The 115343-nt window shown below is 47.5% G+C and carries 99 protein-coding genes, 1 pseudogene and 1 riboswitch (2 of these 101 running past the window's edge); of the genes and pseudogenes, 82 read left to right on the top strand and 18 right to left on the bottom strand.

Annotated features, from left to right (window positions below; all coding sequences use genetic code 11):
- The 7 genes from AC0WRU_RS22995 to AC0WRU_RS22965 form a co-directional block, all read left to right on the top strand.
- On the top strand, positions 1 to 1081 hold the 3' portion of the coding sequence (locus AC0WRU_RS22995; protein WP_476128702.1) for an ABC1 kinase family protein. The gene continues 590 nt to the left of window position 1, outside the view; 1081 of the gene's 1671 nt are visible here — the last part of the coding sequence; its start codon lies beyond the left edge, outside the window; its stop codon occupies positions 1079 to 1081.
- A 23-nt stretch (positions 1082 to 1104) separates the two neighbouring features.
- Entirely contained in the window at positions 1105 to 1677 is a 573-nt protein-coding gene (locus AC0WRU_RS22990; protein ID WP_476126437.1) for a hypothetical protein, read from the top strand.
- A 270-nt stretch (positions 1678 to 1947) separates the two neighbouring features.
- Positions 1948 to 3396 carry a SulP family inorganic anion transporter gene (locus AC0WRU_RS22985; RefSeq protein ID WP_476126436.1) on the top strand — a complete coding sequence of 483 codons (1449 nt, stop codon included), beginning with the start codon at positions 1948 to 1950 and terminating at the stop codon, positions 3394 to 3396.
- A gap of 227 nt (positions 3397 to 3623) precedes the next feature.
- On the top strand, positions 3624 to 4289 hold the full coding sequence (locus AC0WRU_RS22980) for an amino acid ABC transporter permease (protein ID WP_476126435.1): 666 nt from the start codon (positions 3624 to 3626) through the stop codon (positions 4287 to 4289).
- On the top strand, positions 4270 to 4947 hold the full coding sequence (locus AC0WRU_RS22975; RefSeq protein ID WP_025683078.1) for an amino acid ABC transporter permease: 678 nt from the start codon (positions 4270 to 4272) through the stop codon (positions 4945 to 4947). Before AC0WRU_RS22980 ends, AC0WRU_RS22975 begins: the two co-directional genes overlap by 20 nt.
- Before the next feature lie 18 nt (positions 4948 to 4965).
- The gene (locus tag AC0WRU_RS22970) at positions 4966 to 5721 is read left to right on the top strand and encodes an amino acid ABC transporter ATP-binding protein (RefSeq protein WP_476126434.1); all 756 of its coding nucleotides are present in this window, start codon (positions 4966 to 4968) and stop codon (positions 5719 to 5721) included.
- A gap of 17 nt (positions 5722 to 5738) precedes the next feature.
- On the top strand, positions 5739 to 6617 hold the full coding sequence (locus tag AC0WRU_RS22965; RefSeq protein ID WP_476126433.1) for a cysteine ABC transporter substrate-binding protein: 879 nt from the start codon (positions 5739 to 5741) through the stop codon (positions 6615 to 6617).
- A 240-nt stretch (positions 6618 to 6857) separates the two neighbouring features.
- Here the strand turns inward: AC0WRU_RS22965 and AC0WRU_RS22960 are convergent, their stop codons facing one another.
- Complete coding sequence (locus tag AC0WRU_RS22960) at positions 6858 to 7100, bottom strand: helix-turn-helix domain-containing protein (RefSeq protein WP_025683081.1); 243 nt, start codon at positions 7098 to 7100, stop codon at positions 6858 to 6860.
- Positions 7101 to 7273: 173 nt separating this feature from the next.
- Here AC0WRU_RS22960 and AC0WRU_RS22955 point away from each other — a divergent pair, with 173 nt between their 5' ends.
- Positions 7274 to 7633: a hypothetical protein gene (locus AC0WRU_RS22955; protein WP_476126432.1), complete on the top strand. Its 360-nt coding sequence runs from the start codon at positions 7274 to 7276 to the stop codon at positions 7631 to 7633.
- Positions 7634 to 8040: 407 nt separating this feature from the next.
- On the opposite strand, the gene AC0WRU_RS22950 is transcribed toward AC0WRU_RS22955, so the two are convergent.
- Positions 8041 to 9273: a peptidase gene (locus AC0WRU_RS22950; RefSeq protein WP_476126431.1), complete on the bottom strand. Its 1233-nt coding sequence runs from the start codon at positions 9271 to 9273 to the stop codon at positions 8041 to 8043.
- 274 nt (positions 9274 to 9547) lie between these two features.
- Between AC0WRU_RS22950 and AC0WRU_RS22945 the strand changes: the two genes are divergently transcribed.
- Positions 9548 to 9679, top strand: a complete 132-nt coding sequence (locus AC0WRU_RS22945; protein ID WP_476126430.1) for a hypothetical protein — start codon at positions 9548 to 9550, stop codon at positions 9677 to 9679.
- A gap of 72 nt (positions 9680 to 9751) precedes the next feature.
- Positions 9752 to 10387, top strand: coding sequence for a TetR/AcrR family transcriptional regulator (locus AC0WRU_RS22940; protein WP_476126429.1), 636 nt, complete (start codon positions 9752 to 9754; stop codon positions 10385 to 10387).
- Here the strand turns inward: AC0WRU_RS22940 and AC0WRU_RS22935 are convergent.
- Complete coding sequence (locus tag AC0WRU_RS22935; RefSeq protein ID WP_476126428.1) at positions 10384 to 11805, bottom strand: SMI1/KNR4 family protein; 1422 nt, start codon at positions 11803 to 11805, stop codon at positions 10384 to 10386. The genes AC0WRU_RS22940 and AC0WRU_RS22935 overlap by 4 nt on opposite strands.
- A 212-nt stretch (positions 11806 to 12017) precedes the next feature.
- On the opposite strand from AC0WRU_RS22935, the gene AC0WRU_RS22930 reads away from it, so the two are divergent.
- Complete coding sequence (locus AC0WRU_RS22930) at positions 12018 to 13652, top strand: DUF6138 family protein (protein ID WP_476126427.1); 1635 nt, start codon at positions 12018 to 12020, stop codon at positions 13650 to 13652.
- Here the strand turns inward: AC0WRU_RS22930 and AC0WRU_RS22925 are convergent.
- The 3 genes from AC0WRU_RS22925 to AC0WRU_RS22915 all read right to left on the bottom strand — a co-directional run bounded on the left by AC0WRU_RS22925 (position 13642) and on the right by AC0WRU_RS22915 (position 15527).
- On the bottom strand, positions 13642 to 13791 hold the full coding sequence (locus tag AC0WRU_RS22925) for a DUF7716 domain-containing protein (RefSeq protein ID WP_476126426.1): 150 nt from the start codon (positions 13789 to 13791) through the stop codon (positions 13642 to 13644). The genes AC0WRU_RS22930 and AC0WRU_RS22925 overlap by 11 nt on opposite strands.
- A gap of 284 nt (positions 13792 to 14075) precedes the next feature.
- Positions 14076 to 14705 carry a hypothetical protein gene (locus AC0WRU_RS22920; protein WP_476126425.1) on the bottom strand — a complete coding sequence of 210 codons (630 nt, stop codon included), beginning with the start codon at positions 14703 to 14705 and terminating at the stop codon, positions 14076 to 14078.
- A 177-nt stretch (positions 14706 to 14882) separates the two neighbouring features.
- Positions 14883 to 15527 carry an immunity 50 family protein gene (locus tag AC0WRU_RS22915; RefSeq protein WP_476126424.1) on the bottom strand — a complete coding sequence of 215 codons (645 nt, stop codon included), beginning with the start codon at positions 15525 to 15527 and terminating at the stop codon, positions 14883 to 14885.
- A gap of 508 nt (positions 15528 to 16035) precedes the next feature.
- Here AC0WRU_RS22915 and AC0WRU_RS22910 point away from each other — a divergent pair.
- From AC0WRU_RS22910 to AC0WRU_RS22855, 12 genes are all read left to right on the top strand, one after another.
- Positions 16036 to 17814: a DEAD/DEAH box helicase gene (locus AC0WRU_RS22910; protein WP_476126423.1), complete on the top strand. Its 1779-nt coding sequence runs from the start codon at positions 16036 to 16038 to the stop codon at positions 17812 to 17814.
- 239 nt (positions 17815 to 18053) lie between these two features.
- Complete coding sequence (locus tag AC0WRU_RS22905; protein ID WP_476126422.1) at positions 18054 to 19022, top strand: cation diffusion facilitator family transporter; 969 nt, start codon at positions 18054 to 18056, stop codon at positions 19020 to 19022.
- 418 nt (positions 19023 to 19440) lie between these two features.
- The gene (locus AC0WRU_RS22900) at positions 19441 to 20604 is read left to right on the top strand and encodes an AI-2E family transporter (protein ID WP_476126421.1); all 1164 of its coding nucleotides are present in this window, start codon (positions 19441 to 19443) and stop codon (positions 20602 to 20604) included.
- A 97-nt stretch (positions 20605 to 20701) separates the two neighbouring features.
- On the top strand, positions 20702 to 21721 hold the full coding sequence (locus AC0WRU_RS22895) for an LLM class flavin-dependent oxidoreductase (protein WP_025684710.1): 1020 nt from the start codon (positions 20702 to 20704) through the stop codon (positions 21719 to 21721).
- Between the two features lie 230 nt (positions 21722 to 21951).
- Positions 21952 to 22845, top strand: coding sequence for an ABC transporter ATP-binding protein (locus AC0WRU_RS22890; protein WP_476126420.1), 894 nt, complete (start codon positions 21952 to 21954; stop codon positions 22843 to 22845).
- Positions 22846 to 22855: 10 nt separating this feature from the next.
- Positions 22856 to 23656 carry a hypothetical protein gene (locus AC0WRU_RS22885; protein WP_476126419.1) on the top strand — a complete coding sequence of 267 codons (801 nt, stop codon included), beginning with the start codon at positions 22856 to 22858 and terminating at the stop codon, positions 23654 to 23656.
- An 87-nt stretch (positions 23657 to 23743) separates the two neighbouring features.
- Positions 23744 to 24220, top strand: coding sequence for a glutathione peroxidase (locus tag AC0WRU_RS22880; RefSeq protein ID WP_025684704.1), 477 nt, complete (start codon positions 23744 to 23746; stop codon positions 24218 to 24220).
- Positions 24221 to 24607: 387 nt separating this feature from the next.
- On the top strand, positions 24608 to 25969 hold the full coding sequence (locus AC0WRU_RS22875) for an FAD-dependent oxidoreductase (protein ID WP_476126418.1): 1362 nt from the start codon (positions 24608 to 24610) through the stop codon (positions 25967 to 25969).
- A gap of 385 nt (positions 25970 to 26354) precedes the next feature.
- Positions 26355 to 27203, top strand: a complete 849-nt coding sequence (locus AC0WRU_RS22870; RefSeq protein ID WP_476126417.1) for a formate/nitrite transporter family protein — start codon at positions 26355 to 26357, stop codon at positions 27201 to 27203.
- Between the two features lie 359 nt (positions 27204 to 27562).
- Complete coding sequence (locus tag AC0WRU_RS22865; RefSeq protein ID WP_476126416.1) at positions 27563 to 29695, top strand: molybdopterin-containing oxidoreductase family protein; 2133 nt, start codon at positions 27563 to 27565, stop codon at positions 29693 to 29695.
- Between the two features lie 47 nt (positions 29696 to 29742).
- Positions 29743 to 30972 carry an MFS transporter gene (locus AC0WRU_RS22860; protein WP_476126415.1) on the top strand — a complete coding sequence of 410 codons (1230 nt, stop codon included), beginning with the start codon at positions 29743 to 29745 and terminating at the stop codon, positions 30970 to 30972.
- 124 nt (positions 30973 to 31096) lie between these two features.
- Positions 31097 to 31591 (top strand): N-acetyltransferase family protein, encoded by a 495-nt coding sequence (locus AC0WRU_RS22855; RefSeq protein ID WP_476126414.1) that lies wholly within the window; start codon positions 31097 to 31099, stop codon positions 31589 to 31591.
- A gap of 109 nt (positions 31592 to 31700) precedes the next feature.
- Here AC0WRU_RS22855 and AC0WRU_RS22850 read toward each other — a convergent pair whose 3' ends face one another.
- Complete coding sequence (locus tag AC0WRU_RS22850) at positions 31701 to 32249, bottom strand: GNAT family N-acetyltransferase (RefSeq protein WP_134912137.1); 549 nt, start codon at positions 32247 to 32249, stop codon at positions 31701 to 31703.
- A gap of 84 nt (positions 32250 to 32333) precedes the next feature.
- On the bottom strand, positions 32334 to 33059 hold the full coding sequence (locus AC0WRU_RS22845; RefSeq protein ID WP_476126413.1) for a copper amine oxidase: 726 nt from the start codon (positions 33057 to 33059) through the stop codon (positions 32334 to 32336).
- 208 nt (positions 33060 to 33267) lie between these two features.
- Between AC0WRU_RS22845 and AC0WRU_RS22840 the strand changes: the two genes are divergently transcribed.
- On the top strand, positions 33268 to 34947 hold the full coding sequence (locus AC0WRU_RS22840; RefSeq protein WP_476126412.1) for a glutamine--tRNA ligase/YqeY domain fusion protein: 1680 nt from the start codon (positions 33268 to 33270) through the stop codon (positions 34945 to 34947).
- 186 nt (positions 34948 to 35133) lie between these two features.
- On the opposite strand, the gene AC0WRU_RS22835 is transcribed toward AC0WRU_RS22840, so the two are convergent.
- Complete coding sequence (locus AC0WRU_RS22835; protein ID WP_476126411.1) at positions 35134 to 36357, bottom strand: MFS transporter; 1224 nt, start codon at positions 36355 to 36357, stop codon at positions 35134 to 35136.
- A 197-nt stretch (positions 36358 to 36554) separates the two neighbouring features.
- On the opposite strand from AC0WRU_RS22835, the gene mobA reads away from it, so the two are divergent.
- Both mobA and AC0WRU_RS22825 read left to right on the top strand, forming a co-directional pair.
- Positions 36555 to 37262: a molybdenum cofactor guanylyltransferase gene (gene mobA / locus AC0WRU_RS22830; protein ID WP_476126410.1), complete on the top strand. Its 708-nt coding sequence runs from the start codon at positions 36555 to 36557 to the stop codon at positions 37260 to 37262.
- An 86-nt stretch (positions 37263 to 37348) separates the two neighbouring features.
- Positions 37349 to 37732 carry an Lrp/AsnC ligand binding domain-containing protein gene (locus AC0WRU_RS22825; RefSeq protein WP_476126409.1) on the top strand — a complete coding sequence of 128 codons (384 nt, stop codon included), beginning with the start codon at positions 37349 to 37351 and terminating at the stop codon, positions 37730 to 37732.
- An 87-nt stretch (positions 37733 to 37819) separates the two neighbouring features.
- On the opposite strand, the gene AC0WRU_RS22820 is transcribed toward AC0WRU_RS22825, so the two are convergent.
- The 4 genes from AC0WRU_RS22820 to AC0WRU_RS22805 all read right to left on the bottom strand — a co-directional run bounded on the left by AC0WRU_RS22820 (position 37820) and on the right by AC0WRU_RS22805 (position 40080).
- Positions 37820 to 38752: a 1-phosphofructokinase family hexose kinase gene (locus AC0WRU_RS22820; protein ID WP_476126408.1), complete on the bottom strand. Its 933-nt coding sequence runs from the start codon at positions 38750 to 38752 to the stop codon at positions 37820 to 37822.
- Positions 38753 to 38766: 14 nt separating this feature from the next.
- A complete protein-coding gene (locus AC0WRU_RS22815; RefSeq protein ID WP_476126407.1) occupies positions 38767 to 39081 on the bottom strand; it encodes a DMT family transporter in 315 nt (104 codons plus the stop codon).
- Positions 39081 to 39422 (bottom strand): DMT family transporter, encoded by a 342-nt coding sequence (locus AC0WRU_RS22810; RefSeq protein WP_476126406.1) that lies wholly within the window; start codon positions 39420 to 39422, stop codon positions 39081 to 39083. Before AC0WRU_RS22810 ends, AC0WRU_RS22815 begins: the two co-directional genes overlap by 1 nt.
- 64 nt (positions 39423 to 39486) lie before the next feature.
- Entirely contained in the window at positions 39487 to 40080 is a 594-nt protein-coding gene (locus AC0WRU_RS22805; RefSeq protein ID WP_476126405.1) for a TetR/AcrR family transcriptional regulator, read from the bottom strand.
- Between the two features lie 209 nt (positions 40081 to 40289).
- On the opposite strand from AC0WRU_RS22805, the gene cls reads away from it, so the two are divergent.
- Positions 40290 to 41801: a cardiolipin synthase gene (gene cls / locus AC0WRU_RS22800; RefSeq protein ID WP_476126404.1), complete on the top strand. Its 1512-nt coding sequence runs from the start codon at positions 40290 to 40292 to the stop codon at positions 41799 to 41801.
- Between the two features lie 42 nt (positions 41802 to 41843).
- On the opposite strand, the gene AC0WRU_RS22795 is transcribed toward cls, so the two are convergent.
- Complete coding sequence (locus tag AC0WRU_RS22795) at positions 41844 to 43382, bottom strand: phospholipase D family protein (RefSeq protein WP_476126403.1); 1539 nt, start codon at positions 43380 to 43382, stop codon at positions 41844 to 41846.
- 375 nt (positions 43383 to 43757) lie between these two features.
- Between AC0WRU_RS22795 and AC0WRU_RS22790 the strand changes: the two genes are divergently transcribed.
- The 3 genes from AC0WRU_RS22790 to AC0WRU_RS22780 are packed head-to-tail and all read left to right on the top strand — an operon-like array spanning position 43758 to position 45472.
- Positions 43758 to 44183: a DMT family transporter gene (locus AC0WRU_RS22790; protein WP_476126402.1), complete on the top strand. Its 426-nt coding sequence runs from the start codon at positions 43758 to 43760 to the stop codon at positions 44181 to 44183.
- Positions 44184 to 44240: 57 nt separating this feature from the next.
- A complete protein-coding gene (locus tag AC0WRU_RS22785; protein WP_025683388.1) occupies positions 44241 to 44945 on the top strand; it encodes a Crp/Fnr family transcriptional regulator in 705 nt (234 codons plus the stop codon).
- Between the two features lie 35 nt (positions 44946 to 44980).
- Entirely contained in the window at positions 44981 to 45472 is a 492-nt protein-coding gene (locus AC0WRU_RS22780) for a DMT family transporter (RefSeq protein WP_025683387.1), read from the top strand.
- Between the two features lie 292 nt (positions 45473 to 45764).
- Here AC0WRU_RS22780 and AC0WRU_RS22775 read toward each other — a convergent pair.
- A pseudogene (locus tag AC0WRU_RS22775) lies at positions 45765 to 46590 on the bottom strand (Rpn family recombination-promoting nuclease/putative transposase).
- Positions 46591 to 46903: 313 nt separating this feature from the next.
- Here AC0WRU_RS22775 and fni point away from each other — a divergent pair.
- The 50 genes from fni to metK all read left to right on the top strand — a co-directional run bounded on the left by fni (position 46904) and on the right by metK (position 105878).
- Complete coding sequence (fni, locus tag AC0WRU_RS22770; protein WP_476126401.1) at positions 46904 to 48004, top strand: type 2 isopentenyl-diphosphate Delta-isomerase; 1101 nt, start codon at positions 46904 to 46906, stop codon at positions 48002 to 48004.
- Positions 48001 to 48495 carry a GNAT family N-acetyltransferase gene (locus AC0WRU_RS22765; RefSeq protein ID WP_476126400.1) on the top strand — a complete coding sequence of 165 codons (495 nt, stop codon included), beginning with the start codon at positions 48001 to 48003 and terminating at the stop codon, positions 48493 to 48495. The genes fni and AC0WRU_RS22765 overlap by 4 nt, the downstream gene beginning before the upstream one ends.
- 142 nt (positions 48496 to 48637) lie before the next feature.
- Positions 48638 to 49738: a redox-regulated ATPase YchF gene (gene ychF / locus AC0WRU_RS22760; RefSeq protein ID WP_025683384.1), complete on the top strand. Its 1101-nt coding sequence runs from the start codon at positions 48638 to 48640 to the stop codon at positions 49736 to 49738.
- 213 nt (positions 49739 to 49951) lie between these two features.
- Entirely contained in the window at positions 49952 to 51019 is a 1068-nt protein-coding gene (gene prfA, locus AC0WRU_RS22755) for a peptide chain release factor 1 (protein WP_025683383.1), read from the top strand.
- A 3-nt stretch (positions 51020 to 51022) separates the two neighbouring features.
- The gene (gene prmC, locus AC0WRU_RS22750; RefSeq protein ID WP_476126399.1) at positions 51023 to 51922 is read left to right on the top strand and encodes a peptide chain release factor N(5)-glutamine methyltransferase; all 900 of its coding nucleotides are present in this window, start codon (positions 51023 to 51025) and stop codon (positions 51920 to 51922) included.
- A gap of 75 nt (positions 51923 to 51997) precedes the next feature.
- The gene (locus AC0WRU_RS22745; RefSeq protein WP_476126398.1) at positions 51998 to 53191 is read left to right on the top strand and encodes an FtsW/RodA/SpoVE family cell cycle protein; all 1194 of its coding nucleotides are present in this window, start codon (positions 51998 to 52000) and stop codon (positions 53189 to 53191) included.
- A gap of 260 nt (positions 53192 to 53451) precedes the next feature.
- Complete coding sequence (gene spoIIR, locus AC0WRU_RS22740) at positions 53452 to 54144, top strand: stage II sporulation protein R (RefSeq protein ID WP_476126397.1); 693 nt, start codon at positions 53452 to 53454, stop codon at positions 54142 to 54144.
- 182 nt (positions 54145 to 54326) lie between these two features.
- Positions 54327 to 55565, top strand: a complete 1239-nt coding sequence (locus tag AC0WRU_RS22735) for an L-threonylcarbamoyladenylate synthase (protein ID WP_476126396.1) — start codon at positions 54327 to 54329, stop codon at positions 55563 to 55565.
- Positions 55566 to 55761: 196 nt separating this feature from the next.
- On the top strand, positions 55762 to 56322 hold the full coding sequence (locus tag AC0WRU_RS22730) for a manganese efflux pump MntP (protein ID WP_192511934.1): 561 nt from the start codon (positions 55762 to 55764) through the stop codon (positions 56320 to 56322).
- An 85-nt stretch (positions 56323 to 56407) separates the two neighbouring features.
- Positions 56408 to 56992 (top strand): low molecular weight protein arginine phosphatase, encoded by a 585-nt coding sequence (locus tag AC0WRU_RS22725; RefSeq protein WP_025684754.1) that lies wholly within the window; start codon positions 56408 to 56410, stop codon positions 56990 to 56992.
- Positions 56993 to 57070: 78 nt separating this feature from the next.
- Positions 57071 to 57152, top strand: a riboswitch (ZMP/ZTP riboswitch).
- Between the two features lie 282 nt (positions 57153 to 57434).
- The gene (locus tag AC0WRU_RS22720) at positions 57435 to 58022 is read left to right on the top strand and encodes a TIGR01440 family protein (RefSeq protein ID WP_476126395.1); all 588 of its coding nucleotides are present in this window, start codon (positions 57435 to 57437) and stop codon (positions 58020 to 58022) included.
- A gap of 128 nt (positions 58023 to 58150) precedes the next feature.
- Entirely contained in the window at positions 58151 to 59401 is a 1251-nt protein-coding gene (locus tag AC0WRU_RS22715) for a serine hydroxymethyltransferase (RefSeq protein WP_476126394.1), read from the top strand.
- 164 nt (positions 59402 to 59565) lie between these two features.
- On the top strand, positions 59566 to 60447 hold the full coding sequence (locus tag AC0WRU_RS22710) for a carbohydrate ABC transporter permease (protein WP_476126393.1): 882 nt from the start codon (positions 59566 to 59568) through the stop codon (positions 60445 to 60447).
- Positions 60447 to 61283: a carbohydrate ABC transporter permease gene (locus AC0WRU_RS22705; RefSeq protein ID WP_476126392.1), complete on the top strand. Its 837-nt coding sequence runs from the start codon at positions 60447 to 60449 to the stop codon at positions 61281 to 61283. The genes AC0WRU_RS22710 and AC0WRU_RS22705 overlap by 1 nt, the downstream gene beginning before the upstream one ends.
- A gap of 15 nt (positions 61284 to 61298) precedes the next feature.
- Entirely contained in the window at positions 61299 to 62564 is a 1266-nt protein-coding gene (locus AC0WRU_RS22700; RefSeq protein ID WP_476126391.1) for an ABC transporter substrate-binding protein, read from the top strand.
- Positions 62565 to 62919: 355 nt separating this feature from the next.
- Positions 62920 to 63549 carry a uracil phosphoribosyltransferase gene (gene upp / locus AC0WRU_RS22695; RefSeq protein ID WP_013312332.1) on the top strand — a complete coding sequence of 210 codons (630 nt, stop codon included), beginning with the start codon at positions 62920 to 62922 and terminating at the stop codon, positions 63547 to 63549.
- 109 nt (positions 63550 to 63658) lie between these two features.
- On the top strand, positions 63659 to 64828 hold the full coding sequence (wecB, locus tag AC0WRU_RS22690; protein WP_476126390.1) for a non-hydrolyzing UDP-N-acetylglucosamine 2-epimerase: 1170 nt from the start codon (positions 63659 to 63661) through the stop codon (positions 64826 to 64828).
- Positions 64829 to 64999: 171 nt separating this feature from the next.
- Complete coding sequence (locus tag AC0WRU_RS22685; protein ID WP_025683780.1) at positions 65000 to 65254, top strand: AtpZ/AtpI family protein; 255 nt, start codon at positions 65000 to 65002, stop codon at positions 65252 to 65254.
- Positions 65247 to 65627, top strand: coding sequence for an ATP synthase subunit I (locus AC0WRU_RS22680; protein ID WP_044646220.1), 381 nt, complete (start codon positions 65247 to 65249; stop codon positions 65625 to 65627). Before AC0WRU_RS22685 ends, AC0WRU_RS22680 begins: the two co-directional genes overlap by 8 nt.
- 29 nt (positions 65628 to 65656) lie before the next feature.
- Complete coding sequence (gene atpB / locus AC0WRU_RS22675) at positions 65657 to 66481, top strand: F0F1 ATP synthase subunit A (RefSeq protein WP_476126389.1); 825 nt, start codon at positions 65657 to 65659, stop codon at positions 66479 to 66481.
- A gap of 105 nt (positions 66482 to 66586) precedes the next feature.
- Positions 66587 to 66811: a F0F1 ATP synthase subunit C gene (atpE, locus tag AC0WRU_RS22670; protein ID WP_014278475.1), complete on the top strand. Its 225-nt coding sequence runs from the start codon at positions 66587 to 66589 to the stop codon at positions 66809 to 66811.
- 109 nt (positions 66812 to 66920) lie between these two features.
- Positions 66921 to 67409, top strand: a complete 489-nt coding sequence (atpF, locus tag AC0WRU_RS22665; RefSeq protein ID WP_476126388.1) for a F0F1 ATP synthase subunit B — start codon at positions 66921 to 66923, stop codon at positions 67407 to 67409.
- Positions 67406 to 67951 (top strand): F0F1 ATP synthase subunit delta, encoded by a 546-nt coding sequence (locus AC0WRU_RS22660; protein WP_476126387.1) that lies wholly within the window; start codon positions 67406 to 67408, stop codon positions 67949 to 67951. Before atpF ends, AC0WRU_RS22660 begins: the two co-directional genes overlap by 4 nt.
- Before the next feature lie 19 nt (positions 67952 to 67970).
- Positions 67971 to 69485: a F0F1 ATP synthase subunit alpha gene (atpA, locus tag AC0WRU_RS22655; RefSeq protein ID WP_025683774.1), complete on the top strand. Its 1515-nt coding sequence runs from the start codon at positions 67971 to 67973 to the stop codon at positions 69483 to 69485.
- 241 nt (positions 69486 to 69726) lie between these two features.
- Positions 69727 to 70593, top strand: coding sequence for an ATP synthase F1 subunit gamma (gene atpG, locus AC0WRU_RS22650; protein WP_044646224.1), 867 nt, complete (start codon positions 69727 to 69729; stop codon positions 70591 to 70593).
- 122 nt (positions 70594 to 70715) lie between these two features.
- Positions 70716 to 72116 carry a F0F1 ATP synthase subunit beta gene (gene atpD / locus AC0WRU_RS22645; protein WP_025683772.1) on the top strand — a complete coding sequence of 467 codons (1401 nt, stop codon included), beginning with the start codon at positions 70716 to 70718 and terminating at the stop codon, positions 72114 to 72116.
- Positions 72117 to 72186: 70 nt separating this feature from the next.
- Positions 72187 to 72600, top strand: coding sequence for a F0F1 ATP synthase subunit epsilon (locus tag AC0WRU_RS22640; protein WP_476126386.1), 414 nt, complete (start codon positions 72187 to 72189; stop codon positions 72598 to 72600).
- Positions 72601 to 72950: 350 nt separating this feature from the next.
- Positions 72951 to 73202, top strand: a complete 252-nt coding sequence (locus tag AC0WRU_RS22635; RefSeq protein WP_025683770.1) for a DUF1146 family protein — start codon at positions 72951 to 72953, stop codon at positions 73200 to 73202.
- 324 nt (positions 73203 to 73526) lie between these two features.
- On the top strand, positions 73527 to 74876 hold the full coding sequence (murA, locus tag AC0WRU_RS22630) for a UDP-N-acetylglucosamine 1-carboxyvinyltransferase (protein ID WP_476126385.1): 1350 nt from the start codon (positions 73527 to 73529) through the stop codon (positions 74874 to 74876).
- Positions 74877 to 75111: 235 nt separating this feature from the next.
- Positions 75112 to 76542: a stage II sporulation protein D gene (gene spoIID, locus AC0WRU_RS22625; protein ID WP_476126384.1), complete on the top strand. Its 1431-nt coding sequence runs from the start codon at positions 75112 to 75114 to the stop codon at positions 76540 to 76542.
- 70 nt (positions 76543 to 76612) lie between these two features.
- Complete coding sequence (locus tag AC0WRU_RS22620) at positions 76613 to 77353, top strand: peptidoglycan DD-metalloendopeptidase family protein (RefSeq protein WP_476126383.1); 741 nt, start codon at positions 76613 to 76615, stop codon at positions 77351 to 77353.
- A gap of 201 nt (positions 77354 to 77554) precedes the next feature.
- Positions 77555 to 77842, top strand: a complete 288-nt coding sequence (gene spoIIID, locus AC0WRU_RS22615; RefSeq protein ID WP_476126382.1) for a sporulation transcriptional regulator SpoIIID — start codon at positions 77555 to 77557, stop codon at positions 77840 to 77842.
- Between the two features lie 172 nt (positions 77843 to 78014).
- The gene (mreB, locus tag AC0WRU_RS22610; protein ID WP_476126381.1) at positions 78015 to 79013 is read left to right on the top strand and encodes a rod shape-determining protein MreB; all 999 of its coding nucleotides are present in this window, start codon (positions 78015 to 78017) and stop codon (positions 79011 to 79013) included.
- 122 nt (positions 79014 to 79135) lie between these two features.
- On the top strand, positions 79136 to 80020 hold the full coding sequence (locus tag AC0WRU_RS22605; protein ID WP_476126380.1) for a flagellar hook-basal body protein: 885 nt from the start codon (positions 79136 to 79138) through the stop codon (positions 80018 to 80020).
- A gap of 13 nt (positions 80021 to 80033) precedes the next feature.
- Positions 80034 to 80861: a flagellar hook-basal body protein gene (locus AC0WRU_RS22600; RefSeq protein WP_476126379.1), complete on the top strand. Its 828-nt coding sequence runs from the start codon at positions 80034 to 80036 to the stop codon at positions 80859 to 80861.
- Between the two features lie 10 nt (positions 80862 to 80871).
- On the top strand, positions 80872 to 81084 hold the full coding sequence (locus tag AC0WRU_RS22595) for a DNA-directed RNA polymerase subunit beta (protein ID WP_476126378.1): 213 nt from the start codon (positions 80872 to 80874) through the stop codon (positions 81082 to 81084).
- Between the two features lie 912 nt (positions 81085 to 81996).
- Positions 81997 to 82443 carry a 3-hydroxyacyl-ACP dehydratase FabZ gene (gene fabZ / locus AC0WRU_RS22590; protein ID WP_476126377.1) on the top strand — a complete coding sequence of 149 codons (447 nt, stop codon included), beginning with the start codon at positions 81997 to 81999 and terminating at the stop codon, positions 82441 to 82443.
- 97 nt (positions 82444 to 82540) lie between these two features.
- A complete protein-coding gene (locus AC0WRU_RS22585) occupies positions 82541 to 84259 on the top strand; it encodes a phospho-sugar mutase (protein ID WP_476126376.1) in 1719 nt (572 codons plus the stop codon).
- Between the two features lie 261 nt (positions 84260 to 84520).
- The gene (locus AC0WRU_RS22580; protein WP_476126375.1) at positions 84521 to 86536 is read left to right on the top strand and encodes a DUF5693 family protein; all 2016 of its coding nucleotides are present in this window, start codon (positions 84521 to 84523) and stop codon (positions 86534 to 86536) included.
- Positions 86512 to 87648 (top strand): polysaccharide pyruvyl transferase CsaB, encoded by a 1137-nt coding sequence (gene csaB / locus AC0WRU_RS22575; RefSeq protein ID WP_476126374.1) that lies wholly within the window; start codon positions 86512 to 86514, stop codon positions 87646 to 87648. Before AC0WRU_RS22580 ends, csaB begins: the two co-directional genes overlap by 25 nt.
- Positions 87649 to 87656: 8 nt before the next feature.
- A complete protein-coding gene (locus tag AC0WRU_RS22570) occupies positions 87657 to 88418 on the top strand; it encodes a WecB/TagA/CpsF family glycosyltransferase (RefSeq protein WP_476126373.1) in 762 nt (253 codons plus the stop codon).
- A 137-nt stretch (positions 88419 to 88555) separates the two neighbouring features.
- Positions 88556 to 89686 carry a glycosyltransferase family 4 protein gene (locus AC0WRU_RS22565; protein WP_025681967.1) on the top strand — a complete coding sequence of 377 codons (1131 nt, stop codon included), beginning with the start codon at positions 88556 to 88558 and terminating at the stop codon, positions 89684 to 89686.
- A 192-nt stretch (positions 89687 to 89878) separates the two neighbouring features.
- Positions 89879 to 93889, top strand: a complete 4011-nt coding sequence (locus tag AC0WRU_RS22560) for an S-layer homology domain-containing protein (RefSeq protein WP_476126372.1) — start codon at positions 89879 to 89881, stop codon at positions 93887 to 93889.
- 350 nt (positions 93890 to 94239) lie between these two features.
- Positions 94240 to 97377 carry an efflux RND transporter permease subunit gene (locus AC0WRU_RS22555; protein ID WP_476126371.1) on the top strand — a complete coding sequence of 1046 codons (3138 nt, stop codon included), beginning with the start codon at positions 94240 to 94242 and terminating at the stop codon, positions 97375 to 97377.
- A gap of 19 nt (positions 97378 to 97396) precedes the next feature.
- A complete protein-coding gene (locus tag AC0WRU_RS22550; RefSeq protein WP_476126370.1) occupies positions 97397 to 98743 on the top strand; it encodes an efflux RND transporter periplasmic adaptor subunit in 1347 nt (448 codons plus the stop codon).
- A 542-nt stretch (positions 98744 to 99285) separates the two neighbouring features.
- Positions 99286 to 101658, top strand: coding sequence for a copper amine oxidase N-terminal domain-containing protein (locus tag AC0WRU_RS22545; RefSeq protein ID WP_025681971.1), 2373 nt, complete (start codon positions 99286 to 99288; stop codon positions 101656 to 101658).
- Positions 101659 to 101757: 99 nt separating this feature from the next.
- Complete coding sequence (locus AC0WRU_RS22540) at positions 101758 to 103293, top strand: stalk domain-containing protein (protein WP_025681972.1); 1536 nt, start codon at positions 101758 to 101760, stop codon at positions 103291 to 103293.
- A 55-nt stretch (positions 103294 to 103348) separates the two neighbouring features.
- Complete coding sequence (locus AC0WRU_RS22535; protein ID WP_476126369.1) at positions 103349 to 103930, top strand: hypothetical protein; 582 nt, start codon at positions 103349 to 103351, stop codon at positions 103928 to 103930.
- A gap of 126 nt (positions 103931 to 104056) precedes the next feature.
- Complete coding sequence (locus tag AC0WRU_RS22530; RefSeq protein ID WP_476126368.1) at positions 104057 to 104347, top strand: small, acid-soluble spore protein, alpha/beta type; 291 nt, start codon at positions 104057 to 104059, stop codon at positions 104345 to 104347.
- A gap of 328 nt (positions 104348 to 104675) precedes the next feature.
- Positions 104676 to 105878, top strand: coding sequence for a methionine adenosyltransferase (metK, locus tag AC0WRU_RS22525; RefSeq protein WP_476126367.1), 1203 nt, complete (start codon positions 104676 to 104678; stop codon positions 105876 to 105878).
- A 124-nt stretch (positions 105879 to 106002) separates the two neighbouring features.
- Here the strand turns inward: metK and AC0WRU_RS22520 are convergent, their stop codons facing one another.
- Genes AC0WRU_RS22520 through AC0WRU_RS22510 form a run of 3 tightly spaced genes read right to left on the bottom strand, consistent with a single transcriptional unit; the run spans position 106003 to position 111483 of the window.
- Complete coding sequence (locus tag AC0WRU_RS22520) at positions 106003 to 106908, bottom strand: TetR/AcrR family transcriptional regulator (RefSeq protein ID WP_025681976.1); 906 nt, start codon at positions 106906 to 106908, stop codon at positions 106003 to 106005.
- Positions 106909 to 106960: 52 nt separating this feature from the next.
- Positions 106961 to 110077: an efflux RND transporter permease subunit gene (locus AC0WRU_RS22515; RefSeq protein ID WP_476126366.1), complete on the bottom strand. Its 3117-nt coding sequence runs from the start codon at positions 110075 to 110077 to the stop codon at positions 106961 to 106963.
- On the bottom strand, positions 110074 to 111483 hold the full coding sequence (locus tag AC0WRU_RS22510; protein ID WP_476126365.1) for an efflux RND transporter periplasmic adaptor subunit: 1410 nt from the start codon (positions 111481 to 111483) through the stop codon (positions 110074 to 110076). The genes AC0WRU_RS22515 and AC0WRU_RS22510 overlap by 4 nt, the downstream gene beginning before the upstream one ends.
- A gap of 274 nt (positions 111484 to 111757) precedes the next feature.
- On the opposite strand from AC0WRU_RS22510, the gene AC0WRU_RS22505 reads away from it, so the two are divergent.
- Together AC0WRU_RS22505 and AC0WRU_RS22500 are read left to right on the top strand one after the other, a co-directional pair.
- A complete protein-coding gene (locus tag AC0WRU_RS22505; RefSeq protein WP_476126364.1) occupies positions 111758 to 114475 on the top strand; it encodes a stalk domain-containing protein in 2718 nt (905 codons plus the stop codon).
- Between the two features lie 47 nt (positions 114476 to 114522).
- Positions 114523 to 115343 carry the 5' portion of a sensor histidine kinase gene (locus tag AC0WRU_RS22500; protein WP_025681980.1) on the top strand. Its footprint extends 340 nt past the window's final position, so only the first 821 of its 1161 coding nucleotides appear in the window; it begins with the start codon at positions 114523 to 114525; the stop codon falls past the right edge of the window.

Genomic DNA, 115343 nt, shown 5'->3' with positions numbered 1-115343 from the left:
GCTCATTCAGGAACTGGATTACAACCATGAAGCCCGCAATACGGAGAAAATCTCGCTCCAGTTCGAGCAGGACCCGCATATCGATATTCCGAAAATATATTGGGACCATACCTCTTCACGTGTGTTGACGATGGAGTTCTTGGATGGCACCCATCTGGGCAATCGCGAAGAGCTATTACGCCGTGGATATGATTTAAAAGAGCTGGCGCAGCGGCTGGTCAACAGTATGCTGCATCAAATTTTTATGGAAGGCTTTTTTCACGCCGATCCTCATCCGGGAAATTTGCTTGTCCTGAAAAATGGCAATCTTGCTTATTTGGACTTTGGCATGATGGGAAGGCTGAGTGAAGAGATGAAGAATCATCTCGCTTCCCTCATTATCGCGCTGATACGCAAAAATACCGATGCCATGGTTCGGGCTATCGAACGGCTGGGGCTGGTTGAGCCAGATACCGATATGAACGCGCTGCGTGCCGACCTGGATAAAATGCGTGAAGATTACTCGGACGTTCCGTTCTCGCAGGTCAGCATCGGGGATGCCCTGAACGACCTGTTTGGCGCAGCACAGCGGCACCGGATCGGCCTGCCTTCAGACGTCTTGCTGCTCGGCAAGTCGCTGCTGACGCTGGAAGGGGTCGTTGAGCATCTCGACCCTGATCTTAGCATTCTCGCTCTGGCGGAGCCCTTTGGCAACAAGCTGTTAAAGGAGCGCTTTAGTGGTCGCCGTATCCGGGGCAAGCTGCTGGGCGGTGCGACCGAGCTGATCGAGACGCTGATGGAGCTGCCGGGGCAGGCAAGGCATCTGGCTTCGATTGTCAGCAAAGGCAAGCTCAAGCTGGAGGTCACCGTGCCGGAGCTGGAAATGCTCCTGCGCAGGCTGGATCAAATCAGCAATCGCCTGTCATTCAGCATCGTACTGCTGGCATTCAGCATTATTATGGTCGGCCTGATTATCGGCTCATCGCTGAATCATCAGGCGACCGTGCTGTGGAATGTGCCTGCGATTGAGATTGGCTTTGTTGTCGCTCTCTTAATGGTTGCTTTTTTACTGTATTCTATTTTTAAATCGGGAAGATTTTAGATACCGACCGGAAAGGATGAGCCATGGATAATCATGAGTTCAACACCATCCCCATTCATAGTTTCCAAATCACCGATGTGCCGTGGCACCGTCTGACGACTCCATATGGCAGGGGTACCGAGCTGCCGCAATTGATATCGGACGGAAAATATGATGACATTGCTAATCTGATTGAGCATCAGAGCACATTGTGGCAGGTTACGCCATGGGCGTTGCTTTTCTTATTAAGAAATATACATGCGAGAAAAGCGGATGATATCACGCTAGCCGAATTAGAGTTATATCATGCAGTTATCGGGGCATTGGACATGCAAAATGCACAAGCTGATTCACAGAAGTCTGTCGAATCCCTGACCGTGCTTTTGGATGAAAAATATCTGTGGCCAGAAGATACCGATCCTGAAGAAGATGAATTGGAATGGGAAGAGGAAGAAGCGAGAGGCTATGATCCGGTGGCCTTTTGGAGCTATTACGATTATAGCTATCGGCTATTGAAGCGGGCATTACCTGATTTTGAGAGCATGCTCCAGCATAGCTCCGACCCGGATATCTCTGACGCCCTATTGGAACTTGTACAGGAGTTGCAAAAATTTTAAATATAAGAAAACGAATCACATGAAGAAAACGGGCGATATTCCAAGGAAACGTCTGTTTTCTTTTTCTAAACAGCCTCTTACCTGACTCGTTTCTGCGAATCCCTTACGTTATAATGATGGACTGAATGTAACGGCGGGTTCGTGTGAGAGAAACGAGCCGAATCATAGGAGAGCCTATGCGATTGACCGCTGGACGGAGGCCCGGAACGATACCGGGCTGCGGGTCAACACGCGGTTCTCCGTTAATATAGGAGGCTGGAAAGAGACCGTATGAATCTTAGACAACAATGGTTCGGTAATATCCGGGCCGATATACTTGCGGGCATGACCGTGGCGCTGGCGCTGATCCCGGAGGCGATTGCCTTCTCGATCATTGCCGGTGTCAATCCGATGGTCGGACTGTACGCCTCCATCTCAATGGCAATTGTTATTTCTTTTGCAGGCGGACGTCCGGCGATGATCTCGGCAGCAACCGGGGCTGTAGCGGTGCTAGTCGTGGGTTTGGTGAAGGATCATGGCGTGGAATATCTGTTTGCGGCTACTATTTTAGCAGGTATTATTCAGGTGCTGCTGGGTGTTTTAAAAATAGGACGATTTATGAGCTTTATTTCGCAGCCGGTCATGACCGGGTTTGTGAATGCGCTGGCGATCCTCGTCTTTATGGCACAGCTCACCCACTTTCATGGAGCCAATTGGATCATGTATGCAATGGTAGCAGGTACGCTGCTCATTGTGTATATTTTGCCGAGGTTTGTGAAAAGCATTCCCGCTCCATTAACGGCAATCATTATCATGACGATCATCACGTATGCGTTCGGGTTAAATGTCAAAACCGTAGGCGATATCGGTACGCTGACCAACTCACTGCCTTCATTCCATTTGCCGCAGATTGAGTGGTCTTTGCATACTTTGTGGATTTTACTGCCGTATTCCTTTACGATGGCGCTGGTGGGACTGCTGGAATCGCTGCTGACAGCCAGTATTTTGGATGAAATGACCGAAACGAAAAGCAATAAAAACCGGGAAGCCCGCGGGCAAGGAATTGCCAACTTTGTAAATGGCTTTTTTGGCGGTATGGGTGGCTGTGCCATGATTGGACAATCCGTTATTAATGTCAGCTCGGGAGGTAGAGGGCGTTTGTCCACCTTCACGGCAGGGGTGTTTCTGGCCTTTCTGCTGCTGGTGCTCGGCGGGGTTGTGAAGGAAGTACCGATGGGCGCACTGGTGGGAGTTATGTTTATGGTGTGTATCGGGACGGTGGACTGGAATTCGCTCCGAAATATCACCAAGGTTCCCAAGGCGGACACATTTATCATGGTTACGACGGTCGTCATTGTGGTGGCTACGCATGATTTGTCCAAGGGAGTTATCGTGGGCGTATTGCTGAGTGCCCTGCATTTTGGCTGGAAAATGGCTAAAATCCGCATCAGCGCGACAGAGGACAACGATGAAAAGGTGTACCATGTTAGAGGTCCGATGTTTTTTGCTTCGACGACTCATTTTGTCGACCATTTTGAACCTTCGGATGATCCGAAGCGCGTTGTGGTGGATTTCAGCCAATCGCATATTTGGGATCATTCTGCGGTAACCGCCATTGGGAAGGTGCTGCAAAAGTACACGAAATCCGGTAAATTGATTACCCTGCGGGGACTGAACGAGGAAAGCCGCTTGATTGTGGAAAAGCTCGGCGGCCCTGTAGCTACGGAGCCACTGGTGTGATAAATCGTATAGAATAGACCAAAGCCTGGAATGGAATTTAACCATTTCAGGCTTTTTTGCATGTATTTCTGAAACATAACAAAGTTTTTCTTCCTAAATCATAGATAAATACGACAAATTTTCATCAAAGTATTGACGTAATAATTAGGCTGGAATACAATCATTGTTATTAAACTTACAAAATACATAGGATTAATTGAAAATTGAAAATTGAAAGGTATGTACATATGAATCTAGACTGGGAGTTTATCGTAGAGAGCTTGCCGCTGTATGGTGAGGCGATGTGGCTTACATTGAAAATTGCTTTTTGGGCCATCCTCTTTTCGCTGATCGTCGGTTTGTTGTGCAGTATTGTGTTGTATTACAAGGTGAAGGGCGTCAGCGGCATTATTACAGCGTATATCGAGCTTTCCCGAAATACACCACTGCTGGTACAACTGTATTTTCTGTATTATGGCTTTACCAAAATAGGTCTGCATATGAGCGAAATGACGTGTGCCATCGTCGGTATGACCTTTTTGGGCGGAGGGTATATGGCAGAGGCATTCCGTGGTGGAATTGAAGCAGTGAGTAAAACGCAGACGGAATCCGGGCTTAGCCTGGGACTGTCCAAGGTGCAACTGGCGCGATATGTTATTTTGCCGCAGGCCTTTGCTATCAGTGTTCCATCGTTGGGTGCGAATGCGATTTTTCTGCTCAAGGAAACCTCCATTGTTGGCGCCATTGCTTTGCTAGATATTATGAATGTGGCAAAAGACCTGATCGGCATGTACTACAAAACGGCGGAATCGCTGATTCTGCTGGTGCTGGCTTATCTCATCCTGCTTTTGCCTTTGTCGATGCTGCTGACATGGGTGGAAAGGAAGGTGCGATATGCAGAATTCGGGGATTAATGTGCTTTTTGAAGGTTCTAATTTTGAGCGTCTGTTAGGTGGATTGCTCGTTACGATGGAAATTGCGTTTATTTCGATTGTGATCGGCACAGTGCTGGGCATCGTAATGGGGCTATTGCGCACTTTAAAGTCAGGTCCGATTCGATTCGTATTACGTTTTTATCTGGAGACATTTCGTATCATTCCGATTTTGGTATGGCTGTATGTGGTGTACTTTGGCTTTACGCCTTTGCTGAATGTGAACATTAGCGGGGAACTAACGGCGATTATCGTGTTTAGCCTTTGGGGTGCGGCGGAGATCGGTGACATCGTTCGTGGTGCGCTCGAATCGTTGCCCAAGCATCAAGTGGAATCCGGGCAAGCGCTCGGTCTGACGTATGGACAATTGTACCGTCATGTGCTCATTCCTCAGGCGGTACGCCGAATGCTGCCGGGTTCTATTAATCTGGCGACACGGATGATCAAAACGACGTCATTGGTGGTGTTGATCGGCGTGGTAGAGGTGGTAAAGGTCGGACAACAGATTATTGAGCTTGGCGTGATTAAAGCGCCAGCGGCATCCTTTTGGGTGTACGGTTTTATTTTTATACTATATTTTCTCGTATGTTATCCGTTGTCCAGACTTTCCAAGAGATTCGAACGCAGATGGCAAAATTAGCAGGATGGGGTGGGAGTCATGGCAGAAGCTATGGAGGTTTTGCTGGAGATTCGAGGGCTGGACAAAAGCTTCGGTGACCGAAAGGTACTCCAACAGATTGATCTGGAGGTAACGAAGGGGGAGGTCATGGTCGTTCTTGGCCCTTCGGGCTGCGGAAAAAGCACACTTCTGCGATGCCTCAATGGTCTGGAACCAGTCCAAGGCGGAGAAATCCGATATAGAGGACAGGATCTTACGGACAAAAAAGTGAATTGGCGGGAGGTACGGCAGCATATCGGGATGGTATTTCAGAACTATGAGCTGTTTCCCCATATGACCGTCTTGGAAAATATATTGCTAGGCCCGCTTAAAGTGCAACGAAGAAACAAGCAGGAAGCGCTCAAGCAAGCGGAGCAATTATTGGAGCGGGTCGGTCTGTTGGATCGCAAAGATGCGTATCCGAGAGAGTTATCAGGCGGACAAAAGCAACGGATTGCGATTGTACGCGCACTGTGTATGAACCCCGAAATTATGCTCTTTGACGAAGTGACAGCATCGTTGGACCCGGAAATGGTCAGAGAGGTGCTGGATGTGATGCGGGAGCTGGCACGACAGGGGATGACGATGATTATCGTGACGCATGAGATGGGATTCGCCAAGTCGGTGGGGGATCGCATCGTTTTTATGGATCAAGGACAAATATGCGAAATGACCACGCCACAGCAATTTTTCACCCAACCGGAAACAGAGCGTGCCCAGCAATTTCTGGATATATTTCAGTATGAAACTACATAAACAGGGGGATAAATACGATGAAAAAAGGGTTGAAGTTAACTGCATTATTGCTGGCTGTAAGCCTGCTGCTTATCGGATTGACGGGCTGCGCGGGAGCTGGCGGCAATGCCAACGGCAGTTCAGGCTCGGCAAAATTTGCTTCGATTGAGGACATTAAAAAGAACGGCAAAATCCGAATTGGTGTTTTCGCGGATAAGCCTCCGTTTGGCTACGTGGATTCGGAAGGGAAGAATCAGGGCTTTGACGTGTATATTGCGAAACGATTTGCCAAGGATCTTTTGGGCGATGAGTCCAAGGTGGAGTTCGTTCTGGTGGATGCCGCCAGCCGGGTCGCTTATTTGCAATCCAACAAGGTAGACATTATCATGGCTAACTTTACCGTAACGGACGAGCGCAAAGAAAAGGTGGATTTTGCTAATCCATACATGAAATTATCCTTTGGCATTGTATCACCCGACAGCGCTCCGATCACCACGATTGATCAATTGAAGGACTCGGATCAGAAGCTGATTGTCGCAAAAGGAACGACGGCTGAGACCTATTTTACGAAAAATTATCCTGACATCAAGCTGCTCAAATTCGATCAGTACACAGAAATTTTCTCAGCTCTCAAAGACAAGCGCGGCGCTGCCATCGCTAACGATAATACAGAGCTGATTGCTTGGGCAAAAGCCAACCCCGGCTTCACCGTAACCATTCCGGCCTTTGGCGGCCAGGATACCATTGCCCCCGCAGTAGCGAAGGGAAATAAAGAGCTGCTGGATTGGATCAACAATGAGCTGGATACGCTGGGTAGGGAAAACTTTGTCCATCAAGCCTACAAGAACACACTGACCTCCGTTTACGGAGAAGGCTTCACAGACCAATTGGTCGTAGAAGGCGGCAAAGTGAAATAAATTTTAGAATATAAGTGAGTTCTACAGAAATGAATTCCTTTAAAGCAAAAAGACCCAGAATGCCAAGAATAGGGTCTTTTTGCTTTGATTCGATTAACAATATTTTTAATATTTAACATAACTATTTAAAGTTTTCATAGCTTATCTAAGTACATATGCGATGGATTTAAAGAATAAATAAGACCCGTAAGATAGACACTGTACCAAAGTGACTTCTTACGGGTCTTTATTCAAATGGAATCAATGATTCTCCGATTCATCTTCAGGTATATATTCGAGAACATCGTGCAGGGTTAACGGACGACCAGAAAGACGAATCAGCGTTTCCATTACTGTATTAAACGTTTTAAATTCGATCCGCTTGGATGTATTGTTACACATTTCATAGATGGTGTTGGGCCTGATTTTGGCCTCACGAGCAAGAGCGTTTTTAGTAATACCGATTTCTCGAAGCAATTCTTCAAGTTTGAAAGTAATTCCCATACATACACCTCATTAAAAAATTTAGATAGAAGAATATTAACCATTGAAGTTTATCCTGAAAAGATATAGAATAACTACAAAGGTTGTACTTTAAAGGCTTAATATATTAGGGATTCAACTTAACAACCTCTCATAGAGGACAATGTAAAAGATGTGAAGGGAGCTAAATTCTAATGAACAAAAGTAATTTTGAAAAAGTAAGTCTCATTCTTGGTCCCTGCGATCTTCCGCATATGTATGAGCTTTTTGAGGGCTATCTGGTCAAGGAACGTTACGTCATGATGATCGACAATAGCGTGCTTACCCTTCGACATGTAAAAAAGGAAAGACATCATTCCCATCTATATGTTGACGGCGATACGGGTGGCATCACTCTTGCAAGGCATGTACAACGTGAAGACATAGATGTGATTACTGAGTTGGTCGAACGATTGCGCAACATGGATGCATTAAGTTTTCTTACAGACGAACTGTTATGGAATACATGTCGGGAAGATATAGACTTTGATTTAGTTCGGAACAAAGGACTATGAAAAAATGGCGAACGTAAATTCTGATTCGAATTTTTGTTCTCGCTTTACTTATATATAATGTAACACACAAGCGTAAAAGGGTGAAATAAACTCCACCATACGCAAGCTACATATTTACTAATATCCTTTAGGTGCCTTCTTTAGATAGCAAAACAGCGCCAGACGGGTATCGAACCGCCAGGCGCTTTATTTTTAGAGGTATATAAGCCAAGTTCAAAAATGAACATATAAACGGAGTAGGCGGAATAGTGCTGTACAAGCGAAGCGGTCGCTTTTGTCCCCGGATTTCTACCCTTGTGAAAGGCTTTATTCAAGAAATCCGGGGGCGGTGGCGATGGGAAGCACTATCCGACTGCGTAGTGGCATGATATGAAACTTTTAAGTTCGGTTTATATACAAACATCATTTTATTTCTTTTGTGCAAACAGCCACTCAATCATATCCTGATTTTGCAAAGCGGGAACCCAGGAGAAATGTCCTACGGGTTTAATAATACCTGCTTCGTATTCAGTAAAATGAATGAGATTTCCATTTTGCGCCTGAATGGCAGCAACCATTTCTTGCGTGTTTTTAGGGCTTACCGTGGTGTCGTCTACGGCATGAAAGGCCCAAATAGGGACGTTTTTCAGTACTTCGACGTGTTTAGGATCAACAGGGGCATACATGTTAACGGCTTTTTCATAGTTGGTCAAACCGGCAATCGGCACACCTGCGGCGAACAAATCAAGATTTTTCTCCAACAATCTCCACGTTCCCATAGCCCCTTGAGAAATACCAACAATATAGATTCGGTTAGTGTCGATCGGGTATTTTAACGCCGTTTCCCGTACCAAATCAGCTACAGCACTGTTGCGCGGCTCATCTGCCCAAATAAATTTATGATCCGGGTCAATCTGGCTTTGTGGAGCGATTACAAAGGACGGGTGTTTAGCTTGCTGCTCAGGAGAAGCCCAGGTAACGGCCCCGGCATTGGCCAGCAGATTTACTCCGTTTCCATCACCACGCTCGCCATTTCCGTGCAGAAATACCACCAGCGGGTAGGTCTCGCCAGATTCTACTTTAGGCTCGAACATGAAGTAGTTCAGCTTGTAGCCATCTTTATTTTCAAAGATGTTTTTTTGGAAATCGTCCACGATCGGCGTCATTTTATCAGTTGCGTTTACAGTTTGCGGTGAGGCTGGAATGACTGTTTTCTTTTGAGTTGCAATGTCTTGTTTCTGACTAATGTAATAATTTAATACGTTTGGTTGGTTGACTGCGATTGTTGCATTGTAAGTAAGGGTACCCGCATTTTTGTCCTGCATGTCCAGTTCGATAATGACATATTTGCCATGAGTGCTACGGTTGGCGATGATTCCGGTATCGTTGGTATACACACCAATCACGGTTCTGTCTGTGTATACATCATTGAGTACAGATTGTACCTGAAAGCTGGATTTGGACAGGGATGCCCCGTCGATATTGGTGCTATATTTCAATACAACCGCAGAAACGACTTCACCTAAAGGCTGTACCTGAGTGAGCAGGGTGGCCTGTGGTGCTGGAACATCGGATGCTGCGGCAGAGCTGGAGGACGGGAAAATGATCGTGAGCAGGAACACGAAAGATAGTAAAACAAGGGCGAAACGTCTTTTTTGCATGAAATTGATCTCCTTTGGTGTCAATTTTTAAAGCGCTTTCTAAATAGTAAGGATATGTTACTGCATGCTGTTGCATTCGTATGAATCAAAAAAAGACAAACTCCGGGTACACGAATGTACTCGGGTTTTGCCTTTTCAGTAACAATCCCACTTGAAGGATAGCATCTGCATTAGAATCTGACAAGTGAAAGCGCTACCATTTTGGATTTTTTTATAATCTTCTCAGCTTTCATACCTTTAAAAAGAATGCTACAGGAAAATAGGGCTTTTAAGTATGATGGTATCATCCTCGGCGCAGGTTTGGGCAGTCTGGCATGAAAAGACTGAAACGCAAAACAGCGGTGAGCCGCCTGTCATTGGTGGGGCATGGACACAGCCGGGGGGGGCGGGTTTCAAGGGGCTATGAACTCAGGTATAATGGAAGCTGATCGTATCACCGCCAAATTGGGGCAGGCAGAAAGGGCAAGTACATCTACTTATGAAACATATCAAACGCCGAGAACGTGAAAGCAGTGAGATCCGCCGGAAAATAATCGAGGCCGCTCGCTCGCTTTTCCTGAACCAAGGGTATGCCGAAGTTTCCATGCGCAAAATTGCGGATCGGATCGAATATTCGCCAACGACCATTTATCATTATTTTGCCAATAAGGAAGCGATTGTCCGTGAACTGCTGATAGAAGGAAATTCCATGTTTTTTCAGTCTCTTCAGCAGCGTGCGGAAGAAGCACAGGCAGCAGGATTGAATGCCCTGGACGTGCTGAAAACAGTGTCCGACGCTTATGTTCGTTTTGGAACGGCTAACCCGGAATATTACAATATCCTGTTTATCAGCAACCTGGAATCTGTAAGCTTAATTAGCCTTATTGACAGTGAACGCTTTAAAGGCTTTGAGCTGCTTGAATCCGGACTAAAAGCCGCTATGGATGATGGCAGCATAACTCAAGGGGATGAGCGCCTGATCGCCACATCCGTGTGGAGTATGCTGCACGGATTGACTTCCCTGCTCCTGAATTTTGATTTTCCTACGGCAAAATCAAATGACGAATTAATTTCATTCACTATAGATACCTTTTTCCGGGGATTAAGCGCTGACGCAGCGGCTCCAAAAGGCTAACGATGCTCCAAATCAGAAAGCTGCTCCAGCACTGCTTCAATACGGCGTTTATCTTTTTTGAGCATAACAAGCTGCAAAGAAGCATGAAGCAGGTCTGAGATGTTAGCCCGAGTGTCTGCTTCCATAGTGGGAAGAAGATCCCGCTGGATCATGATATTCAATGCTTCGGTTGTGATTTTCTGATGAAGCTCGCTGTCGGATAGCCATTCAAGCAACTGTTTAGTTGTAGGACGGGAGTGGGCGAAAAGCGCTGCCCAGCCCTCTACGGGATGATTCGCCTTATCCCGTATCCAGTCAATGACCTGTGGTGAATGAAAATGCTGTAGCTGCCCGTTAGCGGTGTACCCTTCTAATTTACCATCCACCGCTGAATGCTGTAGCAGGTAATTGCACACGTATGCCAAGCCTTCATGCCCGGGCAGACAGCGGGCGGTCAGGTAGGCACGGGTGGATACAAATGTACCTACACCAACAGAGTCGCTATTGGGAACCGAAGAAGAAGTCCACGCTTGCACGTTGCCCGGCTGCCATAAGGAGCGGACCCAATCGGCAGCCCCGTCGCCAGCGGTTTCTCCTATAAAAACGGCCCATGTAGCGAATTGTGCAGGGTTATGCTGAATGCGTTGCTCCCAGGCAAGGAAAATACCCTTCGGATCATAGGGCTGAAAAGCCTGCAAAACGGCAGGATTATCTACGCCATGCATCGTGGCATATTTAATCAAATCTTCAAGCGAATGAGCATCCTCCAGCCTCACATTGCAGAACGCATCCAGCCAGCGTACCCACATTTGTAGTGGGGGACTTTTGAGCTGAATGCCATGCTCGTCAATCACTGTCGTCCAATCCCATACCCATAGGCCGTGCAATGTGAGGATGGTGTCTATATAGGCGGGCAGATTGTCCGCAAGCAAGGTGAATTGATCCCGTTCGTGATCATAGCAGAACACCGCAGGCTCGGTAGTGGATGTCGCCAAATCGAGTAACACTGGATCGCCCGCACCGTTATAGTTAAAAATCAGATACCGATGTTCGTCCATTGCCGCTGGTGAGTCTGTATTTTCCCCATAGGATGTGAAATAGCTAATATACTCATGGTTCCAGCCAAACTCACCCGTGATATCGTCGAGTATGTTCAGTCCGTGATCAGAGGTAAAACTATATTCACCTGTACGTCCCGATACATCAGCTACGATGCAGTGTTGGGGGAGCGACCATAATAGATATAAGCTGCCACATCGTTGGATCAGTTCAGACAGGGAGGCAGGCAAAGGTCTCTGTAGCCGCTCCTCCAGCGCCGTTAACTCACCTGTGGAGCTGCCCTCCGTCCACTCGTATTCCACGTCAGGCATTCCGCTTTGTCTCAAACGGTCGGCGATCTGCCCCAGCCTCTCAAGGGTTTGCTCAAAATATGCCGTCATTTTCATTCGTCCTCCTCTTACTTTAAAATCCGGCAATGCTGCTTCTGCAAGAATAATAGAATCTCATCACAAAGCTTCGTAGCCTTCTGTTTATAGAGTCCAAAAGTAAATGAGAGATATGCTATAATCAGGAAATAAAATAGTTATAGATTAGTCTATCTTAATTACGTTGGAACTACAATTTGTAAGGGGATGAAGGAGGAGCACATCGTATGACATCAGGGGTACAAGCATACATAGATCCGATTTTCGAGGCAATTGATAAGGCGTACGCTTCTGAGCAAAAACGAATCGCCGAATTTCAGACCAAAAGTGTCCTTCACGAAGGGATTCATGAATACTTAAAAGTTACCTGTAAGGAGAACGGGCTATGGGTGGATACCTATGAACCGTTTGATTGGGATCATCGTAGACCGGATACGAAAATTTCTGGTTTTACGGAGGGGGTAACGCTCCAGCAGGTGCAGAACGAATGGATGCCTCTATTCAGGGAACGGATAGAGGCTCTATTTAAGTCTGAAAAATTTAGTTCCATGTTCTTTCGTTATCGGCTGGAGTTTCATCTGGAAGTGGTCTTGGAGAAGAAATCCAGCCATTTTACATTCTCGCTCCTGAACGAAGATAAACGACAGCATTTGTTAGCCTCTATCCAACAGTTTGTGGAACAGAAGCTCAACCCCTCCAGTAAAGCTGTGCCGAAGGAAAAGGACGATTTTTTCTTTGTGAGGCACTTGCTCGATCCTCACTTGTATCCTATAGATGCCGAACGGGTAGGTGACCTTCTGGATCGAATGGATGCAAAAGTGAAGGTGAGCCGCAATCGTGAGGAAGCATGGAGACATCAGCTTAACAGTGGCTTAAAGCGTTGGGCTGAAGATGAATTTTTGGCGAAGTATGCGGATCGGGATAAAAGCTACGGACTGGATTATACGGTGAAGTCCGATATTCGTCCTTCAAATATTCCTGCGCCAGCTATGGAGATGTTCCTGCTCACCGCGATGCGAGTGGGTTCGACCGATGCCGATGCACGGCAGAAATATTTGGAGATCGCTGCACAGCTAGGCTCGGAGGGGGCTGCCCAATGGCTCAAGAGCGGGTCAGGAAGCATCCCAGCACTATATACAAGCGAGCGCGTCACCTGCCAAGCGAATGATATTTTGCAAACACTGGAGGTTCATATTCTTTCGGAGGAGGAAGAGAGCTACAGGGAAGCGCTCGTATATGTATGCGATATTTTACAGAAAGGCTTTACCAAGGAATACCGCTTGAAGCTCAAGAGCAAGGTGAAAAATTTCCTGCCTGTGCCCAAGCTGGCCAAATCTACGTTACATCGTTTCTTCGCTAATGCACTTGAATACCCCGCGCTGCATCCTTTGCTGGCTGAATATGCAGATATCGTGATGGAAGAGTTCAAGTGGTACAACGATGTGGAGCCAGGAGGAAAATCGGCGATGCCGGGCACCTATGCGGTGATGGGGCTGAGCCTGAAAGGAACGGACTATTTTCCATTGGTGATTCGCTATATGAAGCTGGTGGATACGGAGCATCAGTCGGTACAGGACGGCTACGCGGCTGCTTTTGCAGATGCGCATGGACTGACACCGGACACAATTCCAGTTTGGACGAAGATTCTTCTGGCAGGCAACCAAAGTGCCAAGCCGTTGAAGTCGTCTGGAATCAAAAGCGTAGAGCAGGCACAGGTGCTGGTCGAGGAGCTTGAGAAGCTGGACGATTACGACAAAGAGCTGCTCGTTTACCCAATTTGGGGCGGCGAGAAAAAGCTGAAAAGCAGTCTGAAACAGGCTGATCCTGAGGTAAAAGCACTGCTAGGATCTCTTATTCCATAAAAGCATCGTATTCGTGGTAATACTGAAGTCCCTGTGCGATGCGGTGGATGTCCGGCTCATTACCACTGCGGCGTAGCACTTCAATGACATCCTGCACGGTCGCTATCTCCAGCCATGTCTGTGCGTGATGTATGCTCACGCTTCAGAGCTTCCTCCTTCGGATGCTTGCTTATGTAAGAGAGCAGGTAACTCAGATGCGCCCGATTGAGCGCCCAGACAGGCTTACCCCGATAATAGTCAAGATAGTTTTCCGGAGCTACTGAAGCATGCGGTGCCGTTCGCTTCCAGCGGGGAAGATGACTTGCTAATTTGGGACGTCCAGTCGCCTAATGAACGAGGAGAGTTCCCGATCTATGCCTTGAATCTGCGAACATGAGGCAATTTTCGGTATTCCGGGGTAATCTGGGAACGAAAGATTATTTTTTATATCATGGATAGAGTAACGATTTTGTTGTCCTCGTCTACATCTACTTTTACGGTAATTCCCAGCTTGTCCTTGAACAGCTTAGTAATATTGATATATTTATCTTTCACCTGACTGCTTGATCCACCAGAGCTGCGAGTCATACCTGTAGTGATGATGGAGCGAACATATGCCTTGTCAAGTCTGGCTTCGGGGTTATAAGTATAGATGACTTGTTCCTGCTGGTTATAATAATGCTGTAACTGGCTGTAATCGTTGGCATTCTTATATTTCTTCTCTTGCCGGACGTAATCGGGATGATCCATGGTGTAGTGAATTCCTCCGTCCAGAAAAGGATTTTCTTTGGAGGGCCTGAGTTCATATTGTCCATAGGCTAACTGAAACAGGTACTCCAAGCCGGCGCCTTTCGTCTGATAGTAGAGCTGACGGTCGACGCCTTTTTTGTCTATAGCGGTAAAGCTGCTGATGACAGGCCAGGCATCATACTTTTCACCCTCCACGTCCACGGCAACCTTGTACTGCACAAGTACTTTTTCATTTTGAAATAACCCGAAGCTGCTCATGATGAAATAGGCGGGAACACATATTACCCCAATGATAAGTATGAATATAAATATTTTGACTCGCATGAGTAGGTTGATTCTCCTTTGGATGTCGATTATCTTGACAGTTCCCGCTTGGCAGACACGCCGAAATCTTCATGTTACAGCAATTGCTTCAGGGCATGTTGTGCGAAAGGCAGGATGGTATCCACCCAATTGTCGAGTGTGTTAATTTGCTCTGCGTTCAGCTCCCGAGCCTCCTGTTTATTCATTCAACTCTGCAATCTCCGCACGGATGCCTCTGCACAGGAAGCTGCCTGACAGTCCGGTTAATGCATCAATATCAATGACCATGTCCGCCTCCTCATAACGGAAATCAAGCTGTAAAATGATGTTTTCCGTTTCCATAGCGGTCAGCTCGTGTTCCTTTGTCTCTAAAAAAGTAAAAGTCACCGCGTAACGGGGTACAGTTGCCGTTGAAGACGTGGAAAGCGAAGGCTGTTCAGCCGAAGGAGTCAGATCGGGTGATTTGGGTGTCAGTATGGTAGCGGGTGATAGTTCAATCGTCAATGTTATCTGGTCCTTTGTGATATCTGCTGCTGTGATTTGGTCATAATGAAAGGGAGGGAAATATCCGAGCTTTTCCACAATTTTATCTGCTCCTTGAATGGAGACCGTCGGTGAGAAAGCCAGCTCAAGCCCGATGGAGCCTGCCAATTGGTTCTCATATTCCGGATTGATCCGTAAAAGAGCCTGTACCGCCCCTACCTCCACAATCGTGCCGATAAAATACTGCTTGCCATGAATCAGAACAATATCATGCGGAACGAACGGCAGTGCGCCCCCGGCTTTGTAATGAATGAGATAGTCGTATCCTTTTTTTTCAACGTTTTGAATCTGAATATGCATAAGTTTCAACCTCCTGATGTTTAGTATAATTGATCTTTCAAGTATATGGTAAAGAAAAGCGAGTCCATGAACAGATTGGAAAAACGCTCGCCAGCAAATACAGTGCGCTCTTCAGACAGTCGGCCTGTCATTATAAAGTTGTAATGCAGGTTGTTGACTACGGGCATCATTCCTTTTTTTCATAAATTACCGTTTCTACTATCATAATATATGACAGGGCAACTAAATTCACCTTTTGCAACTGTCCATTAAAATGGTTTGGAAACCCGTTCATATTCGCGTATACTAGGAAGGTCATATATGGAACGGCCTGAGCCGCATTGCGGCCGTATGTTTTGGTTACATGAACAGAATCAACGATAACGGATAAGCTCCCTTCCTGAAAAGGGTTGAAAGAGAACCGATACAAAAATGGGAATTCTGAACTATGGAACGATGGATGTCATATGGCACATGAACCTATTTTACGTGACACATATTGAATACAGATAAGGGAAGTGAATACCACTTGAAGAATTTTGCAGCATTAGGCGTAGAGCAGCATTGGGTAGACGCCTTGAAAGAGCAGGGAATTACAGCACCAACACCTGTACAGCAGGAATCCATTCCGCTGTTGATGGAAGGTCAGGACGTTATTGCCGAGGCGCATACGGGAACGGGTAAAACGCTTGCGTTTTTACTGCCGATTTTGCAAAAAATGAATCTGGACAAGCGCCATCCGCAGGCGCTCGTGATTGCTCCAACGCGTGAGCTGGCGCTCCAGATTACACAGGAAGCGAACTTATTGGCGGCTACGGAGCCAAGCTTGTCGTTGCTGGCTGTTTACGGAGGACAGGATGTAGAGCGTCAGCTTCGCAAGCTGAAGGGCGGCGCACAGTTGATTATCGGTACACCCGGACGACTGCTGGATCATCTGAGACGCGGCACGCTGGATCTGAGCGGTGTTAAAATGCTGGTGCTGGATGAAGCCGACCAAATGCTGCACATGGGCTTCCTGAACGATGTAGAGACGATTCTTCAGGAAGTTCCGTACCGGAGACAGACCATGCTGTTCTCCGCTACAATGCCAGCAGGTATCCGCAAACTGGCTCGTGTATATATGAACGAACCCGTGGATGTAAAAGTGAAGTCCGCTTCTTCCGTTCCGGTGAGCCAAATCCGTCAGGTCGTTGTACAGACGACAGATCGGGACAAGCAGCAGGCATTGGTGGACATGCTGAATGCGGATCGTCCGTATTTGGCTGTTATTTTCTGCCGTACGAAGCGCCGCGCTGCTGCGTTAAATGAGCAGTTGCAAGAAATGGGCTTCGAGAGCGGCGAGCTTCACGGGGATTTGTCCCAGAACAAGCGTGAGCAAGTGATGAAGGCGTTCCGTGAAGCGAAGCTTCAATTGCTCGTAGCGACCGATGTGGCCGCACGCGGCCTGGATGTGGAAGGCGTAACGCATGTCTTTAACTATGACATGCCGCAGGATGCCGAAAGCTACATTCACCGCATCGGGCGTACCGGCCGTGCCGGAGGCAAAGGTGTGGCGGTAACGCTCGCCACGCCACGGGATGTTCCAGAGCTTCGGAACATCCAGAGGGTTGCTGGTGTCACATTCACCAGCAGCGAGGGCGGCGGGCAGCGTAGACCTGCTGCCGATACAGCTGAGCGGCAGGGCGGAGAACGCCGCTCAGGCAGAAACGACCGCCGTTCCTTCGGCGGCAACGGTTCCGGCGGCGGACGCCGGGGCAGCGGCCGCGAACAGGCGGGTCGCCGTGACGGCGCAGGCCGTGGCAGCACCGAGCGGGAGCAGCCGCGCGAAGAGCGCGCTGCATCCGCAGGCGGCGAACGTCGCTCCAGCCGCAGCAGCAGCGAACGCGGCGGGTATGACCGCAGCAGCGGTGGCTCCACGCGCGGAGGCCAAGGCCGTTCCGCAGGGCAAAGCAGCGAACGCGGCGGGTATGACCGCAGCAGCGGTGGCTCCACGCGCGGAGGCCAAGGCCGTTCCGCAGGGCAAAGCAGCGAACGCGGCGGGTATGACCGCAGCAGCAGCGGTTCCACGCGCGGAGGCCAAGGCCGTTCCGCAGGGCAAAGCAGCGAACGCGGCGGGTATGACCGCAGCAGCAGCGGTTCCACGCGCGGAGGCCAAGGCCGTTCCGCAGGGCAAAGCAGCGAACGCGGCGGGTATGACCGCAGCAGCAGCGGCTCCGCCCGCGGAGGCCAAGGTGGTCGCGGTGGACAGGCCAAGGGTGGACCGCGCGGGGCTCAAGGACAGGGAGGCCGTCGCGGACGGTCCAGATAAAGCAAGAGCGTTCTCATAGAACGCTCAACTATGGTTATGGTAATAGCCCCGGAGAGGCTCATCTTCCGGGGCTATTGTAATCTCCACCCATGCCGCCGATGCGGTAGCATCATAGGATGACATAAGCAGCATTACTGCGCTGAGCAAACAAAGAAAACCAGTAGCATAGCTGCCTTGAAAGTAACCGATTAACTTGGGGATAACAGTTGCTTTCAAGATAGATACGGAGGTTATACATCATGCAGGAACAGGATATGGGCAAACGTGCTATGGTGTCAGCGTGGATCAGCCTGATCAGCAACATCCTATTAACTGGCATTAAAATTATTACAGGCGTCATGTTCAACAGCAAGGTGCTGGTTGCTGACGGTGTGCATAACGCCGGGGACGTAATCGCCTCGGCAACGGCGCTGGGGGCGATGCGTATATCGAGTCTGCCGCCGGATGAGGATCATCCATATGGTCACGGCAAGGCAGAGGTTATTGGAGCTAGCGTGGTAGCGGTCATTTTGTTCGCAGCCGGCATATTTATCGGCTACCATTCCATTATGGCGCTGTTTGAACCGATGCCGAAGGAGCATATACTGGCATTGGTGGCGGCGATTATCTCCCTGCTCTGGAAGCAATGGCTGTATATATATACGATCCGTATCGGAAGGGCAGCCAATAGCCAGGGTCTCATTGCTACGGCTAAGGATCATCTGGCGGATGTATATGCCTCCGCTGCTGCTGTACTGGGTATCAGTTTGGGCCTGATCGGGGAGCACTGGAGCATTCCGATTTTATCCTACGGTGACCCGATTGCCGGGTTTGTGGTCGCACTGCTGGTTCTGAAGCTGGCGTGGGAAATGGGCCGTGAATCCATAGATATCCTGATGGAAAAGGCGATTGCAACCGAGGAAATCGAAAGCTATGCCGAAGCAGCTCTTAGCGTAGCCGAGGTTCAGCGAATTGACCGCATCCGTGCCCGTGAGCACGGTCATTACATTATTGTGGATATCCGAGCTTCTGTAGATGCCTCTCTGACCATTCAGCAGGGACATGATATTATCCGGCTGATCAAAGGGGCTGTAATGAAGCAGGAACCGAGGGTTTACGAGGTGCTTGTGCATCTTAACCCATGGTACGCGGACACCCCTGACAATGCTAATCTGGCGCCGCAAGAACATAAGAATAACAGCGTGACAGACAAGGAAAACTACCATTAGTCACAGGTCAATCGTGATAAACTGAACAGACGACGCGAATTGACAGATATCATTTTACAAATCAAATTTCGGTCGCTTCCGGTCAGGATTCGAAATTTAAGCTGCCAAGTATTTTAAACAGCATTTCTCCTTATATTGAAACGAACCTGAGCACAACAGAAATGCTGTAATTGGCTTCATTGGGCTTTAATATCGATGCCAAGACGATTGCGAAACAGCAAATTCCACCGAATGAGCTGGTGCGAGAGACAACGGATACCCCATAACATTCCAAAGCAAGCAAAGTCTGTATGTGGTCTTACAACTTTGTTTGCTTTTGTGTTATTCGGGTATAACCTTGTATATTTTGATCTAAAATTATATCTTAGCAATATGAAGGATCATTAACTCATTTGCTTAAAGAGAAGGGGAATGTCATGTGGAAACAACTCCGGCATGGAAAGACCGATTCAAAAAGTTTTTTCTGAACAACAAGTTTGTGTTATTCCTGCTGGTACTGCTGCTCATTGGTTTAAATGTATTGGTGCTCACCAAAATTTCGTACATATTTACCCCCGTTATTGTGCTGCTGAAAACGATCATTCTCCCTGTCATTTTGTCCGGTGTTTTGTACTATCTGTTCAATCCGCTGGTTGATGTGCTGGAGCGCAACAAGGTCAAACGGATCTACTCCATTATTGTGCTGTATTTGCTTATCATAGGGATCATTACCATCGTGATTACATCGGTAGTGCCAGTGATACGTGATCAGATTCAGGGGTTGATTCAAAATGGGCCTGCATACAGCGAACAAGTACAACGACAATTCGAGAAGCTGATCGGCAGCAATTTTGTGAATCAGTTCCAGAATACTATTCAAATTAATCCATCTGAGCTGGCCTCCAAGGCTTCTGAAAAGCTATCTGCCTTCATTAATAATGCCTGGGCAGGTTTGGGAAGCTTATTGGGTGTAGTCACAGAAACGGTGCTTGCGATCGCTACGGTTCCATTTATTCTGTTCTACCTGCTGAAGGATGGACACAAGTTGCCGCAGTCGGTCCTGAGGATGTTCCCGCCTATGTTTCGTAAAGAGACTGATCGCATTATGACCGAAATGAATCATCAGGTCAGCTCGTATATCCGGGGGCAGATTATTGTCAGCTTCTGTATTGGGTTTCTGCTGTATATCGGCTACTTGATCATCGGACTGGACTATTCTCTGACGCTTGCCGTCATTGCGTCCTTTACGAGCGTTGTTCCTTATTTGGGACCCGTGATTGCCATTACGCCTGCATTAATTGTAGCTTTGGTAACATCTCCGGTTATGCTGCTCAAAATGGTCATCGTATGGACAGTCGTACAGCTCATTGAGGGTAAATTTATTTCTCCGCAAATTATGGGCAAGTCTCTCCGGGTGCATCCGATCACGATTATCTTTGTCATTCTGACGGCGGGCAATCTGTTTGGAGTGGTAGGGATTATACTGGCGGTTCCGGGCTATGCTGTATTGAAGGTTATCGTCACACATCTGTTTAGTTTCTTTAAGATACGTTCACACCTCTATGAAGCAGATAAAGCCAGAGAGAGTCTCTACAAAAAATAGAGCTTTCCGGTCGATCAAGGTACCTCTTGGGTAACTGTGGCTTTACGTGCTATAATTAATACCTATTCTTATCCCAAAACAGAAAGGTCAGACTTTTATGATACAACTCAGCATTCTTGACCAATCTCCGGTATCGGAAGGCATGACGCATGCGCAAGCGTTACACAAGACTGCCGAACTTGCTATAGAGGCGGAACGCTTGGGTTATCGCCGTTTCTGGGTGTCGGAGCATCATTCTGTCTCCAATCTTGCAGGCTCCAGCCCGGAGGTATTAATTTCGCATCTGGCGGCTCGTACATCGACCATTCGCGTCGGCTCGGGCGGTGTGATGCTGCCGCATTACAGCGCTTATAAAGTAGCGGAAAACTTTCGTGTGCTGGAAGGGTTATATCCGGGGCGTATGGATTTGGGTTTGGGACGGGCGCCGGGAGGAATGCGAACCGCCACCAGAGCCTTGCAGGAGGGCAAAGTCAGGGGCGGGGTTGATCTGTACCCCGAGCAACTGGATGATCTGCTGGCCTATCTGCATGACAGTACAGGCAGTGAGCATCGCTTTGGCTCGTTACAGGCGATGCCGCTCGTAGAAACCGTGCCGGAAATGTGGCTGCTCGGCTCCAGTGGCGACAGTGCAGAGCTTGCAGCCGAACGCGGCGTGGGTTTTGCATTCGCACAGTTCATCAACGGCGCAGGTGGCACAAAGGCTATGAAGGAGTATCAGGAGCATTTTAAGCCCTCACAGCATAGTGATCGTCCACGTTCACTTGTTGCCGTATTTGCTATCTGTGCGGATACCGAGGAAGAAGCGAACCGCCTGGCTTCCAGCATGGACTTGTCTCTGGTGTTACTGGAGCAGGGAATGCGCTCCGCTGGCACACCTTCCGTAGAAAAGGCATTGGCGTATCCTTATACGCCATATGATCGGATGCGCATCCGCGAGAATCGCAAGCGCATGGTGGTTGGCTCGCCTGAGCAGGTGAAGCACCAAATTGAGCAATTGAGTGAGGCTTATCATACACAGGAAATCATGGTGGCAAGCATTATTCATGACTTTGACGCCAAAATGAAATCTATACGTCTTATGGCTGAAGCATTCGGACTGCGTTCTGCACAGTCTTGATGTTGTCTGCCGGATATTAGAAGATCACAGCTTTGAGGAGCTGTGGTCTTTTTTTGTGAATTTTCGGGGTCATTTTCCGTGAAATGATTCCTATGCTAAGGAAATATGCCAATCAATACTTGATAATGATTATCAATATCTTTATTATATAAAGATAGAATGAAGTTTTGATGAATATCGTGCGTTAAGCCCGTGACTATATATTAGATAAGGGAAAGGAATGATTCCGAATGTTTCGTCTGAAAACGGCTAATCTGGATATTGCTTATGAAGATCGGTTGATTGTGGAGGATCTGAACGTTGAAATACCGCAAGGGAAGATCACAGCATTGGTGGGTGCAAATGGCTCCGGCAAGTCCACCATTCTGAAAACGATGGCTCGCATCATGAATCCTAAAGGCGGCAGCGTTCTGCTCGACGGTAAATCCATTCATAAGCAATCCACCCGGGAGGTAGCGAAGCAGTTGGCTATTTTGCCGCAAAATCCGACTGCACCGGAAGGATTGACTGTGACGGAACTGGTATCTTACGGACGTTTTCCTTATCAAAAAGGCTTTGGCTCCATGAAAGCAGATGATCGTAAAATGGTAGAGTGGGCCATTCAGGTGACAGGAATGAGCGAGTTCCACGACCGCCCGATCGACCAGCTTTCTGGCGGGCAGCGCCAGCGTGCATGGATTGCCATGGCGCTTGCGCAGGATACGGATATTCTGTTTTTGGATGAGCCGACTACCTTTTTGGATATGGCTCACCAACTGGAAGTGCTGCATTTGCTAGAGTATTTGAACACTTCGGCCGAACGTACCATTGTCATGGTCGTGCATGATTTGAACCATGCAGCCCGGTACGCCCAGCATATGATCGCGATCAAAAAAGGGAAGGCCGAGGCTGTAGGAACGCCAAACGAGGTCATGTCCCCTGACGTGCTGCGCGAGGTGTTCGGTATTGAAGCGGATATCGTAACAGATCCTCGTACCGGTGTACCGCTGTGTCTTCCATATGCTTTGGCCGGACAACCAGCGGTAAGCCAAGCCGTAAAGGGATTGAATCTGGAAGAGAATCAATTAGTAGGCTCCGTTTCCGAGCGGCGTGAAGCCAGACCACAGGTAGCGGCAAGAGGATAAAGGAGACCTAATGAAACCACTGGATTATGATCAGCTTGAGCAATTGGCGCGAATAGTGACAGACACACCAGAAGATGCGGTATACTCCGGGCCTGTAGCAGAATGGCTTGAACCGGATAAGCTTGGCTCTGTGATGGAGTATTATGGTGAATTGTTGCGTGCGGAAGACGGCTTGACCGCAGCCGTTTATTTTGTGAACCAGTTGCGTGGTCTTGTGTTTGCTCAGCATTTTATGGTGTCTTTGTGTGAACGCCGTCTCGATCTGTCGGTTTCCAATCTCAGATTTCATATTTGTTATCAAGGGAAATATCCCGCTATTAGCCTTCAGGTCATCGACACAACTGAGCTGGACAACATCAGGCAGGACGAGCATCATTCATCCGGACAGGCGCAACAGGCGTTGCGTGACTTTTACAGCTTGCAGATCAGACCGATACTGGAGGCGATGGCTGCGGCTGGAGGCGCATCTGTTGGACAGATGTGGGGACAATTTCCGTTGACCTTGCTGTATTTTAAGGATAGAGTCCAGCCATCGCTGACCGATCCACAGGATGTGGAGCATTTTGAACAAGATTATTATTATGTGACGCGGGAACTGGAGGGAGAGGTATTCGGGCGTAAAAGAAACCCGTTTACGGTTCGTCTTGTTGAGCTGGATAACCCTTACCGTCCCGGTGAGAAGGCATATATGAAACCGTCCTGCTGCCAATATTACAAGACTGGCGGTGGCCAGCGGTATTGTTTTGCGTGTCCAAGGATGTCTGCTTCAGAACGTGAAGAACGCAGACTCGAAGTGGCGGCGTCTCGCTAAAGTATCGAGGGATGTTGGCATGTCCGTCGCGTTTTGGGTAAAATAGGTGATGAAACTTAAACCAAGTGAAGCAAAGGAGGATGCTATATGTCTGTCTATTCACATCATGCCGTAACACCAGCGAATCAGGAGGTTCCTCTGGATACCTACACCGGTAAGGTGCTGGTCATCGCAAATACCGCAAGCAAATGCGGACTTACCCCGCAATATGGGGATTTGCAAAAGCTATATGATGAATATAAGGATCGGGGACTGGTTGTATTAGGCTTTCCTTGTAACCAATTCGGCGGTCAGGAGCCGGGCAGCAGCGAGGAAGCGGCTGAATTTTGCCAACTGAATTACGGGGTTAATTTCCCGGTATTCGCTAAAGTGGACGTTAACGGCCCGGATACAGCACCTCTGTTTGAATATTTGAAAAAGCAGCAGCCTGGAGAGCAGGAAGACGGTACGATTCAATGGAATTTTACGAAATTTATTGTGAATCGTGAAGGTGTGCCTGTGAATCGCTTTGAACCCAAGGAATCGCCAGAGGCCATGAAAGCGGCCATCGAGCAATTGCTATAATAGCTTCTGCTTCATCAGAAATATACATTTAGATCAGGTTGAATTTCCGGTGTTTTTCCGGGGTTCGGCCTTTTTTGTTGTCTGCATTTCACATTCGGTTGATCGTTGCAGTAGCATTTGGAAGCCTGATAAAAGGCATAATCAAGGCCCCTACAGGAAAAACTGAATGAAGCAAAGAGTCGTTTCAGCAAACGGCTGACTTTGTATCTTCCTGACTTTTAAAAATGTGGACAAATTGTGAATATCATAGAAAGCTATTGCAATGTGAAAAATGTCACATTATAATAAGCACATGAAGTGAAATAAATCACAATCAACAACGCAGTTACGTGAAACAATTCACAATTATTATACATTGTATGCCCACACACCAAGGAGGAATTCAACATGAAAGTAGCAGTTATCGGATGTACACACGCAGGTACGGCAGCCATCGTCAACACAGCCAAATGTTATCCAGATGCCGAAATTACCGTTTACGAGCGTAATGACAATATTTCGTTTTTATCTTGTGGTATTGCACTGTACGTAGGTGGTGTCGTCAAAGATCCGCACGGATTGTTTTATTCTTCCCCGAATGAACTGGCTGAGCTGGGTGTCGTGACCAAGATGCTTCATGAGGTAACGAATGTCTATACAGCAGGCAAAACGCTGCAAGCACGCAATCTCCAAACAGGAGAAGAATTTACGGACACCTTTGATAAATTAATTGTAACTACGGGCTCGTGGCCTATTATTCCGAAGCTGGAAGGTATTGAGCTTGATCATATCTTGCTCTGCAAAAACTATAATCATTCCAATGACATCATTGAGAAAGCCAAGCATGTACAGAACATTACGGTTGTCGGTGCCGGATATATCGGTGTTGAGCTGGTGGAAGCTTTTCAAATGAACGGCAAGAACGTAACGCTGATCGACAGTGCTGATCGTATTTTGAATAAATATTTGGACCCGGAATATACAGACCGGATTGAAAATTCCCTGAAGAAGCATGGCATCAAGCTGGTGCTGGGAGAAACAGTGAGCCGTTTTGAAGGAAGTAACGGTAAGGTGAATAAAGTGGTGACATCTAAAGGAGAACATGAAACAGAGCTTGTTATTCTCTGTATTGGCTTCCGTCCTCAAACGGATCTGCTTAAAGGTCAGGTAGACATGCTGCCCAACGGCGCGATCATTGTGGACAATTATATGCAAAGCAGTTGCCCGGACGTATTTGCTGCAGGCGATAGCTGTGCAATCCGCTACAATCCGACAGGTAAAACAGCTTATATTCCATTGGCAACCAATGCTGTTCGTATGGGCACGCTGGTAGCACGCAATTTGGTACAACCGACCATTGCTTATATGGGAACACAGGGAACTTCGGGTATTAAAATTTATGAAGATAATATTGCAGGAACAGGTATGACGGAAGCGGCAGCAGCGGACGAAGGTATGGCTGTAGAGGCTGTCACCATTGAGGACAGCTACCGACCTGAATTTATGCCAACCTCCGAAAAGGTACTGCTGAAAGTGGTATATGAGCAGGAGACACGGAGAATTGTTGGGGCACAAATTATGTCGAAAGTGGATTTGACGCAATCCATTAACACGCTATCCGTAGCCATTCAAAATCATATGACCATTGATCAACTGGCCTTTGTCGATTTCTTCTTCCAGCCGCATTATAACAAGCCTTGGAATTTCCTGAATGCAGCCGGTTTGCAAGCCTTGCCGCCAGTGTCTGAACGGAAGCCAGTTACCGTATAATTCATTTTGTCTGTGAGATTGTTCATAAGTTTGTCAACAATCTGAGACGTATGGACGAATCCTTATAGTACAATATAGAGTAGCATAAGGATTAGGGGGTAAGTAGCTTATGAGTTTGTTTTATATCCTTTTTCTTGTAGTTGTGGCGCTGGTAGGCATCGGTGGAGTTATTTGGTTCTTGAGAGCAGTTGAAAAGGAAGAATACAACTAAATGTAAAGCGCACAGTAGCGCAGCAGACGTAATAATACATGAAAAACAGTCCTTTACCCAAGGGCTGTTTTTTAATATTTAATAAAGTGATTTTTTTCACAAACAAAATCACTGATTTTAAATAAAATACGAGAGAGAATACTCGAGTGAAAAGATGTTAAAGGAGCGGAATATATGGCAAGTTATAAACCGGGGCAGATTGCTGAAAAAACGGTGGAAACAGGAGTGGCCAAAGCGAACAATCCATGGACTGTGGCGGTGGTATTGGGATTTTTGGCAGGGGCATTTATTGCGCTTGGGTTTTTGCTGGATATACGTGTTATCGCAAGCGCACCCAAAGAATGGGGAAGTATCGCTACCTTTATTGGAGCAGCCGTATTCCCTGTAGGTCTGATATTGGTATTGATCGGCGGCGGAGAATTGCTGACTGGTAATATGATGGCTGTACCTTTGGCGAGATGGGCAGGACGGATCAAGACCGGAGCGATGTTCCGTAATTTGGCGATTATTACGCTTAGTAATTTTGCGGGTTCGTTGTTTGTTGCCTTTTTCTTTGGTCATGTGCTGGGTCTAACCGAGACAGGACCTTATTTGGACAAAGTGGTGGATATGGCGGGACACAAGCTGCATGAAAGCTTTTTGCAATCGTTTATATCCGGTATTGGATGTAACTGGCTGGTAGCGCTGGCTGTATGGATGGCGTATAGTACGGATTCGATCGGCGGCAAAATTATGGGGATCTGGTTCCCGACAATGTCCTTTGTAGCTATCGGATTCCAGCACGTTGTAGCTAATATGTTTCTTATTCCGGCGGCTATTTTCGCAGGTCATTTTTCATGGACAGATTATATTATGAACTTCATTCCGGTTTGGCTGGGGAATTTGGTGGGAGGAAGCCTGTTTGTAGCTGGGGCATACTGGTTGGCATATTTGAAAAAGCCTCATACCGCTGTGCATCCTGTGAATGAATCATCTCAGGCACCCTCGTCTACTGCAACAACTCCGTTGAGTGACCATGCCTGATTAAGCTGGGCCTGGGAAATGGGAATAAAGCAAATCCGCCATGGCAGGTCCGGGGGAACGAAACCTGTCATGGCGGATTTTTTTGGGAGTGGTCCATGATTTGGCATGGAGGATGAGTGTGCTCTCGTCCATAATGCCTTGATCTCTTTTACCCTTGGTATTCAATAATGAAACAGGTATGATCAAAATATAATATAGAATATTAGAAATCCGTTTTGCTGTGAGCAGCAAGCGGATTTTTTGATCTTTTTGGACGGATTTGGGTCGGCAAAATCCTTCTCTTGCCATAGGACATAGCTGTATATATGATAAGAACAGTGTAATTTTTGGAAACAGTAACGGAAAGGAGCATCAACAACATGGATCATCGTAACAGCGCGCCTCCTGAGGCTGTGCTTCAGCAAGACTTGCAAAGAGGGCCGCAAATGACGGAGCGCACGGACGGTGTTTTTCCGGCTGTATGTCCGCTGGATTGCCCGGATACGTGCGGGCTCCTGCTCCACAAGGAAGACGGAAAGATCGTCAAGGTGACCGGTAATCCGGATCATCCCATTACAAAAGGGGCCATTTGCAACAAAGTTCGCAATATGACGGAGCGAGTGTATGACCCCGAGCGGCTGCTCTATCCGTTAAAGCGTGTAGGTCCCAAGGGGCAAGGGAAGTTCGAACGAATTAGCTGGGAGGAGGCAGTCGATACCATTACAGGCCGCTTCAAGGAACTGATTCGCACGGACGGCCCGGAATCTATTCTCCCCTACAGCTATTATGGCAATATGGGCGTGTTGAGTGTGGATGGGATGGATCGCCGTTTTTTTAATGCGCTGGGTTCAAGCCAACTGGACCAGACGATTTGCAGCGTGGCTGGGAATGAAGGCTGGGCATCCGTCATGGGTTTTAAGGGCGGCACCAGTCCGGAGGATACAGAGGATGCTGACCTCATTATTGTATGGGGAGGAAATGTCATCAGCACCAATATGCATCAGGTGGTATTGGCTGAGAAGGCACGTAAAAAAGGTGCCAAGGTAATTGTCATTGATGTTCACCGTAACCGGACAGCGCAATGGGCGGATTGGTTCATTCCGCTATACCCGGGAACAGATACTGCGCTCGCGCTGGGTGTCATGCACGTACTGTTCCAGCAAGGGCTGACGGACGATGAATTTTTGCGCCGCTATACGGTCGGTCATGAGGAACTGCGCGAGCATGTGAAGGCATATACCCCGCAGCGGGTCTCACGCATTACAGGCGTGCCAGAAGCAGATATTATCCGTCTGGCGGAGATGTACGGGCAGGCGCGAGCGGCGTATATCAACATTGGCAACGGACTTCAGCATCACGATAATGGCGGTATGAATGTACGCGCGGTTACATGCTTGCCTGCGCTCACCGGGCAATGGCTAAAGCACGGCGGGGGAGCATCGCGTTCCAACGGCGCTTACGGCAAACTCAACGGCGTCAATCTGGCACGTCCTGATCTGCGTAAGAACCCGGATGCCCGGGTGATCAACATGAACCAAATCGGCAAAGCGCTGCTACAGAAGGACGAGCCGATCAAGGCGCTGTTCGTGTACTGCAGCAATCCGGTTATCGTAGCACCGGATGCCGATCGGGTGACGCAGGGGTTTGAACGGGAGGATCTGTTCACGGTCGTTCACGACCTGTTCCTTACCGATACGGCCCGCTATGCAGATATTGTACTGCCTGCGGCGTCTTCTTTTGAAGGCACAGACCTGTATAAATCGTATTGGCATCATTATATCCAGATGCAGGAGCCGGTCATTGCTCCACTTGGGGAAAGCAAAAGCAACTATGAGCTGTTTAGCCTGCTCGGACAGGCTATGGGCTTTGACGAGGCTGCTTTCACGGAAAGTGAAGAGGACATGATCGCGGGTGCACTTGATAACCCGACAAATCCTTATCTCAACGGTGTGACTTTGGAAGCCTTAAAAAAGTCACCTTTTGTCAAACTGGACATGACGCCGAAGGCTACCTATCTGGATCGTCTGACTACGCCTTCGGGCAAGATTGAGCTGTATTCAGAAAAGATGAAGCAAGCGGGTCTACCCGCGATGCCTTCGTATGTGCCGCTGATTGAAGGATATGACGGAGAGCATCGACCGCAAGCGGACGCGCGGTTTCCGCTGATGTTTATTTCGCCACCGAATCATAATTTTCTGAATTCCACGTTTGCAAATTTACCCAAGCATCAACGGCTGGAACGGGAGCCTTTGCTGCAAATTCATCCGGAGGATGCTCAAGCAAGAGACATCGCGGACGGTGATCCGGTTACGGTATGGAACGACCGGGGAACGTATGAGCTGAAAGCCAAAGTCACGGGTCTGATGCTGCCCGGTACAGTAATTAGCCAAGGGTTATGGTGGGAAGGTAAAGGACGCAGACAGCGTGCTAATGCGTTGACCTCTGATCGGTTATCGGATATGGGCCGGGGAGCTACTTTCTTTTCAACGGTGGTGAATGTGAAGCGCCAATGAAATAATGTGTTGTTATGGTGTCCGATGCTAAAGGAGAAACAAAATATATGAAATGGTTGGATTCTTATCCGAAGGAAGTGAAAGTGTTTCTCGTCGCCAGCCTGATTAATTCCGCCGGAAGCTCTCTAATGTGGCCGTTAGTTAGCATGTATGTGTTTGACGAGCTGCACCGCAGTATGGGAGATGCGGGGATTGCGATTTTGGTGCAGTCTCTGGGCGGGATTTTTGGTCAGGTGTTAGGAGGAGCCCTTTATCACCGCATTGGGGCCAAAAAACTGATTGTCGGCTCGCTGACAATGAACGCGTTGGGACTTCTCGCGCTTCCGTTTACCAGCGGTCACTGGATTGCGTTTGTTATTATGATGGGCTTTATCGGCTTTTTTAATGTCGTATCTGTGCCCGCGATTCAGGCATTTGTAGGTTTTCGCTTTGCTGACCGCCGTGGAGAGCTGTTCAATATTATCTATGTTGCCAATAATATAGGGGTGGCGTTGGGAACGGGACTGAGCGGCGTTCTGGCCGATTTCTCCTATCAGCTCAGCTTTGTCATGAACGGGATTACCTCTGCGGTATTTGCCGGATTTTTCTGGTCCTATCTGAGCAGGGTGGATCGGGAAGAGGGGGAGGTTCAGCTCAGCAAGTCCTTGAAGAAAAGAACAGAGGAAATACCAGCACGGCTGCTCTTCCGTGATACCAGGCTATATCTCTTCGTCGGATTGGGCTCGCTCTTTTTATGGTTCGGTAATTCGATCTGGAATACGGGAGTGTCCCCGTATATTATCGAGCAGGGCTTGCCTAAAACGATGTACGGGCTACTATGGACACTGAACGGTGTGCTTATTTTTGCTGCACAGCCGATTATTTTCTGGCTCAAGCGTCTTTATGCCCGGCATGCTTCGGCTCAAATGACGTGGGCCGGAGGATTTTATTTGGTAGCCTATATCGTCATGCTAGGCACACAGAACTATACGGGGATGATATTCGCCATGGTTTTGGCAACCCTGGGAGAGATGCTGATCGCACCAGCGGTTCCGGCATTTTTGTCCGTCCACGGAGGTCGGGGAGCACCCTTTTACATCGGGTTAGTCGGGGGGATTGGCGCTGCCGGACGGGTGATGGGGCCTTATATTATGGGGAGGCTATATGATGGCGGAGGCCTTCCACCCACACTTTGGCTGGCAGCGGGCGTGGCGGTTTTGTCCATCCTGTTCTTTGTTCTGCATAGCGGATTGAACCGTTCCCGCTGTGAAGAGGATGCTTTTGAGACTACTACGTAGGCAGACGTTTCCAGTTCTTAAGTCCTAATAAAGACTGTGATGAGCCCGTGATTATGGTACAATAAATGACGAATGGTTGCTGCCTATACTTCAGGAACGCCTTCACAGGAAGGATTGAAAGAAATTGCTTACAAGTCAACCCCTGACGATTCGTCATTCGGAGATGAAGGATGCTCCTGATCTGATTGCGCTGGATGAATTGGTATGGAATGAACGAACGGCCCCCGCCTCGCTGTCATGGAAGTCGCGTGGGGAGTTTTTGCGCAATACGCCTCCGGGCTCTCAACTGGTCGCTATCGAACAGGGAGTGCTCTGCGGTTATATCGGATTTCGTTCTCCAACGCTGTTGGCAAGTAATTGTCATGTGTTGGAAATAAATATAGCCGTGCACCCAGCCTATCACCGCAAAGGTATTGGGACAGCGCTTATGGGTGCCATGAAGGATATTGCAGCCGCTGAGGGCATTCGCAAATTAAGCTTGCGGGTACTCTCGTGCAACATGGAGGCCCTTATGTTTTATGAAAAATGCGGATTCTCGATTGAAGGACGTTTGCATGAGGAGTTTTACATAGCGGGCCAATTCGTGGACGATGTGTTAATGGCCGCTTTCTTGAAATAGACATGGATTCTACAGCGTAATCAGCTTCTTATAAGCCTTCTATAAGCCGTTCATAAGGAACAGCGCCGCAGACCCTAAACGGGCTGCGGCGCTGTTTTATGGTGCAAGGTTACCGAAGCTGTTTCCACTCGCTCTGGAGCATGCCGTACACAGCATGGTTCATATAGCCGTCGGGCAGCAGTTCCGCTTCGCGGATAATGCCTTCGAGCACGAAGCCCAGACGTTCCGGAATACCCCGGCTACGGCGGTTGGTGGTGGCGCAACGGATTTCGATCCGGTGCAGGTCCAACTCTATCAGCGCATATTCGATGAATACGCGGCATGCGCTGGTCATGAGACCTTGTCCTTCGTAACCGTGTCCAAGCCAGTATCCAATACTGACCGAACGGTGAGTCCAATTGATTTCATGGTAGCTGATAATGCCAGCCAGCTCGTTATCCAGCCAGATTCCAGCGGTCACGCTCCCGTTCTCTGCGGCCTGCTTCAAGGCGCTCTGCACGAACTGTTCTGTGTGGCTGATTTCCGTGGTGGAATCCACCCATGGAAGCCACTGACGCAGGCGGTCACGGGACATTTCGATCAGCTCAAACAGAGGCTGCACATGCTCTTTGGTGAGCGGACGAAGGACTGTGCGTTCGTCCAACGCGTATGTAAACATGATTGATCCCCTCTTTCACTCGGAAAATCGCTAAACCAGCCAGTCTAGCATTTAATCCCATGCTACCTTATTCTGAGAGAGTCGTCAAAACGGAGAGGAAGCTGCAAACTCAATAGGTCCCACTCGGAACCGTCCATGCTCATATACATACTTCAGCTCCAAATCCCCTACAAATTCGGTTGGGGATACGCTGCCGGATACGGTGGCGTGCAGAGGACGTTGTTCGGCATCATACATGACGACAGAGCTGAAATCAAGGCGGTCAGTAAAATGGGCTGGATCATCGTAAAACGCCGATGCTTTTGGGTTGAGCGTGTGTGTGATGCCATCAATCGTGACTGCAATATGCACCTGTTGGTTGTGGTCACGCAGTTCCACACTGCTGTGAACCCGCCGGGACACGGCATCTGCCGCCGATTCAACCGGATACTCGTCCATGCTCTGGGCGTTGACGATATGAAGTTCCTGCAATTCGACACCTGTGCCTGAGGCGAGGGTCAGTATGACCACCGCTTCGCGAACACCATCGCCGTTTACATCCGTATAGTACAACTGCGGTGCGGTGGCGATATCTGCCGAGCCTGACCATGCGAACGCACGGTGCTGCTGGCCGATTTCCAGCGTAGCTGTACGGAATAGTCCCTGGGAAGGCTCCATAACATACAATTTGACGGATGAGTCTTCAGGAGCGACGGCTAAAGGATGGGATTGTATGGGTTCAGGCACCGGGTTTGGTGAAGGATGACCGGAAATCATACCGGAGGAGGACAACAGCATGGACAGCAGGATCACGATGAGTAGCTTAAACACGGGCGGGTTCTCCTTTTCCGGGTAAAATAAAAGATATATACACTATAGCGAATTTATTTGTCAGAAATGTTAACTCTTTTTCATAACTTGTTACTTTTTTGAATGAAAAGTACATAAGGTTTTTCATTTTATTGAGTTATGCGGTGTGAAAGGGTATATTTAAGGGAACAGATTTTGTACAGATTACACGGAAGAAAGGTTGATTAGCGTGGAAAAGCCGATCACTCCCCCCAATTTTATTAAGAGTGTCATTGAAGAGGACTTACGTACTGGTAAGGTAAAGGAAGTTGTTACACGCTTTCCACCGGAGCCGAACGGATATTTACACATTGGACATGCCAAAGCCATCTGGATTAATTTCGCGTTGGGAGATGAATTCGGAGGACGCACCAACCTGCGTTTTGACGATACGAATCCGGCGAAGGAAGACACGGAATACGTAAACTCCATTCAGGAGGACGTGAAGTGGCTCGGTTACGAATGGGAGGAAAAACATTTTGCCTCCAACTATTTTGACGAAATGTACAAGCGCGCCGTTCTGCTGATCCAAAAGGGTAAAGCTTACGTAGATGATCAAAGTGCGGACCAAATCCGTGAAACTCGTGGCACACTGACCGAGCCGGGGCAAAATAGCCCTTATCGGGATCGCAGTGTGGAAGACAATCTGAAGCTGTTTGAAGAGATGCGTGCAGGCAAATATCAAAATGGTGAAAAGGTACTGCGTGCCAAAATTGATATGGCTTCGGGAAACATTAATTTACGTGATCCGGTAATTTACCGTATTTCGCGTACCGAGCATCACAACACGGGTGATAAATGGTGCATTTACCCGATGTATTCCTACGCTCATCCGCTGGAAGATGCGATTGAGGGCGTAACGCACTCACTCTGTTCGCTGGAGTTCGAGGATCAACGCCCACTGTACGATTGGGTCATAGCTGAATGTGAGATGGAAAAGGTACCTCATCAATACGAATTTGGACGGCTGAATCTGGCTCAAACGGTAACCAGCAAACGCAAGCTCAAGCTTCTGGTCGATGAGAAGCATGTAGACGGCTGGGATGATCCGCGTATGCCGACGATTTCCGGTTTACGTCGTCGCGGCTACACGCCGGAGGCCATCCGCAGCTTCGTATATGAGACAGGCATTTCCAAAGCCTACGGAGTCATCGATTTGCAGGTACTGGAGCATTTTGTACGTGAGGATTTGAAGCTTAAGGCACCCCGCACCATGGCAGTCATAGATCCGTTGAAGGTGGTTATCACAAACTATCCTGAAGGACAAGTTGAAATGCTGGAGGCGGAAAACAATACAGAAAATCCGGAACTCGGTACACGTCAAATTCCGTTTTCCCGTGAAATTTATATCGAGCGTGAGGACTTCATGGAAAATCCGCCGAGCAAATACTTTCGTTTGTTCCCTGGTAATGAGGTACGTCTCAAGCATGCTTACTTCATCAAATGTAACGATGTCATTAAGGATGCCGACGGTCATGTAACGGAAATCCATTGTACCTATGATATAGAAACCAAGAGCGGTTCAGGCTTTACTGGACGTAAAGTGAAAGGCACAATCCATTGGGTGGAGGCTACTCAGGCCGTTCCTGCTGAATTCCGCCTGTATGAGCCTTTGATTAATGCAGAGGACCCGGAAGCGATTGAAGAGGATGCAACGGAAAAAACCTTCCTCGACCAATTGAATCCAAACTCTCTGGAAATTGCTCACGGCTTTGTCGAGCCGAATATGAAGGATGCACGATCGCAGGACAAGTTCCAATTTTTCCGTCATGGTTATTTCAGTGTCGATCCGAAGCTTTCCAAGCCGGGTGAGCCTGTATTTAACCGTGTAGTATCACTGAAAAGCTCTTTCCAATTGCCCAAGCAATAGTTATTGGACAGCGTGGGACAGATGGTAGCCTCGTGCGATCAAGTCAAAAAAAGGAGTCTGCCATCGGCAGACTCCTTTACTTTACGCTCACGGGCTCTATATATAATGATAATTGGATATATTTGGTCATTTTACTGTTCGTAACGGGCAAACAATGAAAAAGGGTGTCACGTCCTACGGATGTTTTTAAGGGGCTTCTTCTGCTCGTTTGTGGTCGTCGGCATGAAAGGGCTGATAACCGTTCTTGTACAGCATATACCACATGATGGTGAATCCCACAAAGCCGAGCAAGGCGAAGAAAACGCCTGCGTTGTACATCATTTCACCACCGAAATTCTGGAACAGCCAGCCTCCTGCAAATCCTGCTACAATGCCGGATATCCCGCTCCACGTCAACGTATATACGGCCTGCCCGGATGAGCGGTAAGCTATCGGTGTGAACAGGACGGTCAACTGGGTGCCTACATAAAAATAACCACCGAAGGTGACGCAATGAAGTGCCTGAATGAACACGATCTGAATCGGGTCTGTGGCCAAGGCCATTAGCTCCCAACGTAGAGCAAACAGCAAACTAACGAGGGCCAGACAGCCGACCATAACCGTCATTTTTTTCTTCAAAAAGCGATCAAATAGCAAAAAGACAATGATTTCGAATACCGATGACATAAAGACAGCAAAACCCAGCATCAGCTTGGACCCGCCCAGTTCGGTGATATACAGGGACATAAAGGCGCTGTTGATCGAATTCGGAATGGATACCAAGATCCCCAGCAAAATGAAAGATATAAAGTATCCGTTCATTAAAATGCTGCCAAAGCCGCGCAAATGAATGGTTGCCGTTTCAACAGTGCTTTTCAGCGGTGGAATCGCCAGGGTACAGATCAGGGCAGCCAGAAGCAGCACTGTAAAGATGTTGGATATGCTGGATACCCCCGTTCGGTCAATGATCAGGCCGGCGACGGCCGCCGTCACAGCCCAGCCGAAGGAGCCCCAGATGCGGAAGGAGCCGAATTTTCGGTCCGTGCCCTCAATGTAGCTGAGAATGAGACTGTTACTTTGGGCAAACAAAGGACTTTGGAAGAAATAAAAGCCAATCATCGACACATAAATCATGACATACGTATGGACATGAAATAAAGCTTGCAGCAGCAGCAATGTACCTGCAATCATAAACAGTAAAATACGCCGAAGGTTACGACTCCGGTCACTGGTATAGCCCCAGAAGGGATTTGCGAATACCGATACAAAAGGCCCAATCGCCATCAGACTTCCGATCTCAAGCTTGTCCATGCCGATCTCTTGCAGATACAACGGGAAGAAGCTGGAGAAAATGACCATGGCTCCATACAGAAAAAAATTGTACAGCTTTAAGGAGTATAGAGGAGTCTCTTGAATTTCTCTATTTTGCAAGACAAGCCATTCCTTTCTTAGCCCGGTAGAGAATAAAGCATAGAATGCCGATCTATGGGAAGGTTCTCTATCCAATGTATCATGTGTTGAAAGGGTTAACAAACCAATAAATTAACAATTATGTAATATTAAATTTTGTCCAATAGCTCAAGGGGTTATTTATGAACTTATTTCATTGAGAAAAGGGGGATGTGGTCGTGAATGTGACTGGTATTATTGTCGCTGGAGGACGTTCCAGTCGAATGGGACAGGATAAGGCCCTGCTTGAGATTCAGGGAGCTACTATGCTTGAACGGACGGCTATCGCTTTAGAGAAGGTGACCGAGCGGGTTATTGTCGTTACTCGTGACGGGCAGGGGTATGGGTTGATTGGTTTGGAGAATGTGCCTGATCTATATCCGGGCATGGGACCTTTAAGCGGCATCCATGCAGGGTTGTCTGCTTCTGGAACGGAGTGGGGCATCGTTATCGCTTGTGATATGCCTTTTGTACAGCCAGAGGTGCTGCATGTCCTGCTCGCTGTAACTGAGAAGTGGGCGGAGTTGCAAGGAACGACAGAACCAGCATTGCAAGCTGTAATCTCTTCTGTGGACGGACGTATACACCCGTTGCTGGCTGTGTACCACCAGAGTGTGCTGCCGTCTGCCGAGGAATGTTTGCGCAGTGGACGACTTCGTCTCACCGATTGGTTAGACAAGCTGAACGTTCGTTATGCGAAGGTGGAGGATTTGCCGGGGGTGAGTGAAGACATATGGCATAAGACCACATTTAACATGAATAATCCGCAGGATTACCAGCTTGCTATAGAGCAGTTGAAGCATAGCGTACAACAGAACACGCAGGCCAAGCAGACCGTAAGGGACACGCAGAACGTGAAAAACTTAAAGGAAGCACAGGAGGATTAGGAACGTACAAGCTCTTTGTTCGAGAACTGTGAGAGAGAGAAAATACCAGAGAGAATATGATGGAATGAATTTGGGGGAATATATTCATGCTAGAAGCTATTACCCATGCCGTTTTATTGGCAGTAGGGCTGATTCAGCCTTGGGGGTACAAAATGTATTTGTGTTCAATCAGGGGGCGTCGTAGTGGGGGCGTATCCGTTAAAGAAAGAATTACCAAGCTGGAGGATCGAAGGACAACTACATTTATTCTATTAAGGACAGAGTATTGCCAAGAGCTGGTTAATTTTTGTAGAGGGGTAAAAGAGGTCACCAATTTATTTCGCATCAGCGGGGAATTTAATTATCTCATCAAGGTACAAACCACGTCGGTAGAGGAAATTACAGAGCTTCAGGCTTCATTGGTGAAAGTAGGCCCTTCGAAGTCGCATATTTGTATGAAAAATATACTGGAAAACAGGGTTTTGCTGTAAGTCAGTCGGAGAACCGCACATTCGGAATAACTGTATTTGTGAAATGAAATAAGCGAATGTTTAGATGAAATAAAAAAGTGACGCCGATTACAACAGCGTCACTGTAATGCCCTGCTCCAGACGCTTCACGTCCTGGAGCTCAATCTTTCCGGCCATGGCGTGCAAAGCCGCCGCCGTGCCGCAGGCCGCTCCCTGCCGTAGCATGGCCGGGAGCTCCAGTCCCGCCGCCGCGCCGGTGACCAGCCCGGCGACCATGGCGTCACCGCTGCCGAGCGCGCTGACAATGTCCGCGTTCGGCAGGCTCACGCGGTAGCGCGCATCCCGCGTTACCGCCAGCGCCCCGCGCGCGCCGAGCGAGATGACGGCCAGCTGCGCTCCGGCCTCAAGCAGCTGCGCTGCCGCCGCTTCAGCGGCATCCGGGCGCGCGGCGTCGATGCCGGCGAAGCGGGCGGCCTCGTCCTCGTTAGGCTTCACGAGGTCGGGCCTTCCGCGCAGCCCCAGGCGCAAGGCCTCGCCGCTCGCGTCCAGCGCCACTCGCGCACCGCGCGCCTTCGCCAGCGTGCACAGCTCGGCGTATAGATCTGGCGGGCAGCCCGGAGGCATGCTGCCCGAGAACACGACCCAAGCCGAGTCCGCGGCAAGGGTCGTGATTTTGCGCCGCAGCGCGGCCAGCTCAGACGGCCCGATAGTCGGGCCGCTTTCGATCAGCTCGGTCTGAGTGCGCGTGGACGGGTCAAGCACGGTAATGGCGAGACGGGTTTCCCCGTGCTCCATTTCGATAAAATCGGCGCTTACGCCTTCCGAGCTCAACCCGTCGATGAGCAGCCGCCCAGTGTGTCCAGCGGCAAACCCGGTCGCCCGCACAGGCTCGCCCAGCGTGCGAATGACACGGGCGGCATTGACGCCTTTGCCGCCCGGCACCGCCAGGCCGCCCTCGATCCGGTGGACGGCATTCATACCGAAGCCTGCAACCGTGTAGATTTTATCCACAGCCGCGTTAAGCGTTACGGTGGTAATCACAAGGCATCACTCCTTTAAGAAATCAGCTTTAAGCCCAGTGCTGCGGCAAGAATCATAGCGATAAACAACACACGCAATACGCTTTTTTGCTCACCGTACAAGAACATGCCCGTAATCGTGCTACCGACCGTTCCGATGCCTGTCCACACTGCGTAGGAAGTTCCCATAGGTAAACTCTTCATTGCGTAGCTGAGCAGCGAGAAGCTAATGACAAAAGATAGAACCATGAGCGTGAATGCCTTCCAGCCCTTGCCGATCGTAACTCCCTTCATACCGATGACTCCAAAAACTTCCGAGCATCCCGCGATAACCAATGCAATCCAAGCCATTATGAGCCACTCCCTTCCTGAGCATTACGGTCAGTAACCAATTTCAGACCGACCACGCCTGCCAGCAAAAGAGCGATTAACAGCGTTTTGGACCATTGAAACGGTTCCCCGAACAGCAGCATTTCACCTACGACCGTTCCCCCTGTCCCCAGTCCGGTGAATACAGCATATACTGTGCCCACAGGCAAACGGTTCGCAGCCTTCATGATCAAATAAAAGCTGGCCACTACAGCCAGCACGGTTACAATCCATGCGAGTACAGAATCCGCATGCTTCAGACCCGAGACCCATACGACCTCAATAAGGCCACCAATAAAAACATAAATCCAGCTGCGATTCATGATGAGCGTTCCCCTTTAAATATAGATTAGTTGTAAATTAATCACTCGTTACGTTCTTGTTCCTTCACGCTTCATGAGGCGGGGTTAACGTAATTCCACGCCAAAAAATAGGCCACGCAGCGTTCAGTCTTCGGTGGTAGTTCAGGCTTCCACTGTACAGCAGTTCCACCATGATTCCGTCGAGCAGTGTTATGAAGGATAAAGCCACATCCACTGGCTCCATATGTCCAAAGGGTTCCCTATCTCGTGCATTCCGGAGGTGGCGAGTTAATTTTCGCTCCATATTTTCCAGAAAAGGATTAACAATATCCAGAACCTCGTTATACAAAGATACAGGCGGAAAGAAGGAAAAACGAAGCATAAACTTGGCTGTATTGTTGTTCTTATATTCCTGTCCCATCCAAAACAGGAAGTCATGCAGTGTATGCTCCAGCGACTGATCTCTGCGTTCCGAAAAGTATTCAAAAATACGTAAATTCTGCTCTTGAAAAGCGTACCTCGCCACCTGTAGAAACAGATCCTCCTTGCTTTGATAATGCGCATATATAGACGGTTTTCGAATACCGACCTCAGCAGCAATACTACTCAAGGACGCTCCCTCATACCCATTGGCGGCAAATTGACAAAGAGCAGCCTTTCGGATATCCTCCATACCCAATATTAATCACCTACCTAACGTTCGTTAGTTTATTTTCTCATGAAAAAAAGTAAGTGTCAATCCGGCTTTATCCGGTTTTGTTTTGAGTTTTCCCCTGGATTCTTTTTTTCTTCATAAATCCTAACAAAAAAGTGGGAAGAATTAAGGTGCTCATGTACAATATAATGAAGAATACTGTCAAATGCAGTGCATTGGAAATGAGGTAAATTATGAGGCGAAGCTTACTGGCTGTGTTAATTGCGGCTATGGTTTTTGTGATATATTATTTTGGATTGTTTAATTCCATCGGCAGAAATGAAGGAACGGTCATCAGTATTTTCTCCACGCTGACGGTCATTTCCATCAGTCTGATTATTTTTTCGGAGAATCGCAATCCCTCCACTACGATGTCCTGGATTTTGCTGCTGGCCTTGCTGCCGGTGGTTGGACTTCCTCTTTATTTTTTATTCGGGCAAAATGTGTTCAAACGCCGCAAGTATGACAAAAAGGCATTGCGTGACCAGCAGGCTTACGAGCGTATCGAGAAGGATGCCATGCACGTCAAACGGGACTTGACCTGCTTTACAGATGAGCAGCAGCGGTTGATGCGTTTGGCACGCAGACTGGCCCGTTCCCCGATTTATTTTGCGGCGGAAACCCAAATCTTGAACAACGGAGATGAGACCTTCTCCACACTATTGGCGGAACTGCGCAAGGCAGAGCATCATATCCACATGGAATACTACATTTTCCGGTCGGATGATATCGGCACCAGCATTCAGAAAATCTTGATCGAAAAGGCCAAAGCTGGCGTCAAGGTGCGGTTTATGTACGATGCGGTGGGCAGCATTCAACTGTCGAAGGCTTTCTTGAAGGAAATGCGGGATGCGGGGGTAGAGGTCGTCGCTTATGGCGGTGCACGGATCTTGTTCTTTTCCAGCCGGGTAAACTACCGTAATCACCGTAAAATTGTGGTTATCGACGGCAATATTGGATTGATCGGCGGTCTGAATGTAGGGGATGAGTACCTCAGCCGTAACAAAGCCTACGGCTTTTGGCGTGACACGCACATGATTGTGAAGGGCGAGGCTGTGCGAACGCTGCAACTTATATTTTTGCAGGACTGGCTTCATATGACGGGTGAATCGGTGCTGAATAAGGAATATCTGTCCCCAAAAATCGAGCCAATTACGGACGGAGGCGTGCAGATTATTGCCAGCGGCCCAGATAATGAGCGGAGAGTGCTCAAAAATCTGTTCTTCTCCATGATCACATCCGCCCGCAGATCGGTATGGATTGCCACTCCTTATTTTATCCCGGATGAAGATATTTTGACCGCGCTGCGGATGGCGGCTCTGTCCGGTTTGGACGTGCGGATTCTGTTTCCTGCCAAACCGGACAAGTGGCTGCCGTTCCTCGCGTCCCATTCGTACTTCCAAACGTTGCTGGAGGTTGGGGTCAAGGTATATGAGTATGAAAAAGGCTTCCTTCACTCCAAGCTTCTCATTATTGACGGGGAGGTTGCGACCATCGGGACAGCTAATATGGACATGCGTAGCTTCCACCTGAATTTTGAAGTCAACGCTCTGTTGATCCGCACGCATAGTGTACAGCAGATGGTGGCGGATTATGAGCGGGATTTGCAGTCTGCCAGCCTGATCGTACGCGAGGAATTTATGAAAAAGCGTCTGTTCAAGCGTTTGATGGAATCCCTCGCCCGGCTGCTTTCACCGCTGCTGTAGGTTGAATGAAGAAAGTAAGCACGCTACAGTGCCCTCCTAATTTTAAAATGTGGTAAAGCCCAAGATGTCTTGTAGACGATATAGTATACCTTTCCAAAATGTAGATTTGTCCTCGTAAGCCTCCAGATCCAGACTGTATTCAGCTCCCCGGTTATTCCATAATGTATCAAAATAGGCCGCAATCTGTCGGGTCAGCTTGCTGTCCGCCGGAGCGGCCACCCACAATTCATTTTCCAGATTCAGGTCGTTCAAATTACGTGATGTCAAATTCGTAGACCCGCCCAAAATGATGTGATCTCCCTGTCCCTTGGCAATATAAATCAGTTTGGTATGATATTGCTCATGGGTCGTATTGTACCAGCGGATTTGGATTTTTTCGCCCGATTTATCGGACAATTCTTTGGCGACCGGACGATTGGGAATGCCGATTTTCTCCTGTCCAAACGCGTTTTGATTCGGGTCCAGCAACAATTGGATGCTCACACCGCGTGCAGAGGCATCCAGCAGGCTGTTCAACACTTTACGGTCTGCCAAATAAAACATGCCCATATGAATGCTATCGCCTTTCTTTGTCTGCCCGATGGCATCCAGAACCGATGTGTATACCTTACCTTCGGTTAGATATTTGATCCGGTAGCTGTCTTTTCCCGATTGAGTAGAGGCTTCCGCTTGTGGCGTATAGGCAGGAAGCTGCCCTCCGCCGGAGAAGTCCAGCACCGCCTGCTCGGTTTGTAAAATGTCCCCGATGATGGGGCCCTTCACCTCCAGCGCCACATTGGAGTGATATGCACTCGCATCGTGAACATTCCCTGTGGAAATGAGCGCTGTTTGCTCGCTGGCAACCAATTTTCGATGATTGGCCTTGACGTTTAACAGCTTGAGATAAGAGCGTGCCGTAACGTCAGGTCCGTCACTGGCCATCAGGTTGGGAATCCAGCCTGTGCCCTGCTGTCCGAACCATTGGAAAAAGGTACGCCACACCGCAGAATAGCTTGGCGTGGAATCCCGCAGCGGGTCCACATCGGTCTGCACAACCTGAATCCCCGCTCGTTTCATATTCTCCAGCAAATGATTGGGGGATGAATTGTAATTGGTATTGACATCATCTGTAATGAAAAAGATAGGCATATCAGGATTGGCCTTCTTTTTGGCAATAAGATGCTCGGTCATCTGTGCGCTGACTTGGGGGACGCGCTGGCCCTTATGTTTATAATCGTTGAACAGAAACAGGTCGATGACGATAAATTGTTTGGCTTCGTCAACGATCCCAAGCATACGGTTCAAAATTTGCCCTTCGTGCTGTGCGGTACTTCCATCCCCGGTAGGATAGGTCAAATCCGTCCAGAAGTTTACCTCGTTGATCGAATACTCCTGACTTTCATAAGAAACGAAGGGGGGCAGTGGCTTATGGGTCTGATAGATCATGATGGCAATCAGCCACAGGATGAGTAACAGGATAATGATTTTAATAGCGCGGCTTGTTCGCCCGGATTTCCTTTGGAATAGCTTTCTTTTAGATTTCTTTTGTTGGGAAACAGGGTTATATGCCGGCTCAGAATGCAGCGTATCATGCTTAGTCATATGGGGGTCAACTCCTCTATTGAACGCTGCATTCCACTTCATCGTACCGGAACATGCAGTTTTAGGATGGGATACTGTCTAGTTATTAACGCAAGTGTACAGGATTGAAGCGTAATGACTGGAAGGAAAGGTATGGATGGTTGGAATGGGCACCCATTATAGATTATGTGGAATCGGAATAGATCATAACAGTATAGGTTCCCATCCCTTTCTCATTTACGGAGAGCATTTTCACAGAACAGGTGGGACATATCCTAATCCTCTTATTATGAAGAGGGGATTTTTTTGTTGATTCAGGACATATGTCCTTTATGGTGAGACTAACCTATACTTTAATAAATAGAAAAGTCACTTAGATAGGGAGAATAACGATTCATGAGAGGAATTTTATTTGCTTTTTTGGGAGGCGCTTGTATTACGCTGCAAGGGGTGGCGAATACACGGATAAGTCAGGATATCGGTACATGGCAGGCGGCTACGATTACTCAGTTAACGGGTGTTATTTTGGCGGCATTGATCTGGATGTTCACACGAGATGGAAATGTGGCGGAGATGAAGCAGGTAAAGCCTGTGTATCTCTTGGGAGGCGCTTTTGCAGCTATCATCATATTCAGTGAAGTGACCGCTATTCAGCATATCGGAGTTACATTCACGATCTCGGCGCTGTTGATTGCCCAGTTGTGCCTGACCTTTCTGGTTGATATTAACGGATGGTTTGGTGTAGTGAAGCAAAAAATGAAGCTTCCGCAATTTATAGGCATTGGCATGATGATCGCGGGTGTGATCATTTTGAAGCTCTAAATAGAACTTCATTCGGAGAAGGAACCCAGAACGTAGAAAACGAAGGTGAGCCCAAGCATGAAAGAAATTCAGGATCAAGAGCAACTGAAGCATTTTTTACAACTGCATCAGCTAGAATCCATACTACATGAGCCGCTGCGGCCTTATTTGTCACTGCATCGTTTGGAGCAAGGGGAAAAGCTGTGCTCACAAGGGGATTCCATTGAACATCTGTACATATTGGTACAGGGCAAGGTCAAGATCTATACCAGTTCAACGGAAGGCAAAACACTGGTTCTCTGCTTTAAAACACCAATTGAGGTTATTGGGGATGTTGAATATATTCGCAGAAGCAACGTGATCAATACGGTGGAGGCTGTATCCCCTATATATGTAATCGGTATTCACCAGCAATGGATGAATAAATATGGCAGAGCCTACGCTCCAATGCTGCAATTTTTGCTGGATATCGTTACCCGGAAGTTTTGCATGGATTCTGACTTTTCCAGTTTTAACCTAATGTATCCTGTGGAAGTCAGACTGGCCAGTTACCTGCTATCCGTTTCCTTTGAGGAAGGGGATTCTTCTTCTTTTCATGAAGAACTGCGGGCATCCAGTCTCGTAGATGTGGCGAATTTGATCGGAACCAGCTACAGGCATCTCAACCGTGTGATTCGCAAGATGAGCGCAGATGGATTGGTGGAACGAACAGGGGGCTATATTGTGATTCGTGACAGAGAAGGTTTGGGCCAACTGGCAGGCCATAATATTTATGAAGCATAATCATTCGTAAAGAATTAGCAGGGGAGAGCTGAATCATGCTGTTAGGAATTGTACTGGCGGTTATCGCAGGAGCCTTTGTTAGCCTGCAAACGATATTCAATAATAAGGTGAACGAACGGACAGGTTCATGGGCCACAACCACACTTGTGCTGGGGACGGGGTTTCTGGCCTCCTTGCTCGGCAGTCTTATTTTTGCAGGGAAAAATACATTTACACTACAGCATATGCAGCCGTGGTACTGGGTCAGTGGAATGATTGGTGTTGGCGTGGTATTCTGTCTGGTACAAGGAGTGAAGCTGCTTGGTCCGACTTATGCGATATCTATCGTATTAACGGCACAATTGGGCACTGCTTTGCTGTGGGATTCGTTAGGATGGCTGGGACTGGAAAAGATTCCGTTCACCTTTACCAAGCTGATCGGTGTGCTGGTCATTATCGGCGGCATTCTGATATTCAAGTTTGGCAACGGGCGTACGAAGGAGCAGCAAGAAAGCATTTCACATGTACCTGATTCGATGAAGGGATAAAGGACGTTATGATGATCCTTATCTTGACAGGGTAAGGGTCATGGGTTCGATCCCCATCCGTCCTATACGCCAAAAGCCTTGATGATCAAGGCTTTTTTTTGTTTGTTTAGGAATGAATCAAGATACAGCGTTAGATCAAAACAGATTTTTGGTCAAGATGTGGTCAAGAATTGTTTTTTCATCATAACAGACGATAAATTTCTCGTTAAATAATCCGTTGCCTGACTGAACACGAATTAAAAAAAATCAAAAACTCCTGACCACATTGGACTGGGAGTTTTTGATTTTTTTCTTATTGCAAAGGCTTCAAAGCCTTAACCTCATCTTCCGATAATCCAGATGCTTCAACGATCACAGGAATGTTAATACCAAGGGCAAGAAGCTTTCTCGCAACCTCAACTTTGCCTTCATTTCTCGCTCCTTCGATCATGGAAGCTTCATCGTGAAGAAATTTTTGCCGTGCCTCATACTGCCTTCGTGCTTCTTCATTCTGACTCAGAAACTCCAGCGTATCCATCGCTTTTTTTTAATACAGGCTCTTTCATCGTCAGCACCTCCCATTTGGATTGATCCGTTCCTTTGAGAAATAACAGCCAATTGACAAGTCCACCCTCTTCCATGGAAACAGCTTGCTCATCCAGCTTGGGTAATTCCAGAAAGTGAACTTCGATATCGTCCATCAGCGAAATCCCGGTGTGATCCTCTCGTAAATGAAATACATTGTGATATAAGTCATTGAGCAAAAAGGAGTAATTTAAAATGTTAATGGTTACACATCTTTTTAAACTGCTGTAAGGCTGCCCCTCCTGCAATTGCCCTGAATATTGCTTACTCCAATAGAACAACGTTCTTTTTTCGGTATCATACTTATTAAAAAGCTGCATCTCCACATTGATAATTTCACCTTCTGTCGTTCTGGCACGAATGTCCAAGATCGACTGCTTGTCGCGTGGAGAATCTTTATCCGTGTAGGGATTGAGCAAGATGATCTCACGAAGAGGCGGTTTCCCAGCTTCTGCAAATGTTCGATTCAAAAAAGCCAACAGAACATCCCGATTCTCTTCACTGCCAAAAATACGTTTAAACAGAAAATCATTGCGCGGATCAAGCAATTCCATATAGACCAACTCCGTTTTCTTTATTATATCATCATCATAGTTCATTGCGTATTTCAAACAGACCTACTTTATTTGAAAATATTTATGTCCAAAACACAAATAGACCAAAATAGAATTTGGCCGGGTTTATATAAGCAGAGGAAAGGCTCGCGATTTTGTGTATATATTTTTCCATCCATGCTACAATAAAAGTATCTAAATAATTGCCTGTAATAATACATAAATAGATCGGTTACCGTGTTCGGGAGCGGTCTTATTTGTGTTTTCGGACCAATGTAAATACATGAAGTGACCTGAATGAGGTGGGACATAGATGAGTAATGTGGAAAATAAATCTGAAACACCTGAGAGTTCCGACAAATCCGGCTCTTTGCTGCCTGCTGCACGGACAGGTGAACGGAAAATAGAGCATGTCCGCCTTTGTTTGCAAGAGGACGTGGCAGGCCAAGGCATCACGAATGGACTGGAGCGCTATGCCTTTAAACACTGTGCACTGCCTGAGCTGCATTTTGATGAGGTATGTTTGGACACTACTTTTCTGGGGCGCGCAGTGCGAACGCCGCTGCTGATTAGCTCTATGACAGGCGGCAGCGCGGAGACGGGAGCGATTAATGAGCGCTTGGCAGAAACAGCGGAGAAACGCGGCTGGGCGCTGGGAGTAGGCTCGGTGCGAGCTGCGGTGGAAAAAGAAGAACTGGCTCCGACCTTTGCGGTTCGTCGTCTGGCACCAAGTATTCCGATCCTTGCCAATCTGGGAGCAGTGCAGTTGAACTACGGATTTGGCGTTGACGACTGTCGCCGTGCGGTGGAGATTGCCAGAGCGGACATGCTGGTACTACATTTGAACGGATTGCAGGAGGTTTTCCAACCCGAAGGGAATCTGGATTTTAGCGGATTGCTTGGACGCATTGAAGAGCTGTGCCGCCAGCTTTCAGTGCCCGTAGGAGTGAAGGAAGTAGGCTGGGGTATAGATGGTGAGACGGCTTCGAGATTGTACGATGCGGGGGTAGCTTTTATTGATGTCGCTGGCGCAGGCGGTACAAGCTGGAGTCAGGTGGAAAAATTCCGCAATCCCGATCCTGTACGTCGTGCGGCGGCGGAAGCATTTGCGGATTGGGGAAACTCCACCGCAGACTGTATCGTAGAGGTCAGGGCTGCGCAGCCGAATGGTGCAGTGATTGGCAGTGGCGGACTGAGAGACGGTGTCGATGCAGCCAAGGCGCTTGCCTTGGGCGCTGATATGGCGGGTTTCGGACGGTCGCTGCTCGGATCGGCGGTCGCCTCCACAGAGGCGTTGGAAGCGCGGCTGGAGCAGGTGGAGCTGGAACTGCGCACAGTCATGTTTGGCATCGGGGTAGATGGGATTGAAAGTCTTAAAGATACGACTCGATTAAGAAAGAAGGCGAACAGATGAGTGGATTCATCAGTTTGGTTCCTATGAACGACGAGCAGTATGATCGTTTTGAGCAGCGCTCGCTTGTGGATTACGCAGAGGACAAAATTCAAGCAGGGACGTGGACGGTGGAGGAAGCACCGGAACGGGCTAAGGAAAGCTTTGGCAAGTATTTGCCACAGAGACTGGATACTCCCCATGCTCACCTTTACATGCTGATGTATTCGGATACGGATTTTGTGGAGAGCCAAGAGGAAGCGGGCTATATCTGGTTCAATATTACGGATACCGCACAAGGAAAAGAAGCTTTTCTGCTGGATATTCTCGTCTACGATTCATATCAGGGGCGGGGACTAGGTACGCTGGCGATGGGGGCTTTGGAACAGGAAGCTCGCAGGCTGGGAGCTGTCCGCATCGGTTTGCACGTATTTGGGCATAATGAGCGGGCTTTGCATGTGTACCGCAAGTCAGGCTATCGGGTTACGGATATTCAGATGAGCAAAGAGATTTAAATGAAGAAGTAGAGGATATAGCAAAATCCTGAAAGTCACAGTCGTATGCTTGCCGCATGTATAGGTTCTCATATATAATGTGGGTTGGTAAACTAACGGATGGCATAACGCACATTTTATATAAACGGGAGTTGTTCTGATTATGGCTTTAAAAGCGGGGATTGTCGGTCTGCCGAACGTGGGCAAATCAACACTGTTTAACGCAATAACGCAGGCGGGTGCGGAATCCGCAAACTATCCATTTTGTACGATTGATCCGAATGTAGGTGTTGTTGAAGTACCGGACGAGCGGCTGGATAAGCTGACTGAACTGGTTGTGCCGAACAAAACGGTGCCGACGGCTTTTGAATTTGTTGATATTGCAGGACTTGTACGCGGCGCGAGCAAGGGCGAGGGTTTGGGTAACAAGTTTCTGGCTCATATTCGTGAAGTGGATGCGATTGTGCATGTGGTACGTTGTTTTGAAGATGAGAACATCACCCATGTGGACGGAAAAATCGACCCGATCAGTGACATTCAGACCATTAATCTGGAACTGATTCTGGCGGATATCGAAAGCGTAGACAAGCGCATTGAGCGTTCCCGCAAAAACATGAAGGGTGGCAACAAGCAATACACCCAGGAAGTTGAAGTGCTGGAGCGGATCAAGGAATCACTGTATGCTGATATGCCTGCGCGCAGCGTGGAATTGTCGGATGAAGAACAGTTGATTGTACGTGATCTTCATTTGCTTACGATGAAGCCTGTACTGTACGCAGCTAATGTCAGCGAAGACGGCGTAACGGAAGCCGACAGCAATCCATATGTGCAAAAGGTACGTGATTTTGCTGTAGCGGAAAATGCAGAAGTGGTGCCTATTAGCGCCAAAGTAGAATCTGAAATTGCCGAGCTGGAAGGCGAAGACAAGGCGATGTTCCTGGAGGAACTGGGACTGGCCGAATCCGGTCTGAATCGTCTGATCAAAGCCGCTTACCGCTTGTTGGGCCTGTATACGTATTTCACAGCAGGTGTGCAGGAAGTACGCGCATGGACCATTCACAAAGGAACTAAAGCACCGGGTGCTGCGGGTGTTATCCACACGGATTTTGAACGCGGATTTATTCGTGCCGAGGTTGTATCCTACAACGATTTGGTCGCTGCTGGCTCTATGAACGGGGCTAAGGAACGTGGTCAGCTTCGTTTGGAAGGTAAGGAATATGTGGTACAAGACGGAGACGTTATGCATTTCCGTTTTAATGTATAATATTAGGTTTGCAGTATAAAACATTGTTCTAAATAAAGTAGTCGCTGCCTGTGTTGGGTGGCGGCTTTTTTTATTGAAATTATGGTTGTTATTCAATTCATGAATTAGAAGTATTTTTAGTAGCTAATTCATCGATTAGTTGGTATAATAAAGAGCTGTAGCCAGTGAATTTGAATCTGGCTTCATATTAATTTAACTGAAGAGGTGAATCGCTTGTTGGACCGATTGCAATCATTGGCGGACCGCTACGATAAACTGAGCGAACTGCTCTGCGATCCGGATGTAGCGAACGATAGCAAGAAGCTTAGAGATTATTCCAAAGAACAGTCTGATTTACAGCCTGCTTATGAAGCATATACCGAATATAAAACTGTCGTTGAAGAGCTGGACGCTGCTAAAGCCATGCAGGCGGAAAAGCTGGACGACGAGATGCGTGAAATGGTGAAAATGGAGATTGATGAGCTCAGTGCCCGCAAACGGGAGCTGGACGAGAAAATTCGCATTTTGCTGCTGCCGAAGGACCCGAATGATGATAAGAATGTGATTATCGAGATTCGTGGCGCAGCGGGTGGTGACGAAGCGGCATTGTTCGCGGCGGATTTGTACCGGATGTACACTCGTTATGCCGATACCCAAGGCTGGCGTGTAGAGCTGATGGACGCGAACATGAATGACCTCGGAGGCTTTAAAGAGGTTATTTTCATGATTAACGGACGCGGCGCATACAGCAAAATGAAATTCGAAAGCGGAGCACACCGCGTACAGCGGATTCCTACGACGGAATCCGGCGGACGTATTCATACATCTACATCTACGGTATCCGTTATGCCTGAAGCCGAAGAAGTGGATGTTGAAATTTCCGACAAGGATATCCGCGTTGATACGTTCTGCTCCAGCGGTGCTGGCGGTCAGTCCGTTAATACGACCAAGTCGGCGGTACGTGTAACGCATATGCCAACGGGCATCATGGCAACCTGTCAGGACGGCAAATCCCAAAACTCCAACAAGGAGAAGGCACTCCAGGTTTTGCGTGCCCGTATTTCGGATATGCTTCGTCAGGAAGAGGAAGCCAAATATGCAGGCGAGCGCAAGAGCAAGGTAGGTACCGGGGATCGCAGTGAGCGCATTCGTACCTACAACTTCCCGCAAAGCCGTGTAACAGATCATCGCATCGGGCTGACCATGCACAAGCTGGATCAGGTGATGAACGGGGAGATCGAAGAAATCGTATCGGCGCTCACGATTGCAGAGCAGGCTGATTTGATGGAACAAGAGGTTTAAGTTTTGGGACACGAACGCGATCTTGTGTATCGGATGTCGCCGGAACGGAGCATGAGTATCAGAGAAGCCTTAGTTGAGGCTTCTTCTTTTTTAGGAAGCTGCGGCGTGCTGGAGCCGCAGCATAACGCCCGCCTGCTGCTGGAGCATGTGCTCGGGCTGGAAGGCACGGCGTTCTACGCTGCGCTGGGCGATCCGTTCCCAGCCTCGGGCGAAGAGGCGTGGGAAGCGGTTATAGCCCGCAAAGCAGCGGGTGAGCCAGCGCAGTATATTATCGGACGGCAGGAGTTTTATGGCCGTCCGTTCGCGGTTTCGCCGTCGGTGCTGATTCCGCGCCCTGAGACAGAGCTTCTCGTCGAGGCCATACTTCAGCACGGCGACCGGCTGTGGCGGGACGGCGCTCCGCAGGCGCTCGATATCGGCGCGGGCAGCGGGGCGATTGCCGTCACGCTGGCGGCTGAGCGGCCCCGTTGGCGCGTGGCGGCGGGGGATATTTCCGCCGCAGCGCTGGAGATGGCGGCGCATAACGCCGCTGCCAACGGCGCAGCCGTGGAGCTGCGCGAAGGCGACCTGCTGGCGCCGTTCGCGGGAAAGGCGGTGGACATCCTGGTGTCCAATCCGCCGTATATCCCGGCCGCCGACATCGCAGGCTTGCAGCCGGAGGTGCGCGATCATGAGCCGCGCATGGCGCTGGATGGCGGGCCTGACGGGCTTGGCCCGTATCGAGCGATGCTGGAGCAGCTTGGGCTGCTTCAGGCCCCGCCACGGCTGATCGGGTTCGAGCTGGGCATGGGACAGGCCAGAGACGTGGCTGGACTGCTGGAGCAGGCAGGTCATTGGAATACGATTCTGATCGTTCCGGACCTTGCTGGAATCGAACGCCATGTCCTGGGCGTTGCGGAATAATGCTGCATTTTCTTTTTGCGAGTCTTTCCTTTAGAATAAAAGGAGTATGACCGAGAAACGGCTCAGGGGGAAATCATGCTTCAGAAATTGAAAAAAATTGACGGTCCGGTTATCTTCATTCTGGTTTTGCTGATGGGGATTAGTATCATAACGGTGTATAGCGCGGGTAGAGGCCCTACCAACATAGCGGAGCACGGGAACGACTACCAGAAAATGATCGGGTATTATATATTGGGTTTTGTGGCTATTTTAGGTTTAGCGTTGGTCGATTTTCGGATATTCATTAAAAAAGCCCTGTATGTATATGGAGGCGGAATATTCCTGTTGGGTCTCGGTTTTTTTGGCGGGACGGTTAACAACTCTCAGGGCTTTTTGAAAATTGGTGGCTTGAACCTTCAGCCTGCTGAGGTGTTTAAGCTGGTGCTTATTATTTTTCTGGCTTATATGCTGATAAAGAAGCGCAAGAGCAAGCTTTATTTTATACAGGATGTACTTCCAGTTGCTTTAGTGAGCTTTGTCCCGTTCGCTATGGTTATGGCGCAAAATGACTTGGGTAATGCGCTCGGTTACATTGTCATCGTTCTCGGGATGCTGTGGATCGGTAATGTAAAAGCTTCCCATGCGTTGATCGGATTTACGATTTTTGCAGTCGCCGTAGGCGGCGGGATCAAAGCGTATATTTCCTTCCACGATCAGATTGATACCTTTATGAAGGGCATTGGCCGTAGTCACTGGGTAGAGCGTCTGGACCCTTGGCTGGTACCGGAAGAAGCGACAGCGAAGGCATCTTATCATACGAAAAATGCCAAGTTGGCCATTGCCTCTGGTGGAATGATGGGCAAAGGCTTTTTGCAGGGGACTTCGGTGCAATCTGGTCGTGTTCCTTACACCTATGCGGATTCTATTTTTGTGGTCGTAGCGGAGGAATTTGGCTTTGTGGGCTCATCGGTGTTGCTGCTGTTATACTTTATTTTGATACACCGTATGATCCTGATCTCGCTGGAATGTCGTGATCGGGCTGGACCTTATCTTATCGTCGGCATTGTGTCCATGCTGCTGTATCAGATTTTTGAGAATATCGGCGCGTTTTTGGGCATCATGCCACTGACAGGGATTACGCTCCCTTTTATAAGCTATGGGGGTACGTCGCTGCTCATTAATATGGCTAGTATTGGCCTGGTTATGAGTATCAAGGTACACGGTCAGGAGTTGGAGGACGATCTGCCACAGCCATTCCGAGTGAACTTGACGAAGGCGAAAAAAGCTTAGTGTGTACAGATTGTGGATAGATACAGCTTCGTGTTTTATGGTGAGAAAAATAGCGAGATGAAAAAGGGTCCAGATTGTGAAATCTGGGCTTTTTCGTTACGCGGGTTACTCCCAAGCTTTGGTACGCAGATCCATGTTGCTCGATGTAGGGCTATGGATGTTTTTTTAAAAATCTTCTTGAACATTTTACGAGATTCATAGGTTTAGCCTCTCCCAAACCGGACAGACTGATAGACATGATAGAGTTTGGGGGGATTGGGATGAGAAGCTGGACCAAGCAAGCTGCAATGATACTATTTTGTATTTCGATATTAATGATGTCGTGGGAAGGTCAAAAAACAGATGCCGCCATGACACCAGGGTCAAGAGGGCCTGTAGGGGCAGGAATGGCCACGACAGGAGCTGGCGTCATTCCGCATGATTCCATCCGATTGCGTATTTTGGCCAATTCGGATCGCCCGGAGGATCAGTTGGTAAAACGTGAAATAAGGGATTCCATCGTACAACAGATGGATGCGTGGGTCGGCAAGTTGGAAAACCCGCAAAGTTTGGAGCAAGCCAGAGTGCTGATTGCTGCTCATTTACCCGAAATTGACCGTTTAGTAGGCGCGGAGCTGGCTCGACGGGGCATTTCGTACGACCATCAGGTGGAATTGGCAAACGTACCTTTTCCGACCAAGATGTACGGTGGGCTTGTTTATCCGGCAGGAGATTATGATGCGCTTCGGGTTACGCTGGGACAAGGCAAAGGGCAAAATTGGTGGTGTGTGCTGTTTCCTCCCTTGTGCTTTATTGATGCGGGCAGCGGTGAAGCAGCAGCACAAGCGGTCTCGGCAAAAGCGGACCAAGGAGGCGAACGGACGAATGCCGCTGACAAGGAGCCGGAAGTACGGTTTTTTCTATGGGATGCGTTGACGGGGCTGTGGGGATGGGTGAGTGGTCTTTTTGCCTAATTGTGGTGAGCTGTAGAAAAGAGAACAACGGGTGGATGATTCCGGTATGTTATAATGAAATATAGGTTTTACAGCTGTGAGACATGGACAGATTCGGTTCAGATAAGCCGCCAAGGCAAGTTCTTTGACGATAGAGCAAACTGAACAGGACTGTATGACAATAACGTATGGGATGATCTGATATGAGCGATAAATCGAATCAAATACAAGGTTTGTGCGGAGAGTCTGTGCAAAAGGAAAAATGTGAATCGGTACTGGATGAACAGGGGCTTCATGAGCTAAAGCCGCCGTTGGCGGCTTCCCATACGAATTGGTGGGACGTCAGAGGCTTGGTGGTTAAAGGGGATTTCTCTGGTGAAATATTATCCGGACAAGCCCTTGTCGCGGCGGAAAAAGGCATTCGTGAGGCTGCTGTGCTGCTGCAAGCAGGAGAGACCGTAGCGTTCCCTACCGAGACGGTGTACGGCTTGGGCGCGGATGCGCGTAGCACGGAAGCGGTAGAATCAGTATTCGCCGCCAAAGGGCGTCCTTCCGATAACCCGCTGATCGTACATATTTCCGACCCTGCCCAGTTGGATGGCATGGTAACGGAAGTGAATGATACGGCGCGGGCGCTGATGGATGCGTTCTGGCCGGGACCGCTAACGCTGGTGCTGCCCGTGATGCCGCAAGCACTATCGCCCTGTGTAACGGCGGGGCTGGACACGGTCGGCGTGCGCATGCCAGATCATCCGGTAGCGCTGCGCCTGATCGCGGAAGCAGGCTGTCCGCTGGCTGCGCCAAGCGCCAACCGCTCGGGCAGGCCCAGTCCGACCCTTGCACAGCATGTGCGGGAGGATCTGGAGGGCCGCATCGGCGGCATTTTGGACGGTGGCCCCACGGGTGTGGGGCTGGAGTCCACGGTGGTGCAGGCCGGTGACGACGGAACCGTCACCATCCTGCGCCCCGGCGGCGTGACGGCCGAGCAGCTTGCTGCGGTCGCTCGCGCCGTCGAGCTGGACCCGGCGCTCGCCGGCGCTTCGCCCGACGAGGACGCCGATAGCCCGGCACCACGTTCGCCGGGCATGAAGTACACGCACTACGCGCCGCGAGGCCGCTTGAGCGTAGTGCAAGGCCCGTCATCCGCGGAGGTGACGGGCTGGATTCGCACTGCGCTGGCGGAGGCATCCGCGCGCGGAGAGCGCACGGCGGTGCTCGCGTTCGACGAGCATGCCGCCGGCTATGCCGGAGAGCGCGTTTACACGCTGGGCAAGCTGGACGCACTCCATGAGGCGGCGCAGCGCCTGTACGGCGTGCTGCGCCGCTGCGACGAGGAAGGCGTCACCTATATTTTGGCGGAAGCCTGTCCGCCAAAAGGGCTGGGAGACGCCGTTATGAACCGCCTGCTTAAAGCAGCAGGCCATCGGGTCGTCCGTCTCTAGGACGACGCGGACACTATCCGAATATTTCGCAAACATTTCCTATACATGCAGTCCCCACGTTTGCATGGATTGACCTTTTCAGCATAGTTGGCCCCTCTCCTTCCTGGTACAAGCACGGTAAACCGTATGCTTGTACTGTTTTGCCTCTTGTCCGCATAACGTGTACAAGAGCAGACGGATATTGGGGGGATGGAGTATGCTGGCAGCCTCTGCCCATGCCGGGCAGATTGTAACGATTCTGGTCATGGCTGTAGCGCTGGGGATGGATGCGTTATCGTTGGGCGTAGGGATCGGCATGAAGGGGATACGCCTGCGGGACGTGCTGCGGATCAGCACGGTCATTGGCTTTTTTCACATACTGATGCCATTGCTGGGTATGTTCACAGGCCATTATATGAGTTCTTTACTGGGTCATGTGACGACCTATTTTGCAGGGGGATTGCTTATCCTTTTGGGCGGGCATATGGTGTATAATTCCTTCAAGGGTGACGGGGTACAGGTGCTGGACCATCGTTCGCCCCTGGGGCTTTTACTATTTTCGCTTGGGGTGAGCGTCGACTCCTTTTCTGTCGGGGTATCACTGGGCATGTTCCAGAGTGATCTGGTGCTGACCGTTCTGACGTTTGGCTTTTGCGGCGGAGCGATGGCAATGCTGGGACTGCTGTTAGGCCGCAAGGTCAGCCGCAATCTGGGAGACTATGGAGAAGCGGTGGGCGGTGCTATTTTACTGGCGTTCGGCTTTATGTTTATGTTTTGATTTTGGGGCAGACAGTGTAAAATAAATACAGGATTTTAGTAATCCTCTGTTTATATATTTTTTCAACATACGGGGGGTGAAGACGTTGAAACATATCTTATTCGTATGCACAGGGAACACCTGTCGCAGTCCAATGGCTGAAGGGATGCTGCGCAAGCTGTCTGCTGAGCACGGGCTAGGGCTGGAAGTGCGCTCGGCGGGAGTAGCTGCGATGGAAGGCACGCCCATTTCCCGACATGCAGAGGCAGTGCTACGTGACCACAATGTCTCGGATCAAATCACCTCAACTCCTTTGAACGGTGGGCTTGCCGAGTGGGCACATCTGATTTTAACCTTGACCCAAGGGCATAAGCAGCACGTCATTCAGCGCTTTCCCCAAACGGTGGGCAAAGTGTTTACGCTCAAGGAATATGTGGAGGACCGGGATTCGGTGCTGAATGATGTACAGGAGCTGGATGGTCTGTACGCTTCGCAACAACTGATGGGTTCATTGGGGCAGGAGCTTTCGGCACGGGAGCGTGAGCGAATGATTGAACTGCGTCAACGTATTCCGGGTTTTGATATTTCCGATCCGTTCGGCGGGTCGCGTGAAGATTACGATGTCACGGCTGCGGAAATCCGAACGGCGCTACACAAGCTGGTGGACAAGCTAAAGGCCTTGTCCGAATAAAGTTTGTATCACTCATCTATTTTGTACGGGATCTGTTGATTTTCGGCTGTTAATCCGTTAAGATAAGGTGGAAAAACAAGAATCCGGTGTAACTGGCGACAAAAGTGGGGTTAACCACGATGGAGCACCGGATATACGGCCGGTCGCCTGGGCAAAAGAGCAAATCCACATAGGCTGTGGACTGCTCTTTTTTCGTATATGAGCTAGGTTCGGCCTTCAGTGACCTTCCGTCCGGACAAATGGCTATTATTCTTCCGCATACTGTTACTTCGGGTATCCAAACCGAAAGGGTCCTTTAAGCGGTTTTTCCATATTTCCTGCTCGAAATCCGATTCATCGGCTATAATATAGTCAGATTGTGATATCAGGAGAGAGTGTGTTGAACATGGGGCATAAGCCTGTGCCTAGTCTCTGTGAGGCTGTTCAACCAAAGGAGGTTCCAATGGTAGGACAATTGGATCATGAGGTTACGCTTGAGGCACAGACCGCTTCTGTCGTGAAGGAAATCGCAGAAGCAGCCAGTCTCAAGGCTGGTCGCCTGTTGGTTATCGGCGTAAGCACCAGTGAGGTGGCGGGAAGCCGGATTGGCACGGCGGGAGCGCTCGATGTGGCGCAGCAATTGCTGGCTGGAGTGGAATCTGTTCGCAGGGCGTACGGTTTTGATGTGGCGTTTCAATGCTGCGAGCATTTGAACCGTGCGCTGGTGGTTGAACGAGCCGTGCTGGAGCGGCTGGGACTGACGGAGGTCGCCGCCGTTCCCGTCCGTACGGCAGGCGGATCTATGGCCGCCGTCGCCTATCGTGCGCTGGAAGATGCGTGTCTGGCGGCGAATGTACAGGCGCATGCGGGGGTAGATATTGGTGAGACGCTGATCGGTATGCATTTGCGACCGATTGCCGTTCCGTTTCGTCCAGGCCTTCGCTGGATTGGCGAAGCGCGTGTGACGGCGGCGTTCACTCGTCCTCCGCTCATTGGCGGACAACGAGCAGTGTATAGTCTGGAGCAAGAAGGCGGCGGAAGCTGCGACTAGCATTTGTATTTTGGCTTGGACTGCATGTTTGTACTGATCTTTTTTGCATTGATGATGAGGTACCCAACAGAGGAGCAGGCGCTTGCCTGTATACCTGACAATTGACCATGGAGAGGGAGTAATCAATCATGATGGAACATCTGCGTAAAAGTGACCCGGCAGTGCTGGAAGCAATGGGACTTGAACTGAAACGACAACGCCACAATATCGAGCTGATCGCATCCGAAAATATCGTCAGCGAAGCGGTAATGGAAGCAATGGGCTCCGTATTGACGAATAAATATGCTGAAGGTTATCCGGGCAAACGCTACTACGGTGGCTGTGAGCATGTAGATATCGTCGAGGACATTGCACGCGACCGTGCCAAAGAACTGTTCGGTGCAGAGCATGCTAACGTACAGGCTCACTCTGGAGCGCAAGCGAACATGGCGGTATATCTGGCAGCTCTTAAACCTGGAGATACCGTACTGGGTATGAACCTGGCGCACGGCGGCCATCTTACACACGGAAGTCCGGTTAACGCCTCCGGCTTGCTGTATAACTTTGCCGCTTATGGCGTACGCGAAGACAACTTCCGCATCGACTATGATGAAGTGCGCAAGGCAGCCTTCAAGCATCGCCCTCGTCTGATTGTAGCCGGAGCGAGCGCGTACCCGCGCACCATTGATTTTGAAGCCTTCGCCTCCATTGCCAACGATGTGGGCGCTCTGTTCATGGTCGATATGGCACATATCGCGGGTCTTGTGGCAGCGGGTATTCACCCAAGCCCGGTTCCGCATGCTCAATTTGTTACAACAACGACACACAAAACGCTGCGTGGTCCGCGTGGGGGGCTGATTCTGACTCGCAAAGCGTGGGCACAAGCAATTGATAAAGCGATTTTCCCAGGTACTCAAGGGGGTCCGTTGATGCATGTGATCGCATCCAAAGCCGTTGCCTTGGGTGAAGCACTCCAGCCTTCCTTCAAAACCTATGCGCAAAACGTAGTTCGCAACGCCCAGGTGCTGGCTGAGACATTGCTGGCTGAAGGCATTAACATTGTATCCGGCGGTACGGATAATCACTTGATGCTGCTGGACACGCGTAACTTGAACATCACTGGAAAAGAAGCGGAGCATGTACTGGATTCCGTGGGCATCACGGTCAACAAAAACGCGATTCCTTTCGACCCGACCAGTCCATTCGTTACCAGCGGAATCCGCATTGGTACACCTGCTGCAACATCCCGTGGTATGGATGAAGAGGCTATGGTCAAAATCGGTAAAATCATTGCTGAAACCCTCAAAAATCCGAAGGATGATACGGTATTGTCTAAAGCCAGCCAAGCTGTTGGCGAACTGACAGACAAATTCCCGATCTACCCAGGTACTCAATACTAATCTATTTACTTGTTTGATAAGGCTGTTTTTCTTCCGTAAGCCGGAGGAGAAACAGTCTTTTTTTGATTTCTAACGACTCGAAACTTACATTTTTGGGTAATAAGCGATTACGGTAAGGATTTGTTGCGCTTTCCTTCATGATCTACAACAAAGGAGTGATTGCATTGAGTCAAAGAAAATCCGCGCAGTTGTTACAGCAGCTTATATTTGTAGGACCGATGGCGTTGTTTTTCGTCTTGATTATGGTCATTCCATTCCTGCTGGGTCTGTATTATTCCATGACGAACTGGGATGGAGTATCTGAAAATGTTCAGTGGCTCGGGTTAGGGAATTACGTACACATTTTCAGGGATGATCCGGACTTCCGTAATGCGTTCTGGTTCACGGTCCGTTTTACCGTATGTGGTGTGATTCTGACCAACCTGATCGGCTTTTTCCTGGCGTATGCTCTTACAAAGCCGTTGCGTACCCGTAATGCGCTGCGTACTGTATTTTTTATGCCTAATATGATCGGCGGTTTGCTGCTGGGCTTCATCTGGCAGTTTATCTTTGTGCGCGGCTTTTCTGCGGTGGGAGAGGCTACAGGACTGTCCTTCTTCAATCTGCCGTGGCTTGGTGACGGGCCGACCGCTTTCTGGGGAACCGTCATTGTATTTGTATGGCAATATGCTGGCTATCTCATGGTTATTTACATATCCTCGTTAAATAATGTCCCTCATGCTCTTATAGAATCTGCCCAGATTGACGGTGCGAGTCGCAGACAGATTTTGCGTCATATCGTGGTGCCGTTAATTATGCCAGCCGTAACCGTCTGCCTGTTTCTGGCGATATCCTGGTCCTTTAAAGTATTTGAGTTGAATTTGGCGCTGACCAAGGGTGGACCCTTCAAGTCGACGGAGTCTGTTGCGTTGGACATATATAATGAAGCGTTTACAAATAACCGTCTTGGATTGGGTACAGCCAAAGCCATTATTTTCTTTGTCATCGTTGCGATCATTACCAGCATTCAGGTGCGTCTGACGAAGAAAAAGGAGGTCGAAATGTAATGGGAAAAACATCAAACTACCGTTTGGGCACATGGGCTGCTGAAATCCTGCTCATTGTGATCGGGTTGATCTTTCTGGTTCCGTTCTACTTTTTGCTCGTCAATTCCGTTAAATCCTTTGGCGACATTTTGGCTCATTCCGCCTCGTGGCCGATGACCTTCCATTTTGAGAACTACGCGAATGCCTGGAATAAAATAAATTTTCCTACAGCACTGGGGAATTCGTTGATCGTCACAATTGTCAGCAATGCACTTCTGCTGCTAATCAGCTCGATGGCTGCTTACCAGATGGTTCGGCATGATACACGTTTTAATCGCTTCCTGTTCGGTCTGCTCGTGGCTGCCATGGTGGTTCCCTTCCAATCCATCATGCTGCCTCTGATGGAGGTGTCCAACGTACTCAGCCTGAACAATAGCATATCGGGCCTGATATTGTGCTATTTGGGCTTTGGAGCGCCTTTATCCGTCTTTTTATTCCATGGCTTTATTAAATCGGTGCCTATTGAGGTCGAGCAGGCCGCAAGGGTGGACGGTTCCTCACGGTACGGTGTGTTCTTTCGCATCGTTTGTCCGCTGCTGCTACCCATGTTTGTAACCGTGCTTATTTTAAATACTTTATGGATCTGGAATGACTATCTGCTGCCTTCGCTTATTTTGAATGATCCTGAGCTACGCACGATTCCCATTGCCACTTATATGTTGTTCGGCCAGTATACCAAGCAATGGGATTTGGCACTGCCAGCGCTGGTGTTAGGGATTACGCCCATTGTTGTGTTTTTTCTGGTGATGCAAAAATACATCGTTTCCGGCATTGCAGCCGGTGCGGTCAAAGGCTGACGGGAGGGATAATCCATGAACAAAACGGCGCTGCTTGTCCTTTCTCTGATCGTGTTGCTCGCGTGTACGCTTTCGGGTTGCGGAAATACGCAGGCCCAACAGGGCGGGACGAAGACAATACACATCTATCAGTTCAAGGTAGAAATTTCGGAGCCGCTGAACAAGCTGAAGGCAGAATATGAAAAAACACATCCGGGCATCAAGCTGGATATACAGTCTGTCGGAGGCGGAACGGATTACGGAGCTTCGTTGAAAGCCAAATTCGCATCGGGAGATCAGCCGGATATTTTCACGAATGAAGGATACCAGGACCGCGATACGTGGTTTGAGTATTTGGAGGATCTGTCGGATCAGCCATGGGTCAAGGATTTGGATGATTTCGCCCGCAAGCCGATGACCGTTAACGGTAAGATTTACGGGCAGCCTATGAATCTGGAGGGCTTTGGTTTTGTTTATAATAAGGATTTGTTCAAAAAGGCGGGCATAACCAAGCTTCCTCAGACGATAAATGAGCTGGAAAAAGCGGCTAAACGCCTGAAGGCTGCGGGGATTATACCGTTTGCTAACGGGTATGCGGAATGGTGGGTGCTGGGGAACCATTTTATTAATATCCCGTTTGCCAGACAGCCGAACCCTGAGACATATGTGGAGAATTTAAACAAGGGAATGGCCCGCATCCCCGGTAACCCTGTGTTTGATCAGTGGGTGAAGCTGCTTGACTTGACCGTGAAATACGGTAACCGTAACCCGCTTACGACGGATTACAATACACAGGTGACGTTGTTTGCGACAGGCAAGGCTGCGATGATGCACCAAGGGAACTGGACTCAGCCGCAAATGGATGGAATTAACCCGGATCTGAATCTGGGCATCCTGCCCACGCCCATTGATAATGATTCGTCCGAAGGGAGCAGACTCGCTGTGGGTGTGGCATCCAATTGGGTAGTGAATAAAAATTCGCCTGTGAAGCAGGAAGCAAAGGATTTTCTCAACTGGCTGGTCACTTCGGAAACGGGCAAGCATTACATCACCAAGGAGTTCAAATTCGTACCCGCCTTTAGAAGCATCCCCTCCAGTGACGAGACGACAGGTGATCTGGGTGCCGAGATATCCAGGCATGTGAAGGAAGGCAAGATATGGAGCTGGAACTTTCAACGCTTCCCTAAGGGGCTGAATCAGGATCTCAGCAGCAGCATGCAGGCCTATATTGCAGGGGTTATTACGAAGGAGGAAATGCTCCGGCAATTTCAGGGGGCATGGGACAATTTGAAGTTTAGATAAAAGATTGAGCTGTATCAGGACACAACGCCTGTAGCTTGGGTGGGTAGTCCGAAGTTCAAAGGCTTTGACGGTCAAGTGCCGTCAGAGCCTTTTTTATGCACTTTTTGTATGACAAAAGTCACCCCTGAAGTGGGCGAAGTATGCTTTTTACCTGTCATATCTTCCTCTTGACAAAAGGTTGCGGTGGCAGGTGTTAAATCAATCAAGGGAATGTTATAATAAACAGGATTTACAGGCACGCATTGCATCTGTGCTTATTTGGTTTGTACAAATAGGTTACATAGATCCTTTCCATACAGGATGTTCGATATTCTGGTGCGAAAGAACGTGACGATAATACCGGAGGGAATATATCATGGCAAAACTGGTGGTTTGTGATCACCCTTTGATCCAACACAAACTTACATTTATCCGCGATGTGCGGACCAACACCAAGGATTTCCGCGAACTGGTGGATGAAGTAGCAACATTGATGGCTTATGAAATTACGCGGGATATCCCGCTGGAAAGCATTACGGTGCAGACACCAGTTGCTGAGACGGAAGGTAAAGTGATTTCCGGTCGTATGCTGGGCCTCATTCCGATCTTGCGTGCAGGCCTGGGTATGCTGGATGGCGTCGTTAAACTGCTGCCGGCAGCAAAGGTAGGGCATGTGGGACTGTTCCGTGATCCCGAGACATTGCAGCCTGTGGAATACTATACGAAGCTGCCTACAGACGTGACTGAGCGTGAATTGATCGTGATTGATCCGATGCTGGCAACAGGCGGCTCGGCGATCGCGGCTATTGATGTGTTGAAGAAGAGAGGCTGCACCCAAATTAAAATGATGAATTTGATTGCCGCTCCCGAGGGAGTCAAGGCTGTTCAGGATGCGCATCCTGATGTAGACATTTATGTTGCTGCACTGGACGAGCGTCTGGATGATCACGGCTACATTATTCCTGGTCTTGGTGACGCGGGAGACCGTTTGTACGGAACCAAGTAAACGGCCTCTGGTCATTCGGCATAATATATGGACGTTACGGACAAGTCGTTTTTTATAGGAGAACGATCTTGGAGTCGGGCGTTTATTTTGAAAAGGGGTTCAACAGAAAATGTCCAAAATCAAAGTGATGACTATTTTTGGCGTGCGTCCGGAAGCGATTAAGATGGCTCCTCTTATTTTGGAGCTTCAACGTCACCCCGAGCATATCGAGTCTGTAGTATGCGTAACGGCTCAACATCGCCAAATGCTCGATCAGGTTCTGGAGGTATTTAATATTTACCCTGACTATGATCTGGATGTAATGAAAGATCGTCAGACGCTTAATGAAATTTCGATCCGTGTGCTTCAAGGTTTAGAGCCTGTATTACGTGAGGCAAAGCCGGATATTGTACTCGTTCACGGCGATACGCTGACGACTTTCCTGGCCAGCTATGCGGCCTTTATGCAACAGATCGAAGTAGGGCATGTGGAAGCGGGCTTGCGTACGTGGAACAAGCTTTCTCCGTATCCTGAGGAAATGAATCGTCAACTGACAGGAGTGCTGTCTGATCTTCATTTTTCTCCTACATCTTTATCGGCTGGGAATTTGCGGAAGGAAAATAAACCTGAATCGCGAATATATGTAACAGGGAATACAGTGACTGACGTATTTCAGTACACAGTTCGCCAGGATTACGAGCATCCGGTGCTGGAATGGGCTAAAGGCAAGCGTCTGATTCTGATGACGGCACACCGCCGGGAGTCCCAGGGGGAACCACATCGCCAAATTTTTAGTGCGGTCAAACGGATCGCGGACGAGTTTGAGGATATTGCTATTGTGTATCCCGTTCATCCAAGTCCGGCTGTGAAGGAGCCTGCATTTGAGATTTTAGGCAACCATCCGCGTATTAAGCTGATTGATCCGCTGGATGTGGTGGATTTACACAATTTTTATCCGCACACTCATCTCATTCTTACCGATTCCGGTGGTCTTCAGGAAGAAGCGCCTTCGTTCGGAGTACCTGTTCTGGTGCTGCGCGATACGACTGAAAGACCGGAAGGCATTGAAGCGGGTACCTTGGAACTGGTGGGTACGAGCGAAGAGAACGTGTACAATCGGACCAAGGCACTTTTGACGGATTCCGCGTTGTACGAGTCTATGAGCCAGGCAGCGAATCCTTACGGCGATGGACAGGCATCAGTAAGAATTGTCAATGCGATTTTGCACCATTATGGTGTTCAATCCGAACGTCCTGAAGAATTTCACACAATGTTCACAAAAGGTGTTCGTCCGATATAATTATTCTTTACAAGGCAAGCATACAGTTAAACTGTACGGTTACCAAGGGATACGGCATTTTAAGATGCTTTGTCGACTGATTTTATACTTTAGGGCGCTAAAATATCTCAATTGACAAAGCATCTTATATTTAAGTAAAATGGACTGGAATTGCAGGGGTGACATGGAAAAGTGGTCAAACCTTCCAAGCAAAACAACAACCGAAATAACACCGGAAATGCCTTCAAGGCAATTGGACTGGTGAGCGCTATCGGCATTGATTTGGCGGTATGCACACTGGGTGGTTTTTATGCCGGAAAGTGGCTTGACGCCAAACTTGGTGGCTCCGGAATTTGGATTGGCGTAAGCGTTCTCGCAGGCTTGGTTGTAGGCGCATTGAGTATTGCCCTTGTGATCGGAAAGGTATTGAGGGATAACCATGAGTGAGATGACCCGAATGCAAAAAATGTTATGGATCGTAGCGCTTTGTATTATGGCTCTGTGTTTCCTGGTCTCCGCCTTCATGCCCCAACATCGTGACATTGCTCACGGAATCATTCTGGGAACGGGAGTAAGCTGTCTTAATGTGCTGTATATGGCCTACAAAATTCGACAGGTTGCGAGTGCGGCCGCCGGTGAAGGCAAGAAGAAAAGGGTTGGTATCGGCTTTGGAGTTCGTGTAGCGACCTCTATTTTGGCGGTGGTGCTGGCGATAGAATTCCCGGCCTATTTCCATGAGATCGCTGTAATGGCAAGCCTGGTGACTGGACAGTTTCTTCTTTTAATTATAGGCATCATATTCGCGCTACAGGAAAAATGATGGCTCAACTGAGAAAGGGGTGAGAAAACATGTTGCATGAATCACCGATTATCGAATTGGGCGGGTTTAACATTGACTTGTCCGTCATTATTATGCTTTTTGTAACTTGCGCGATTGTGTTTGGACTGGCTTTTGCTGCAACACGCAATTTGTCTGTAGACAATCCAAGCAAGCTGCAAAACTTTATGGAATGGGTCGTAGAATTCGTTCAAGGACTGATTACCAGCACGATGGATTTGAAAAAAGGGAAGCCATTCCTCTCCTTGGGGATGACGCTGATCATGTTCATTTTTGTCGGAAATATGCTGGGCTTACCGTTCGGGATTGTGACCGAATTCGATAATGCGCAAAGTGCCCAAGTATTTGGACATGAAATCATTCCAGTCAAGGAAGCATTAGAACAGGCACAAGCGTCTCATCCGGGCGAAGCTGCCCACGTGGGTGTCAACTGGTGGAAATCACCTACCGCAGATGCAGGGGTGTCCATTGGTCTGGCATTGATGATCTTTGTCCTGGTTCATTTCCTGGGAATCTTCCGTAACACCAAAGCATACTTCAAGCATTACATTCAGCCATTCCCTTTCTTTTTGCCAATTAACCTGATTGAGCAGTTCTCGAAACTTTTGACACATGGTATGCGTCTATTCGGTAATATTTTTGCCGGCGAGGTTTTGATTAGTGTACTGCTGAAATTGACGGCAATTGGCTTTGGAGGATGGATTGCTTCCGTATTGGGACTGGTTGTATGGCAAGGATTCAGTATCTTTGTCGGCAGTATCCAGGCGTTCGTCTTTACCATTTTGACGTTCGTATATATTTCACAGGCAATCGATACACATGAAGAAGAGCATTAGGTAATTTTCAGTTTCCGGTTTTTAGTTAAGTTCAGGAGTGCGCTTCGCTCTTAACTGCAAATACATGTACAACACAAATACACATCTCTAAGGAGGATTTTTAAAATGGGAGCTTGGGCATTAATAGCAGCAGCTATCGCAGTAGGTTTGGGTGCGCTCGGCGCAGGTATTGGTAACGGTCTGATCGTAAGTAAAACAGTTGAAGGTATCGCTCGTCAGCCAGAAGCAAAAGCTTCTTTGCAAACTGTCATGTTTATCGGTGTAGGTCTGGTCGAAGCACTGCCAATCATCGGTGTCGTCCTGGCATTCATTTTCTACGCAGCAGCTTAATTAAATGGAAGCAAGGTTTGGCGGGGAAGGCACAGCCATCCGCGCCTTCTTTGTTGCTTGGCTTAAGAGATAACTAGGACTGACGTTCACCGGAAAGGAGTGACTTCAATTGCATTTTAATTGGACAAGTATCGTTTTTACTATAGTTGCATTTTTGATCTTGTACTGGTTGCTGACCCGTTATGCATTCGGCCCCCTCTTTTCAATCATGGAGAAGCGGCGTGAGCTTGTTTTGAAGCAAATGAATGAAGCGGCACAGACGCGTGAACAGGCTACTGCCTATGTTGAGGAGCAAAAGCAGGCTCTCCAACAGGCACGTAAAGAAGCCTACGATATTATTGAGCAGTCGAAACAAACAGGTAGCAAGCAAGCGGAGCAAATTATCGTTCAGGCCAAGGACGAAGCTGTCCGCCTGAAAGACGAAGCTGTTCGTGAGATCACAAGCGAGCGCAATAAGGCAGTTGCCGAGCTGCGCAGCGAAGTGGGCCGGGCTTCGGTACAAATCGCTTCCAAGCTGATTCAAAAAGAAATCAAGGAAGACCAAGTCCAGGGAGAGCTTGTTGATCAGTACCTTAAAGAGGTAGGAGGCAAAGCATGAGCCGGGATACGGTAGTTGCCAAACGGTATGCAAAAGCTTTGTTTGAAGTGGCGGAGCAAGAGCAAACCATTATGGAGACCGAGCAAGAGCTTCGTGCTTTTGTAGAAGCTGTCTCCGGGGATGCTGAAATCCGTAAGTTCATCAACTCTCCTAACATTACGGAAGCGGTCAAGCTTCAGGTTCTGGCTAACAGTTTTGAGGGCAAGCTGTCTGCCCCGGTGATCAACACGATTAAGCTGTTGATCCAGCGTAGCAGAGCGGATTTGTTCGAATCTCTTCTCGCTGGATACCTCGATATTCAGGAGTACAAGCTGGGACTTGCCCATGCAAAGGTGTATTCCACTTATGCGCTCAGTGAGCAGGAAAAAACAGCGGTAGCCGAGCAATTCGGAGCCCGTGAACATAAAACAATCCGTGTGGAAAACATAGTGGACCCGAGTCTGCTGGGCGGATTGAAAGTGGTTATCGGCGATACACTGTACGACGGCAGTCTGGCCGGTAAGCTGGATCGTCTCGAGAAATCCTTTAACAGACGAGTATAGAAGATAGGGGTGAACACACTTGAGTATCAAACCTGAAGAAATCAGTTCATTGATTAAAAGTCAGATTGAACAATATAAAAATGATATCGAGGTCGTTGAAGTCGGCACTGTTGTTGAAGTCGGCGACGGTATTGCCCGCGTCTACGGACTGGAAAAAGTCATGTCCGGTGAATTGGTTGAATTCGAAAACGGCGTTTTGGGCTTGGCGCTCAACGTGGAAGAAAGCAATGTCGGTGTTGTTATTCTCGGTCAATTCTCCGATATCCGTGAAGGCGGCCAAGTGAAACGTACAGGTCAGATCATGCAGGTTCCTGTAGGGGAAGCATTGATCGGACGTGTCGTAAATCCGCTGGGACAACCAGTAGACGGTAAAGGCCCGATTGCTACGACGGAATTCCGCCCCGTAGAAAGTCAGGCTCCAGGCGTTATGGCCCGTAAATCGGTACATGAGCCTATGCAAACGGGTATCAAAGCCATTGATGCGATGGTTCCGATTGGTCGCGGCCAACGCGAGCTGATCATCGGTGACCGTCAAACAGGTAAAACCTCTATTGCGATTGACGCGATTTTGAATCAAAAAGGCAGCGGCATGAAATGTATTTATGTTGCCATCGGCCAAAAGCAATCTACGGTAGCTCAAGTCGTTGAAACCTTGCGTCGTCATGGTGCTTTGGAATATACGATTGTCGTTACAGCGGCAGCTTCCGACCCATCACCATTGCTCTATATCGCACCTTACTCTGGCTGCGCTATGGGTGAGTACTTTATGTACAAAGGCGAGCATGTGTTGGTTGTATACGATGACTTGACCAAACAAGCGTCAGCTTACCGGGAACTTTCCCTGTTGCTGCGTCGTCCACCGGGCCGTGAGGCATACCCAGGTGACGTTTTCTATCTGCATTCCCGCTTGCTGGAACGTGCAGCGAAACTGAATGACGAGTTAGGCGGCGGATCGCTAACTGCGTTGCCATTCATCGAAACACAGGCTTCCGACGTATCTGCCTATATTCCAACGAACGTTATTTCCATCACAGACGGACAAATCTTCCTCGAAGCTGACTTGTTCTATGCAGGACAACGTCCGGCCATTAACGTAGGTATTTCTGTATCCCGTGTAGGTGGTTCGGCTCAGATCAAAGCGATGAAAAAGGTTGCAGGTTCCCTGCGTCTGGATCTCGCCCAATATCGTGAGCTTCAAGCGTTCTCCCAATTCGGTTCCGATTTGGACAAGTCCACCAAAGCCCGTCTGGATCGCGGTGCGCGTATGATGGAGATTTTGAAACAGGGTGTTAACCAGCCGCTGGCTGTAGAGCAACAGGTTGTGAGCTTGTACACTGCGGTAAAAGGCTTCCTGGATGATATTCCTGTAGCGGATGTAAAACGTTTTGAGAAAGACTTCCTTTCTTATATGGAGTCTGATCATCAAGATATTCTTCAATCTATTCGTGATACAAAAGACTTGGTACCTGATAACGATGCGGCTCTCAAAGCAGCTATCGAGAAATTCAAAAAATCATTTGCCACGTCGGTTTAAACCATTGGAATTTGCCAGTTTATGACGAGAAGTGTCCTAAGGAAGCGTGCCCTCCGGGCTGTGGCTTCCTTGGCATGTTTTATCCTCAATAACAGGCCCTTTATGATTAGTCCGGCTGTCCTTCATCATGGACAGCCGGATATCCAGAACCGGTTTACGAAGTAAGCTTTGACTTTGTCAAAGCTAAGTGAATGCTTACGAAGTAGCTTTGGCTTTGCCAAAGCTTGAAGGTGGTGAAATCATGGCAAAAGGTATGCGCGAGATTAAACGTCAGATCAAAAGTGTGCAGAGTACGAAGCAGATTACGAAAGCGATGGAGATGGTAGCTGCATCCAAGCTTAGAAAAGCTCAGGAGAAGGCTGAGGCGGCTCGTCCTTATTCGGAAAAGCTTAGGGAAGTTGTGACCAGTATTGCTGCGGGGTCAAACAACGTTAAGCACCCGATGCTGGAATCGCGTCCGGTCAAAAAGACGGCATATCTCATCATTACATCTGATCGTGGTCTGGCTGGTGGTTATAATGCCAACATTTTGCGGCAGGTTACACAAACAATTGCGGAACGTCACCGTTCACAGGATGAATTTACAATTTTCATTATTGGACGAAAAGGACGGGACTATTTCAGACGCCGCGAGTTTCCTATTGCCGAGTCGGTAACAGATCTGTCGGATACACCTGCTTTTGCAGATATCAAGACGATTGCCAACAAAGCTGTGCAGGGTTTTGAGCTCAAAGAATTTGATGAGCTGTATCTATGCTATAACCGCTTTGTTAATGCATTGACTCAGATTCCAACCGTTGACCGTCTGTTGCCTATGGCGACGCCGGATTCCGCTGCTGCTGCATCCTCGATTAACTATGAGTATGAGCCGTCACCGGAAGGAGTGCTGGAAGTGCTGTTGCCGCGATACGCGGAAACACTCATCTATGGTGCTTTGCTGAACGGTAAGGCGAGTGAGCTGGGAGCAAAAATGACAGCAATGGGTTCTGCCACTAAAAATGCTACGAAGCTAATTGGTGAGCTGTCGCTGACCTATAACCGTGCTCGTCAAGCGGCTATTACCCAGGAAATTACGGAAATCGTGGCAGGGGCAAGTGCCCAGTCTTAATGGGCTTTTTTTGCGGACTGCTGTATAGCTGGTCCTATACTAATATGATAATTTGCGGGCGCAAAACAAATCGTGTAGTTCGGATTTGCGGCTGTGCAAGCTTGTAGGAGGGAAACCAAAAGATGAACAAAGGACGCGTAGTGAGCATCATGGGTCCGGTTGTCGACGTTGAGTTTGAACGCGGACAGCTTCCGGAAATCCTGAATGCCATTCATATTGGGACTGTGCTGGAGAACGGTGTCAAAGTTGACCTGACGCTCGAAGCATCGAAACACCTTGGTGACAACCGTGTGCGTTGTATTGCCATGTCTTCCACAGATGGTCTGGTTCGTGGAGTTGAAGCAATCGATCAGGGAGCACCTATTTCGGTACCTGTCGGTGAAGCAACTCTAGGACGCGTATTTAACGTACTTGGAACGCCAATTGATAATGGTACTGATTTGAGTGAAACAGCTAGAAATCCGATTCACCGTCAGGCTCCTGCCTTCGATGAATTGACAACTCAAGCAGAAATGCTCGAAACCGGCATTAAAGTTATCGACCTGCTGGCTCCTTACGCCAAAGGCGGTAAAGTCGGATTGTTTGGTGGTGCTGGTGTGGGTAAGACCGTAACCATCCAGGAATTGATTAACAATATCGCTCAGGAACATGGTGGTATTTCCGTATTTGCAGGCGTTGGTGAACGCACACGTGAAGGAAATGACTTGTACCATGAAATGAGAGATTCCGGCGTTATCAATAAAACAGCGATGGTGTTCGGACAAATGAACGAGCCTCCAGGCGCGCGCTTGCGTGTTGCCCTTACGGGTCTGACGATGGCGGAGTATTTCCGTGATCAGGAAGGCCGTGACGTGTTGCTCTTTATTGATAACATCTTCCGCTTTACCCAAGCGGGTTCCGAGGTTTCCGCCCTTTTGGGACGTATGCCTTCGGCAGTAGGTTACCAGCCTACGCTGGCAACTGAGATGGGTCAATTGCAAGAACGGATTACTTCTACTAAAAAAGGCTCTGTTACTTCCATTCAGGCGATCTATGTACCTGCGGATGACTACACTGACCCGGCTCCTGCTACAACGTTTGCCCATTTGGATGCAACGACAAACCTGGAGCGTAAAATTTCCGAAATGGGTATCTACCCAGCGGTTGATCCACTCGCGTCGAGTTCCCGGATTTTGTCTCCGGAAGTTGTGGGTGAAGAGCATTACAATGTAGCCCAAGGTGTAAAACAAATTTTGGCCCGTTATAACGAACTTCAGGATATCATTGCCATCCTGGGTATGGATGAGCTGAGTGAAGAAGATAAAATGCTGGTAGCCCGTGCGCGCAAAATCCAGCGTTTCTTGTCCCAACCTTTCCATGTTGCCGAAGCGTTCAACGGCTTCCCAGGTAAATATGTGCCGGTTAAAGAAACTGTACGAAGCTTCAAAGAAATTCTGGAAGGCAAGTATGATCATCTTCCAGAAGCGGCTTTCCTTTTTGTAGGAGCCATCGAAGAAGCGGTAGAAAAAGCCAAAACGCTGTAAGCATATAGGCGAAGAGTAGCCGAGCCTTACGAAGTGAGCTGTCTGCGGGCAGCTTTCAGGAGGGATTCAAGTGAGCACGTATTTGTTGGAGATTGTGACGCCGGAGCGCCTGGTCTTTGCAGAACAGGTAAACAGCATCAGTGTTCGTGGCTCGGAAGGCGATCTCGGGATTTTACCCGGACACCTTCCCTTGGTCACTCCCTTGAAGATTGCGCCGGTACGTATTAAAACTGGCAGTCAGACAGAAGTGATTGCAGTCAATGGGGGCTTTGTTGAAGTCCGCAAGGATAAAGTGGTCATTTTGGCTGAAAGTGCGGAGCGTTCCGAGGATATTGATGTGGAGCGTGCCCGTGCGGCAAGGGAGCGGGCAGAGCTGCGGCTCCAGAGCAAGCAGGAGAAAGTAGACCATCATCGGGCGGAGGTAGCCCTGCAACGGGCACTTAACCGTCTGAATGCAACAAGCATCAGAACCAATAAAAATTAATATTGGGTTTTAACTGGATTGTAAAAGGGTTCGGCATGGTATACGGATGGAATGACAGGGAGACCGATTCATAATTTCTGCCAAATGATGTTCCGGCAGAAGAAGAGGAGGTAGCCTTTTCCTTCCTTCGATCACTGTGATCGAGCTCTTTTTTTAGATATGATTTCCAAAAATACAGTCCTATTTCTTGCTTAATAGCTAGGTACATAGTACCTTTTAAATTCACGAAACAGAAGAAAATGTTCGTATTTTGTCGAAATAATTGTCCTGAAAATAGAATTAGCACTGGCATATTAGGCGTTCGCCGAGTATTATAAAGAAGTCTGTGACGCAGGTGGGAGGGATTACGGATGAACGGGAAGCAGCAATTGGCTGAACAGTTAAGTCAATCGGCGAGTATGACCGCGCTGGTCTCCATGATCGTGTCGCTCATTTGTATAGCGTTAGCTTGGTGGGCCTTACAGAGCTTAAAGCTGGATTTGTTCATCAGGCATCCAAAGGGACCACAGGGCAGATTGCTGCACTTGTTTCTTGCCATTATTTTGGGACAACTGGTGTCCGGATTTCTGTTAAGCTATATCTCATGGAGCCAGATGCTTTAGAATGTGTTTTAACATGAAGAGGGCGGGTTATATGACTTTATGGCCGCGTATCTGCGGGAATTGTCGAATAACATCGTGCCATATTGTCAACAATGGTAAACAAAAGAACTATATGTGTATAGCTGGTCGAGCAGGCTAGAAACACATTAGTCGTCATGTGTAAAAAACGCTTGTATACTTGATTTAATCAGTGTTATGATGGCAGTTAGGGTATTAGTAAATTCTTGTTTTTTTATGTAATGAAAAAGCAAGGCATGAAAATAGCGGAATATGTTCTTTTTTTCCATGATGGAAAAGGGAAATGACGCGCGGAGGGAACCATAGATGAGCAAATTTATCGTCCGCGGTGGCAACAGATTGACCGGGAGTGTCAAAGTCAGCGGAGCCAAAAACTCAGTTCTGCCGATCATCGCCGCTTCTCTTTTAGGAGAAGAAGGAGAAAGTGTTATCATTGATGCACCTCCTCTAGATGATGTGATGACCATTAACAAAGTGCTGAAGTCCTTAGGAGCAGGCGTTACATACCAAGACGAGGTCATTCGTGTTGACGCGCGGAAGATAATTTCCTGTGAAGCCCCTTACGAGTGGGTTAGGAAAATGCGCGCATCGTTTTTGGTTATGGGGCCGTTGCTTACACGTATGGGACACACAAGAATTTCGCTTCCGGGCGGATGTGCAATTGGTACGCGACCGATTGATCAGCATTTGAAGGGTTTTGAAGCATTGGGCGCCGAGATTAGTCTGGGCCAGGGATTTATTGAAGCTAAAAGTAACGGACGTCTGCGCGGAGCCAAAGTTTATTTGGATGTAGCCAGCGTAGGTGCGACCGAAAATATTATGATGGCCGCTACTCTAGCGGAGGGCATTACCACCATTGAAAATGCTGCCAAGGAACCTGAGATCGTCGATCTTGCGAATTTCCTGAACGGTATGGGTGCCAAGGTGCGCGGTGCGGGTACAGGCGTTATTCGCATTGAAGGCGTTGAAAAGCTGCACGGTGTGAAGCATACGGTCATTCCCGACCGGGTAGAAGCAGGTACTTACATGGTTGCTGCTGCGATCACAGGCGGGAACGTATATGTAGAGGGCGCGATATCGGACCATTTGGGACCGGTTATCTCCAAGATGGAAGAAATGGGTGTAACCATTCAACCGGATGAAAATGGAATTCGCGTAATTTCGGATAAACCGTTAAAGGCCGTTGATGTTAAAACATTGCCTTATCCTGGTTTCCCTACGGATATGCAGTCTCAGATGATGGCACTTCAACTTGCCGCTGAAGGAACCAGCATTATCACGGAAACCGTGTTTGAAAATCGTTTTATGCATGTGGATGAATTTCATCTGATGAATGCGGAGATTAAAGTTGAAGGCCGTTCCGCTATTGTAACCGGCAATGCTAAATTGACAGGTGCAAAAGTGACCTCAACAGATCTGCGTGCAGGTGCTGCCTTGATTCTGACTGGACTGATTGCGGAAGGTACAACGGAGGTTTCCGGCGTACATCACATCGACCGTGGTTATGTTCATCTTGCTGAGAAGCTGACCGGGTTAGGCGCGGATATTTACAGAGTAACGGTTGAAGAGCCCAAGCTGGATGCTTCCAGTGCTGAGCGCGCCATACCAGAACCGGCATCAGGGAATCTGTTTAAGATTCAGCCTTCCCTGGCCTAAGCTTTAGCGTATATAGCCTCATGCGGCTACTACATGTTGTAATATTTACGAACAAGTGAGAAACCAAGTCTATTATGGACTTGGTTTTTTTATGCTTTCAGCCTGTCTTTTTCATTCTTTCAGTTCTCTTAAAAGGGTTCTATCAAAGTGGACGACCTCATATGATTGAAAATATCTGCTGGAGCATATCGTTGCTTCCAGCCGGACTCTAGCCCTTTGATGGAGGTTTCAGCTTATGAAAGATTCACAGGTTCGTATTCGTATACCCATTCATCATGCCAAGGAACATCGCCGGGCTTCACCTGCGGGAGACAGCCACGGCTCTATAGCTGTTGCACAGGCAGGGCGTCCTGTGCAACAGCAGACCGTTCCGCCGGGCGCGTTAGCTCTTGATAGAGTGACCCTCACCGCCCGACGTGCGGCGGCGGTCACTCCCGCGCAGCGCTCTATCCCGGCGTCGTCGCTCGCCCCCGGGGCAGCTACGACCCGCGACGCACGCGGCAGCCAGCCGTCCGTGCCGCTGCCGTATCTGCGGCCTGCCACCGGGCATGTACCGCGCTGGGGCAGCCATCGCCCGTGGCTGCCCGCCGCGGCTATGGCGGGCCTGCTTGCGCTAGCGCTGGTGGTGCCCGCACTAATGGCGTGGCCACGCCACACGGCGCAGCCGTTGCCGCCTGGTAACCGCACGGCTACGCCAGCGGTTGCGAAGGGCGAGGCGCCCGTTACACGCCTGCCGGGCGTCCCACCCATGCCTGCGGTGCCCGCCGCGCCAGCGCGCAGCGTACCAGTGGCGGCAGAGCCGGACGTGCGGGTATACGTCACGTCCACTGGGCGCACGGAGACGCTGCCGCTGGAGCAATACATTGTCGGCGTAGTAGCCGCCGAAATGCCGCCCAGCTTTGAGGGCGAGGCGTTGAAGGCGCAGGCCATTGCCGCGCGTACCTTCATTGCCCGCCGTTTGCTGGCTGATGACACCAGCGGCGCTCCGGCGGGAGCGGATGTGACCGATACGGTTAAGCACCAAGCTTACATTTCCAAAGCCAAACTTAATAGAGAGTGGGGGCATTCTGGAAAATCCGCAGAACTGGCCAAAATCCGGCAGGCTGTACGCGACACCAAGGATACGATCATGGTATATGAGGGCAAACCGATTACCGCTTCCTTTTTTTCTACCAGTAACGGTTATACTGAAAATTCAGAGGATGTATGGGCCAAGGCTGTGCCCTATTTACGGAGCGTATCAAGTCCATGGGACAAGCAGTTGGCCCCCCGTTATACAGAAACCATCACACTGAGCCGTCAGAATGTGTTTGATAGATTGGGATTGAGCCGTACGGCGATAGCCGCTTCTACTGGAGGAGGGAGTATGCCGGAAATTCGGGTACTTTCCAAGACAAAAGGGCATCGGATCAAGCAGATCGAAGTAGGAGGCACTGTTTTTACAGGACTGGAAATCCGAAATAAGCTGGGGCTGCGTTCTGCTGAATTTACGTGGAAGGCGGAAGGGGATCGGATCGCCATTACAACCTACGGCTACGGACATGGAGTTGGTATGAGCCAATGGGGAGCTAACGGAATGGCCAAGGAAGGACATACCGCCACTCAAATTCTCCTTCACTATTATACGGGCGTTTCCTTTGCCCAAGCCTCTCGTATTCTAAGTTAGTAAATTTTTCAAAACTTTGAAGTATAAAAGAGTTGCACCCGGTAACACTGGTTACTGAGGTGATGAGCAAATGAGTGAACAAAATAAAAACCAGAATCAAAATCATGAAGAAACACCCAAAACCTTTCAGGGTGGAAGGGCTTCACGGCCGTCTTCATGGAAAAAGCTGTTGTCCAAAAGGTGGGCATACCCGGCAGCCTACATTGCCGCAGCTGCCATTATACTAACTTTAGTGTGGGTCTATCAGGATGCCAGCCAGAAGTCTTTCAAACCTGACCCAACTAATTCATCGGTACAGAATACAACAACGATCAATACCGATGTCACAGGGCAACAGCCTGAAAGCATGGAAGTCGTTGCCCAGTCGGAAAATCTCGCATGGCCGGTGGTGGATGCTGCCGCAGTACAGGTCGTAAAGCCATTCTTTGACGAAAACGCGACAGCTGACGAACAGGCGGCTGCGATGGTAGAGTACGATAAAACCTTTACCGCCAACACCGGGATTGATCTTTCTCGGGCCGACGATCAGGCGTTTGAAGTGAGAGCCGCCCTGAGTGGCAAAGTATCTCGTGTGGAACAACATCCGCTGGTAGGTAATGTCGTAGAAATCACGCATGATAATAATCTCAAAACTGTGTATCAAAGCTTGAGTGATCTGAAAGTAAAAGAAGGCGATCAAGTGAAACAAAACGATGTGATTGCTTCAGCGGGTCGTAACGAGCTTGAAAAGGATTTGAAAACACATCTGCATTTTGAAGTGTACCAGGATGACAAGCCGGTGAATCCAGCAGGTCTGCTTCCTAAGAAATAAATTTGGTCATGGCTTTGCATACAAAGCGGGGAATCCATATTCCCTGCTTTTTTCTTGTGTAGTTTTTGTGCATAAGGTAAACATAAGTTGCTTTTGCCAAATAAATAGGCCTTCCGAAGCATGTCTTCCCGCCAAACCGCGAATATATAGGCACGCTCCTCATATAATGTACCAAACTATCCACAGTAGGGAGGCGGGAGCGTGCACGATTACATCAAGGAACGGACCATCAAAATCGGTCGCTGTATCGTGGAAACAAGGAATACGGTCCGTACGATTGCCAAGGAATTTGGTGTCTCCAAGAGCACGGTGCATAAAGATCTGACCGAACGGCTGCCTGAAATCAACCCGGACCTTGCAGATCAGGTGAAGCACATTCTCGAATACCATAAATCCATCCGCCATCTGCGGGGAGGGGAAGCAACGAAAATCAAGTACAAAAAAACGAGCGGCAAAAGTAGGGAGATCCTCGTTTCAGGCAAGTCCTAAAAATATATAGTGAATTGGCTGGCAAAGCCATTGAATCAACCCCCTGAAGTATGATATGTTAAAAGATGGTACAAGATCGAAAAATGACATGTAACCGTAGGTTTATACATATATTTGCCGCTTCTTGTCGAATCTCAGCTTTTTAAAATATCACTTTGGGGGCCTTCTTAATATGTTCAGTAATGATATCGGTATCGACCTCGGTACGGCCAACGTGCTTATCCACGTCAAAGGGAAGGGGGTTGTTCTTGACGAACCTTCCGTTGTTGCAATAGAAAGCGATACAAAAAGAGTTCTGGCTGTCGGAGAGGAAGCGCGCCGTATGGTTGGACGTACTCCCGGTAATATCATAGCCATCCGTCCACTACGCGACGGTGTCATCGCCGATTTTGAAGTGACCGAAGCGATGCTAAAATATTTTATCAATCGGGTAGGGGGAAAAAGCTGGTACAGCCACCCTCGTATTCTGATTTGTGCGCCGACGAACATCACCTCAGTGGAACAAAAAGCGATTCGTGAAGCGGCGGAGCGTAGCGGGGCCAGAGAAGTATTTTTGGAGGAAGAGCCAAAAGCAGCTGCCATCGGGGCAGGAATGGATATTTTTGAGCCTAGTGGCAATATGGTGGTGGATATTGGTGGTGGAACAACAGACGTTGCGGTCCTCTCTATGGGGGATGTAGTAACGGCTTCTTCCATTAAAATGGCAGGAGACAAGTTTGATTCTGCCATCATGAGATATGTGAAAACAAAGTACAAGCTTTTGATCGGGGAACGTACGGCGGAAGATATTAAAATCGCCATCGGTACCGTGCATCCGAGCGGACGACAGGCAGAAATGGACATCCGGGGGCGGGATATGGTATCCGGATTGCCTAAAACGTTAAGTATTTCTGCGGCTGAAGTGCAGGATGCGCTCAGAGATCCTGTATCAGCGATTGTGGCTGCGGCCAAGTTTGTATTGGAGCAGACCCCACCGGAACTGTCAGCAGACATCATTGATCGTGGTGTTATTTTGACTGGCGGCGGCGCGTTGCTAAGCGGTTTGGACGAGCTGCTTGCCGAGGAACTGCGTGTTCCGGTACTGGTTGCTGAAGATCCGATGCATTGTGTCGTCAAGGGCACAGGAATTATGCTGGATAATTTAGATCATGTCGTTAAGAAAAAGTTCTAATCTGCCGATAGTGATTATAAGAGACTCGTGTGCGGTCAGGCAGGCTATCTAGGTTTTGGCTTCCATGCCTCCGTACGAGCAGATGTTTGACCAGGAGAGTACAGGATTGGGGTGCACGATACATGTTAAGAGGTTTATATACTGCGGCCGCCGGAATGACAACGCAACAACGACGCCATGACACCGTGACGCAAAATATTGCCAATATGAACACACCGGGATACAAGCAGGAAAATAGTGTTCAGCGTTCTTTTCCCGAAATGCTTATTTCGATGACCGGGGGCAATCCGAATAACCCGGACCGTACGGTCGGCAAGCTCAATACTGGCGTTTTTGCTGAGGAAAGCCTCTCCCCTTACATTCAGGGGGCATTGAAGGATAGCGGACAAGCTACGGATTTCGCAATACAGTCCAATATTAACGTGAACGACCCGGCAACCGGTCAGCCTATGGCTTTTGATCAGGCGGGGAAATTCATCAATGCTAACGGTGAAGTCACCTATCGTCCGGAAGCGTTTTTTACGGTTCGGGACAATAACGGTAATGTACGCTATACACGTGATGGGCATTTTCAGGTAAATGGAACGGGTGCGTTGCTCTCGTCGACTGGTTCAGCAGTGCTGGATACGAATGGCAAGCCGATTCGATTGACGGGGGCTGTTTCAGCGCTTAAAGTAAATGAGCGAGGCGAATTGGTGGACAAAGACTCCAATCAGACATTGGGAACGACGCTCGGAATCAGTGTCATTGACCGTCCATACCAGCTCGTTCGTGAAGGGAACGGGAATTTTCGTCTGAATGATACGGACGGAGCCACGGCCAGAACGATGACTGCGAATGATGTGGTATCTGTCCGCCAAGGCTATCTGGAAGTATCCAATGTAGACGCTTCGCAGTCGATGGTGGATATGATGGCTGCGTTAAGAGCGTACGAAGCGAATCAGAAGGTCATTCAATTTTATGATAAAAGCTTGGACAAGGCCGTTAATGAAGTAGGCCGTGTATAACAGGGGGTAAGTGATGAACAACTCCATGATCGGCGCAATGGTGTCTATGGCCAGTGTGCAGCAGCGCCTGGATTTGATTGCCGATAATATCGCCAATGTCAATACGGTTGGTTATAAGAGTAAACAGGGTTCTTTTGAAGATGTGCTGGCCAATGTGCAGCAGCAGCCTTCAACGTATCTCCAAAATGGACGGGCTATGCCGCTTGGCTATAATCTGGGCTACGGTGTGAAAGTAGCCTCGGCTATGAAAAATATGGAGCAGGGACCGCTTAAAGAGACGGGCCTTCCTACCGATCTTGCGATCCAGGGCAATGCCATGTTCGAAGTTCAGGGAAATGGACAGAAGGCTTGGACGCGTGACGGCAGCTTTCAGTTTGTTCCAGATCCGAATGACGGCAAAACGATGTTGCTGACAACTTCTGAAGGCTATCAAGTGCTGGATAACAATGATGTTCCTGTAACTGCTCCGTCTGGCTCCAAGGTAGCGATTAACCCGGACGGTGAATTGCTCATTCGCCCAAATGGAACGGGAAATCCGACAGTTGGTCAGCGAATCAAGCTGATGGATGTGCAACGTCCAGAAGGATTGGAACAGCGGGATGATAACCTGTTCGTGTTAGCAAATGGTGTGACAGAAGCGAATGTATTTGGTGCGGCAGGTGTAGCGGGCGCTGTTCCACCGGACGTATCTGTACGTTCCGGTTATCTGGAAGAGTCCAATGTGGATTTAGCGGGTGAAATGACGGACATGATGCAAGTTCAGCGGATGTATCAATTGGCGGCGCGGGCGCTAACCTCTAGCGATACGATGATGAACCTGGCCAACAATCTGAGGGCATAGGGATTTGGTGATGAAAGAAGAACAACCCAATTCCCGTCCGGTGCCTGAAAAGGCGAAGTCCCGCTGGCGTACCGCCCGTTATTTCGTAATTCCGTTGCTGCTCTTTTTCTCGCTGTTGGGTGGTTTGATTGCAGGATATGTGATCGTAGGCAAGCAAGGACTGGCAGGCGTATTTGAATGGAAGACCTGGCAGCATGTCATTGATCTTATATTTGCGCCTTAAGTTTACTTTAAAAGAGTGAGGTGGCGGGAAAAGACCGCTCCGCGTGCAGATTGTTCTTCCGATTGCTGTTATCCCCGGATTCCTTTTGATTATAAACCATTGGAGGTTTGAATCCGGGGATAAAGGCAAACGCTGCGCTTCTCCAGAACAATTCTGCCCGCTCCGCTGACTACCCGCCATCAGAGCCCACTCTTGTTAAGGTAAATCAACCCGCAATTTGTGTGGGTAGTATATAAAACAACAAAACCCTGTGCCAGCGGCACAGGGTTTTGTTGTGCCTTTAACGACAGGAGCCTTCAAACGTAGCTCGGACAGCTTGCAGCCAATGAAGGCAATCGCAGGGGCCTTCGGTTTGTTCCTTCGTTTTTTACGACAAGCGAGCATTATTGAAGCGAGCTTTCTTTTTGAGCCAAAAGTAACTTGGCGGAGGGGATGGAATCGTTCTGAAGAAGCGTCAGCGTTCGCCTTTAACCCCGGATTTTACCCTTTAAATCTCCTGTACAATGAAAAAATCCGGGGTTAACAGCGATCGGAAGAATGATCCATCCCCGAAGCCCTCTCCCCCTTGACTCAAATTGAAGCTCCGCTTCACCCCATAATAGGAGCACCCAATATGGTACTTCCGCGTAATTTTCTTTTTACATCTGATAACTGTATAATGATGGGGAAGTTTATAACACTGCGGGGTAAGAGCAAGCACGGGCAAAAGGGCCTCTTCGCGCCTCTGGTTGCATAACCGGCGGAAAAAGCCCCTTATCTCAACCTTCACTTCTGCAGTAAGTGAAGGATATCTAACATTGTTACCGCTTTGAGCTGTTTTTATGCAGCGCAGGCGGGGTAATATTATGCTTGCAGTGGCTCTATTTTGTGATAGGGCCTAAACCGTGCAAGCGGGAGGAGCTATTAAGATAAATGGACAAATTGCAATTGGATGTTAATCAAATTCAGGAGATTATTCCGCATCGACCGCCATTTTTGTTGGTGGACCGTATTATTGAACTGGAGGAAGGGAAAAGAGCAGTAGGTATTAAAAATGTAACGATGACTGAGCCTCATTTCATCGGACATTTTCCGGGATATCCCGTTATGCCTGGTGTGTTGATCACTGAAGCACTGGCTCAAGTTGGGGCTGTCGCATTACTGCACCTAGAGAAAAATCGCGGCAAAATTGGTTTCTTGGCAGGGCTGGATGGCTTCCGTTTCCGCGGACAGGTGGTCCCTGGGGATACACTAACGCTTGAAGTGGAAATTACCCGTTCCAAAGGCTCATTTGGCAAAGGGAAAGCTACGGCTAAAGTAGGCGAGACGGTAGTAGCTGAGGGCGAAATTATGTTTGCTTTATCAGACCCTCCCCAATAAATAAGCTCTACCGACATAAGCACGACGTCTGAACCGAGTGCATGTGTACATAGAAATCCTGTTTTGACAACCCAAAAATGGAGAGGGGAAATTCCGTATGACGCAGTTGAGTAAAAAAGCAATAGAAGGCATTGAGAGCTGGCTGCAAGACCCTTATATTGATGAAGAAACCAAACAGGAGTTGCGCGCATTGGAAGGCAACGAGCAGGAGCTGGAGGATCGCTTTTATAAAGAGCTGGAATTCGGCACAGGTGGGCTGCGTGGAGTGATCGGAGCAGGTAGTAACCGGATGAACCGTTACGTCATTGGACGTGCGACTCAGGGACTGGCTCGTTATATTTTAGAGCAGCATGCGGGAAAAGAAGGGAAGCCTTCGGTTGTAATCGCGCATGACTCGCGTCATTTCTCCCCAGAGTTTGCTTTGGATGCGGCTTTGGTGCTGGCAGGCAACGGCATCGTTGCCAAGCTGTTCCCTTCCTTGCGCCCAACGCCACAGCTTTCTTTTAGCGTGCGTCATTCGGGAGCCAGCGGTGGTATTGTCGTAACAGCAAGCCATAACCCTCCTGAATATAATGGATACAAGGTATACAACGATGAAGGCGGTCAGCTTGTTCCTGATCAGGCCGAGCAGGTGATTGGTTATATCCATGAGGTTCCTTCTTTTGCTGATATTCACCGTCTGACACGTGAAGAAGCAGAGGCACAGGGCCTGCTGGTTTGGCTCGGAGAGCAAGAAGATGAAGCGTTTGTGGACACGGTAGCCAGTGTGAGTGTTAATCGTGAGCTGATTGCAGCCGGACCGGGCAAAAACTTCAAAGTTGTGTTTACACCTCTTCATGGCTCAGGCAACGTACCGGTTCGTCGCGTGTTGGAGAAAATCGGTTTTGAGCAGGTACATATTGTGCCTGAGCAAGAACAGCCGGATGCCGAATTTTCTACTGTCAAATCACCCAACCCGGAAGAACGCGATGCCTTCAAGCTGGCGATTGCGCTGGGTGGAAAAATTGGTGCGGACCTGTTGATCGGTACAGACCCCGACGCGGATCGCATGGGAGCAGTTGTGAAAAACCGTGACGGCGAGTATGTGGTATTGTCTGGTAATCAGTCTGGCGCGATCATGGCCTACTACTTGTTGAACCAGCTAAAAGAAACGGGTAAGCTTCCAAATAACGGAGCTGTCATTAAAACCATCGTAACGAGTGAAATGGGCGCAGTGATTGCTGAGCATTTTGGAGCAACGGTATTCAACACGCTTACGGGCTTTAAGTACATTGGTGAGAAAATGAATCAGTTCGACCAAACGGGTGATTATACCTACCTGTTTGGCTATGAGGAAAGCTACGGCTACCTGGCAGGCAATTATGCCCGTGACAAGGATGCGGTCTTGGGGGCTATGCTGATCGCTGAAGCAGCTGCTTATTACAGTACCCAAGGCAAGACGCTGTATGATGTTTTACAGGAGCTGTACAAGCAGTTTGGCTACTTCCTGGAGAAGCTGGAGTCCCGCACGCTCAAGGGCAAGGATGGAGTGGCGCAGATTCAGGGCAAAATGACGGATTGGCGCACTACTCCGCCTCTGGAAATTGCAGGTGTGAAGGTGGAAAAAGTGCTGGATTACTCACAGGGTTTGGACGGACTTCCACAAGAGAATGTGCTTAAATTCTTACTGGAAGACGGCTCGTGGTTCTGCTTGCGTCCTTCCGGTACTGAGCCTAAAATTAAAGTGTACTTTGCGGTACGCGGTTCCTCACTGGCAGATGCCGAGCAAAGAATCAGCCGTCTGGTGGAAGCTGTTATGGCACGCGTAGACGCTTGAGACAAATCCATTTATAATAGAATAGGATTAAGGCAATTAGATATGAATTAAGAAATCGGTGACCTCTCACGGCAAAGGGCAGTACGCCGTGGGGGTCATTTCTGTGTTGCAGAATAATCTGGAAGAGGCTTTGGGAAAATAAGCTTATTCCGGCAACGGAGGATTTTGCAAAATCCAATGAGTGGCCTACCAAGAACTAAGCAAGAGCAAGGTGGGCAGCATTGAATTTTGCAAAATCCCGAATATTAAGGAGGTTCTTTGGTGTATCAGAAATGGCAGTATTGGAATACGGCTTCTCGAAAATGGTTATGGATTCTGGTTGCACTTGGCTTGCTGGCTTCCATTCCTGTAATTGCCGATCGTGTGAAGACAGAATCATCAAGTAAAAAAGTAGAGCTCGTATTCGACTATCGGGATTTGACAGAGGCAGCTTCGTATCAGGCTCACCCGCAGGATTACCTGAATGAGCAGCTTGACCGCTTAAAGCAGGCTGGTGTGAACAGTATGGCAATGTATGAAAGCACACTGGATGATTTCCGTAAAGCAGGCCATGTTGTAACCTATACGACTCAGAATATTGCTGATATGGAAAAACGGGTATCACCCGTAAACGAGAACTTTACGTACGTTGTTTTCACTGATCAGGAAAACGCTGCGGCTTTGAAGCCGTTAATTGAACGTACTTTTACCAGTCTAGACATTAACGTCAAACCATGGACTTATCAGGGCCATGAAGGGCTCGTTGTAGAAACTTCTCCAGAGGATGCGTATCTCAAGCCCATGCAGCCTGATCCAATTGCTATGAAACAGCTTCGGAATAAAGGATTTTTTATCGTTCCGCGGATGAGCGACAGCCTTCCTTACAATCAGGAATTGACAGAAGAGACGTTGGCTTCCTTTCAGGAGAATGGCGTAAAACGCATTTTATTTGAAGGAGATTCTGTCAAAGGGTTTACAGATAATGAGAAAAAGCATAGCTTGGCAGCATTTGCTGAATTGCTGAACAAATACAATATTGGCCTGGCCGCTATTGAAAATTTGAAAAAACCGCAGGCAGGCTTCAACAAGCTGGCTTACGATATAAAATATAACGTTGTGCGCTTGTACTCACTGAGCGACAAAGATTCAACGCTTGATGTGGAGACGCTGGCTGATCGTTTTGCATTGGCGACCAAGGACCGCAACATTCGCATGTTGTATCTTAATACTGCTCCAACCCGCAGTGTGGCTGAGGCCAAAGTGAAGGATTCTGTAGACAACTTGATCCACAGTTTGGACAAACCGGGCAATGCTGTTCAACGGATGGAGAAAAAGGGATTTGAGCTTGGACAGGCTGAACCATTTCAAGTGGTTGATTCATCCTACCAACGTTACCTGAAATTGGTGGTTGTACTGGGTGCACTGGCTTTATTCTCCATTATGGTGTCGTATTTTGTCCCAGCGTTGACCTTGTTAGCGTTTGGAATGGGATTGGTTGGCTCAGCAGGTCTTTACGTTCTGAACACCAGCTTGATGGAGCAAGGCTTGGCACTGCTCGCAGCGATTAGCGGACCCACGGTTGCAATGGTCATTGCTGTGCGTACGATTAGAATCAAACGTGAACAGGAGCCTGAGCTTTCAATAGGTCGTCGTCTCGTTCAAACACTTGTATTGTACGTTCAGACAGCAGTTTTGTCGCTGGCTGCTGTACCGTTTGTTATTGCGCTGTTGAACAGTATTGCGTACAGTCTAGTGCTGAACCAATTTAGAGGCGTAAGCTTGCTTCACATTCTGCCGATTTTTTTGGCGGCGATATATATCTTCTTTTATCGGGGCGTTTCTATACGCGAAGAAATTTCAAAGCTGTTGCGCACCCCGATTACTGTACTCTGGGTCATCGTACTGGCTGTGATCGGAGCCGCAGGAGTGTACTATTTGAGCCGTACCGGGAATGCGGGTACCGTATCGAACACAGAGCTGGTTTTCCGAAATTTCCTTGAGAATGCATTTGGTGTACGTCCGCGTAATAAGGAATTCTTGATGGCACATCCACTGTTTATTGCAGGTGCGTTCCTGGCGTTGAAATATCGCAAAGCGATCTATTTGCTGATTATCGCTGCTATTGGTCAGGCCTCTATGGTCGATACCTTTGCTCATATTCATTCTCCAGCGGCACTCTCGCTTAGTCGTGGGCTGTTAGGATTGGGATTGGGTCTGATTCTGGGAATTATCGCAATTGTCGTGTGGCAAGTGCTGGAAGGATGTTGGAAGAAATGGTCACCACAGCTCAAACGATAATAATCTCGGGTTATTACGGCTTTCGCAATAGTGGAGACGAGGCAGTGCTTAAGTCGATTTTGACAGCATTAGAGGTGGAAAGCCGTCAGGCGGGTATTACGGTTAAACCTGTTGTGCTGTCTTCAGACCCCGCTTGGACACAGAAGATGTACGGAGTAGAAGCTGTACCACGTATGAGTCTGAGAGAAATTCGGAGAGCGATTAAAAACAGCGACGGGTTAATCAGCGGCGGCGGAAGTTTGCTTCAGGACGCAACAAGTCCCAAAAGCATTCCTTATTATCTAGCGATTCTCAAACTGGCTCAGTGGGCCGGAAAGCCGACGTTTGTGTATGCTCAGGGCATTGGCCCGGTGCAACGGAAGATATTTTACCCTATGATCCGGTCTGTGTTCCAGCGCTGCGAATATGTATCTGTAAGAGATGAACAGTCTGCGGCGCTACTGGGCACCATGAAATTAAAACACCCTGTTGTTGAGGTCGTTCCCGATCCAGTAATGGGGCTTCCATTGCCCTCCAATTCCGAAGGCTTGCAAGGAGCGGCTGTCGAAGGGGAAAATGAACTTCCGATTGTTGGTGTGTCGGTACGTTACTGGGACAAGGAGTGTCGTGAATTAACGGCGATCGCTGACGGTTTGAAAAAATTAGCTGCTGGGCGCCGTGTACATTTGCGCTTTTTTCCTTTCCATCTGCCAGACGATGAGCAGGCTTCAAGGATGGTAATGGATTTGTTAGGGGATATTAGGGAAACGGGCAGTCGTGTTAGTATATGTGAGCAGGTTACCGATCCTCAGCAGATGTTGCTGGAAGTCAGTCGTTGTAGTTTGATGATCGGGATGAGATTGCACAGTCTGATTTATGCAGCATCCCATCAGGTGCCCCCGTTGGGGATATCCTATGATCCGAAAATTGACCATTTCCTCGGCCGCGTCGGTAGCCAGCCTGTAGGCACCACAGAAGCGCTGAATGGTCAAAAGCTAGCTGATGAGGCTATACGATTGCTGGATCAGCGGAGCCAATGGATCGAGAGCCAGGGAGCGGCAATTGCTTTGTTGAAGAGCGAGGCCCGTTTGCCGGCACAGCATATCATTAATTACTTGTGTCGCAAAGGATGATGGATACAGTGACAGTCGATAAGGTTACGAATGTGCCTACCGTCCCGATTTTCGGTGTTCCGGTATCAAGGCTTAATATGAAAGATACATTAAATGTATTAATTCAAGCAGTGGAGTCTCGCCGACCCCATCAAGTGATCACTGCCAATCCGATTATGGTTATGGCAGCGTTGGAAGACCCTATGTACATGTCAGTGATGAAGCAGGCGGAGCTCATCGTCCCGGATGGGACTGGCGTGGTTTGGGCCGCAAATTATGTAGGACATCCAGTACCAGAACGTGTGGCGGGTTTTGACTTGTTACATGAATTACTTGCAGCTGGAGAAAACTATCATTGGAAAGTTTATTTGCTCGGATCGACATCTGAGGTGATTCAAGCGACAGCCCAGCGGGTACATGAGCTTTATCCCGGAATTACGGTTTGCGGCAAGCATGACGGATTTTTCGGACCGGTAGAGGATGAAGCGGTGATTGCAGCTATTCGTGAAGCAAATCCTGACTTGCTGTTTGTAGCACGTGGAGCAGACACGCAGGAGCCCTGGATTGGTAAATATAAAGAACAATTGGGTGTTCCTGTGATGATGGGGGTGGGCGGTAGCTTCGATATTATATCCGGTAAAGCCAAACGTGCGCCTAAATTGTTCCAGAAGCTCAGAGCTGAGTGGTTGTATAGGCTATTGAAAGAGCCAAGTCGGTACAAAAGAATGCTTGCGCTGCCGAAATTCGCCATGAAAGTGATGCGTGAAAAAGAAAACGTCACAAAAGTGTGATAAATAGCTTGAATCTGCCTTCAAAACCCGCTAATTTGCCAGAATATGAGGCTTGGTATTTATTTTCGATCAGAGTATAATTCAATGCGGTTACATCTGAAAAGGGATTGCTTTAAAATTGGGGGTCGAATGATCAAATGTTATTGATCTATATTATTGGTTTCATCATGGCACTGGGACTTGCGCTGTTATTGACACCGCTCGTCAAGAAATTTGCTGTGAAGGTTGGAGCCGTTGATGTACCGAATGCCCGAAAGGTACATACCCGAATTATGCCGCGTCTTGGCGGTCTGGGGATTTTCCTGGCATTTCTTTTGTCCTTATTGGCGATTTTACCTTTTGTGCCTGAAGGAATGCTGTCCTCACGGGATATTAATTTTATCGCAGCCTTTCTGATTGGCGGAACGCTGATTACACTGATTGGTGCTCTTGATGATCGTTTTGATCTTAATGCAAAATTGAAATTTTTGGCTCAAATTGCCGTTGCGTGTATGGTTGTATTTGCTTTTGATATTCGTGTTGATTTTGTGAATGTGCCTTTTCAGGATGCATACTCTTCTTTGGAAAGCTGGATCTCCATCCCGCTTACGATTTTCTGGATTGTAGGTGTAACGAATGCCATCAATTTGATTGACGGTCTGGATGGACTGGCTGCTGGTGTTTCGGGAATCGCAATCGGAACGATTTTTGTAATGTCTCTTCTGATGGGCAACTATATGGTTGCTATGCTTTGCCTGGTGCTGCTCGGTAGCATTATCGGATTTCTGTTTTTTAACTTTCATCCTGCAAAAATATTTATGGGTGATACAGGATCTCTATTTTTGGGCTTCTGTCTGGCGATGCTGTCGATGCTTGGTTTCAAGCAAATTGCTATCGTATCGTTTATTACGCCATTGATCATTATCGGCGTGCCTTTGTCAGATACATTCTTTGCGATCATTCGTCGAAAGTTGCAGAAAAAACCGATTTTCTCACCAGACAAAGGTCATTTACATCATTGCCTGCGTGAATTGGGCTTTAGCCACAGACAGACCGTATTGATTATTTACTGTATAGCCGCATTCTTTGGCATATTAGCCGTTATCCAATCATCTGCTGCGCTTTATGAAGCGAACTGGGTTACCTTTGTCGTGATATGTATTATGATGTTCTTCTTACAGATCGGCGCCGAGGTTATTGGTCTTGTCGGCAAAACCAAACGTCCGGTGATTAACACCCTGATTCGGTTGCTGGCTAAGCCAGACTCCCAGACTCGGTCGAAATTATAATTTTTTATTTTAAAAGTAAGCCTTCAAGCTTGGCGGTATACCGCGGGTTTGAGGGCTTTTTTGTTCTTCGCTATGAAAAATTACCCTCCTTTTTTGCGTATTTACTAATTTTTTGTATGTTCGCTACCGATAAAAAAGGTATCGAATGATTACGTGCCCCAAGGTGCGACAGAATCAAAGGAGGACAATGATTTGAAACGATTGCTATCCATGTTGCTGACGGTTGGTCTCATCATTGGCTTGGTGCCGACGGCCCTGGTAGGTACGGCTCATGCTGCGACGGGAACTTATTTTATTTTTCCAAATGAAAAATATGATGCGGATTCGGCCAGAGTGGTGAACACCGACCGTGTTACAGTTAATGGTACGATTAATGGAGTGAACGGAAGCACTATTTCCTATAGTGTATTCCAGCTCTCTAAAAATGGAACGACCTACACCGAGGTTAATAAAAATGAAAGCCAAAAGGGCGGAATTACGGTCGCCGGCTCCACGCTTAAAATTACAGACATTAAACTCTTTCCTGGTTTGAACCGAATTACGTTCCAAAGCAGCCAAAATTCGGCTGATATGAAGGATTCTATTTATATTGAGTATCAGGACGGACCCAAGCTCTACGATTTGTCTGCAACGTTAAATGGCGAAACAGAGCAATTGATTGAGAACCAAACAACTGTTTTGACTGATGCAAAGAATAGTGGTACGGATGACGTCAAAGTAGTTATTCAAGGTACAGCGCCCAATGCTGACAATGTAACGCTGACGTCTGCAAAAAGTAGTAACACATATACTGTTAATAGCTACACAGGCTATAAATTAACAGGTAGTGTCGTACTCAGCCCTGGTAAAAACGTAGTGACTATCAAAGTAGGTAATGGCACTCAGGCCCTTACGGTTACACGTGAAATCACAATTTATACAGGAAAACCTGAATTTTCTGATTTGAATTTAAATAAGGATGGCAACGTGTCTACGGATCTGACCACTTCACCAGACTTTACGGTGGCAGACACCAGCGGAATTGTTTTAAAAGGTAAAGTGTTAGTCCCAGGGGGGGCTTCCGATCCGAAGGTGGCTACCATTAATGCACGGTTTATTGATGTAAGCAACAACGGAAGCGCTGTTGGTAGTACCAGCGGTGTAGATGCTACGATTGATACGGCTAATGTGACAACTTCAAATGGCTATAGAGTGTATCCATTTCAGGTGAATGTACCTACAGATGCTGTCATTGATCATGTAACTGGAGCGTTTCTGGGGTTAACTTTTGATGATAGTAGTACACCTCCAGCGGCATATCCTGTGCAATTTACATTGCGCAGCAGCACACAACCTTACATTGATGATGTTAACTACCTTTCCGATTTTAATGTTCAATTGTTGAACAGAATCAAAGGATCAGATCAAACGGCAGCTATAGCAGAAGCCCAAAAGTTGTCCGGTAATTCTATGAAAAATAAAACCACAGATGCCCCGTCTGTTCCTGTAGGTTTGGAATTTATCGTGGTTAACGGGGCTCCAACTTCGATTAGCGAGCTTTCCGGCGTAACTGTACACACGGTAGGTTCTCAAGATGTGGTTAGGACGATTAATGGTAAGTCAACACAGGTGAAGAAAATTGTTGCTTACATTGACTCCCTGCCTAAAGAGGGCACAAACGCACTGAATTTTTACCTGAATGGAGACTCGACCAAATTGATCAAAGCAACAGTGAATCTGTTGCAGGGTCCATTCATGAAATACGATACGATTTATGACGGACAACAAATTCCGTTGAATACATCTAGCGCAAACTTGAATACCTATAAATTAACCCAATTGGGCAACTTTAAAGGTAAACTGCTCGACGTAAGTAATGCATCAGATATTCATTACACAGGCAGTAACCGAAATGTATTCCTGTATGTAAATAATGTATTGGTTGATCTGGATGGCACAGGAGTGGACTTTAAACTCGCTTTATCCTCCGAGGATGCGGCAGCTAATGCACTGGCGAATGGGAATAATGAAATCAAGTTTGTATACAAACCGGGTATTGAGTACGCCAATACAGTAAAAGTAAACTTTACACAAACGAATATACCGGTAATTCCTGTTGCAAACACGCAAGGTATTATTCCGTTTACTCCAGTTAGCGGACTAAGCAGTGCGCCGAAATACAGCGAAATTGCACCAAAATCCAAAGATGCTAATTTCAAAAAAGTGGATGACACGAATTACACTACATCCCTGAAAAACATCAATGTTTTTGGTACCTTTAGCATTGCTGATTTGGGAACTGCAAACCAGGTACCGAGTGCGTTAAGCGATATCACCAATAAAGACCAATATATTCTGGAGATTAAAGGATCTGACGGCAGTGAGGTCAACTGGACTCTGAATAATCAGTTCTACTCAGCCGAAGATGCCAAGACAGTGTACAATTCCGGTTCTACTACGGATAAATTCAACAGCAAAGATTTAAAGGATCTGCTGGTTTATTATCATCCAGATAAGAAGTATTTCAGCTTTGTACTGAAAAACCAAACGATTCCACAAGATGGAACAGCAGTAGCCTACAATATTACCTTGTACAACAGTGGTAAAAGCGGACCATTTGCAACGTTCCGATTGCAAGTATCCGGCCAATCCACATCTTTTGATATTTTGCGTCCACTCCCAGAAAAGAGAATCGTGAATCAAAACTTTGTGCAAGTTGTAGTGAACGCAGGTAATGCAGATAGTGTTATGGTGGGTAAGGAAACAGCCGTTCAAGAGGGGTTTGACTCTGACTATGATGGCACCATTGATTATCCTTCAACATACAAAGCCATCGTTACAGGGCTGAAACCTAATAAAGACAATAAAATTGATGTAGTGGTTACGGTAGGTAAGGACAAACAAAAACAAACCATTACCGTAAAATATGTGCCTACTAATATTCCTGGCGAGCAGTTTATGGAAGCCATGAAGACATCACATAAAGTGTTTGATGGTAATCTTACACTTGCTTTTGCCAAGGGAACGAGCCTGATTCGTCGGGACTATGACCAGCCTCAGCAATTCAAAAATCAGGTCTTCTCCGGACACACTTTGTATTTTGCGATAGCGAACAGCGAAGATGGTGTCGTGGACCGACATGAGTTTGAAACTGAAAAGGCATTATCGGACATGCAGAGCTTGATCGCAGATGGAAGTAAATATTTTAATAGAGATTTTCCAGATCGTTATACCAAATCAAGTCCTGTATTTTGGATTGACCCAGGTGTAGCAGATGATATCAAAACAGATGCGTATGATCCTGTTACTTACGGTGCTGATCCATACCAACTGGCCAATAAGTCACAAAACGACAGTAGCAAGATCAAAAACTTCTACTGGCGTGACCCAGCCAATGAACTGGTACCTTCCAAGCGTGCTACATTAACGCTGACGTATGATAGCAGTATCGCTCAGGATGCAGGGAAACAAATGACGGTGTTCTACTTTGATTCTGATCTCAAAGACTGGCAGAACATTGGCGGTGTTGTAGATCCGAAGAAACATACCATTAAAGTACCGTTTGATCGTTTCGGCTACTATGTAGCTGCCAAGGTTGGAGAAACGTATAGTGATGTTATTAAACACAAATACGCGAGAGACTATATCGAGGCCATTTTGGCTAAGGGTGTCATGAATCCGATCGATCCAATTAACAGCTTTGGACCTGACAGCTACATTAAAAGAGGCGAATTTACTACGATGATGGTCAAAGGCTTGCAAATTCCACTTAACTACAGTGGTGCGAAGCATTTTGATGACGTGTCAGTTTCAAATGCGATATCAGCAGATGCCCTTTATGATTATCGCTATATCGAAACAGCTGCACGCGCCGGTATTGTAAAAGGTTCGCAACCGAGAATCTTTATGCCGGAAGATGTCATCACACGTCAAGATGCTGCGGTCATCATTGCCAAAGCATTGAATTTGAAGCTGGAAACAGATCATGACAAGATCATGAAGAATCTGTCTAAAACCTTTAAAGATGCGGACAAGATTGATTACTATGCGCAAGCATCTGTGTTGGCTATTGCCAAGAAGGGCTTTATCACAGGTTCACCTGTTGATGCCAGCGATCCCAAAAAAGGATATATGTTTAATCCTACATCCTTGACCTTGCGTGGTGATGCAGCCATTATTGTAGCTAAAGTTATGGCTGATAAAAAGCTACTTCCTAAGATCTAGGTCCTTAAAAAACTGAATTTATCGAACATCCCTCCATGTGAAATTGGAATTCCCTTTCATATACATGAGAGGGATGTTTTTTAGAAATCAGCTATTTGACTGGGATTAAGGGCCTATGCCATAATAACAATGAGCAACTAACTAATGGGTAAGTTTACAGCGTTTTGTTCTTGAACTACCATAAATGTGTTTAAATTAACTACTTTTTTTGAGTATTTATCTCAAAATGTGTTTATTATTTTTTAATATGTTTTTTTTGCGCACTTATCTGAAACTTTACGCTTATTTCGTCGTAGTAGAGGATTAGTGTGCTTAAATATTACATAGAGAAATGAGTGGGGAGTGATGAGATGTCTCAGTTTTCAATACGCCGTCCTGTAACAGTATTTATGTTAATTATTGCTTTGCTAATCGGGGGCGGTATTTTTGCGTTAAGGCTTCCTGTCGAGCAGATGCCGGATATGAAGCTGCCATACGCTGCAGTGGTGACCAGTATTCCAAATGCAACGCCTACAGAGGTTGAGGAATTGGTTACCAAACCTATTGAAAAAAGTTTAGCTTCTATTGAGAACGTGGATACGATTACGTCCGAGTCCTCAGAAGGATCATCTATGGTCATGATTCAATTTAACTGGGGCGTAGATATGAACCAGGCGACCCTCGACATGCGGGATAAAGTTGATGGGGTTAGGGGTTCTCTTCCGGATGCAGCAAATTCGCCACGTGTCCTTAAAGTGGATCTCAACGCAACGCCAGTTATTACTCTCTCTCTTACAGGTGACCAGGATATTAACAAACTGAAGCCTATTGCTGAAGATATTATTGAGCCGCGGCTTGAAAGAATTTCCGGAGTAGCTGCAGCCAACATGTCAGGTGGGCAAGCTCGGCTTGTGAAGATTACTGTAGATCAGGCCAAACTTCAAAGCTATGGCATTACGCTAGATCAAATCAGCCAAGCGCTATCGGCTAATAATGTAGCTGGCTCTGCTGGTTCTGTATATCGTGGTAGTACACAAATCCAGCTTCGGGTTCAAGGTGAATATAAAGCTGTTTCAGAAATGGGTGAAACGCCAATCCCTGTAGGAAAGGGAAGCGTAAAATTAAAGGACATCGCGACAGTTGAAGATTCCTTGGATGATGTTACAACCATTTCTACCTATAACGGAAAGCCAAGTATCAATATTTCTGTTACTAAAGCTACAGGAGGAAATACCCTTTCAATCGCCGATTCTGTAAAGGATAGTTTGGATTCGATACGGAAGGAATTACCTCCGGGAACTCAATTGGAGATGGTAACAGATGCATCCAAACCCATTAGCGACTCCGTACACTCATTAGTAGAGCATGCTATATTGGGACTTATTATTGCAGCCATTGTGTTGCTGTTATTTTTGAATAGTATACGTTCTACCATTATTGCTACTATCGTTATTCCAATTTCTTTCGTAGCAACGTTTATGATGATGTATTTCACCGGACAAACCATTAATATTATTTCACTCAGCGGTTTGCTTCTGGGGTTAGGATCCTTTGTCGACTTTGCCGTTGTTATTATTGAGAATATTTTTAGGCAGAGACATGAAGGGAAAAGTATGCTACAAGGGGCTATTGATGGTTCCAAGCAAGTGGGCAATGCGGTTATGGCATCTGCACTTGCACAGATTGTAGTATTTTTACCAGTTGTTTTTGTTGACGGAATTGCGGGAGTTCTATTTAAACCGTTGGCGTTAACTGTTATTTTTTCTCATATTGCAGCCTTGGTCGTATCTCTTCTGATTGTGCCGATGCTCGGCTCGCGTTGGTTACCTACTGTACCAGATGAATCCATATACTCATCAGGTACTTATAAGGGTGTTAACCCTATTGTGTGGTTTAATATTGGCTTCGAGAAATTTAAGGGTGGGTATCGCCGTGTATTGAAGTGGGGAATTAACCATAGAAAATCTGTTTTAATCATTACTTTATTAATGTTTGTGGCAGCTGGGGCTCTAATTCCTTTCGTTAAGGCCGAATTTATCCCAGCATCGGATACTGGGGAATTCACAGTTAACGTGAAACTTCCTAATGGAACAGTCTTGGAAGAAACGGAAAAGGTTGTTCAAGATATAGAAAAAGAAATTTTGAAAGTTCCGGATCTAGATAAAATGACAGTGACTGTTGGTTCTGGCGGTCTTTCCGGCTATACAGGGGTAGCTCCAACCAACTCAGCAGATCTAAGCGTAACACTGAAGGATGGGCATCAGGCAACAGATGTTATAGTTGATGGCCTTCGTAAAAAATTTGATAGTATTCCGGATGCAGAGATTACACTCGTGTCTGCAACAGGCCTTTCGAGTGGAGCAGCTGTTAACATTAATCTAAAAGGTGACGATATTGACGTCCTGAGAGAACTCTCGGACAATCTCGTTGCGGACGTAAAAAACATACCGGGTACCGTTAATGTCAAAAGTACCTTAAGTGCGGTTCGCGAAGAATATGAGATTACCGTTAATCGGGAGCTTGCTAGTCGATATGGCTTATCAGCGACCCAAATCTTATCTGCAGTGAATACTTCTTTTAATGGATCAGTCGCCACAAGCTATCGCACAGGTGAAGATCAGATTGATGTGAAGATATCGTTGCCAGAGCGAAACCGCCATGATTTGTCCTATTTGAATGCCTTACGCATTACCACTCCACAAGGAATTGATGTACCTTTGTCCTCAGTAGCGAGTATAGATAAGCGTGCCGTTCCCGACACTGTTAGTCGTCAAGATCAGACGCGTCAAGTGCAAATTACTGCTGACATAGACGGAACAGGGGACATCGTTACCATTAACCAAAAAATAGATGCTCTTTTGAAGAGTACTCACTTCCCTGAAGGCTACAGTGCAGATACGAGTGGTGGACAAAATGAACAAATGCTGGAGTCTTTTATGAACTTGGCGATAGCTATTTTGCTATCTGTCGTGCTCATTTATATGGTTATGGCAGGACAGTTCGAATCGATGCTTACACCGTTTGTTATTATGTTTTCCGTTCCACCTACGGTAATTGGTGTGCTTATCGGTTTAGCTGTAACCGGGGCGAGTCTCAGTGTTTCAGCTTTGACAGGTTACATCATGCTCGTCGGTTTGGTCGTCAACAATGCTATTGTTATGATTGACTTTATAATTCAGCTCCGAAAAGAAGGCCAAGATCGGGATGAAGCTATTATTCATGGAGCTTCTGAGCGGTTGCGTCCAATTTTGATGACCACGCTGGCTACTGTACTAGCTTTGCTCCCAATGGCATTTGCTACAGGCAGTGGTAACGAGACACAAGCACCGATGGCAGTTGTTGTTGTATTCGGGTTATCCTTCGCAGCTGTTATTACATTGATTCTTATTCCGGTAGTCTACGTTATCATGGATAATATGATCCAAAAACGTAAAGATCGGAAATTAAAAAGACAGGCGAAGAGACAACTAAAAAAAGAAGCGAAACTACAAAAAAGTGTTCATATATAAGGTGAGGTGGAGAAACATAATGAATAAAAAAAGTGCTCTGATTGCTACAACTTTGCTTTTATCAGTTGCATTAGCGGGTTGCGGTGGGGGGGAGGCCCCTGCCGCTCCAACTGCGGCGCAGCAAGCCATTCCGGTCCAAGTGGCCAAAGTGACCAAAGGCAGCATTAACGATTCAACAGGTATTATTGGAAGCTTTGCTCCCAAAGAGACGGCTCAGGTGTCTCCTAAAATTAGTGGTAAGATTCAAAGTATTAATCTTACAGTGGGGCAAAAAGTAAGCAAAGGCGACACATTGTTTACTATAGACCAAAAGGATTTGCAAGACGCGATTAAGCAATCTCAGGAATCGTACCAAGTTGCCTTGGCCAATTTAAAGCAGGCAGAGTCTGGCGCAGCGCAATCTGTACAACAGGCAGAGTCTAGTGTGGATCAAGCCAAAAGCGCGCTTGTTCAGCAAGACAATGCCATTACTCAAGCTCAGACTGCTCTGGTAGATGCTCAAAGTTCCGTGCGTGATGCTCAAAATACGCTTAATCGTAACCAGCAGTTGTTTAGTGCGGGCGCTCTTTCTCAATCTGATTTAGAGCAGTCTCAAATAGCGCATAGAAGGGCTTTAACTGCGGTGGAGAATGCACAGATCACACTTCACAATGCCCAAACGTCCAAGGAAAGTGCGCAAACAACATATAGTAATGCTCAAAAATCATTACGTCTTGCACAACAGAAAACGGGCATTGACGTAGCACGTGCTTCTGTCAATCAAGCTAAGTCCAGTTTAGACACAGCACGTAGTCAACTAGTGGATGCTGTAGTCAAAGCTCCGATTTCCGGCACGATATCGGTAGTAACAGGAACCCAGGGGCAAATGGTTAGTGCACAATCAGCGGTTGCTACAATAGCGAATACCGATCCTATTATTGCTAAAGTTAACGTTTCTGAATCTGAGCTTCTTAAGCTACAGGTGGGTTCATCTGTGACTGTAGGTGTGGACTCGTTAGATAAGCGAATTGAAGCCAGAGTATCGGCCGTCAATCCGGTAATGGATAATGATCTCAAGGCATATCCTGTCGAGGTTTCGGTTCCTAATGGTTCAGGTGAATTAAAATCAGGGATGGTTGTAACTGTATACATGAAATCAGAAGCTCCTAAAAACATTTTGGTATCGCAGGATGCCATTACGGAGCAGGCAGGGAAAAAGTATGCCTATGTAGTGGAAGGAACTGTGGCTAAGCGGGTAGAAGTGCAAACAGGTCAGGAAAGTGCCAAACAGGTTGAAGTAACCAAGGGGCTTGCTGAGGGGCAAAATGTCGTCGTTAAGGGAGTAAGTCTCCTTACGGATGGTGCGAAGATTAATGTAGTCAAGTAATTTGTCTCGGCTATATGTACAGTAAATCACTGTTACTCCGTCATTCCTACTACTTAAAGTGTATTAGAGTATTAGATTTCAAGGGAATCTATAGACTTTATGTGCTTTATATATTCTATGGATAATTCTTAACGAATATACTCCATTAAAGACCGACTTAAATGTACGAAAATAATCCTTGTACATTTAAGGTTGATAAGGTAAAAGTTGTAGGATGACGGAGGAACAGGTTCAATAGTATAATTATGACTGTGGAAAGCGGAATACATATTCAAAAAAAAATAATTTTTTTTTTGAAACGGACGCAACTTTTTGAACCCATGCTACGTCTAATTGGGTGAGTATGAAACAAAGGGGTACAAAAGCGTAAAGACATAATTCGCTAAAAAAATTCTTTACTGCATTGTTATCACATTGTATAATACTGGAGTACGTCATAAATGGACGCTTTCTTTCAACTAGATTCCAAGCTTCTGTGATATTGTCACAGATATCATTTTATAAGGGTTCTCATAAAGCTCGGAAAGGAGGTGTAACGACTGATGAGTGACAAGATCCGACAAAAAGACAAAAATAATATTTCTGGTTATATTCAAGGAGGAGAAAAAAAGGTTATGACAAAGTTTAATAAAAAAATGATCAACGTGCTGGCAACAGCAACATTGGTTGCTGGTGTTGCAGCTCCAATCGCAGCACTGACTGCACCAACTGCAGTTCATGCAGCTTCTAGCTATTCTGCTGTTAATACTCCTAGCATTGGTTCAAGTCAAACTACAAACACTACTTTGGGTAGAGTAAAAGTTAACGTAAGCCAAGCTTCTGTTGGTAAAGGTGAATCCTTCACTGTTACATTGCCTAAAGGCTTTGAATTTGCTACTGACCCTAAAGTTGTTCCTACTGCTATTGATTCTACTTATGGTTTGGGCGTTTACGTTGATCCAGGCGATAACAATGATGATGCTGCAGCTCGTGCAGAAACTGGATACGTTCCGGGTGAAGGTTTGACTGTAGAGAAGCTCACTGATAACTCTGCAAGAGTGACTTTCAACTTTACTAACTCTAAAGATAGCGTTGATCTTTATCTGAACTTTGGTAAAATTAATGTTAACGGACCTAGCAACGGACCTGTAAAAGCTACTTTTGATGCAGCTTCCGCAAGTGGTTTTACTAGCGGCGAAGCGACAATTGCAAACGTAGTTTCTTCCGGTCAAGTATCTTTGTCTGCTGCTGATACTGTTTCCAGTGAAGAAAACTTTACTGCAACTTTGAAAGTTAAAGAAGAAACTGCTGGTTCTTTGGGTACCAACAACATTAAATTGAAATTGCCTAGCGGTTTCAAATGGGACTCCGCTCCTAAGAAGCCAGCCACTATTTTGTATACTTCTAAGACAGACAAAGCAATTAAGCCAGAAGATGTGAATTATTCTACTGATGGCGATACGCTTACTTTGTCTTTGAAAAAAGTAAGTGATGACCAAACTTCTTTCCAATTGCCTGTAGGATTCTATGTGGATGATGAAAACAGTGCTAAAGAGGGCGATGTTACTGTTAGTATCACTGGTAATGCAACGACTGACGTTAGCTCCCTTGTAGTTGGTAGCTATGGTCAAATCGGTGGTGGCGTTTCCGTTGCTACTCCATCAACAATTCTTGCTGGTCATGATGAGCAAAAAATTGGTGATGTTACAATTAAAGAGACTGTTGCTGGTTCCTTTGTAAAAGGACGTACTGTAACTTTGCGTCTGCCTGAAGGTGCTCGTTGGCAGTCAACTTTTGAAAGTAATAACCCTGGAAGTAACTTCTCCGGTTCTATGGAGAACACTAACGGTTTGGGTGGAGCAGAGGTTTCCTATACTGACTCTGACAAACGTACTTTGAAATTGACTTTCAACAACGCTAACAGCACTAAAGATCCAGGTACTTTGAAACTGAAAAACGTTGAAGTTGCTACACAACCAGGTTTCTCTGGCGACCTGAACGTTGATGTTGCTGGTAGCCAAGGTCTGAGCGGTACTGTTAAGGTTGCAACTGTGAAGCAAGCTGTTACTTTGGCTGCTGCATCCAAACCAACCCTGACAATCGGTCTGGGCGAACAACAAATTGGCGACATCACAATTACTGAAGCAGCTAAAGAAGCTTTCGTTAAGAAAGACGGTAGCCGTGAAGTAATCTTGGAATTGCCAACAGGCGTACGCTTTGCTTCTACTCCAGATGTTAAAGTAACAGCTGGTGACGTTAAAGTGAAGAGCGTATCTACTGATACTTACGGCGATAGCAACAAAGGCCGTCTGAGCTTCTACATCGACAGCGAAAGTGCTACACCAAGTACAATCACAATCTCAGCTCCTAAGCTGACTGTTGACCGTACTGTAGCTCAAGGCGACATCGTTGCTAAGCTGAAAGGTAGCGCTGTTTCTTACACTGCATACAAAGGTGCAACTGACAACACTCAAAACTGGAAAGACAACAACACTGCTGCTGCTGAAGTAGCAATCGCAACTGTTGGAACTCCAGCTCCAGGTGCTACTAAATCCAAAGCTGTATTTACACTGGGAAGCACTGCTTACACAGTGAACGGCGAATCTAAAACAGCTGATGTAGCTGCTTATGCTGAAAACGGACGCACTTACTTGCCAGTACGTTATGCAGCTGAAGCTCTGGGTGTATCCCCACAAAACATCCTGTTTGACAAAGCAACTTCCACAGTTACCCTGATTAAAGGTGACCGCGTTGCTCAGATCAAACTGAACACTAACCTGTTGACTATCAATGGTTCTGTGGTTCGTATGGACGTTAAAGCTGTAACTAACAAAAACCGTACTGTACTGCCTATCTTCTGGGTGAGCAGAGCGCTGGATGCATCCATCAACTATGATGCAACTGCGAAAACAGTAACTGTTGAAAACAACAACTAATTTAAGAGCAACTCTTTTGAGTTAACTGAATTAGATGAGAAGAGGGTTCCTTTTGGAGCCCTTTTCTTTTATTAGTCATATTGACAAAGGAGAGAAATTATGAAACGTTTTGGAGTGGCGGTACTTTCCACATTGGTTCTTTCTTCTGCATTTGCCAATCTTGCGGGAGCTCAAGCAGGTGATATAAAAGTTATTATTAACGGTGTAACCCAGCAATATACGCAAGCTCCTGTTGTTAGTCAAAATACAACCTTGGTACCTCTTCGTGGAGTTTTCGAAAGCCTGGGAGCGCAAGTGGATTGGGATAGCAAAGCCAAAAGAGTAACGGCATCTAAAAATGAGGATACATTGACTTTGAATGTGGGTTCTAAGCTTGCATATAAAAACAGTGCTCCTGTACAACTGGATGTAGCTACTCAAATCCAGAAGGGTCAAGTACTCGTTCCTTTACGCTTTGTGAGCCAATCATTAGGCGCCAAAGTAAATTGGGATAAGACTACACGAACAGTGACCATTTCAAATCAAGTTGATGGAAGTACTACTGGTGAAAATAATAGTTTGTCCAGTAAGCCTTTCACAGCTCCTGTGACTAAAGTTACTTATGATACCTACTATAATGATTCTTTGACCTATGATGATGCAGTTAAACTTGCTATAGCTGATAGTACCACAGTTAAAACAGCAGAAACGAATATTGATCAATCTGGGAAAATTATGAAAGAAGCAGGTAAGAATATCGACTTTGTTCCTGCAGAAGCCGGTGATGAAGGACAAGATAAAGCTTTTAAAGGATATGCCCAAACCAACCTTAACTACGAGGCTGCAAAAAAGAATTTAGACATGACTAAGGAAGGTATTCAATACAACGTGAAGGATCTTTATAACAAGCTTCTTCAAAAGCAAAATGCCGTTAAGCTGGCTGCTATGAATATTGAAGATGCTGAGCGCAAGCTTAAAGTTGCACAAATTAAAAGAGATAATCAAATGTCGAGTGATTATGAGGTGACACAAGCAACCAATCAGTTGACTCAGAATCAAGCTGCTTTAGACAAGGCTAAAAAAGATCTGGATAGTGCATATGTATCTTTGAATCAAATGATTGGCTATAAACCAGAACAACGTTACGAATTGAAGGATAAGCCTGTCTATTCTGAGTTTAAAGATAATGTGGAAACTAAGGTGAGCCAAGTACTTACTAGCAGCACTGCTATTTGGTTAAGTGAACAAAAAGTAGATTTAGCTGAATTGAGCTTGAAGCTCTACAATTTTAGTACACCAGGAAATACACCATACGAGGCTGAACAGCTTAATGTAGAGAAGGCTCAGTATGCTACAGAGGGCACGAAGAGACAGCTTGAAGAAGCTGTAAGAACGCTTTACAACAACATTAAAGGATTGGAAAGTCAATATTCTCAAATTCAAGCTGGCTTGGTAAGCGCTAGAAGTGCAGCAGATATGGCTAAAAAGCAATTTGATGTTGGCTTGGCTACTGAGCTTCAGGTTTATGAGGCTAATCTGAAAGTGACTACTGCTGAACAGCAAGCTGAAGATCTGGTTACAAGTATTGATACATTGAAGATGGCTTATGAAAAACCATGGGTTTTACAAGGTGCAGCTTCTGGAGCAGGCCAATAATACTAGAATACAAAAGTATTTTCACAATGCATTAACGTGCTGTAGGAGGATTTACATGAAACCACGCTACAAAGTATCGCTGGCAGCAGTTTTGCTTGGAGGAGGGATAGTTGCAGGCTCCTTAATGAACAACTCGGTTAATGGAGCCTCCAGCTCTGGGCAACCAGGAACAGCTGACGATCCGGTTGTAACCAAAAGCTATGTTGATCAAAAAATTGCTCAGGCTCTCAAAGGTGGAACGACAACCAATACCAGTAGTAGCAAGACCACTAGTTCGGCAGCTTCTTCCACCACAAATTCTACATCTAACGCAACGACGTCAGGAAGCTCTAGCTCAGGAAAAGCTTCTACAGCGGAACAGACCGAGGAATTGAAGGTTGTTGATGTAAAGCCTGGTCAAAAGCTGATTGCTAAAGCTGGATCGGAATTTATTTTACGTAACGGGTATGCTGTTGTTTATAGTATGGATGCCAGTGGAGCTATTGATATCACTTCCGGAACGGAAATTGTTCATAATCAAGCGGTTGAGCAAAATCATTTACTATCCTTTCCTAGAGAAGGAAGAGGTATTCAGGTAAAGGAAGGCCAGAAGTTTGGCCTGGTCGTCATGGTACGTGGCGGTTACACTCTCCAATAGGTTGTATGCTGGAATGTTCTTTTTCGTAAATACTGCTCGGGATAGTAAATTGTTCTTGGCTAATCTGGCTCCAAACGCTGCACACTAACTTCATGAAAGAAAATACAATTGATGGAGGTGTGTACGATGGCGTCAAGAGATCAGAGACGATTGATTCCCGAAAGCCGTGCCAGATTACATGATTTGAAGTATGAAATTGCTGCTGAGTTTGGGCTTCCTGTTTATAATCCCCAATATGCACATGTAATTCCTAGTGCAGACAGTGAGTTTGCTGCGGAGTTGGGCGAATTTAAAGGAAGCGCAAATGTGGAGTGGCGCGATTTGACTTCAAGACAGAATGGCTCTGTGGGCGGCGAAATTACCAAGCGATTGGTACAATCTGCCGAACGCAGCTTGTCTGAATTGGGTACCTTGTAAGCTGCAATAATTTTACTGATTTTGAGGTGCAGTCGTTTTTAAAATAAGGCTATTTTTATTCGGATCAGAAATTAGTTCTTATCCATTTGCCTTTGCTTCGCCTTTTGTAATTGGGCGATATGAATTGACACCTCGTTTTAAATAGGATATCATGGCATTTGAGGCTTGTACGCAACCTTTTCCTACCGGAAAAGGTTCATTTTTTGTTAATCAGGTATAGAAGTCATTTTCTGTCACATGTTGACGTGAGAGTGTCTGAATAATGCCATTGCCATGTCAGGGTTTTATATAAATCCTCATGTATTTTAATTGTGGGAGGTTGAAATTCATGTCTGTAAAAGGTCGCCATTTGTTTACGTCTGAGTCCGTAACAGAAGGTCATCCGGATAAAATCTGTGATCAGATTTCTGACGCTGTATTGGACGCCTTTTTGGCTAATGACCCTAATGCACGGGTAGCGTGTGAAGTATCGGTAGCTACTGGTCTTGTTCTCGTCATTGGTGAAATCAGCTCCAAATCGGAATACGTGGATATTCCATCCATTGTACGCAATACGATTAAGGAAATTGGCTATACACGTGCGAAATACGGCTTTGATTATAATACTTGCGCTGTATTGACTTCTTTGAATGAACAATCGCCGGACATCGCTCAAGGGGTTAACGCTGCCCTGGAAAGCCGTGATCCTGCTGAAGTAGATAAAGAAACGGAAAACATTGGTGCAGGCGATCAAGGGCTGATGTTTGGTTTTGCCACGAATGAAACACCTGAGCTGATGCCGTTGCCAATCGCGATGTCTCACCGTATTGCACGTCGTTTGGCTGAAGTGCGCAAGGATGGAACACTAAAATACCTTCGCCCGGATGGTAAAACGCAAGTAACGGTAGAATATGAAAATGGCAAACCAGTTCGTATTGATGCCATTGTAGTTTCTACACAGCATGCAGAAGATACTACATTAGAGCAAATTCAGGCAGATATCAAGGAAAAGGTTATTTTGCCAGTTGTTCCTGCGGAATTGCTGGACGAGCAAACCAAGTATTACATTAATCCTACAGGGCGCTTTGTTATTGGCGGACCTCAAGGGGATGCAGGTCTGACAGGCCGCAAAATTATTGTTGATACGTATGGCGGTTATGCACGTCATGGCGGGGGAGCATTCTCGGGTAAGGATCCGACCAAAGTAGACCGTTCCGCTGCTTACGCTGCCCGTTATGTAGCGAAAAACCTTGTTGCAGCCGGATTGGCAGATAAAGTAGAAATTCAGCTTGCCTATGCTATTGGTGTAGCTACGCCAGTTTCGATTAGCGTCGATACATACGGTACGGGTAAAGTAAGCGATGAGAAAATCGTCGAACTGATTCGTAACAATTTTGATCTTCGCCCAACAGGTATCATTCGAATGCTGAACCTGCGTCGTCCAATCTACAAGCAAACGGCTGCTTACGGTCACTTTGGCCGTACAGATCTGGATGTGCCATGGGAGAGCGTAGACAAAGCTGAAGCTCTGAGATCGCAAGCGGGTCTATAATTTCTCATATGTTATCAAATACAAGCTATAACCGAAAAAAGACTGTCTCATGATTTACATGAGCAGTCTTTTTTGATGTGTCTTACAAGTTAAGTTGAAAATTGCTGTGATGTATTGCTAACTTCTACTCCGTTGGGGGTGCAAGATTCAACAGCTTTTTGAGCAAATGACAGACCTTTTGCAGATCCTTACGCTGTTCCAAATATGAAAACAGAGCTTTTAAAAGACCTGTTTGGGGATTCGCCTTCAAAGCTTCTTCTTTTAATAAGGCGGCAATTTGCAGGTACTCCTGCTTTTCTTCCTTTGAACTCCATGAAGACAGCAGTATACTGTCTTCCAGAGAGTGGAGAAGGCCGTTAATCTGGCGGCCTTGATCAAAGGGATTGCTTAGAGTACTTTCAGGTAACCAGCCCTGCTTGCTCCAGAACAAATGAGGGGCGGATTCACCACTATTCAGGTTGGCTACCAAGGAATGGGATAAGAAGATGATGAATTGCGCAAGCTGCTCAACCGTTTCATCATTCATTCGATCCGCAAAGAAGCGAATGTATTCAAATACAACACTCTTGAGCACAAAGGTTATATCCCATGCGTGATCTTCAATCTCCGGTCCAAAAACGTCAATCATGCACTCACGTACCCATTTGTACAGCTTATATTCATGTTGCTCGAAGGCGCCATTGAGTTGCTCGTTTTGAAAAATAAGCATGGACGGCTCAGGAAGATCCATCATGAGATACACTTTGTTTTCAACGAGGTTTTTCAAATAGAGTACGATAAAATCGTGCAGCTTAGCTTCTTTAGTAAGGTCAGGCTTGCTGTAAAGTGCCCGAATGTCTTGTTCAATATTATTCTCCAGAATGATACACATTTCCAAAGGAAGCTCTTCTTTTCCTTGAAAATATTTATAAAAGGATGCCTTCGCCATCCCGCTTTCTTTGGCAATCTCTTCAACAGATGTTGAATAGTAGCCTTTTCTGGAGAATAGCCGAATGGCTGCCTGTAAAATATCATTTTTTTTGCTTTCCATACATATTTCCCCCTAGGGTTCAATCCGACAGTGTGTATTTCTCTGCATGCAACTACAAAGGTTGATCGTGTGTGATAACCGTGTGCTGCTGTTTTTTGAGTTGACGGCGCATTTTGTACTTGGCCATGATCATATACAATGACGGCACTACAAACAGGGTTAACAACGTCGAGAATAACAATCCGAAAATGACAGTAAACGCCAGTGGCTTAAAGAGCAGGCTACCCAGTAGAGCTAACGGAATCATACCTACAATTGCAGCCAGAGAAGTCAATAAGATGGGTCTGAAACGGGCAGTGGCTGCTTGTATCACAGCTTCTTTCAGCTCCATTCCCTCATGCCGGGCATCCTCGATGAACTCGATTAACACAATTCCGTTTCGCACTACAATTCCCGCCAGTGCGATAATTCCCATAATGCTCATAAACCCGATAGGCATACCTGTCAGAAAAATACCGATAATTCCACCTGCTGCTGCCAGGTACACTGTCGTCATAATAATAATAGGAATGGAAAGAGAATAAAATTGCATGGTGATTAAGAGTAAAATGAGCAAGACCACAACAATTGCCAGCTGTCCTAAATCGCCGAAGATGGTGGATTGATCGGAGGTTTCTCCGCCCACCTCCCATTTGTAGCCCTCAGGGAACTTCATTTGTGCCAGTTTACTTTCAACATCTACCATCGCTTCGCTAGCCGTTCTTCCATTCAGATCGGCTTCTACCGTAATCGTCCGTTCCATATTGTAATGTTTGATTTGTTGAATAGCAAATGTAGGCTTGATCTGTACGAGCTGGTTTAATGGAATCTGCTCACCAGCAGTATTTATTACACTTAATTGTTGGAAAAGCGTGCTTGGCTCCTCGTCAATATGATTCAAATACAGTTTGATATCTACCAGACCGTTTCCCGTATCAAATTGGCTAACTTGGGCTCCTTCTTTTAATAGAAGAAGTGTACGGGTCAAATCAGTGTAGCTCACGAGGTACTGATCCATGGCCTGCTTGTTGACCTCAAGTTCCAGCGCATATCGCTCAATCCCTATATCATCCACGATTCCCGTTGTTCCATTTACTGTGGCGATCTGTTCCTTTGCTTTTTGGGCAAGGGTTTGCAGCTCATTCAGGTCCTGGCCTGAAATACGGATAGAGACGGGCTTACCCACAGGAATTCCCAGACGGGGAACATACATCGTAACCGTAACTCCAGGGTAGGACTTTTTAATGTGCTGTTCCCAGGCATCGACTGTCGTATTGAGATCAAATACATCCTCTTTGCCGACAACAGCGATCTGACCGACAATCTCGTTGTCGCTACTATCACCGCCGCCGCTGCTAATGTCACTAAACAACTGCGGAGCTGATCCTCCAGCGCTGTAGGTTACGTTAGAGGTTTCGGGTTGTTTTCTCACCCAACCTGCAATGTCTTTGACTACCTGGTCTGTTTCCGCGATCGAAGTGCCCACAGGCATTTTTACATTTAATGCGACGTGAGGATCTTCCGATTCTGGAAACAATTCAACCCTTGTGAAAGCGACCAGTCCATATGCAGCCGTCCCGAGCATGAGTCCAATCATTGCGGTCAGCAAAGGACGCTGAATTACTTTGGGCATTAACTTTTGTGAATAGAGCTTATTTAAAGATTGAATCTGATGACCTAACAAGCCAGGTGGTTTAGGTTTTCCCTGAGGGCGACGAGCCTGTCTGCGTTTCTCATACCATTCTCGAAAAATAGGAATAATGGTGAGCGACATGATCATAGAGGCAAGCATAGTCAGGGAAACAATGGCTGGAATCGGTTTAATAAATGCACCTACATTCCCTGGAAGAAATAATAGTGGAGCGAAGGCTGAGATGGTAGCCAGTGTAGCAACTAAAATGGAAAGCATCACCTCTTTGGTGCCTTTTACTGCCGCAACGGAGGGAGATTCGCCTAATTCCGTAAGTCTGCGCTCGATATTGTCATTTACGACTACCGCGTCATCGACGAGTATACCAAGTACGATAATCAGGCCGACAACGGAAATTTGATTGAGTGTAATGCCGAACATGGGCAAAAAGATAATGGCGATCGAAACCGAAATAGGAATCGCCAGCGCGACAAAAGCAGAGGTTAGCAAATTCAAGCCCAGCATACAAACGAGAATAACGGCCGCAATCGCGAGAATCGTTTCACGTTTTAAATCGTCGAAGATATGAGTTACCTGATCTTTTTGTGCAAAAAGAGTTTCAAAGTGAACGCCAGCGGGGAGTGTCTTTTCCAGCTCTTTCAGCTTGGTATTAACCTTCTCGCTCATCGACGGGATATCGGTGCCTGTTTCTGCTCCAATGCTTAGTGTAATGGCTGGTTTACCATTTATGTAAGCAAAGTAGCCTGCTTTGGAATGTGCCAGCTCAGTCGTACCTACATCTCGTAGGTAAACAGGGTTCCCTTCCTTGGTGCGTGTCAGAATGACCTGATCTAACTCGTTGGCCTTTTCTGTTTCCCGGACAATGAGCTGATAGGTGCGCCCGTTGTATTCAATATCCCCGGTGGGGACCCGGTCAATCTGAGACTGGATCGCCTGCGCAACTTGCCCCCAGGACAGCTGGTATTGCTGAAGCTTCTGATTGTCGATATGGACTCGTACCTCTTGATCAGGAAGACCTCTGAATTTGACACTGGATACGCCAGATATGGTATTAAGCTGATCTTTCCAGCTTGTAGTCATATCATTGAGTTGATACAGCGGTGCGACAGAGTCAGCGATCAAGGCATAGGAGCCGATAAACGAGCTTGTCAGCTTATCATTCACAACAGGTGTTTCAGCGCCATCAGGGAGATCGGCTTGTGCATCCTGCACCTTTTTACGCATATTGTCCCAAACCGTTTGGGGATCAACTCCATCTTTGGATTCGATTAAAATAGAGGAGAATCCGTTACCAGAAGTCGAATTAATCGTTTTAACGCCTTCCACTTCCTTGATGCGTTTCTCCAACTCTTTGGTTACGGTTTGTTCTACTTTTTGTGGTGAAGCACCAGGGTAGACTGTTGTTACCATAGCATTCTGTATTGTGACATCCGGCATCTCCTGCTGCGGTAACTGGAAAAAACTGAAGATTCCGACTAAGATCAGCATGACAAAAAACAGCAACGTAATTTTTCGTTTTTTTACGATATACTCAATCATGGGCGTCCGCCTTCCCCCGACTGAATCGCATTTCCATCAAACAGGGTTTCTGCCCCTTTAATGACAATACGTTCGCCTTCACGAAGGCCGGATACAATTTGAAGCTGATTTTCTACGACCTGATTGCCAAGCTCCACTGGAGTTTTAACAGCTTTTCCTTGGATATCTTTGAAAATAAAAGGCTTGCTTCCCGTGTTAATGACCGCTTCGGCCGGAATGAGAATGCCGTTCTTGTCTGTTACCTGATGAGCGGCTTTAATCACCTGACCGGGTAACCAGTTTCTTTGCGGATTGGAAATGACAATCTCTACATTAACCCTACCTGTATTGGTACTCGTTGATGGATAAACGTTGGATACGGTGCCTTGACGGGTTTCCTCGTACAACATGACACTGACCTGTTGCCCCTTCTTCCAATCTCTGATTTCGCTGTCCGGTACCGGAAGCAGAACCTTGAGTCGATCAATGGAGCCTATGCGATAGACTGCTTGGCCAGAAGCGACTAAATCACCTGTATTCACGATCTTATCTAAAATGACGCCGTTCACAGGAGAGATTAGACGGGTGCGTGAAAGTGCAAGTTCTGCCTGACCCTTAGCGACGAGTGCCTTTTCGTAATTGGCACTGGCTTGTTTTTTGGAAGCGGCAGCCTGTTCACTGGCTGCAAGGGCTTTAGATCTTCCAGCAAGCGCATCCTGAAAGGAAGCCTGAGCGGATTGGTGGTCTTCTGTCGTTGCTCCTTCCAGCAGGAGGGAAAGGGAGTCTTTGGCCTGTTCCAGATCTTTCAAGGCTGCGGTAGCATTCAGGCGGGCATTTTCGTTATCCGACGCGGAAGCAGCGCCTGCCTCAAACAGCTTCTGTGTACGCTCGCTATCCGTCTTGGCCTTATTATAAGCGCTTTGTGCCTTATCTACAGCAGCTTGCGCTTGTTGCTTTTCTTGAGCACGTGCACCTTTATTGACCTTGTTGACATTCGCGCGAGCACCTGTAATGCCGGCATCGGCGGATTGAATCGCAGAGGCAGCGGCCTGAAGGTTAGCCTGTGCGTTATCTATCCCTGCCTGAGCCTCTTGAATCGAGGCAGCGGCCTGCTCAACCTGAAGCTTGTAGTCAGCGTCATCCAAACGAGCAATAACGGCGCCCTTCTGTACAGCAGTGCCGACAGAGAGAGATGCACTGGCTACGGTGCCTCCATTTTGAAAAGCCAGTGTGTTTTCCTCATTAGCCTGAAGCGTGCCTGACAAGTTATAGGCAGTATGGAGCGGAGAGGATTTGACGATTGCGGTACGCACAGCGACTGGCTGTGCAGCAGAGCTTAGAGCGGCATCCTCCTTCCCGGCAGAACATCCAGCGATCGCGATGCTCAGGGATAGGGTAAGTATGCTGATTGTTCGTTTTTTATTCATGATTATCGATCCTCCTGATGGGTTCATAACATTAGGTCTGAACTGGTTAGTATTATTTGAACTTATTAGTTCATGTGTATTATAGTGTGCTAATTATGCATTCGTCAATTTATAGTTTGTGTTGTATGAAATAGTTGACAGAATTTTCGTAACTTTTGCCTTTATAATAAGTCTATTAACATAAGAGGCTTTTTTTGTTTATTTGATAGAGTTTAGAGTACGTGATCGGAAAAGTCCGTTTGAATACAATGAAGATGGGAGAGTTATCATCCATATGTTTTTAGGTAATAGGAAACAAGGCAATGAGAAAGTAGATGGCAGAGGGATGGTTAAAAGATGGGCTGTTTTGACACTGGCGGGAGTATTGTGGGTTGGACCCGTTGCCGGAACAGGCGCTCTAATTCCGTTAAACGGCTGGATATCTGCGCCGATTGCGAGTGCAGCTTCCGGTTCAACTGTAAAGTTGGGGGAAGAAATTATTACTTCCGGTGCAACATTGATAAAATATCGTTTTAAAGGCTCCAAAGGAACAGCGTTAGCTGATATCGTCCGGGTAGACTTGCAAAATCCATACGTCAAGCTGGATGTTATGACCGGGAAAAATGGGCAGTTCACAACCCGTCAAAGCACAGGCGGTATGGCAAAAGAAACCGGAGCAGTCGCTGGTGTGAACGGAGATTATTTTAATACCTCCAGCGAGGGGGCCCCGATTGGTGGACAAGTATCGAAGGGGGTATTGATGTCTACTCCGTCCGATTTAACGGGGATGTATGCTTTTGCAGTAACCAAGGACGGTTCCCCAATGGTGGAGCAGTTCACCTTTGAAGGCACAGTAAAAGCCGGGGATGGATCAACTTTCCCCTTAGCGGGGATGAATAAGGCTTCGTATTCGCCTGAAACGAGCGGAAGCAGCTACAGCCATTCCAATGCAATGTATATTTATACATCTGCCTGGAAAGCAATTGAGCGGCCGAAAAACAGCTCAACAACGCCTACTGAGGTATTGGTGCAGAATGGTGTGGTTACGCAAATTTCCAACAATGCTACGTTGAATATGACTGTGCCGCAGGACGGCTATATTTTACGTACTCACGGCAAAGCGGCCGATTATGTCAAAGCCCACCTGACAGTAGGACAAACGATAGAAACCAGCTATCATCTTCGTGTCAAATCGACAGGGAGTGAGGTGGACCCTTCCAATCTCCAGATGATGATTGGCGGACACACCATATTGGTGAATGACGGTCAGAAAACTTCCTTTTCCCGCAGCACAACGAGCATAGGCGGGACGCGGGCGCGCACGGCTTTGGGATATTCCCGTGACAAGCGTTACGCTTATGTCATTGCCGTTGAGAAGAACGGGAGCAGCGTTGGCGTATCCCTGAGTGAGCTGCAAACGCTGATGAAAGATATTGGTGTCTGGAAGGGTATGAACCTGGATGGCGGTGGCTCCACCACAATGGTGACCCGTGATTTAGGAGATACGACAGTGGGGCTTACGTTCAATACGGAATACGGTACGGAGCAACGGAGCGTCGTAAACGGTGTGGGTGTGTACACCAGTGCGCCTAAAGGGACGCTCAAAGGCTTCACGATTAAAGGCAATAAAACGCTGCTTATTGGTCAGACCGGAAGCTATTCTTTTAAAGGCTATGACACCTACTACAATCCGTTCGATACCTCAAATGTACAAGTGACATGGAAATCGAGCAATCCGTCCGTGATATCGGTGAGTGGCGGGGTTGTGAAGGGGTCGAAACCAGGAACAGCTACGTTGACGGCGTCCAGTGGCTCAGCTAGTGCTACGACCAAGGTTACTGTCCTGGGAGCAGATGAAATCTCATCACTTACCGCAGGCAGTGGGACAGGATCGCTTACGGCAGGTGCTAAAATCGAGGTACCGGTAACTGCAAAGACGAAAGATGGCCAGAGCGTCAGCATTTCGTCAGATGCGCTCAAATGGGAGTTCATCGGCTTTAAGGGAAGTGTTAAGGACAATCAGCTTACGGTAAATACGGTGGATGCGGGTGTGAAAACGGGCTATGCCATCGGTCGCTACGATGGTTTCAGCGCGGTCGTCTTCCTGTCTGCTGGCGGGGCTAGCACAAACAACTGGGAGAACTTCGAAAATGTTTCGTATCCGGTTGATTTTACTTCGAATGTGGAAGGCGTTACCGGCACAGCGGCTGTTGTACAAGGAGATGGCGACCATGCCAATTCTAAAGTGCTTGAGCTGAACTACGACATGACGAACGGTAGTGGTAAAATGTATGCCTATGCCCAACTGAACGGTACAACCGGCAAAACGCTTGAACAAGCGGCTACATCCATCTCGATTGATGTTAGAGGAGATAAGAGTCTGAACTGGTTGCGTGCCGAGCTGGAAGATGCCCAGGGCAAAACGGCATATATTGACCTTGCCAAAGTGATCGACTGGAATGGCTGGAAAACCATTAACGCAGACATGAGCGGTTTGAATATTTCATATCCGGCGAAGCTCAAGCGCCTGTATGTAGTTAATGTGGCCGAAGGTCAGGATGAGCGTGCCAAAACGGGCAATGTCGCTTTTGATAATATTTCTTTTAATACACCGGGAACGGTCGGAACCGAAGGACTCAAAAAAGGAACGGCTCAAATGACAATCGGACAAAAGTCAATGACCGTGAACGGGACGTCAACGACCATTGATGCTGCTCCGATGACTCGTGATGGCTCAACGTATGTGCCGATCAAGTACGTGCTGGATGCTTTTGGCGGGCAAGCCAAGTGGAACGCAGGCGATCAGCGGATTACGATTATGCGTGGCGGTGTGCTGATGGATTTAACAGTAGGCAAGAAAGAAGTCGTCCTGAACGGCAAACGTCAGAGCACGGATGTAGCACCCATTGTGTTAGGTGGTAGGACTTTAGTCCCGTTAAGACTCGTGTCTGAGCAGTTAGGAATGACTGTAAAATGGGAACAAGAAACGAAGACCATCACCCTCCAGTCATGATATGGTATGATATATACTTGAAATGCTAGGATTGGAGTAGAACATTTGTGGACTTTCAAGCCGATATCATAGACCGAGTCATTAAGAATGCCATCCAGGTGATGGAGAACAGCAAATATCAGATGTTCGAAATTTTGGACACGGCCCGGACCGAGCTGGTCACGTTAAATCAGGAACTCCAGAGCGTCCTGAAGGAAACGGCGGAAACGATTGAAAAGGTGGACCAGCTGGAAATGAACTATCGGCGGTCCCGTATCCGGCTGACTGAGGTCAGCCGTGACTTTGTCCGCTATTCGGAAGAGGATATCAAGCAGGCTTACGAGAAAGCAACACAGCTTCAGCTCGATGTGATGATCTTTCGCGAGAAGGAAATGTATCTCAAGGCCAGAAGAGATGATCTTCAAAAGCGGGCTAAAAGTGTTGAGGACTCTGTCGAGCGGGCCGAAACCATCGGTTCGCAGATGGGCGTCGTGCTGGAATACTTGTCGGGTGAGTTGGGACAAGTGACGCGGATCATTGAATCGGCCAAAAACCGGCAGTTTATTGGTCTGAAAATTATTTTAGCCCAGGAAGAGGAGCGTAAGCGGATATCCCGTGAAATTCATGACGGACCTGCACAGCTTCTTGCGCATCTAGTACTTAGGACGGAAATTGTGGAAAGAATGATCGCCAAGCAGGAATTCAAGATGGTTCAGGACGAAATAGTAGACTTGAAGAAACAGGTTCGCTCCAGTCTTGAGGAAATGCGAAAGGTTATTTTTAATCTGCGTCCTATGGCCCTGGATGACTTAGGACTTATTCCGACGCTCCGGAAATATGTACAGGATTTTGAGGAAAAAACGAAGATTAGAGCGCTTTTTGAAACAAG

The sequence above is a fragment of the Paenibacillus sp. 1-8 genome, assembly GCF_056316205.1.
This window is presented reverse-complemented; position numbering and strand designations above follow the sequence as displayed.

Excerpts from the sequence above, each read along its gene's own strand:
- AC0WRU_RS22990 (WP_476126437.1), top strand. The coding sequence starts at position 1,105 with ATGGATAATCATGAGTTCAACACCATCCCCATTCATAGTTTCCAAATC.
- AC0WRU_RS22985 (WP_476126436.1), top strand. The coding sequence starts at position 1,948 with ATGAATCTTAGACAACAATGGTTCGGTAATATCCGGGCCGATATACTT.
- AC0WRU_RS22980 (WP_476126435.1), top strand. The coding sequence starts at position 3,624 with ATGAATCTAGACTGGGAGTTTATCGTAGAGAGCTTGCCGCTGTATGGT.
- AC0WRU_RS22975 (WP_025683078.1), top strand. The coding sequence starts at position 4,270 with ATGCAGAATTCGGGGATTAATGTGCTTTTTGAAGGTTCTAATTTTGAG.
- AC0WRU_RS22970 (WP_476126434.1), top strand. The coding sequence starts at position 4,966 with ATGGCAGAAGCTATGGAGGTTTTGCTGGAGATTCGAGGGCTGGACAAA.
- AC0WRU_RS22965 (WP_476126433.1), top strand. The coding sequence starts at position 5,739 with ATGAAAAAAGGGTTGAAGTTAACTGCATTATTGCTGGCTGTAAGCCTG.
- AC0WRU_RS22960 (WP_025683081.1), bottom strand. The coding sequence starts at position 7,100 with ATGGGAATTACTTTCAAACTTGAAGAATTGCTTCGAGAAATCGGTATT.
- AC0WRU_RS22955 (WP_476126432.1), top strand. The coding sequence starts at position 7,274 with ATGAACAAAAGTAATTTTGAAAAAGTAAGTCTCATTCTTGGTCCCTGC.
- AC0WRU_RS22950 (WP_476126431.1), bottom strand. The coding sequence starts at position 9,273 with ATGCAAAAAAGACGTTTCGCCCTTGTTTTACTATCTTTCGTGTTCCTG.
- AC0WRU_RS22945 (WP_476126430.1), top strand. The coding sequence starts at position 9,548 with ATGATGGTATCATCCTCGGCGCAGGTTTGGGCAGTCTGGCATGAAAAG.
- AC0WRU_RS22940 (WP_476126429.1), top strand. The coding sequence starts at position 9,752 with ATGAAACATATCAAACGCCGAGAACGTGAAAGCAGTGAGATCCGCCGG.
- AC0WRU_RS22935 (WP_476126428.1), bottom strand. The coding sequence starts at position 11,805 with ATGACGGCATATTTTGAGCAAACCCTTGAGAGGCTGGGGCAGATCGCC.
- AC0WRU_RS22930 (WP_476126427.1), top strand. The coding sequence starts at position 12,018 with ATGACATCAGGGGTACAAGCATACATAGATCCGATTTTCGAGGCAATT.
- AC0WRU_RS22920 (WP_476126425.1), bottom strand. The coding sequence starts at position 14,705 with ATGCGAGTCAAAATATTTATATTCATACTTATCATTGGGGTAATATGT.
- AC0WRU_RS22915 (WP_476126424.1), bottom strand. The coding sequence starts at position 15,527 with ATGCATATTCAGATTCAAAACGTTGAAAAAAAAGGATACGACTATCTC.
- AC0WRU_RS22905 (WP_476126422.1), top strand. The coding sequence starts at position 18,054 with ATGCAGGAACAGGATATGGGCAAACGTGCTATGGTGTCAGCGTGGATC.
- AC0WRU_RS22895 (WP_025684710.1), top strand. The coding sequence starts at position 20,702 with ATGATACAACTCAGCATTCTTGACCAATCTCCGGTATCGGAAGGCATG.
- AC0WRU_RS22890 (WP_476126420.1), top strand. The coding sequence starts at position 21,952 with ATGTTTCGTCTGAAAACGGCTAATCTGGATATTGCTTATGAAGATCGG.
- AC0WRU_RS22885 (WP_476126419.1), top strand. The coding sequence starts at position 22,856 with ATGAAACCACTGGATTATGATCAGCTTGAGCAATTGGCGCGAATAGTG.
- AC0WRU_RS22880 (WP_025684704.1), top strand. The coding sequence starts at position 23,744 with ATGTCTGTCTATTCACATCATGCCGTAACACCAGCGAATCAGGAGGTT.
- AC0WRU_RS22875 (WP_476126418.1), top strand. The coding sequence starts at position 24,608 with ATGAAAGTAGCAGTTATCGGATGTACACACGCAGGTACGGCAGCCATC.
- AC0WRU_RS22870 (WP_476126417.1), top strand. The coding sequence starts at position 26,355 with ATGGCAAGTTATAAACCGGGGCAGATTGCTGAAAAAACGGTGGAAACA.
- AC0WRU_RS22865 (WP_476126416.1), top strand. The coding sequence starts at position 27,563 with ATGGATCATCGTAACAGCGCGCCTCCTGAGGCTGTGCTTCAGCAAGAC.
- AC0WRU_RS22860 (WP_476126415.1), top strand. The coding sequence starts at position 29,743 with ATGAAATGGTTGGATTCTTATCCGAAGGAAGTGAAAGTGTTTCTCGTC.
- AC0WRU_RS22850 (WP_134912137.1), bottom strand. The coding sequence starts at position 32,249 with ATGTTTACATACGCGTTGGACGAACGCACAGTCCTTCGTCCGCTCACC.
- AC0WRU_RS22825 (WP_476126409.1), top strand. The coding sequence starts at position 37,349 with ATGCTAGAAGCTATTACCCATGCCGTTTTATTGGCAGTAGGGCTGATT.
- AC0WRU_RS22815 (WP_476126407.1), bottom strand. The coding sequence starts at position 39,081 with ATGGCTTGGATTGCATTGGTTATCGCGGGATGCTCGGAAGTTTTTGGA.
- AC0WRU_RS22810 (WP_476126406.1), bottom strand. The coding sequence starts at position 39,422 with ATGAATCGCAGCTGGATTTATGTTTTTATTGGTGGCCTTATTGAGGTC.
- cls (WP_476126404.1), top strand. The coding sequence starts at position 40,290 with ATGAGGCGAAGCTTACTGGCTGTGTTAATTGCGGCTATGGTTTTTGTG.
- AC0WRU_RS22795 (WP_476126403.1), bottom strand. The coding sequence starts at position 43,382 with ATGACTAAGCATGATACGCTGCATTCTGAGCCGGCATATAACCCTGTT.
- AC0WRU_RS22790 (WP_476126402.1), top strand. The coding sequence starts at position 43,758 with ATGAGAGGAATTTTATTTGCTTTTTTGGGAGGCGCTTGTATTACGCTG.
- AC0WRU_RS22785 (WP_025683388.1), top strand. The coding sequence starts at position 44,241 with ATGAAAGAAATTCAGGATCAAGAGCAACTGAAGCATTTTTTACAACTG.
- AC0WRU_RS22780 (WP_025683387.1), top strand. The coding sequence starts at position 44,981 with ATGCTGTTAGGAATTGTACTGGCGGTTATCGCAGGAGCCTTTGTTAGC.
- fni (WP_476126401.1), top strand. The coding sequence starts at position 46,904 with ATGAGTAATGTGGAAAATAAATCTGAAACACCTGAGAGTTCCGACAAA.
- AC0WRU_RS22765 (WP_476126400.1), top strand. The coding sequence starts at position 48,001 with ATGAGTGGATTCATCAGTTTGGTTCCTATGAACGACGAGCAGTATGAT.
- ychF (WP_025683384.1), top strand. The coding sequence starts at position 48,638 with ATGGCTTTAAAAGCGGGGATTGTCGGTCTGCCGAACGTGGGCAAATCA.
- AC0WRU_RS22745 (WP_476126398.1), top strand. The coding sequence starts at position 51,998 with ATGCTTCAGAAATTGAAAAAAATTGACGGTCCGGTTATCTTCATTCTG.
- spoIIR (WP_476126397.1), top strand. The coding sequence starts at position 53,452 with ATGAGAAGCTGGACCAAGCAAGCTGCAATGATACTATTTTGTATTTCG.
- AC0WRU_RS22735 (WP_476126396.1), top strand. The coding sequence starts at position 54,327 with ATGAGCGATAAATCGAATCAAATACAAGGTTTGTGCGGAGAGTCTGTG.
- AC0WRU_RS22730 (WP_192511934.1), top strand. The coding sequence starts at position 55,762 with ATGCTGGCAGCCTCTGCCCATGCCGGGCAGATTGTAACGATTCTGGTC.
- AC0WRU_RS22720 (WP_476126395.1), top strand. The coding sequence starts at position 57,435 with ATGGTAGGACAATTGGATCATGAGGTTACGCTTGAGGCACAGACCGCT.
- AC0WRU_RS22715 (WP_476126394.1), top strand. The coding sequence starts at position 58,151 with ATGATGGAACATCTGCGTAAAAGTGACCCGGCAGTGCTGGAAGCAATG.
- AC0WRU_RS22705 (WP_476126392.1), top strand. The coding sequence starts at position 60,447 with ATGGGAAAAACATCAAACTACCGTTTGGGCACATGGGCTGCTGAAATC.
- AC0WRU_RS22700 (WP_476126391.1), top strand. The coding sequence starts at position 61,299 with ATGAACAAAACGGCGCTGCTTGTCCTTTCTCTGATCGTGTTGCTCGCG.
- upp (WP_013312332.1), top strand. The coding sequence starts at position 62,920 with ATGGCAAAACTGGTGGTTTGTGATCACCCTTTGATCCAACACAAACTT.
- wecB (WP_476126390.1), top strand. The coding sequence starts at position 63,659 with ATGTCCAAAATCAAAGTGATGACTATTTTTGGCGTGCGTCCGGAAGCG.
- AC0WRU_RS22680 (WP_044646220.1), top strand. The coding sequence starts at position 65,247 with ATGAGTGAGATGACCCGAATGCAAAAAATGTTATGGATCGTAGCGCTT.
- atpB (WP_476126389.1), top strand. The coding sequence starts at position 65,657 with ATGTTGCATGAATCACCGATTATCGAATTGGGCGGGTTTAACATTGAC.
- atpE (WP_014278475.1), top strand. The coding sequence starts at position 66,587 with ATGGGAGCTTGGGCATTAATAGCAGCAGCTATCGCAGTAGGTTTGGGT.
- AC0WRU_RS22660 (WP_476126387.1), top strand. The coding sequence starts at position 67,406 with ATGAGCCGGGATACGGTAGTTGCCAAACGGTATGCAAAAGCTTTGTTT.
- atpG (WP_044646224.1), top strand. The coding sequence starts at position 69,727 with ATGGCAAAAGGTATGCGCGAGATTAAACGTCAGATCAAAAGTGTGCAG.
- atpD (WP_025683772.1), top strand. The coding sequence starts at position 70,716 with ATGAACAAAGGACGCGTAGTGAGCATCATGGGTCCGGTTGTCGACGTT.
- AC0WRU_RS22635 (WP_025683770.1), top strand. The coding sequence starts at position 72,951 with ATGAACGGGAAGCAGCAATTGGCTGAACAGTTAAGTCAATCGGCGAGT.
- murA (WP_476126385.1), top strand. The coding sequence starts at position 73,527 with ATGAGCAAATTTATCGTCCGCGGTGGCAACAGATTGACCGGGAGTGTC.
- spoIID (WP_476126384.1), top strand. The coding sequence starts at position 75,112 with ATGAAAGATTCACAGGTTCGTATTCGTATACCCATTCATCATGCCAAG.
- AC0WRU_RS22620 (WP_476126383.1), top strand. The coding sequence starts at position 76,613 with ATGAGTGAACAAAATAAAAACCAGAATCAAAATCATGAAGAAACACCC.
- mreB (WP_476126381.1), top strand. The coding sequence starts at position 78,015 with ATGTTCAGTAATGATATCGGTATCGACCTCGGTACGGCCAACGTGCTT.
- AC0WRU_RS22605 (WP_476126380.1), top strand. The coding sequence starts at position 79,136 with ATGTTAAGAGGTTTATATACTGCGGCCGCCGGAATGACAACGCAACAA.
- AC0WRU_RS22600 (WP_476126379.1), top strand. The coding sequence starts at position 80,034 with ATGAACAACTCCATGATCGGCGCAATGGTGTCTATGGCCAGTGTGCAG.
- AC0WRU_RS22595 (WP_476126378.1), top strand. The coding sequence starts at position 80,872 with ATGAAAGAAGAACAACCCAATTCCCGTCCGGTGCCTGAAAAGGCGAAG.
- fabZ (WP_476126377.1), top strand. The coding sequence starts at position 81,997 with ATGGACAAATTGCAATTGGATGTTAATCAAATTCAGGAGATTATTCCG.
- AC0WRU_RS22585 (WP_476126376.1), top strand. The coding sequence starts at position 82,541 with ATGACGCAGTTGAGTAAAAAAGCAATAGAAGGCATTGAGAGCTGGCTG.
- csaB (WP_476126374.1), top strand. The coding sequence starts at position 86,512 with ATGGTCACCACAGCTCAAACGATAATAATCTCGGGTTATTACGGCTTT.
- AC0WRU_RS22565 (WP_025681967.1), top strand. The coding sequence starts at position 88,556 with ATGTTATTGATCTATATTATTGGTTTCATCATGGCACTGGGACTTGCG.
- AC0WRU_RS22555 (WP_476126371.1), top strand. The coding sequence starts at position 94,240 with ATGTCTCAGTTTTCAATACGCCGTCCTGTAACAGTATTTATGTTAATT.
- AC0WRU_RS22550 (WP_476126370.1), top strand. The coding sequence starts at position 97,397 with ATGAATAAAAAAAGTGCTCTGATTGCTACAACTTTGCTTTTATCAGTT.
- AC0WRU_RS22545 (WP_025681971.1), top strand. The coding sequence starts at position 99,286 with ATGAGTGACAAGATCCGACAAAAAGACAAAAATAATATTTCTGGTTAT.
- AC0WRU_RS22540 (WP_025681972.1), top strand. The coding sequence starts at position 101,758 with ATGAAACGTTTTGGAGTGGCGGTACTTTCCACATTGGTTCTTTCTTCT.
- AC0WRU_RS22535 (WP_476126369.1), top strand. The coding sequence starts at position 103,349 with ATGAAACCACGCTACAAAGTATCGCTGGCAGCAGTTTTGCTTGGAGGA.
- AC0WRU_RS22530 (WP_476126368.1), top strand. The coding sequence starts at position 104,057 with ATGGCGTCAAGAGATCAGAGACGATTGATTCCCGAAAGCCGTGCCAGA.
- metK (WP_476126367.1), top strand. The coding sequence starts at position 104,676 with ATGTCTGTAAAAGGTCGCCATTTGTTTACGTCTGAGTCCGTAACAGAA.
- AC0WRU_RS22520 (WP_025681976.1), bottom strand. The coding sequence starts at position 106,908 with ATGGAAAGCAAAAAAAATGATATTTTACAGGCAGCCATTCGGCTATTC.
- AC0WRU_RS22515 (WP_476126366.1), bottom strand. The coding sequence starts at position 110,077 with ATGATTGAGTATATCGTAAAAAAACGAAAAATTACGTTGCTGTTTTTT.
- AC0WRU_RS22510 (WP_476126365.1), bottom strand. The coding sequence starts at position 111,483 with ATGAATAAAAAACGAACAATCAGCATACTTACCCTATCCCTGAGCATC.
- AC0WRU_RS22505 (WP_476126364.1), top strand. The coding sequence starts at position 111,758 with ATGTTTTTAGGTAATAGGAAACAAGGCAATGAGAAAGTAGATGGCAGA.